Annotated in this window: 103 protein-coding genes (1 of these 103 running past the window's edge); 62 read left to right on the forward strand and 41 right to left on the reverse strand. The window is 59.8% G+C overall.

Features of this window, described 5'->3' with window-relative positions; all coding sequences use genetic code 11:
- The 3 genes from H567_RS23890 to H567_RS23895 form a co-directional block, all read left to right on the forward strand.
- Positions 1-298 (forward strand): hypothetical protein (locus H567_RS23890; RefSeq protein ID WP_035253821.1); only part of this gene is annotated, 298 nt, incomplete at its 5' end.
- 407 nt (positions 299-705) lie between these two features.
- Positions 706-2,169: a 30S ribosomal protein S1 gene (locus tag H567_RS0108640; protein WP_028321095.1), complete on the forward strand. Its 1,464-nt coding sequence runs from the start codon at positions 706-708 to the stop codon at positions 2,167-2,169.
- 79 nt (positions 2,170-2,248) lie between these two features.
- Complete coding sequence (locus H567_RS23895; RefSeq protein ID WP_051184642.1) at positions 2,249-3,088, forward strand: histidinol-phosphatase HisJ family protein; 840 nt, start codon at positions 2,249-2,251, stop codon at positions 3,086-3,088.
- Between the two features lie 226 nt (positions 3,089-3,314).
- Here the strand turns inward: H567_RS23895 and glgC are convergent, their stop codons facing one another.
- The 12 genes from glgC to H567_RS23900 all read right to left on the reverse strand — a co-directional run bounded on the left by glgC (position 3,315) and on the right by H567_RS23900 (position 13,589).
- Complete coding sequence (glgC, locus tag H567_RS0108650) at positions 3,315-4,601, reverse strand: glucose-1-phosphate adenylyltransferase (protein ID WP_028321096.1); 1,287 nt, start codon at positions 4,599-4,601, stop codon at positions 3,315-3,317.
- Between the two features lie 219 nt (positions 4,602-4,820).
- Positions 4,821-6,254, reverse strand: coding sequence for a cardiolipin synthase (gene cls, locus H567_RS0108655; RefSeq protein WP_028321097.1), 1,434 nt, complete (start codon positions 6,252-6,254; stop codon positions 4,821-4,823).
- 103 nt (positions 6,255-6,357) lie between these two features.
- Positions 6,358-7,242 carry a F0F1 ATP synthase subunit gamma gene (locus tag H567_RS0108660; protein WP_028321098.1) on the reverse strand — a complete coding sequence of 295 codons (885 nt, stop codon included), beginning with the start codon at positions 7,240-7,242 and terminating at the stop codon, positions 6,358-6,360.
- Complete coding sequence (locus tag H567_RS0108665) at positions 7,217-8,764, reverse strand: alternate F1F0 ATPase, F1 subunit alpha (RefSeq protein ID WP_028321099.1); 1,548 nt, start codon at positions 8,762-8,764, stop codon at positions 7,217-7,219. Before H567_RS0108665 ends, H567_RS0108660 begins: the two co-directional genes overlap by 26 nt.
- Complete coding sequence (gene atpF, locus H567_RS0108670; RefSeq protein ID WP_028321100.1) at positions 8,761-9,507, reverse strand: F0F1 ATP synthase subunit B; 747 nt, start codon at positions 9,505-9,507, stop codon at positions 8,761-8,763. The genes H567_RS0108665 and atpF overlap by 4 nt, the downstream gene beginning before the upstream one ends.
- A gap of 3 nt (positions 9,508-9,510) precedes the next feature.
- The gene (locus tag H567_RS0108675) at positions 9,511-9,789 is read right to left on the reverse strand and encodes a F0F1 ATP synthase subunit C (RefSeq protein ID WP_028321101.1); all 279 of its coding nucleotides are present in this window, start codon (positions 9,787-9,789) and stop codon (positions 9,511-9,513) included.
- A 2-nt stretch (positions 9,790-9,791) separates the two neighbouring features.
- On the reverse strand, positions 9,792-10,478 hold the full coding sequence (locus H567_RS0108680; RefSeq protein WP_028321102.1) for a F0F1 ATP synthase subunit A: 687 nt from the start codon (positions 10,476-10,478) through the stop codon (positions 9,792-9,794).
- Positions 10,462-10,767 carry an ATP synthase subunit I gene (locus tag H567_RS0108685; RefSeq protein ID WP_028321103.1) on the reverse strand — a complete coding sequence of 102 codons (306 nt, stop codon included), beginning with the start codon at positions 10,765-10,767 and terminating at the stop codon, positions 10,462-10,464. Before H567_RS0108685 ends, H567_RS0108680 begins: the two co-directional genes overlap by 17 nt.
- Positions 10,754-11,080, reverse strand: coding sequence for an AtpZ/AtpI family protein (locus tag H567_RS0108690; protein ID WP_028321104.1), 327 nt, complete (start codon positions 11,078-11,080; stop codon positions 10,754-10,756). The genes H567_RS0108685 and H567_RS0108690 overlap by 14 nt, the downstream gene beginning before the upstream one ends.
- Entirely contained in the window at positions 11,073-11,477 is a 405-nt protein-coding gene (locus H567_RS0108695) for a F0F1 ATP synthase subunit epsilon (protein ID WP_244155445.1), read from the reverse strand. Before H567_RS0108695 ends, H567_RS0108690 begins: the two co-directional genes overlap by 8 nt.
- A 32-nt stretch (positions 11,478-11,509) precedes the next feature.
- A complete protein-coding gene (atpD, locus tag H567_RS0108700; RefSeq protein WP_035253861.1) occupies positions 11,510-12,937 on the reverse strand; it encodes a F0F1 ATP synthase subunit beta in 1,428 nt (475 codons plus the stop codon).
- Between the two features lie 376 nt (positions 12,938-13,313).
- A complete protein-coding gene (locus tag H567_RS23900; RefSeq protein WP_153306107.1) occupies positions 13,314-13,589 on the reverse strand; it encodes a LapA family protein in 276 nt (91 codons plus the stop codon).
- 160 nt (positions 13,590-13,749) lie between these two features.
- Here H567_RS23900 and H567_RS0108710 point away from each other — a divergent pair, with 160 nt between their 5' ends.
- The 4 genes from H567_RS0108710 to cdaA all read left to right on the forward strand — a co-directional run bounded on the left by H567_RS0108710 (position 13,750) and on the right by cdaA (position 19,441).
- Positions 13,750-14,991, forward strand: coding sequence for a glycosyltransferase (locus H567_RS0108710; protein ID WP_028321107.1), 1,242 nt, complete (start codon positions 13,750-13,752; stop codon positions 14,989-14,991).
- 19 nt (positions 14,992-15,010) lie between these two features.
- Complete coding sequence (locus tag H567_RS0108715; RefSeq protein WP_028321108.1) at positions 15,011-16,273, forward strand: glycosyltransferase family protein; 1,263 nt, start codon at positions 15,011-15,013, stop codon at positions 16,271-16,273.
- Positions 16,274-16,520: 247 nt separating this feature from the next.
- Positions 16,521-18,002 carry a glycogen synthase GlgA gene (gene glgA / locus H567_RS0108720; protein WP_035253825.1) on the forward strand — a complete coding sequence of 494 codons (1,482 nt, stop codon included), beginning with the start codon at positions 16,521-16,523 and terminating at the stop codon, positions 18,000-18,002.
- Positions 18,003-18,238: 236 nt separating this feature from the next.
- Positions 18,239-19,441 (forward strand): diadenylate cyclase CdaA, encoded by a 1,203-nt coding sequence (gene cdaA / locus H567_RS0108725; RefSeq protein ID WP_028321110.1) that lies wholly within the window; start codon positions 18,239-18,241, stop codon positions 19,439-19,441.
- A 159-nt stretch (positions 19,442-19,600) separates the two neighbouring features.
- Here cdaA and H567_RS0108735 read toward each other — a convergent pair whose 3' ends face one another.
- The gene (locus H567_RS0108735) at positions 19,601-20,500 is read right to left on the reverse strand and encodes a universal stress protein (protein ID WP_028321111.1); all 900 of its coding nucleotides are present in this window, start codon (positions 20,498-20,500) and stop codon (positions 19,601-19,603) included.
- 226 nt (positions 20,501-20,726) lie between these two features.
- Complete coding sequence (locus H567_RS0108740) at positions 20,727-21,386, reverse strand: YiaD family glycine zipper/OmpA-like lipoprotein (RefSeq protein WP_028321112.1); 660 nt, start codon at positions 21,384-21,386, stop codon at positions 20,727-20,729.
- A 953-nt stretch (positions 21,387-22,339) separates the two neighbouring features.
- Here H567_RS0108740 and H567_RS0108750 point away from each other — a divergent pair.
- The 3 genes from H567_RS0108750 (at position 22,340) to H567_RS0108760 (ending at position 23,580) form a co-directional block, all read left to right on the forward strand.
- On the forward strand, positions 22,340-22,798 hold the full coding sequence (locus H567_RS0108750; RefSeq protein ID WP_028321114.1) for a universal stress protein: 459 nt from the start codon (positions 22,340-22,342) through the stop codon (positions 22,796-22,798).
- 111 nt (positions 22,799-22,909) lie between these two features.
- A complete protein-coding gene (locus H567_RS0108755) occupies positions 22,910-23,239 on the forward strand; it encodes a hypothetical protein (protein WP_028321115.1) in 330 nt (109 codons plus the stop codon).
- An 89-nt stretch (positions 23,240-23,328) separates the two neighbouring features.
- Positions 23,329-23,580, forward strand: coding sequence for an FmdB family zinc ribbon protein (locus H567_RS0108760; protein WP_028321116.1), 252 nt, complete (start codon positions 23,329-23,331; stop codon positions 23,578-23,580).
- A 49-nt stretch (positions 23,581-23,629) separates the two neighbouring features.
- On the opposite strand, the gene H567_RS0108765 is transcribed toward H567_RS0108760, so the two are convergent.
- The 8 genes from H567_RS0108765 to H567_RS0108800 form a co-directional block, all read right to left on the reverse strand.
- Positions 23,630-24,211, reverse strand: coding sequence for an HD domain-containing protein (locus tag H567_RS0108765; RefSeq protein ID WP_028321117.1), 582 nt, complete (start codon positions 24,209-24,211; stop codon positions 23,630-23,632).
- Between the two features lie 184 nt (positions 24,212-24,395).
- Positions 24,396-25,271 carry a YitT family protein gene (locus H567_RS0108770; RefSeq protein ID WP_028321118.1) on the reverse strand — a complete coding sequence of 292 codons (876 nt, stop codon included), beginning with the start codon at positions 25,269-25,271 and terminating at the stop codon, positions 24,396-24,398.
- A gap of 80 nt (positions 25,272-25,351) precedes the next feature.
- The gene (locus H567_RS23910) at positions 25,352-25,909 is read right to left on the reverse strand and encodes a GNAT family N-acetyltransferase (RefSeq protein ID WP_051184644.1); all 558 of its coding nucleotides are present in this window, start codon (positions 25,907-25,909) and stop codon (positions 25,352-25,354) included.
- Positions 25,896-27,707 (reverse strand): histone deacetylase family protein, encoded by a 1,812-nt coding sequence (locus H567_RS23915; RefSeq protein ID WP_084517063.1) that lies wholly within the window; start codon positions 27,705-27,707, stop codon positions 25,896-25,898. The genes H567_RS23910 and H567_RS23915 overlap by 14 nt, the downstream gene beginning before the upstream one ends.
- Before the next feature lie 211 nt (positions 27,708-27,918).
- The gene (locus H567_RS0108785; RefSeq protein WP_035253829.1) at positions 27,919-28,947 is read right to left on the reverse strand and encodes a D-alanine--D-alanine ligase family protein; all 1,029 of its coding nucleotides are present in this window, start codon (positions 28,945-28,947) and stop codon (positions 27,919-27,921) included.
- Between the two features lies 1 nt (position 28,948).
- A complete protein-coding gene (locus H567_RS23920; RefSeq protein WP_051184645.1) occupies positions 28,949-29,989 on the reverse strand; it encodes a D-alanine--D-alanine ligase family protein in 1,041 nt (346 codons plus the stop codon).
- 9 nt (positions 29,990-29,998) lie between these two features.
- The gene (locus H567_RS0108795) at positions 29,999-31,312 is read right to left on the reverse strand and encodes a KamA family radical SAM protein (RefSeq protein WP_028321120.1); all 1,314 of its coding nucleotides are present in this window, start codon (positions 31,310-31,312) and stop codon (positions 29,999-30,001) included.
- Positions 31,309-31,599: a hypothetical protein gene (locus H567_RS0108800; protein WP_208598352.1), complete on the reverse strand. Its 291-nt coding sequence runs from the start codon at positions 31,597-31,599 to the stop codon at positions 31,309-31,311. The genes H567_RS0108795 and H567_RS0108800 overlap by 4 nt, the downstream gene beginning before the upstream one ends.
- A gap of 576 nt (positions 31,600-32,175) precedes the next feature.
- Between H567_RS0108800 and H567_RS29830 the strand changes: the two genes are divergently transcribed.
- From H567_RS29830 to H567_RS23930, 4 genes are all read left to right on the forward strand, one after another.
- A complete protein-coding gene (locus H567_RS29830) occupies positions 32,176-32,301 on the forward strand; it encodes a hypothetical protein (RefSeq protein ID WP_279614981.1) in 126 nt (41 codons plus the stop codon).
- A 22-nt stretch (positions 32,302-32,323) separates the two neighbouring features.
- Positions 32,324-33,742, forward strand: a complete 1,419-nt coding sequence (locus tag H567_RS0108810) for a sigma-54 dependent transcriptional regulator (RefSeq protein ID WP_051184646.1) — start codon at positions 32,324-32,326, stop codon at positions 33,740-33,742.
- A 127-nt stretch (positions 33,743-33,869) separates the two neighbouring features.
- Positions 33,870-34,088 carry a zinc-ribbon domain containing protein gene (locus H567_RS30080; protein ID WP_035253831.1) on the forward strand — a complete coding sequence of 73 codons (219 nt, stop codon included), beginning with the start codon at positions 33,870-33,872 and terminating at the stop codon, positions 34,086-34,088.
- 702 nt (positions 34,089-34,790) lie between these two features.
- The gene (locus H567_RS23930) at positions 34,791-35,816 is read left to right on the forward strand and encodes a DUF481 domain-containing protein (protein ID WP_051184647.1); all 1,026 of its coding nucleotides are present in this window, start codon (positions 34,791-34,793) and stop codon (positions 35,814-35,816) included.
- Positions 35,817-36,093: 277 nt separating this feature from the next.
- Here H567_RS23930 and H567_RS0108825 read toward each other — a convergent pair whose 3' ends face one another.
- The 10 genes from H567_RS0108825 to coaBC all read right to left on the reverse strand — a co-directional run bounded on the left by H567_RS0108825 (position 36,094) and on the right by coaBC (position 46,070).
- Positions 36,094-37,395 carry a DUF401 family protein gene (locus tag H567_RS0108825; RefSeq protein WP_028321123.1) on the reverse strand — a complete coding sequence of 434 codons (1,302 nt, stop codon included), beginning with the start codon at positions 37,393-37,395 and terminating at the stop codon, positions 36,094-36,096.
- A gap of 219 nt (positions 37,396-37,614) precedes the next feature.
- Positions 37,615-37,869 carry a glutaredoxin family protein gene (locus H567_RS0108830; protein WP_028321124.1) on the reverse strand — a complete coding sequence of 85 codons (255 nt, stop codon included), beginning with the start codon at positions 37,867-37,869 and terminating at the stop codon, positions 37,615-37,617.
- 111 nt (positions 37,870-37,980) lie between these two features.
- On the reverse strand, positions 37,981-39,534 hold the full coding sequence (gene cobA, locus H567_RS0108835) for a uroporphyrinogen-III C-methyltransferase (RefSeq protein ID WP_315861780.1): 1,554 nt from the start codon (positions 39,532-39,534) through the stop codon (positions 37,981-37,983).
- Between the two features lie 31 nt (positions 39,535-39,565).
- Positions 39,566-40,507 (reverse strand): hydroxymethylbilane synthase, encoded by a 942-nt coding sequence (gene hemC, locus H567_RS0108840; protein ID WP_028321126.1) that lies wholly within the window; start codon positions 40,505-40,507, stop codon positions 39,566-39,568.
- 196 nt (positions 40,508-40,703) lie between these two features.
- Positions 40,704-41,444 carry a 2-C-methyl-D-erythritol 4-phosphate cytidylyltransferase gene (ispD, locus tag H567_RS0108845; protein ID WP_051184648.1) on the reverse strand — a complete coding sequence of 247 codons (741 nt, stop codon included), beginning with the start codon at positions 41,442-41,444 and terminating at the stop codon, positions 40,704-40,706.
- A gap of 97 nt (positions 41,445-41,541) precedes the next feature.
- Positions 41,542-41,919, reverse strand: a complete 378-nt coding sequence (locus H567_RS0108850; protein ID WP_035253833.1) for a hypothetical protein — start codon at positions 41,917-41,919, stop codon at positions 41,542-41,544.
- A 65-nt stretch (positions 41,920-41,984) separates the two neighbouring features.
- Positions 41,985-42,725, reverse strand: coding sequence for a slipin family protein (locus tag H567_RS0108855; RefSeq protein WP_028321129.1), 741 nt, complete (start codon positions 42,723-42,725; stop codon positions 41,985-41,987).
- A 21-nt stretch (positions 42,726-42,746) separates the two neighbouring features.
- On the reverse strand, positions 42,747-44,051 hold the full coding sequence (locus tag H567_RS23935; RefSeq protein WP_051184649.1) for an NfeD family protein: 1,305 nt from the start codon (positions 44,049-44,051) through the stop codon (positions 42,747-42,749).
- Positions 44,044-44,775 carry a uracil-DNA glycosylase gene (locus H567_RS0108865; RefSeq protein WP_084517065.1) on the reverse strand — a complete coding sequence of 244 codons (732 nt, stop codon included), beginning with the start codon at positions 44,773-44,775 and terminating at the stop codon, positions 44,044-44,046. Before H567_RS0108865 ends, H567_RS23935 begins: the two co-directional genes overlap by 8 nt.
- Positions 44,776-44,828: 53 nt before the next feature.
- Positions 44,829-46,070: a bifunctional phosphopantothenoylcysteine decarboxylase/phosphopantothenate--cysteine ligase CoaBC gene (coaBC, locus tag H567_RS0108870; RefSeq protein ID WP_084517067.1), complete on the reverse strand. Its 1,242-nt coding sequence runs from the start codon at positions 46,068-46,070 to the stop codon at positions 44,829-44,831.
- A 441-nt stretch (positions 46,071-46,511) separates the two neighbouring features.
- Between coaBC and H567_RS0108875 the strand changes: the two genes are divergently transcribed.
- From H567_RS0108875 to H567_RS0108970, 19 genes are all read left to right on the forward strand, one after another.
- The gene (locus H567_RS0108875) at positions 46,512-46,967 is read left to right on the forward strand and encodes a hypothetical protein (protein ID WP_028321132.1); all 456 of its coding nucleotides are present in this window, start codon (positions 46,512-46,514) and stop codon (positions 46,965-46,967) included.
- Between the two features lie 112 nt (positions 46,968-47,079).
- On the forward strand, positions 47,080-47,388 hold the full coding sequence (locus H567_RS0108880; protein ID WP_028321133.1) for a hypothetical protein: 309 nt from the start codon (positions 47,080-47,082) through the stop codon (positions 47,386-47,388).
- Between the two features lie 116 nt (positions 47,389-47,504).
- Positions 47,505-47,942, forward strand: a complete 438-nt coding sequence (gene mraZ, locus H567_RS0108885; protein ID WP_028321134.1) for a division/cell wall cluster transcriptional repressor MraZ — start codon at positions 47,505-47,507, stop codon at positions 47,940-47,942.
- A 10-nt stretch (positions 47,943-47,952) separates the two neighbouring features.
- A complete protein-coding gene (gene rsmH, locus H567_RS0108890) occupies positions 47,953-48,894 on the forward strand; it encodes a 16S rRNA (cytosine(1402)-N(4))-methyltransferase RsmH (RefSeq protein ID WP_028321135.1) in 942 nt (313 codons plus the stop codon).
- A complete protein-coding gene (gene ftsL / locus H567_RS0108895) occupies positions 48,891-49,259 on the forward strand; it encodes a cell division protein FtsL (RefSeq protein WP_028321136.1) in 369 nt (122 codons plus the stop codon). Before rsmH ends, ftsL begins: the two co-directional genes overlap by 4 nt.
- Positions 49,256-51,217, forward strand: a complete 1,962-nt coding sequence (locus tag H567_RS0108900; RefSeq protein ID WP_028321137.1) for a penicillin-binding protein — start codon at positions 49,256-49,258, stop codon at positions 51,215-51,217. The genes ftsL and H567_RS0108900 overlap by 4 nt, the downstream gene beginning before the upstream one ends.
- A 79-nt stretch (positions 51,218-51,296) precedes the next feature.
- A complete protein-coding gene (locus H567_RS23940) occupies positions 51,297-52,877 on the forward strand; it encodes a UDP-N-acetylmuramoyl-L-alanyl-D-glutamate--2,6-diaminopimelate ligase (protein WP_084517069.1) in 1,581 nt (526 codons plus the stop codon).
- The gene (locus H567_RS23945; protein ID WP_051184650.1) at positions 52,878-54,305 is read left to right on the forward strand and encodes a UDP-N-acetylmuramoyl-tripeptide--D-alanyl-D-alanine ligase; all 1,428 of its coding nucleotides are present in this window, start codon (positions 52,878-52,880) and stop codon (positions 54,303-54,305) included.
- Positions 54,302-54,697, forward strand: coding sequence for a response regulator (locus H567_RS23950; protein WP_051184651.1), 396 nt, complete (start codon positions 54,302-54,304; stop codon positions 54,695-54,697). The genes H567_RS23945 and H567_RS23950 overlap by 4 nt, the downstream gene beginning before the upstream one ends.
- Before the next feature lie 37 nt (positions 54,698-54,734).
- Positions 54,735-55,814 (forward strand): phospho-N-acetylmuramoyl-pentapeptide-transferase, encoded by a 1,080-nt coding sequence (gene mraY, locus H567_RS0108920; RefSeq protein WP_028321138.1) that lies wholly within the window; start codon positions 54,735-54,737, stop codon positions 55,812-55,814.
- Positions 55,815-55,855: 41 nt separating this feature from the next.
- The gene (gene murD / locus H567_RS0108925) at positions 55,856-57,346 is read left to right on the forward strand and encodes a UDP-N-acetylmuramoyl-L-alanine--D-glutamate ligase (RefSeq protein ID WP_051184652.1); all 1,491 of its coding nucleotides are present in this window, start codon (positions 55,856-55,858) and stop codon (positions 57,344-57,346) included.
- Positions 57,339-58,442, forward strand: coding sequence for a putative lipid II flippase FtsW (gene ftsW, locus H567_RS0108930; protein ID WP_028321140.1), 1,104 nt, complete (start codon positions 57,339-57,341; stop codon positions 58,440-58,442). The genes murD and ftsW overlap by 8 nt, the downstream gene beginning before the upstream one ends.
- Before the next feature lie 21 nt (positions 58,443-58,463).
- Entirely contained in the window at positions 58,464-59,582 is a 1,119-nt protein-coding gene (gene murG, locus H567_RS23955) for an undecaprenyldiphospho-muramoylpentapeptide beta-N-acetylglucosaminyltransferase (RefSeq protein ID WP_051184653.1), read from the forward strand.
- A gap of 76 nt (positions 59,583-59,658) precedes the next feature.
- The gene (gene murC, locus H567_RS0108940) at positions 59,659-61,047 is read left to right on the forward strand and encodes a UDP-N-acetylmuramate--L-alanine ligase (protein ID WP_028321141.1); all 1,389 of its coding nucleotides are present in this window, start codon (positions 59,659-59,661) and stop codon (positions 61,045-61,047) included.
- A 2-nt stretch (positions 61,048-61,049) separates the two neighbouring features.
- Complete coding sequence (murB, locus tag H567_RS0108945) at positions 61,050-61,964, forward strand: UDP-N-acetylmuramate dehydrogenase (protein WP_028321142.1); 915 nt, start codon at positions 61,050-61,052, stop codon at positions 61,962-61,964.
- A 56-nt stretch (positions 61,965-62,020) separates the two neighbouring features.
- Positions 62,021-62,764, forward strand: a complete 744-nt coding sequence (locus tag H567_RS27085; protein ID WP_161626584.1) for a cell division protein FtsQ/DivIB — start codon at positions 62,021-62,023, stop codon at positions 62,762-62,764.
- Between the two features lie 29 nt (positions 62,765-62,793).
- The gene (gene ftsA, locus H567_RS0108955) at positions 62,794-64,017 is read left to right on the forward strand and encodes a cell division protein FtsA (RefSeq protein ID WP_028321144.1); all 1,224 of its coding nucleotides are present in this window, start codon (positions 62,794-62,796) and stop codon (positions 64,015-64,017) included.
- 258 nt (positions 64,018-64,275) lie between these two features.
- Positions 64,276-65,541: a cell division protein FtsZ gene (ftsZ, locus tag H567_RS0108965; protein WP_028321145.1), complete on the forward strand. Its 1,266-nt coding sequence runs from the start codon at positions 64,276-64,278 to the stop codon at positions 65,539-65,541.
- A 45-nt stretch (positions 65,542-65,586) separates the two neighbouring features.
- Positions 65,587-67,341 (forward strand): radical SAM protein, encoded by a 1,755-nt coding sequence (locus tag H567_RS0108970; protein ID WP_028321146.1) that lies wholly within the window; start codon positions 65,587-65,589, stop codon positions 67,339-67,341.
- 44 nt (positions 67,342-67,385) lie between these two features.
- On the opposite strand, the gene H567_RS23965 is transcribed toward H567_RS0108970, so the two are convergent.
- Together H567_RS23965 and H567_RS0108980 are read right to left on the reverse strand one after the other, a co-directional pair.
- A complete protein-coding gene (locus H567_RS23965) occupies positions 67,386-67,928 on the reverse strand; it encodes a type VI secretion lipoprotein TssJ (RefSeq protein WP_051184654.1) in 543 nt (180 codons plus the stop codon).
- A 305-nt stretch (positions 67,929-68,233) separates the two neighbouring features.
- Complete coding sequence (locus H567_RS0108980; RefSeq protein WP_161626585.1) at positions 68,234-69,034, reverse strand: 2-oxo acid dehydrogenase subunit E2; 801 nt, start codon at positions 69,032-69,034, stop codon at positions 68,234-68,236.
- Positions 69,035-69,191: 157 nt separating this feature from the next.
- On the opposite strand from H567_RS0108980, the gene H567_RS28460 reads away from it, so the two are divergent.
- Positions 69,192-69,347: a hypothetical protein gene (locus H567_RS28460; RefSeq protein ID WP_153306109.1), complete on the forward strand. Its 156-nt coding sequence runs from the start codon at positions 69,192-69,194 to the stop codon at positions 69,345-69,347.
- Between the two features lie 652 nt (positions 69,348-69,999).
- Entirely contained in the window at positions 70,000-70,575 is a 576-nt protein-coding gene (locus H567_RS0108995) for an MBL fold metallo-hydrolase (RefSeq protein ID WP_028321149.1), read from the forward strand.
- A gap of 80 nt (positions 70,576-70,655) precedes the next feature.
- On the opposite strand, the gene H567_RS27090 is transcribed toward H567_RS0108995, so the two are convergent.
- From H567_RS27090 to typA, 3 genes are all read right to left on the reverse strand, one after another.
- Positions 70,656-71,585, reverse strand: a complete 930-nt coding sequence (locus tag H567_RS27090) for an MBL fold metallo-hydrolase (protein ID WP_028321150.1) — start codon at positions 71,583-71,585, stop codon at positions 70,656-70,658.
- 93 nt (positions 71,586-71,678) lie between these two features.
- Positions 71,679-72,647, reverse strand: a complete 969-nt coding sequence (locus H567_RS0109005; RefSeq protein WP_028321151.1) for a rhomboid family intramembrane serine protease — start codon at positions 72,645-72,647, stop codon at positions 71,679-71,681.
- A 149-nt stretch (positions 72,648-72,796) separates the two neighbouring features.
- Positions 72,797-74,629, reverse strand: coding sequence for a translational GTPase TypA (gene typA / locus H567_RS0109010; protein ID WP_028321152.1), 1,833 nt, complete (start codon positions 74,627-74,629; stop codon positions 72,797-72,799).
- A 614-nt stretch (positions 74,630-75,243) separates the two neighbouring features.
- On the opposite strand from typA, the gene H567_RS27095 reads away from it, so the two are divergent.
- The gene (locus H567_RS27095; protein ID WP_153306110.1) at positions 75,244-76,158 is read left to right on the forward strand and encodes a phosphoribosylanthranilate isomerase; all 915 of its coding nucleotides are present in this window, start codon (positions 75,244-75,246) and stop codon (positions 76,156-76,158) included.
- Between the two features lie 599 nt (positions 76,159-76,757).
- On the opposite strand, the gene H567_RS0109025 is transcribed toward H567_RS27095, so the two are convergent.
- Entirely contained in the window at positions 76,758-77,102 is a 345-nt protein-coding gene (locus H567_RS0109025; RefSeq protein WP_028321153.1) for a CGGC domain-containing protein, read from the reverse strand.
- Positions 77,103-78,010: 908 nt separating this feature from the next.
- Here H567_RS0109025 and H567_RS0109040 point away from each other — a divergent pair.
- From H567_RS0109040 to H567_RS0109055, 4 genes are all read left to right on the forward strand, one after another.
- Positions 78,011-79,825 (forward strand): ATP-binding protein, encoded by a 1,815-nt coding sequence (locus H567_RS0109040; RefSeq protein WP_028321156.1) that lies wholly within the window; start codon positions 78,011-78,013, stop codon positions 79,823-79,825.
- Between the two features lie 171 nt (positions 79,826-79,996).
- A complete protein-coding gene (locus H567_RS0109045; protein ID WP_051184666.1) occupies positions 79,997-81,319 on the forward strand; it encodes a sigma-54-dependent transcriptional regulator in 1,323 nt (440 codons plus the stop codon).
- An 80-nt stretch (positions 81,320-81,399) separates the two neighbouring features.
- Entirely contained in the window at positions 81,400-83,142 is a 1,743-nt protein-coding gene (locus H567_RS27100) for an adenylate/guanylate cyclase domain-containing protein (protein WP_028321158.1), read from the forward strand.
- A gap of 77 nt (positions 83,143-83,219) precedes the next feature.
- Positions 83,220-86,456: an Npt1/Npt2 family nucleotide transporter gene (locus tag H567_RS0109055; protein ID WP_028321159.1), complete on the forward strand. Its 3,237-nt coding sequence runs from the start codon at positions 83,220-83,222 to the stop codon at positions 86,454-86,456.
- Between the two features lie 130 nt (positions 86,457-86,586).
- On the opposite strand, the gene H567_RS0109060 is transcribed toward H567_RS0109055, so the two are convergent.
- Together H567_RS0109060 and H567_RS0109065 are read right to left on the reverse strand one after the other, a co-directional pair.
- Complete coding sequence (locus H567_RS0109060) at positions 86,587-87,645, reverse strand: radical SAM protein (RefSeq protein WP_035253836.1); 1,059 nt, start codon at positions 87,643-87,645, stop codon at positions 86,587-86,589.
- Complete coding sequence (locus H567_RS0109065; RefSeq protein ID WP_161626587.1) at positions 87,608-89,827, reverse strand: GNAT family N-acetyltransferase; 2,220 nt, start codon at positions 89,825-89,827, stop codon at positions 87,608-87,610. Before H567_RS0109065 ends, H567_RS0109060 begins: the two co-directional genes overlap by 38 nt.
- 187 nt (positions 89,828-90,014) lie before the next feature.
- Here H567_RS0109065 and H567_RS0109075 point away from each other — a divergent pair, with 187 nt between their 5' ends.
- From H567_RS0109075 to H567_RS24000, 17 genes are all read left to right on the forward strand, one after another.
- Positions 90,015-90,905: an ATP-grasp domain-containing protein gene (locus tag H567_RS0109075; RefSeq protein WP_084517075.1), complete on the forward strand. Its 891-nt coding sequence runs from the start codon at positions 90,015-90,017 to the stop codon at positions 90,903-90,905.
- Positions 90,905-91,903 carry an ATP-grasp domain-containing protein gene (locus H567_RS0109080; protein WP_028321163.1) on the forward strand — a complete coding sequence of 333 codons (999 nt, stop codon included), beginning with the start codon at positions 90,905-90,907 and terminating at the stop codon, positions 91,901-91,903. Before H567_RS0109075 ends, H567_RS0109080 begins: the two co-directional genes overlap by 1 nt.
- Before the next feature lie 79 nt (positions 91,904-91,982).
- Positions 91,983-93,710 carry an ABC transporter substrate-binding protein gene (locus tag H567_RS23985; protein ID WP_051184656.1) on the forward strand — a complete coding sequence of 576 codons (1,728 nt, stop codon included), beginning with the start codon at positions 91,983-91,985 and terminating at the stop codon, positions 93,708-93,710.
- A 172-nt stretch (positions 93,711-93,882) separates the two neighbouring features.
- Complete coding sequence (locus H567_RS0109090; RefSeq protein WP_028321164.1) at positions 93,883-94,860, forward strand: ABC transporter permease; 978 nt, start codon at positions 93,883-93,885, stop codon at positions 94,858-94,860.
- Between the two features lie 32 nt (positions 94,861-94,892).
- Positions 94,893-95,825, forward strand: a complete 933-nt coding sequence (locus H567_RS0109095) for an ABC transporter permease (RefSeq protein WP_035253839.1) — start codon at positions 94,893-94,895, stop codon at positions 95,823-95,825.
- 1 nt (position 95,826) lies between these two features.
- A complete protein-coding gene (locus H567_RS0109100) occupies positions 95,827-96,783 on the forward strand; it encodes an ABC transporter ATP-binding protein (protein WP_028321165.1) in 957 nt (318 codons plus the stop codon).
- Between the two features lie 31 nt (positions 96,784-96,814).
- Positions 96,815-97,828 carry an oligopeptide/dipeptide ABC transporter ATP-binding protein gene (locus H567_RS0109105; RefSeq protein WP_244155446.1) on the forward strand — a complete coding sequence of 338 codons (1,014 nt, stop codon included), beginning with the start codon at positions 96,815-96,817 and terminating at the stop codon, positions 97,826-97,828.
- A gap of 56 nt (positions 97,829-97,884) precedes the next feature.
- Positions 97,885-99,267 (forward strand): ATP-grasp domain-containing protein, encoded by a 1,383-nt coding sequence (locus H567_RS0109110; RefSeq protein WP_028321167.1) that lies wholly within the window; start codon positions 97,885-97,887, stop codon positions 99,265-99,267.
- Positions 99,264-100,046, forward strand: coding sequence for an N-formylglutamate amidohydrolase (locus H567_RS27105; protein WP_028321168.1), 783 nt, complete (start codon positions 99,264-99,266; stop codon positions 100,044-100,046). The genes H567_RS0109110 and H567_RS27105 overlap by 4 nt, the downstream gene beginning before the upstream one ends.
- Positions 100,047-100,599: 553 nt before the next feature.
- Positions 100,600-101,760, forward strand: coding sequence for a branched-chain amino acid ABC transporter substrate-binding protein (locus tag H567_RS0109120; protein ID WP_028321169.1), 1,161 nt, complete (start codon positions 100,600-100,602; stop codon positions 101,758-101,760).
- Positions 101,761-101,775: 15 nt separating this feature from the next.
- Positions 101,776-102,702: a branched-chain amino acid ABC transporter permease gene (locus H567_RS0109125; protein ID WP_028321170.1), complete on the forward strand. Its 927-nt coding sequence runs from the start codon at positions 101,776-101,778 to the stop codon at positions 102,700-102,702.
- Between the two features lie 4 nt (positions 102,703-102,706).
- Positions 102,707-103,687 carry a branched-chain amino acid ABC transporter permease gene (locus H567_RS0109130; protein ID WP_208598353.1) on the forward strand — a complete coding sequence of 327 codons (981 nt, stop codon included), beginning with the start codon at positions 102,707-102,709 and terminating at the stop codon, positions 103,685-103,687.
- Positions 103,684-104,502: an ABC transporter ATP-binding protein gene (locus H567_RS23995; protein WP_051184658.1), complete on the forward strand. Its 819-nt coding sequence runs from the start codon at positions 103,684-103,686 to the stop codon at positions 104,500-104,502. Before H567_RS0109130 ends, H567_RS23995 begins: the two co-directional genes overlap by 4 nt.
- Positions 104,499-105,233: an ABC transporter ATP-binding protein gene (locus H567_RS0109140; RefSeq protein ID WP_028321172.1), complete on the forward strand. Its 735-nt coding sequence runs from the start codon at positions 104,499-104,501 to the stop codon at positions 105,231-105,233. Before H567_RS23995 ends, H567_RS0109140 begins: the two co-directional genes overlap by 4 nt.
- 100 nt (positions 105,234-105,333) lie before the next feature.
- Complete coding sequence (locus tag H567_RS0109145; RefSeq protein WP_028321173.1) at positions 105,334-105,666, forward strand: STAS domain-containing protein; 333 nt, start codon at positions 105,334-105,336, stop codon at positions 105,664-105,666.
- A 142-nt stretch (positions 105,667-105,808) separates the two neighbouring features.
- Positions 105,809-106,228, forward strand: a complete 420-nt coding sequence (locus tag H567_RS0109150; RefSeq protein ID WP_028321174.1) for an ATP-binding protein — start codon at positions 105,809-105,811, stop codon at positions 106,226-106,228.
- 231 nt (positions 106,229-106,459) lie between these two features.
- A complete protein-coding gene (locus H567_RS24000) occupies positions 106,460-108,160 on the forward strand; it encodes a L,D-transpeptidase family protein (protein WP_051184660.1) in 1,701 nt (566 codons plus the stop codon).
- A 10-nt stretch (positions 108,161-108,170) separates the two neighbouring features.
- On the opposite strand, the gene H567_RS0109160 is transcribed toward H567_RS24000, so the two are convergent.
- On the reverse strand, positions 108,171-108,977 hold the full coding sequence (locus H567_RS0109160) for a crotonase/enoyl-CoA hydratase family protein (protein ID WP_244155447.1): 807 nt from the start codon (positions 108,975-108,977) through the stop codon (positions 108,171-108,173).
- 642 nt (positions 108,978-109,619) lie between these two features.
- On the opposite strand from H567_RS0109160, the gene H567_RS24005 reads away from it, so the two are divergent.
- The 5 genes from H567_RS24005 to H567_RS24010 all read left to right on the forward strand — a co-directional run.
- Positions 109,620-110,522, forward strand: a complete 903-nt coding sequence (locus H567_RS24005) for a decaprenyl-phosphate phosphoribosyltransferase (protein ID WP_208598354.1) — start codon at positions 109,620-109,622, stop codon at positions 110,520-110,522.
- A 358-nt stretch (positions 110,523-110,880) separates the two neighbouring features.
- Complete coding sequence (locus H567_RS0109170) at positions 110,881-112,188, forward strand: FAD-binding oxidoreductase (RefSeq protein WP_028321176.1); 1,308 nt, start codon at positions 110,881-110,883, stop codon at positions 112,186-112,188.
- Positions 112,189-112,190: 2 nt separating this feature from the next.
- A complete protein-coding gene (locus H567_RS0109175; RefSeq protein WP_028321177.1) occupies positions 112,191-112,925 on the forward strand; it encodes an SDR family oxidoreductase in 735 nt (244 codons plus the stop codon).
- Positions 112,926-113,334: 409 nt separating this feature from the next.
- Positions 113,335-114,897, forward strand: coding sequence for a glycosyltransferase family protein (locus H567_RS0109185; protein WP_153306112.1), 1,563 nt, complete (start codon positions 113,335-113,337; stop codon positions 114,895-114,897).
- A gap of 330 nt (positions 114,898-115,227) precedes the next feature.
- Positions 115,228-115,343: the start of a C1 family peptidase gene (locus H567_RS24010; protein ID WP_028321180.1), read on the forward strand. Its footprint extends 787 nt past the window's final position; 116 of the gene's 903 nt are visible here — the first part of the coding sequence; it begins with the start codon at positions 115,228-115,230; its stop codon lies beyond the right edge, outside the window.

Below are 115,343 nucleotides of genomic sequence, written 5' to 3' on the forward strand. Positions count from 1 at the left end.
CCCGGTTTCTTCACACCCTTCGGGTGCTCAGTCCCACCGCTTCGCGGCGGGTCCCGGTTTGGCCAATATCAAGAAAATCAAGCGTTTGCGCGGAGGAGACCTGCAGGTCGCCCCACAAGCAACCGTGCAGATCGACGCCGAGATTGGCCAAAAAGACCATTTCCGGATGGAAAGTATTCTAACCCAAGGCTGCACCCAGCACAAAGCTTTCCTGAACAGGCCTCGCAGAGCGTTCATCAGAAACTTCGATTTCAGGCCGAGGCTTCCCTCGCCTGCTCTTTTTTTCTGGATTTATTGACGGACTTCGGCATAATGAGATGTTTACGATGAAAGGATTCTCCCTGTGAACTGGGACCCCTGCAGCGAGGTCGGACTGGTTGCCCTGTTTCCACAAAGCCGCCGCGCCCGGGTCGAATGACATGGCGGTCCTTTTTCATCTCCATTCAGAAGAGACGCAACACAGAGGAGCGTTTTCGAACTCCCATTGAAGACGTCGACTCACGCCGCAAGCGGCAAACATCCGCGCTGCGGCTGCGGGGGAGATCCGCATCAAGCCTGTTGTATCAGGCCCCAGCGGCCGCCCCCGGAGAAAGGGACCAAGCCTGGACTCACGCACGCGCCTGATCGGGTGGTGCGAGACCCTCCTCTCTGGATGGAACGGCTTCAGTTGATCGACTGGATAAGAACCTTCAGGAGCAGAAAAAGATGACGACTGAGTTTGATGAAAGCATCGAGGGCATTGAAGAGGCAGAGGAGAGCTTTGCCGATCTTCTGGCCGCCTATGATACGGGAATGAATGAAGATCTGCAGGTCGGCGACCGGATTGAGGGGAAGATCATCGCCATCGGCGACGATGCGGTGTTCGTGGACACGGGGACGAAGATCGACGGCGTGGTGGAGCGCGCCGAACTGCTGGATGAGGAAGGCAACCTGCCTTGCAAAGTGGGCGACACCCTGACGCTCTATGCCGTATCGGTCAGCGCCAACGAAATCCGCCTTTCACGCGCCCTGTCCGGAGCGGGAGGGTTCGAGATCCTGCGGGAAGCCTTCGAGAACCGGCTGCCCGTCCTCGGGAAGATTCGCGGGACCTGCAAAGGCGGCTTCAACGTGGAGGTCATGAACCGCCGGGGCTTTTGTCCTATCAGCCAGATCGACATCCGGTACGTCGAACAACCCGAGCAGTATGTAGGCGAAAGTTACGAGTTTCTGATTACCCGTCTCGAAGAACGGAACATCGTCGTCTCCCGGCGCGACCTCCTGAACCGCGAACTGGAAAAGACTCGCGCTGAATTCATGGAGACCTTGTCGGTCGGCTCCGTCATCGAAGGTGAAGTGGTCAAACTGATGCCCTACGGCGCCTTTGTGCGGATCGCTCCGGGCGTCGAAGGGATGGCGCACATCTCGGAGCTGGGCTGGTCGCGCGTCGAGAGACCCGAAGATGTTCTGAGGGCGGGGGAGCGGGTCAAGGTCAAGGTGATCGGTGTTCAGCAGGCGGACAACCCTCGCCAGGCCAAGATCTCCCTCTCCATCAAACAGCTGAGCAGCGACCCCTGGGACACGGTCCAGGAGACCGTGCAGGACGGACAGCACCTCACCGGGCGGGTGGTCCGATGCGCGCCTTTCGGCGTCTTCGTGGAGATCGCGCCCGGGATCGAAGGCCTGGTTCATATCAGCGAGATGAGCTATACCCGGCGCGTGGCAAAGCCCGAAGACCTCGTCGCCCCAGGAGACCCGGTCAGCGTCGTGGTCAAACGGGTCGATCCGGAAAACCGGCGCATCTCCCTTAGCATGAAGGATGCCGAAGGCGATCCGTGGGCCCTGGTCGGCCAGAAATACCCCGTTGGAAAGACCGTAACCGGGACCATCGAAAAGAAAGGCCCTTTCGGTTTTTTCATCAACCTGGAACCCGGGATCACCGGCTTGATGCCGAAATCGAAGATGAAGGCCGCAGCGGATGAAGCGGCTTTGGACCGTCTGAAAGAGGGCGACCCGATTGAGGCAACGGTAAGCGAAATCAACCCTGCGGAGCGTAAAATCACGTTGCTGCCGCCGGCCAAGACCGTGCAGGAAGAAGACAGCTGGCAGAGCTTCAGCCAGAGCGGCAAGGGGCCGCTCGGCTCCCTCGGAGCCGAGCTCGAAAAGGTCCTGAGGCCCAAGAATCGCGCCTAGAAGGGAACTCAAGCGGCGCGGACGGGGCCGCTTGCGGCCTCCCGCGCCGGCCGGCCGTTCACCGGGGAGTAAACGGATCATGTCGACTTGCTGGGCACCGCTCGATCTGCCCGATTACCACATCCACACCCCGCTCTGCCACCATGCCGTCGGTGCGGTGGCGGAATATAAGGCCGCGGCCGCAGCGAAGGGGGTCCCGGAGATCTGTTTCACCGATCACGCGCCCACCGACACGGATTACGACCCGGCCCACCGCATGACGCTCCAGGAGTTTCCGCGCTACTGCAGCATGATCGAGGACATTCGGACCCCGGGGCCTCCGGAGGTCCTCTTCGGAGTCGAGGCGGATTACTATACGGGTTGCGGGACCTTTCTCGAGAACTGGCTGCCACGTCATGCCTTCGACCTGGTCATCGGTTCGGTCCACTTCATTGCCTCCTGGGGTTTTGACAACCCCGGCGAGCGCCACGTGTGGGATGCTGTGGACGTGACCGAAATCTGGAAACGGTACTTCGCGCTGATCTGCGAACTGGCGGACACACGCCTTTTCGACGTCGCGGGGCACCTCGACCTGCCGAAGAAGTTCGATTACCGGCCCCCCGGCGCGGCCCTCAAGGAGATGGCCGCACCGGCCCTCGACCGGATCGCGGAGGCCGGGATGGGGATCGAGCTGAACACGGCTGGGCTCCGCAAGCCCGTCGGAGAGATCTACCCCTCCCTGGAGCTGCTCACCTGGGCCGGCGAACGCGGCATTCCCATCTGCTTCGGGTCGGACGCGCACCAGCCGGAGGACGTGGGCGAAGGATTCCCGGAGGCCTTGAAGCTCGCCTATGCCGCGGGCTACACGGAGTATTTCCGGATCAGACAGCGCCGCAAAACGCTCCTCCCTCTGCCGCCGATTCCAGCCCCGCCCCCCTGATTTTTCCGGGGGGGGCAGCGCGGGCGCCTTATCTTCAAAGCACTTCCCCCGAGGACCGGCCTCGGAGAGGGTCCGCCCCACCCCGCCTAAAAACAGGAAGCCGCCCCAGGCCTTTCCCCTGTTCCACGGTCACAATCGGAAACATTTGCTGCGCTGCGCCACCCCCCAACCTCATCGGATAATCGGACATGCGGTTGCAGAGCTGAAGAACCCGCACACAGAAAGGTTACGCGGCGTCGTCTTTCCTGAAGTAGCCCTTGGGCACCACCACGATGCCGCGTGAGGTGACGGGGAAGCGCTGCCGATCCTCATCGGGACGGTAGCCGATCTCGGTATGGTCCGGGATGTTGTTGAGCTTGTCGACAATCGCCTTCTTGATCTTGCAATGGCGGCCGACCACCACATCGTCCAGGATCACGGATTCCTCGACCGACGCCCAACTGCGGACGACCACATTGTAGGAGAGAACGGAATCCCTCACGACCCCGCTCACGATGCAGCCCGGCGCGACGATGGAATTGAGGGCCTTGCCCACGCGCCGGTCGCTCGAACGCTCGTCCGCGAAGATGAACTTGGCCGGCGGCGCCGGGATCTGGAAGGTGTGGATCGGCCAGTTTCGACCATAGAGGTTGAAATAGGGATCCACTCCGGTCAGGTCCATGTTGGCGTTCCAGTAGGCGTCGAGCGTGCCGACATCCCGCCAGTAGGAGGAATCACGGGTGCGGGGCTCCCGCCGGAGCTGGCGCTCGCCGTTTTCAAGGGTCACATAGATGTAGTCTTCGATGGCGTTCTGGCTGCGGTAGGGATAGGCATAGATCCGGTGGCTCTCGACCAGGCTCGGGATGATCTCGCCGCCGAAGTCGTAGGCGTCGGTAGACTCGAGGATGTCGAGCAGGGTCTCGGCGCGAAAGAGGTAGATCCCCATGGAGGCCAATACGTGCTGGGGATCTCCGGGGATGGTCTGCGCATCCTGCTTGGGCTTTTCCTGAAATCCCGTGATCCGGTAATTCTCATCGACCACCGCCACACCGAACTGATGCGCGAGGGACTTGTCCACCTCGAGGAGCGAGATCGAGATGTCCGCGTCGTGCTCCTGGTGGTACCGCTGGAAGCGGGAGTAATCCATCTTGTAGATGTGATCCCCCGAGAGGATCAGGATGTGGCGTGGCTTGTAGCGCCGGATCAGATAGAGGTTTTGGCGGATGGAATCCGCCGTCCCCTGATACCATTCGGGCCCCGTGCGCTGCTGTGGAGGCACCACCTTGAGGAACTGGCCGATCTTCTGATTGAAGATGTTCCAACCCGCCTCCAGGTGCTCGTTCAGGGACTGGGACTTGTACTGGGGGAGCACCACGATCTTGTAGATCTGCGAATTGACGCAGTTGCTCAGGGTAAAATCGATCAGGCGGTAGATGCCTCCGAAGGGCACCGCCGGTTTGCAGCGGTCCAGGGTCAGCGGCATGAGCCGCTCGCCGCGCCCCCCCGCCATGATGAAGGCGATCGTATCTTTCATGGATCTATCTCCCGAGCCTGACAGTGATTCATGGAAGGGAAGTTCCGGGAGGCACGCCGTGTCGTCGCCCCGGAGCCTGTCATTCACCTTACGGTCGGAAGGCCCGCCGTGTCAAGCAGTGGCATCACGGCCTCCTGACCCTGAAGTACCGATCGGGAGGATTCCGCCCTCCAGGAACCTGTCGGGGACGGGCCCTTCGCGGAGGCGGCCGGCGGCGGGCTAGAGGTATGGGGAAAGCACCCATGCCAGGGCATCGCGCAGCCTGGCGGCCAAAGAGCGCCTTTCGAGATCGTCCAGGCCGAATTCCTTGGCCTTTGCGAGGCTTTCGGCCATGTGGGCAGCGATCGAGGCCGCGATCGACGGGCTGTAGATCTCCAGGGTCAACTCGAAATTGAGGCGCAGGCTTCTCGGGTCGATATTCGCCGAACCCACCTGGGCGTAGAAATCGTCCACGATGAGGAGCTTGCTGTGCACAAAGGGGGGCGGCTGGTAATAGACCCGCACCTGCCGGCGCAGAAGTTCCCAGAGCATGTTGCGCGTCGCCCAGTGCACGAAGGGGAGGTTGTTCCGGCCCGGCAGGATGATCCGCACATCCACTCCTTTGAGAGCGGCCGTCTGCAGTGCACCGATCAGATCCCTCGGAGGCAGAAAATAAGGCGTCATGATCCAGACCCGTTCCTGGGCCTCGGAAACCGCAGTCACCAAGATCATCCCGAGCTTGTCGAGATCCTCGTCGGGGCCGTCCAGGACCACCTGGCAAACCACATCCCCCGCCGCCCCCGGCAATTCCCCGCTACCCTTCAGCGTCTCTCCCGTACAGAAATGCCAGTCATGCAGGAAGGCCTGTTCGATCCGCGCGACCACCGGCCCTTCGACCCGGAAGTGGGCATCGACGATCCGCGTCCGTTTGCTCGTGTCCTGCGCGAGGTGCCGGTCGCCGATGTTCATGCCGCCCAAGAAAACGCTGCGCCCATCCACGACGAGGACCTTGCGGTGATTTCTGAGGTTGATGCTGAAACTGGGCGGGATGATCCGGGGGGGTAGAAAGCGGGCCATCCGCACCCCCGCCTTTCTTAGCAGGTTGCCGGCCCTCGGGAGGCTGTACCACTCCCCGAGCCCGTCCAGCAGCACCCGGACATCCACGCCCCGGCGGGATGCCTCTCCCAGCCTCTCGATAAAGGTCCGGCCCGTGCGGTTGGACTCGAAGATGTACGTCGAAAGAAAGACGGAATGCCGCGCCCCGTCGATGGCCGCCAGCATAGCCGGATAGGTCTCTTCCCCATTGTGAAAGATCCCGATGCGATTGCCTGCACTCGGGCGATGGCCCGTGAGCGCCTCCGACACCCGAATGACATCCCGCCAGCCCTGCGGGAGGGAGGCATCCTCGAAGGGCAGCGTCCCGTGGTGGGGCGTGTCGGAGGCCTCATCCGCCGCATCGGGACCATCGGGAAGAGAAAGCTTCTGTGCGCGCGTCCGCACGCGGTTGAAACCGAAGAGAAAATAGAGGATCGGTCCGAGCGGGGGAAAGGCCAGGCAGACCGTCGCCCAGCCGAGGGCCGCCCGGGGATCGCGTTTGTGGAGGAGCGCATGGCCGGCAGCCGCCAAGGCCAAAGCACCATCGAGGATCAGCAGCAACCAGTGAATCCATTCCAAAGGTCACCTTACCTCCCGGTAAAGCGGGGCACCGCAGCAGCGGCCGCCGTTCAAAACGCAAACCCGATCACCTTCCAACGTCCACTGGAATCGATGCCCCTGCTCAAACCGGCTGCTCATCCTCTCTCAAGGCCTCGAATCCGGAAATGATGTCGATGAGTTCATTGGTGATCTGTGCCTGCCGCTGCTCCCGGTAAAGCGCCTGAAGCTCATCCTCCATCTCGAGGATGTTCTTTTCGGCAGCCTGCATGGCCGTCAGGCGCCCGGCATTCTCCGCCGCCAGGGATTGGGCGAAGGCCCGGTAGATGGAAACGAAAAGATACTGGTGGAAGAGGCCCGTAAACATGTTTTCACGGGAAGCCCCCAGCATGGGGATCGACCGATTCGGCCATCTGCGCGCACGATAGGCCCGGGCCCATTCGGCATCGAGCGGCAGCAGCCGGTGAAAGGAAGGAACATAGGCGCCCGGCGCGAGCACGTTGTGGCTGACATGGAAAAAGGCGCCGCCCCGTTCGCGGCGCCGCTCGTCCAGGCGCTGGATGATCTCCTGCACCGTGTGGATGATCGCCGGGAGGCTGCCGGGCAGGCGAAAGGACGCCTCGTCTTTGCGGCCTGCATCCTCGAGGCCGCCGACGACCTTCTCCCCCGCCGACCAGCAGCTGACCTCGAACCCCGTGGATTCGAGGTGTTCGATCCGCTCGAGGGCATGGCGCACGATCACCTCGTTGAACTGACCGCACATCCCCTGGTCGGATCCCACCACCAGGCAGACGGCACGGCGGGCGCGGGAACCGGAAGGCAGGGCCGTGCCTCCGCGCAGAAAGATCTGCCATCCCATGTCCACGACATCCCGGAAGGCGTCCATGGTCTCCGCTGCGCGCTCGTATTGCCGGATGTTGACGGCAGCCAGGCTCTTCATGGTCTGGACAACCGCCAGGAGGTCCTGCGCCGTGATGATCTTCCTATTCAGGTTCTCGAGCGTCTGCATGCTCCCCCGTAAACGGCAGAAGGGTCTCCTCCATCATCTTCGGCAGGTCGGTCCAAAAGGCATCGTCCTTGGCCGAAGCGAGCACCCGCTCTTCGACATCCGGCATCCGTTCCGCGAGCCCGGCGAGAATGGCCTTTTCCGCAGCGGCAATCCGCTCCAGAGGCACAGCGTCCAGCAAGCCGCGAGCCACCGCGAAAAGGACCAGGATCTGCTCGCCGGCTGAGAGCGGCGAAAACTGCCCCTGTTTGAGGACCTCCCGCACCCGGCGGCCGTGTTCGAGCGCCTTGCGCGTCCCCGCCTCCAGGCGCGTCCCGAAGCGCGCAAAGGACTCGAGTTCCTGGAACTGGCTGTAGGAGAGGCGCAGGTCCCCCGCCACCCTTCGGTAGGCGTCGAACTGCGCCTTGCCGCCCACGCGCGAAACGGACTTGCCCACGTCCACCGCCGGCATCAGGCCCTTCTGGAAGAGGTCCGGCGACAGGTAGATCTGCCCGTCCGTGATGGAGATGAGATTGGTCGGAATGTAGGCGGAGATGTTCTGGGCCTCGGTCTCGATGATAGGAAGCGCCGTCAGGGAGCCGCCTCCTTTCTCCGGCCTGAGGTGCGTCGACCGCTCGAGGAGGCGGGAATGGATGTAGAAGATATCGCCCGGGAAGGCTTCCCGCCCCGGGGGGCGCCGCAGCAGCAGGGAGATCTGCCGGTAGGCCAGGGCGTGCCGGGTCAGGTCGTCGTAAACGATCAGGACGTCCCGCCCTGCCTCCATGAACGCCTCGGCAAGGGTCGTGGCCGCATAGGGGGCGATATACTGCAGCCCGGGCGGATCGTCCCCTTCGACCACCACGACAACGCTGTGTTCCATCGCATCCTGCCGCCCGAGGGCCTCGACCGCCTTCGCGATGCTGCTGCTCCGCTGCCCGATCGCACAGTAGACGCAGACCACATCCTTGTCGTGCTGGTTGATGATCGTGTCGAGGGCGATGGCGGTCTTGCCCGTCTGGCGGTCCCCGAGGATCAGCTCACGCTGGCCGCGGCCGATGGGGATCAGGGCATCTATGACCTTGAGCCCGGTCTCGAGTGGTCTTTCGACGGGAGCCCGATCCAGGATGCGCGGGGCTTCGCGCATCACCGGCCATCTCTCGGTCGAATGGACGGCCCCGCGGCCGTCCATCGGCTGTCCGAGGGGATTTACCACCCGCCCCAGGAACTCCGGCCCAACCGGAAAATCCAGGATGCGGCCGCTCCGCCTGACCTCCATGCCGGCCCCCAGGTCCTCGCTCGGACCGAACAGGACGACCCCGACCCGGTCAGGCAGGATGTCGAACACCATCCCTTCTATGCCGTCTTCGAACAGCAACAGTTCCTCGGCCTTGACCCCTCCGAGGCCCTCGACCCACACGATGCCCTCGCCCACAGACCTGATCAGACCCACCTCTTCGCTCTCCGGCTTCGGCCGGTAGCCGGCAAGCCCCTTTTCCACGGCGCGCGTCACATCGTCGAGCGCTGCGTCAAGATGCGTGTCTTTCATGATCTTTCCCGCGGGAGTTCGGCCAGAATCCGATGCTCCAACCCCTCGAGGTAGCGCTCGAGCGTCCAACTGATCTTGCGGTCCCCGCTGACCCATTCAATGCCGATCCCCATATCCTTATCCGTTGCCGTTTCGACCGCCGTCCCCGGCGGCAGCAGCGGCGCCACCCTTCGGCGGAGTCTTTCGGCCATTTCCCCGGTGATATCGAAACCCGATCGGATGTTCACCGGCTTCCCGTCTTCAACCAAAGGCAGGGACTCCTTCTCCGCCTCGAGCCTGCGGAGGAACACCTCCAGGACCTCCTCCTGCAGCCCCGCGTGCGCCAGATCCCGAAGGACCTTGTCCCCGACCGCCAGCACCTGCTCCGCGATGCGGGTCTTGAGCCGATCCAGAAAGGCCTCCCGCTGCTCGTCCAGATGGTCCAGCCAGGCCTGCTTCAGGTGCTCGACCTCCCGCCGCGCCTCGGCCAGGGTCCGTTCCCGCCAGTCCTGCACCTCCCTCTGGGCATCGGCCATGAGTTCGGCCCGCCGTTCAACGGCGCGGCGCTCCTCTTCGCGCGCCCGGGCCTCCCTCTCCCGCGCTTCTTCCCGCGCCTTTTCGGCGCCGGCCAGGTCCTCCGCAATCCGCGCCTCCCGTGCGTCCATGGACCGGATGATGGGTCCATACAGGAAGCGCCTGAGCAGGAGAACCAGGATCAGGAAGTTCACGATCTGGGCGATGATCGTAAACCAATCGAACAGCACGGCTTACCCCCCGGCCTTCTCGAGAAAAAAGCCCCAGAACGGGTTCGCGAAGATCAGGATCATGGCCACGACGAAGCAGTAGATGGCGGTCGATTCGACCATGGCCATGCCGACGAACAAGGTGCGGGTGATCGTGTTCGTTTCGTCAGGCTGCTGGGCGATGGAACTCAGCGCCTGGGCCAGCGCCCGGCCCTCTCCGAGAGCGGGGCCGACCGCTCCTATGCCCATGCAGATACCCGCTGAAACGATCGAGGCCACTGCCACCCAGCCCAAAATCTCCATGCTTACGTCTCCTCTCGTTGTGGATCCTCGTTTTCCATGGCCGCCGCGATATAGACCGCGGCCAGCACGCTGAAGATATAGGCCTGCACAAGGCCCGTCAAAAGACCCAGGAGCTGCATCAGAACCGGGAAGACCAGCGGGGCGATCGCGAGGAGGATCGCCCCGATCATGGTTCCGCTCATGACGTTGCCGAAAAGCCGCACCGCCAGCGCCAGCGTTCGGCTCAATTCACCGATGATGTTGAAAGGCAGCATGAAAAAGGTCGGGCGGAGGTAATTAGCGAGATAGCGGCCAAGGCCCACACGGGCGATGCCGTAGGCCGGCACTGCGACGAACACCAGCACGGCCAGGGCGGCCGTCGTGGAAAGGGACCCCGTCGGGGGTCTGAATCCCGGCACGACGCTCAGCACATTGCAGAGGGCGATGAAAAGAAACAGCGTCCCCACGAAGGGCAGGAACCCCCGCGGCTGGCGCGGGCTGATGTCATCGAGCTGCTGCCTGACGCCCGAGACCACGGTCTCCAGGAGGTTCTGCCAGCGGGGGATCCGGTCGCCGGTGCTCAGGCGCCGCGTCACCAGCCAGGAACCGAGGGTGAGCACCAGCATCACCAGCCAGGTGTAAAGCAGGGTGGCGTTCACCTCGAACCCCCCGATCCGCAGCATTACAACCAGATCAGGACTGATTTCCATGGCTCTTTTTTCCGATGGCGGTATAGACCCAGCGGCTGACCAGGAACCGCGCGATGAAAAACCCGACAAAGGTAACCAGAAAACCGATGAAACTGCGCCGCAGCACCAGCCAGAACGCCATCAGGGCGACGCTGACACGGATCACATAGCTCAGCCCGAGAAAGATCTTGGGGCTCGACCTCCGCGGCAGGCGGCGGAGGGTCCAATACAGGCCGCCGAAATAGAAGAAGCCGACCACCCAGCCCCACAGGAGCCAGACCGCTAAAGCAAAAAGATCAACGGAGCCCATCTTCCCGCTCTTCGTTGATGGCCTTGCGTTCGCGATTGACCCAGAACCAGGCGTTCAGACATCCGACGATCAGCCCGATCACCAGGAGCATCAAGGTCCACGAATAAGGTCCAGGCCACTTGAGATCGATCCAGATCCCCAGAAAAACGAAAACGACCGTCGGAACGGAGACCGACCAGCCCACGATGCCGAACATCCCCAGGCCGAACCACACCCCCTGCGGGCGGTGCTTCTCCGCCCTCAGCTTGCGCTTCTCCCGGAGTCCGACTTCATCCGGAAAGCGATTCGGCCCCTTTTCGATCGGATCAGACATTTTTCCCAAACGTTACAAACCTTCGCACGAAATCGGCCTCGAGCCGCGCCACGGCGGAGCGGGTCCTGCGCTCCCGATCGTCCACCACCGCGATCATCTCCTCGACCGACTGCTTCAACGCCCCCAATTCACCTTTGACCGCCATCCGGGCGGCGATCTGCACCTCGCGGCCCTGCTTCACCAGAATCCCTTCGTCGAGTGCCAGAAACGTCCTTCCGCCTTCGAACTCCTCGTAGGAAAAAATCCCGGGCACCAGAACCGCCGCCAGATCGAGATGGCGCGGCAGGATGCCGAAGGCCCCGTCGGGACCTTCGGCCGTGATCTTCCTCACGACCTTGTCGAGGAAAAGACCGCTCGGTTCGTGGATCCTCAGGCGCATGCCCTTGTCATCAGCCATGATTCAATTTTCACACTCCCGCACCCGCAGCTTCAGTCCTTGTTTCCATCCCTCTCCTGCACGCGCGCATCGGCCTCTTCGATCGCTCCGATCATGTAGAGGATGCTTTCGGGCTGATCAGCGAAGGCATCATCCAGGATCCGTTCGCACCCTTTGATCGTCTCTTCGATCTCGACCATCTTTCCGTCGAGGCCGGTAAACTGTTTGGTCGTGAAAAAAGGCTGCGTCAGGAACCGTTCGAGCCTCCTCGCCCGGGAGACGATACGCCGATCCTCGCGCGAGAGCTCCTCCAGGCCCAGCATGGCGATGATGTCCTTCAGCTCCTCATAGGTGGCGAGGGTCTTGCGGACCTCGCGGGCGACATGATAATGGCGCTCCCCTACAACCCGGGCCTGCAGCATGGTGGACCGGGACTGAAGCGGGTCGACAGCCGGGTAGAAGCCTTCGCTCGCCCGTTTACGGCTCAGGACGATGGAGGCCGAAAGATGCGCGAAGGTATGGACGGCCGACGGGTCGGTCAGGTCGTCCGCCGGCACATACACGGCCTGGATGGAAGTGATCGCCGCCTTGCGCGTACTCGCGATCCGCTCTTCGAGTTCGGCCAGTTCGGTCGCGAGCGTCGGTTGATAGCCCATGCGGGAGGGAAGCCGTCCCAGGAGACCCGAGAGCTCCGAGCCCGCCTGAATGAAACGGAAGATGTTGTCCACGAGCAGAAGAACGTCCTGATCGAGGTCGTCCCGGAAATATTCGGCCATTGTCAGCGCGGTGTGCCCCACGCGGAAACGGGCGCCCGGGGATTCGTTCATCTGCCCGAAGACCATCACCGTGTTCGGCAGCACACCGGCGGCCTTCATTTCCCGGTAGAGTTCTTCGCCTTCACGGCACCGCTCACCGATCCCGCAGAAGATGCTCATTCCGCGATGCTTGCCGACCATATTGTGGATGAGCTCCGTGATGACCACGGTCTTGCCCACGCCGGCGCCGCCGAAGAGGCCCGCCTTCCCGCCCCGCTCAAGGGGCGCCAGGAGGTCCAGGGCCTTGACACCGGTGAAAAAGACCTCGTCGCCGCTCACCCGCTCCGAGAGCGGGATGGGCCGCCGGTGGATCGATCTGCGCTCGAGGCCCCCGGGCATCTCGAAACTGTCCAGTGGATCCCCGAAGACATTGAGCATGTGCCCGAGGAGTTCTTTACCCACCGGTGTCTTCAAGGGCTCGCCGGAGGTCCGCGCCGGATCGCCGCGGCTCAAGCCGGCGGTCGGGTGAAAAGCGATCCCGCGCAGGGTATGGGCATCGAGGTGCGCCGATGCCTCGATCGAGATCTTCCCATCAAGCCCGGCCAGGATGAGGCTCCTGATCGGCGGCAGGGCGTCGGGGAAAAACACGTCCACCACGCTTCCCCGCACCGCGGCGATGGTGCCCTGTATCTCCTGCCCCTGCTGATCACGATCGGCTGCGGTCATGGCTCCATCCTTGACAGGATTTTCAAAAAACCCTTTTTCACAGGCTTCCGAAAAATGTCTGAGTGCGCGGAAAAACCACCAGATGAAAGGCCTGCAAAAACCGGCACAACGCCAATGGGCATCCATCCGGAAATGATTTCCCGGTAGAACCCAGTTTCCAATCCAGAAATGAGGATTTTTCTTCACACCCTTCGGGTGCTCAGTCCCACCGCTTCGCGGCGGGTCCCGGTTCGGCCAATATCAAGGGAATCAAGCGTTTGCGCGGAGGCGACCTTCAGGTCGCCTCACAAGCGAACGTGCAGATTGACGCCGAGATTGGCCAAAAAGACCATTTCTGGATGGAACCTAAGGGGCATACGACTGCACCGCCGGCCGCCTAGAGTCCGCTTTCGCTTCGGCCGGATCTTCTTTTTTGACGCCATGCCGCAGAGGCATATCCCAGGCCGAACCCAATCAGCAGCACCAGCGGCAGCAGCAGGATCTGAGACATGGAGATCTCCCAGAAATAAAGGCGCAAAGTGATCACCTGCGTGTTCTGGAACAGAAAGACAACAATGAGAACCACCAGAACGATGGCCGCAATCCACTTCGGTTTCATATGGTCTTTCCCCCGGCGTTCAGATCGATGCGCTTCTTGAAAACCCTTTTTCACCTTAAAACTTTCAGTCGGTTCTTGTAAAGAAGTTCCGGGCTACGAATCCCCACGGCTCGCCCGGAAAATGCGCCTCCGAGGCATCGCATTGAGATATGGGGACGATGTGCTATAATGATGTGATCTGTTTCCATGGATTACAATGAAAGGAGACCACCGCATGAGCTACAACACGGCCCTCAGGGCTTACACCGCCAAGCGCATCGAAGAGATCGGCTCGGCTGACATCCTTGTGGGGATCCCCTGCTTCAACAACGACAAAACAATCGGGCACGTCATCCAGATGGTCACCCATGGACTGGCGGCCCATTACCAGGACAAGCGCAGCGTCATTTTCATCGCCGACGGCGGTTCCACGGACGACAGCCGCGAGGCCGCGCGCGAGTTCGAGATCAAACCCTGGCAGGAAAAAATCGTCTCCATCTACCGCGGCCCGGGAGGCAAAGGCTCCGCTCTCAGATCGTTGTTCGAAGCCGCCTATCGGCTCAAGGTCAAGGCCTGTGCGATGGTGGATTCGGACCTGAGAAGCATCACCCCGGACTGGGTCAAATATCTCATCGATCCCGTCCTCGAAAAAGGCTATCAGTTCGTGGCCCCCGTCTATGTCCGGCACAAATGGGACGGAACCATCACCAACAACATCGTCTACAACCTGACACGGGCCCTGTACGGGAAACGCATCCGGCAGCCCATCGGCGGCGACTTCGCCCTGTCACGCGACGTGGCCAAATACTACATCGACCAGGACGTCTGGGACACGGATGTCGCCCGTTTCGGCATCGACATCTGGATGACCGTCAGCGCCGTGACACGCGGGTTTCGGATCTGCCAGTCGAACCTGGGGGTCAAGATCCATGACGCAAAGGACCCTGGACAACACCTTGGTCCGATGTTCCGCCAGGTCCTCTCCGCCCTCTTCTCGAGCATGGAGGCGAACGAGGCCTTCTGGAAGCAGATCAAGGGCAGCAAGCCCCTCGAGATCTTCGGCTTCCAGGAAAAATTCGAGCCGGAGCCGGTCACGGTGAATCTGGATGGATTGATCGAGCTTTTCAGGACGGGATACGCCCAGTTTTCCCCGCTCTGGAAGGATATCCTGAGCGAACCGTCCTTCGAAGAGATCTCCAAGGCCGCGAAGATGGACCCGAAGCATTTCCACCTGCCGACCGAGGCATGGGTCCGCATCCTCTACGAACTGGCCGCGACTTTCCACGCATGGACCATCAACCGAAGGAAACTGCTGGACCTCATGACCCCGCTCTATTTTGCGCGGGTGGCCTCCTTCGTCCTGGAAAGCTGGGACATGTCGTCGGACGAGGCCGAAGAACTGGTCGAGGAGCAGGCCGTCAAATTCGAGGAGCAGAAGGACTACCTGATCCATCTCTGGGACGAAAAGTCTGCTTGAGCAAAGGAGGGATAGAACCATGGCCGATTTTCATCAGGAAGGTATGATAACGACGCTGCATGGTCTTTACGAGGCCTTTGACCGTGAGGCCTATCTGTCCCGCATGGAAGAGAAACTCGAGGAGTTCGCTCGGCACGTGCGGATCAGCCTGCTGCTGCCTTCGCTCTATTCGGAGATCCAAAACCCGCCCGTCCTGGACAACATCATCAACGAAATCAGTCAGGTCCGCTACCTGCACCACATCGTGGTCGCCCTCGGCGGTGCGCCGGAAGAGCAGAGGTTCCAGGAGGCGCGTGAATACTTCGGGCGGTTGGCTGCACCCGGCCGCGAGGTCAAGGTGGTCTGGGTCGACGGACCGCGCATCCAGCAGATACTCCAGGAGATCGAGGCTCGGGCCATCCGGACTGGGGTGCAGGGAAAGGGGCAATCCGTGTGGATCGCCCTGGGATATCTCCTGGCAAAGGAGTCGTCGGACGTCATCGCCCTGCATGACTGCGATATCGTGACCTACAACCGCCTGCTCCTGGCGCGCCTGATCGAACCGATCGCCAACCTCAACACCGATTTCGAATTCTGCAAAGGGTATTACGCCCGCATCTCCCCCGCGGACCGTGTCATGAAAGGAAGAGTGACGCGCCTTTTCGTGACCCCGTTCGTGGACGCCATGGCACGCATCATGCGGGATCGCGGCTACATTCAGATGGAGCGGTTCTTCCGATATCACGGGACGTTCAACTACCCCCTGGCCGGTGAATTCTGCTTCACCAGCAACATCGCCCGGGGGATCAACATCGCCTACGATTGGGGCCTGGAGGTCGCCACCCTGTCCGAAGTTTACCACCGCCTCATCCTGCGCAAGGTGGCCCAGATCGATCTGGTGCCGAACTACGAGCATAAGCACCAGGACCTCTCGCCCGAAGACAAGTCCAAGGGGCTCCACCGCATGGTCGTCGACATCGCGAAATTCTATCTTACCTATATGCGCTCGCACGGCATCCCCCTCGACGACGCCTTCGTGGACATGATGCTTCACACCTATTACCAGCGGGCGCTCGATTTTATCAAGAGCTACGGGGACGACGCCCAGGTGAACGACCTGCATTTCGACCGCTATGAAGAAGAGCTGACGGCCCAATACTTCCGGGGCTTCCTCTGGACCGCGTGGGAGCAGAGCAAGGGGCCCTACGAGAGCAGCCTGATCCCGTCGTGGAACCGGGTGAGTTTCAGCGTCCCGGACATTTACCGCCGACTGGTGGAAGCCGTCGAGGCCGACAACCGCTGAAAAGGCGAGGCGGCAGGGCCCCTTCGAAAAACCAAGGCAGATTTGTTTCAGCCACGGTCGTAAACACACGATCATCAAGGCTGATATTTTCGGGTTTTGGACCTCGGGTCTGAGGAAGCGATGCCCATCTCGCCGGTTTCCGCTTCTTCCCGGACCGCGCCGACGCGGCGGCCCCGACTGACCGGCCTTCCAAAACAAAGCGATTTCCGGAAAAACACGCATGGGAAAAGAGAAGGAGCTATCCGCCATGCCGGAAAACAGGTTGAAAGTCCTTTATCTGACTCCGGAGGCTGTGCCCTTTGCGAAAACGGGCGGGCTGGCCGATGTCGCCGGGGCGCTTCCCGAGGCCCTCCACGACAGGGGAATCGACGTCAGGCTGATGCTTCCCTGCTACCGGGCGGTGCTGGAACAGCAGCGCGGCCTTGAACGGGTCGCGCCTCCGTTCCGGATCGAGGTCGGAGACGTCTCCCTGGAGGCCCGGGTCTTCGGCGGGAACACCCCACAGGGCGTGCCGGTCTATTTCGTCGAGCGGGAGGACCTCTTCGACCGGCCGAACCTTTACGGCAACGACCAGGGAGACTATTACGACAATTGCGAACGCTTCACCTTCTTCGCCTACGCCTCCCTGCAGGCCCTCCACGACCTGTCTTTCCAGCCGGATATCATCCATTGCCACGACTGGCAGACAGGACTCGTGCCGGCGTTGCTGCACCGTCCTTACAGAACAGCGGATTTTTTCAGCCGGACCAAGACCGTCTTCACGATCCACAACATCGGCTACCAGGGGCTTTTTCCCCCGGCGAAACTTCATGTCACCGGGCTGCCTGGGGGCTGGTTCTACCACCCCGAAGGTCTCGAGTATTGGGGAAATCTGAGCTTTCTCAAATCCGGCATCGTCTATGCCGATGCCCTGACGACGGTAAGTCCTACCTACGCCGGCGAAATCCAGACGGCGGAATACGGCCGCGGCATGGAGGGAATCCTCTCCCGCCGGCGGGATGCCCTTTACGGCATCCTCAACGGCGTCGATTACCGGGTCTGGGATCCCGCAACAGACACCCATCTCCCGGCTCGCTACGACATCACAGAGCGCTCCGGCAAGGCCGTCTGCAAGGCCGCCCTGATCGAGGAGGCCGGGCTCGACCGGGGCTTGCTCCGCCAGCCGCTCCTCGCCATGATCTCCAGACTGGACAACCAGAAAGGGCTCGATCTGCTCCTCGTCGTCCTGGACCGTCTGCTCGAGAGGGATACGGGTCTCATCATCCTCGGATCGGGCGATCCTCGCATTCAGTCTGGCCTGGAGGAAGCGGTCACACGCTTCCCCGGACGAATGGCCCTTCGGACGGGGTTCGACGACCCCCTCGCGCACCGCATCATGGCCGGGGCCGATCTCTTTTTGATCCCTTCGAGATACGAGCCCTGCGGCCTCACCCAAATGTATGCCCTCAAGTACGGAACGGTTCCCGTCGTCCGCGCCACGGGGGGTCTCCAGGACACGATTGCACCGTTCGAACGGGATACGGGGCGGGGAAACGGTTTTACCTTTTCCGCATACGCGCCGGAGGCCTTCTTCGATGCGATTCTCCAGGCCCTTTCCCTCTTCAGCGAACCCGGCCATTGGGCACGCCTCCAATCGAACGGCATGGCCGCCGATTTCTCCTGGGCGCGTTCGGCCGGGCTCTACCTTGAGCTGTACGAAGGACTCCTCGGAAAATCGAGTGGCGGATGAGAGGCGCTTCTTGATGTCTGTGGGACCTGAAGGATCTTAGTTGTGCGCCATTCTTACTTGGGGTAAAATAAATCATTGTGTCCGGGCATGTCTTTTGCCTCGAGCCTCCGGCTGGCTTGCAGACTGGAGGCTCTCAGCGAGCCGTCCGCTCTTTTTCCCGATCCCGGCCCCACTGCTCCAATGCGGCCTTGAGACACTAAAAGAACCGGTCAAATGCCATCAGCCGAGGAATCCCGATGCAGTTCTTCTCCATCATCACGAATCTGCGTATTCAGGATGTGCTGGACATCCTGTTCCTTACCGCCGTAACCTATTACCTTTACAGATGGTTCCGCTCCACCAAGGCCTTCAAGGCTCTCGTGGGCCTCATGGTCCTCGGAGTCGTCTATCTCGTCGCCCGCTCGTGGGGCCTTTTCCTGACGACCTGGTCATTCCAGATCCTGTGGCAGGTGTTTATCGTCCTCCTGATCATCCTCTTTCAATCGGAGATCCGGCAGGTGCTCGAACGGGTCAACCCGCTCGAGGCCATCGGTCTCAGACGCCTTTCGGCCCCCGAGAACTGGATAGCCGCCTTCGTGAAGGCGGTCTTCGCCATGTCGGCCAGGAAGATCGGGGCCCTGATCATCATCGAACGGGTGGACGCCGTCGCCGAGTGGATCACCGCGGGCCAGCCGCTGGACGCCGAACCGACACCCGAATTGATCCTCAGCATCTTCCAGAAGGAGTCCCCGCTCCATGACGGCGCCGTCTTGATCAAGGACGGCCGGTTGAACCGGGTCGCCTGTTACCTTCCCCTGAGTCCGGATGAAGGGCTCCCCAAGGAATGGGGCACCCGCCACAGGGCTGCGCTCGGTTTGTCGGAGCGCTGCGACGCCTGGGTGATCGTGGTATCGGAGGAAAGGGGCCATGTCTCGCTGGCCCAGGGCGGGAAGATGATCCGCGTGGAGGATGAAAAGCAGTTGGCCCAGTGGGTCATCAAGGCCCTCCGGCCGCCTTCCACGGCAGACAGGAGCTGGCCGGAGCGGTTGCAGAATCTGGTGATCAACCGCTGGCAAACCAAACTCGGGACCCTGCTGGTCGTCTCATGCCTGTGGCTTCTGCTTGCAGGGCAACAGGATTTCGAGGTGTCCTTGAGCGTCCCCATCGATCTGAAAAGCCTGCCCGCCACCGTCGAGATCGTCGAGCCGGTCAACCCCGAAATCGGAATCACGGTCCGTGGTCTGCGCAAGGATGCGAGCGTGCTGAACAAAAGCAACGTAAAGGCCGAGTTGGACCTCTCCCTGGCCCGCCCAGGAAAGCGCGCTTTTCTGATCACCCGAGACCGGGTCTATCTGCCCAACGACAGGGTCCAGGTGGTGCGCATCGAACCTTCGCGGATCGATTTCACCTTCAGGGCCGCTCCAGCGCCCCAGCCGGATGAGATCAGACCGGCCTCTTGAGCTGGGAACCGGCTCCCTCAGGAGACCCTGCGCCGTTCGCAGGTCTTCTCGTGCCGCCAAAGCAGCAGGTCTGCAAAAGCAAAGAGGATGCCAGGAAGCGCCTCAAAAAACACTGCTTGCATCGCTTCCCGCATCCTCTTGTTTTCTATGTGCTCAAACTCAGGGGACGATCCAGACCGCCAACCCTTTAGCAAGATAAACGATCTTGTTGCTCACCCGCCCCATGAAAAATTCCTGCACCTTGGAAAGCCCCCTCCGGCCCGCAACGATCGTTCCATAGCCCTCGCTTCTGGCCGTTGCTACAACCGTCTCCGCCCGGCTCTTGGCGCCGCTGATGATCTTGGAGCCGATCTGTTCGGGCTTGAAGCCCCTCAGGATCAGGCTCTCTTTGGCATTCTTGAAAACCTCCGCCATCTCACCCGAGACCTCGGTTACATAGTCAGCCTCGGTGGCACGAATGACATGCATCATATCGATCGTGCACGGGCTCCCGGCAAACAGGTCCGCCACCGAGTCCAGGGCCCGCCGGCTGTTTTCGGAACTGTCCATGGCCACGAGAACCTTGTCCGGCGTGGCCTTTTTGCCCACCAGCGCGAGGGGAAGAAACGACAGGCGCTCGAGCAGCTTCGTCGCGACACTGCCGAGCACGATGTGCTTGAGAAACCCGGCGCCCCGCCTTCCGACCGCCACAGCGCTGTAACCCCCTTCGGCCTCCTTGATCAAGTCACGGGCCAGCCCCTCCTGGCGATCCCTGATCTTGACCACGATGTCCTCGTCCGCGAGGCCCATGGCCAGAAGCATTTTGCGGGCCTTTTCCATGAAATTTTCGGCCTCTTTCCGCCGCTGCAGTTCCCAGGCCTTGATCTCGGAGACGCGTTTGGCCACATGGGACTGTCTCTGTAAATCCCAATACGCATCGGGCACCGCGCTGAACACGTTGTAGAGCACGATCTGCATGTGCTGAAAAGGCGCTATCCTGCCCATATATCTGACCGTCTGGGACGCACGATCAGAGCCGTCCACCCCCACCAGTACCTTCTTGCGAGCCTCTTCTACCATCTTTGCATCGTCCTTTCAGATCCCTCAATTGCGCCCCGTTCCAAAAAACGACCATCCCCCCGGCAGACCCCACTCAACCCTCGGGGGTCATTCCCTCGGAACAATCCAGCGGATACCCCTGCAGATGAAAACCCCGGGGGAAGAAGCTCCACGGCAGCCGCGCGCGCAAGCCCCGTCCCGCAGAACGCAGCCTGGGCCCACGCGGCGCAGATTCAGCAATGCTTCATCACGAAGCGGCTTCCGGCCGCGGCTTGATTTCAACCTCTACACGCCGGTTCTGCTCCCTCCCTGAAGCGGTGTCGTTCGAAGCGACCGGCATCGTTTCACCGAAACCGATGGCGGTGATCCTGCCCGCACCGACCCCTTTGGTGATCAGGTAATTTCGGACAGCCGTTGCGCGGCGCTCCGAAAGGTCCTGATTGTACTTCTCGGACCCCGTACTGTCCGTGTGGCCGGCAACGATGATATCACTGTCCGGATACCGGACCATCACGTCCGCCATTTGAACGAGCGTCGACTGGGACGCCGGCTTGAGCGCCGTCGAGTTTACATCGAAGAGGATGGCATTCGACATGGTGACGACCAAGCGGTCCTCCTTCTGCTCGACCGTTGTGTTCGGGATCTGCTCCAATTCCTTCTTCTGCTGATCCATCTTGTAGCCGATGGCTCCGCCTACCGCAGCCCCCGCAGCGGCGCCGATGGCCGCCCCGGCCCCTTTATGTCCGGACTGGTGGCCGATGATCGCGCCGGCCAGCGCGCCCGTAGCGGCGCCGATAGCAACCCCTTTTCCCGTGTCCGTCTTCATAGCCTCCTGCGTCTGGGCACATCCACCGACAAAAAAGGCACAGCCGCACAGTACCAATAAAACCGCATTCCATCGCTTCATCACAAATCCTCCTTCTCTATTTCTTTATCACGTCGGGAACCAAACAGAAGAAAAAGCCAACTTCCGATCTAAACAGGGCTCATCCAGAAAGGATCCCCCGGCACCACCCGGTTGCCAGTCCGGAAATGAGGAGTTTTTCTTCACACGCTTCGCGTGCTCAGTCCCACCCCTTCAGGGCGGGTCCCGGTTTCTTCACACGCTGCGGGTGCCCCCTCCCACCCTTTCACGGCAAAGCGCCGTCTTGCGAAGGTTTTGCATCGACAGGACCGAAAAAACGCCTCTGCAGTCTGAACGGCGCCCGTCAAAACCGGCACCTCTTCATCCGGTAATCCCAGTGTAATGCCTTTTCGAAGGCAAAATCAAGCGCACCTTCACATCTAGAGGCAAAAAACAGTCCTCGGGCACACCTATCCCTGATCGATGCCGGCACCTGGAAAACCGGCAATCCAAGGATGGCTCTCCTTCCCGTTCGAAATCAAAACTTGGAGAAATGATCTTTTCCTGGGGCCTGTCCACGCCAGAACCCTCGATCATCGAGGCCGGCAGGGGCTTCTCCTTGACAACAGACTGAAAAACATCAATAGTTTTCTAACGGTGTCGCGTCATCAGCGAAAGCGGCGCCTGCCGGCCGATAGGGAGGGTATCCTACGCCCGCGGATGGGATTTGCACCGGTCGCTGATGACAGGATGCCCGGTTTTCCACTGAAGCCCGTCAGACAGGAGGAACGCTTGCGAGAAGTTGGGGAGGCTGCCGGAACCGAAGCGCTTAAGGGATAACCGTTGACCGCTTCCGTTCGACGAAGAGGAAAACCCCACCCCTGAAGGCGATGGCAGGGTCGCGTCGGAGCGGAAAGGGGTGAGACATCGCTCGCGGTGTCTCGCTGGCCGTCATGAAAGCATTGGCTTCACGCTTTTCCGGAATGAAATTCCAACCCGAGAGGAGGTTTCGTCCCATGATCGAGTTCAAGAAAATTCTCGTCCCGTATGACTTCACCGAAAACGCCGCCAAGGTCATCCCTCACGCTATATCTTTGTCACAGAAATACGATGCCACCATCTGTTTCATGCACGTCGTGGAAGATCTCGCCCGCTGGGGCATCGGGGCTTACGTCCCGCATCTGCCCCTGGATTCGTTCAAGAAAGAGGCCCTGGAAGGGGCGCGCCAGGCGATGGACACATTCTGCGCCGAAGAGCTTGGAAGCTGCGCCAGCGTCCGTAAGATCCTGAGTGCAGGTGATCCGGTGGAAGAAATCCTCAAAACCATCGAACAGGAAGCGATCGATCTGGTCATTATGGCGACACATGGAAGGAAGGGGCTCGAACATACCATCTTCGGCAGCGTCGCCGAGAATGTTTTGAGGAGATCGAGCGCTCCCGTGCTGACCATCAACCCGCACACGGTCAAAAAATGAAGTGCCCATGAAGAAATATCCTTCGACACAGGTAGGCGTTTTGCAGTATGTAGATCACGCTGGCGAATTTGGGATGGACTGCTGATCGAACCTTATTTTGGAGGCGCCGCCATGATTCGGAAAATCACCCGCCGGGCCGTCTGCTTTCTGGCTCTGGCCTTTTCCCTGGTTGTGCACACCGCTCCACCTGCTCAGGCGGAAGACATCACCATTTTGATGGCAACCGTCACCTATGACGGACACGTCGTGACGTCCGAAGGTCAAAAGCTGTTTCTGACCCCGAGTGAAGCTGCAGTGCAGCTGGGTCAATATCAAGGGAAGCAAGTCATCGTGACCGGAATGACCGGTGAATGCGATGGCAGGGGGATATTTTCCGTGACGTCTTTTCAGCCGGTCCCCGAAAAGGCGGACGGAGCCGATGCAGAAAAATCGGATGATTAGAAGTCCGGGAGGGCGGTCTTCAGCTTTCGCTCCGTCCGGTGCATTTTAAATAAAGATACAGGGGATGATCCCTACCATGGAGGATGTTTATGCCCCTTTATGATTTCCGCTGCAACGACTGCGGGACGGACTTCGAGGCCCTGATGCCTGCCGCAGCTGAAAACACGCCTGACTGCCTGTCCTGTGGGAGTTCGAACGTGGAGAAGCGGCTGTCCGTGCCGGCTTCCTACTCTGGAAAGACGCGGAACAGGCTGCCCGGAACGGGCGATACGACCTGCTGCGGCGGCAGCCCAGGCCATCGCGGTTGCGCCGGCCCAGGAAGCTGCTGCGGAAAGGCCTGAGCCGGTCGACCGATAAGAGACGACAAGGAAATTTCCCTGCGGCAACGTCTCACGCCGACCCGGACGCCCGGCGCCTCGACAGTTCCTGCAGGGCAATCGATCGGCCGGTTGGCGTCAGAAACCACTCATCGACCATCCTCTCGAGCCGGGAGCATATCGCCTCCCGGGAAAAATCGAAGCGGGCTTGGTTGACGGAGACCCCGTCCTCCGAATAGCGCCAGAGTTTGTCCGCGTCTTTTACGATGGTGTCGTTCAGGGTCCGGCCTTTGGGCCGCGAGTCGTGTCCTTCGATGATAGCTGCAATCTCCTCCGTTTTTTCGGAGGGATAGCCCACAGCCTGGAGGATCGCCGTCGCGATCTCCGCCCCCGCTTCCTCATGGATGCGGTTGACCTCAGGCATCGTCGCCCTGGGGCCGAAGGCCTGCAGGTGCAGCGTCTCAGGCACCCTGCTCCAACCGACGTCATGCAAGATCACCGCCGGGATGACAATATCCTCATTCCCGCCCTCGGCCTGAAGGAGCGCCTTGGCAAAGGCGACCGCGATGCGGGTGTGCGATTCGTTATTCCGGGTCTGCAGATAAGGCCGGGCCATCTTCCAGATCTTTTCAAAAACCGGCTGCAAATTTTCCATACACCTTTTGCCCCCGACAAACGCTGATACGGGCCACGCAACGGCCGCTCCCGTCAAAGGCCCGGTCTGCACCAAACCCCCCTGCTTCAGGTTGATTCCGATTCGGCTGAGCCCGTCCTCAAGGATCATGTCTGTTCCCACGGCCGCCCGCAGGCCGCATCCAGTCGTTGTCACCGAAACCGGATCACCAGTGCGGCTGGTTGCCGATCCGATGCCCCATGACCTCCAGGGTGTCCGATACCACCATGAAGGCATTGGGATCCACTTCCCGCACGAGGCGTTTGAGCCTTGAAAGCTCCCGGAAGGTGATCACGGCAAAAAGGATCTTCTCCGGCTTGCCGGAGTATCCCCCCTGGCCCTCCAGGATCGTGACGCCCCGGTTCAGCTTTTCCAGAATACCGTGCGAGATGTTTTCCCACGAGGGCGAGATGATATAGACGGCCTTGCGCTGACTCAAACCGGTTACGACGAGATTCACCATATTCGAGTTGACGTAAAGATAGACCAGCGTGTAGAGCGCGCTCTCCAAAGAAAACAGGAGGCCTCCGGCCACCAGCACACAGGCGTTGAACGCAAGGACCGTGCTTCCCAGACGTATCGAAAACCGCTTGAGCAGAATCACCGATAAAATATCCGTTCCCCCGGCCGATCCCCATGACCGGAGAATGATGCCGGAGCCCACCCCCATGATGATCCCCGCCAGCAGGGCGCCGAGGATCTTGTTTTCGACCGGAAGCGGGACATGGCTCCAGTTGAGCGCTGCGGAGAAGATCAGCATCCCGACGATGCTGTAGAGGAAGAAGCGCCGCCCCACATAGGCCCAGCCCAGGAGAAAGACCGGGATATTCATGGCAAAGTAGACGACGGGAACCTCAAGCGAGGGAAAGAGATAGTGGAGCACCAGCGCAACCCCCGTAAAACCGGCTCCGATAAACTCCTGGGGGATCAGGATGGCGTTGACGGAAACGGCGCACAGGAGACTGCCGGTGCTGATCAGCAGCAGGTTCCACAGGACCTGCCGCGGGCTGCCCAGGACGGACTGGACCTTTTCGAACGACATGCCGCGTTCCACCTTTCAAACAGGATTTTCCTCCTGCTGAAAACATAATTTTGTCGGCATGTCAAACGTTATATGAATCCTCAGCAGACCGGCGCAGCGGTCGGACCCGGCAAAGAAGCGGGCTGACGGGCGGTTTCGTCCGCCCGGGGCAAAAGGCGCTTGACGTAGATAAGCTTGTCGTCACCTGGATAGTAGAAGGCCTCCAGGCGGGCTTCCAGACGGAATCCCCGCCTTTCATAAAACCGGCGGGTCGGTTCGTACTGCGGTCTGGAAGAGGTCTCGGCATAGACCCGTGCCCCACCCATAGCGTGCATGCGCTCCTCCGCGAAACGGAGGACCGCGCCTCCCAGCCCCCGCCCCCGGAAATCGTCATCGAGGGCGATCCAATACAGGTCGAAGCTCGCACCGGTGCCCGGTATAGGTCCGAAGCACGCATAGCCGGCGACGATGCCGTCGATCTCCGCAAAAACAAAGTGATAGCCGCTCGCATCCCCTTTCTGCAAGGCTTCATCGACCAGTTCGACGGCGATTTCCACCTCGTCCTGGTAAAAAAAGCCGGACGAGCACACGATGCGGCGAACCGCGGCACGATCTTCAGGCCTTACCGTCGTTCGGAACACCCTATCAGGAGGCGCCATGCTCAAACCTGCCTTTTCTTACAGGGCGGCCTGGCGAGAACCCTGCCGACGAGTTTTCCGCCCCAAACGCCCCCTCCCAAAGACCGCGAAAAAAGCTGCGGGCATTCGCCCCCAGGGAGCGGATCCGGTAACCCCCTTCCTGTATGACGATGGCAGGCAGCCTCAAGGCACCGATCATCCTGCCGTTCCGGTAAAAATCCTTGCGCCCGAGCAACCATGTCCCGGTGGGATCCCCTTTGGCGGTGTCGAGCCCGAGGGCTACGATCAGGAAGTGGGGCTCGAACCTGGCGACGGCCGCCAGCGCCTTGTCGAGTACCGACCGGTAACGCTCCCCTTCCACGGTCTCCTCGAGGGGGAAGTTCAGGTTGAAGCCCTCCCCCGCCCCTTCGCCCCTTTCCTCCCTGAAGCCGCTGAAGTACGGATAGGCGAAGGCCGGATGCCCATGAATGGAGATGGTCAGAACGTCCGGACGATCGTAGAAGATCTCCTGAGTGCCGTTGCCGTGATGGTAGTCCACATCGAGAACCGCTGTCCGTCCGTAGGCGCTCAGGAAATGCGCCGCGATGGCGGCGGTGTTGAAGTAGCAGAACCCGCCAAAGACGCTTCTTTCCGCATGGTGGCCGGGCGGACGCACCAGGGCGTAAGCCAGCCGGCGGCCTTTGAGGATTTCCTCCGCCGCGGTCAGACCGCAATCCACGGCCCGCTTGGCGGCGTCATAGGCATCCCGGTTCAGAGGCGTGAAGGTGTCGATGCAATAATACCCGGCCCTGACCGGCAGTTCCCGGGGCGGGCGGGCCCGGTTGCGGATGGGAAACACATAGGGGTAAACCGACTCACCCGGCTGCACCAGGGTGCATACCCTTTTGAAATAATGGATGAAACCTGGATCATGGACCGCCCTGATGCGCTTCTCGGAAAAGTGCCGGACCGGCTTCAGATCGAAGATGCCCATCCTTTCCAGTTCCCTTTGGATGGCTCCGACCCTGACCGGGGATTCCACATAGCCGCGCTCGTGCACATGATGAAGGGCGTGCCGGTCGTTCACCACCAGGGCGATCCGCCTTTCCATCGCCGGGGCCGGCAGAGCGGGCTGCGTTTCGCCTGTGCGGGCATACTTGGGGTCGCGCAGAAGAACGGGGTCGTCCTTGAAGGACTGCACCACGCGATCGATATACCCTTGCGGGCAGGCATCGCCGTATTTCCGCTCGAGAATCGCCCGTACGATGAGGCGCACGCGCCTTCGGCCCAAAGGCCCCTTTCCGCCCAGAAGGTCGCAGACGAGGTAGGGTGGGCAGGGATCATCCGGCCTGATCGGCGTCTCATAAAGCGTATTCACCACCGGACGCGCGCCGTAGCGCTCGTAGAAACGCAGGCGGGCCGCATTCTGTTTGAGGATGGTCTCGTCGCGGCAGACCGCGGGGTCATCCGGCAGGCACTCGAAGAAAAGCGCGGCCGACCCGAGTGAACGGGCCTCGTCACGGACTCTTTCATAGAGGGCGCCGCCTATCCCTCCCCCCGTTCTCAACTTCGCGACGGAAATGAAATCGAGATAGCAGAAGACGAGATCCGGCGCGTGGTGCAGCAGGGCAAACCCTTTGACCTTGCTGCGGGCGCCTGCGGCCACGAACAAGATGGATCGGAAACGGTGTTTGAGCGGATCCCGAAGGGACTCAGGCAGTTCCTCGATTTCACGCTCCGGCAGGAGCGGAAACTGATCCCGGAGGATCTGCTGGACCTCGTCTATGGCCTTGCGATCGATCGGGATGATGTCATCGTAGATGCGGCGGATTTGAAACAACGGTTCGACCTTCCTGGAAATCAATCTCTACGCAGAGATGTTGCCATCTGCGGATCTCAGCGTCAACTTGAACGCTTGTTCGTGCAACGATTCATAAGCATCGGCTCCGCACCCCTGTCCGGTTCCCCCGGGTATTGACGACACCGGAACCCGCTCCGAAGGGGCGGGACTGAACGCGCGAAGCGTGTCAAGCAACCGGGACGCGCCGTCGCTACCCCAAAGGACGCCCGGGCACAGCGGTATCCGCCACGATCCTGCGCACGACGCCCACCCGATCGATGCCGGCCTGGGCGGCTGCCGCCGCGAAACCAGCGTCGGGCGAAAGACACGGGTTCGCGTTGACCTCCAGGACCCAGGGACACCCATCCCGGTCGACCCTGAAGTCCACCCTGGCATACCCTTTGAGACCGAAGGCCTCCCAACACGCACGGGCAACGGCCTCCAGGCGTTCCAACAGCCGGGCGTCCGCCTCGTCAAACGTAAAAGAGCGCTGCGTATGGGCATATTCGAAGGAGGATTCATCCCACTTCGCACGGTAGTCCACCACCCTCGCCTTGCCCGGGGGATAATCCTCGAACCGAATCTCGGCAGGCGGAAGCACCATGGGCCGGTCATCGCCTCCCAAAAGCCCGAGGTTGAACTCCCGCCCCTCGATGTACCGTTCGGCAAAGCACATGCCGCCTAGAGGGATGCGGCGCCGCTCCATGATGTCAAGCAGATGCCGCGGTCCGCGAGGGAACACCACGGCATCGTCCCCGAGCCCGACCGACGCATGCTCCCAGACCGACTTGACGATGAAGGCCTCCACTTCCAGATCTTCGAGCCGCAAGAGGCTCTCACGGGTGCAATAGGCGGGGGTCGGTATCCCCGCTGCCTCCATGATCCGTTTCGCCATGACCTTGTGCGAGGTCAGGTACACGGCATCCGCACCGGCGCCCGTATAGGGAATCTCCAGCCTGTCCAGGAGCGCCGGAACCAGATGGATGAAACACCCTCGGCCCTCGAGCGATTCAACCAGGTTGAAGACGAAAGCCGGAGCGGCCAGGCATAGATCCTCCTTCAGCCTTTCGAGATTCGGCGTCGCTTCGACGAGCTCCGGCTGGTACCCGAGGGATGAGAGGGCATCGGAGACCGTTTCCGCCTGCCGAAGGGCGTCCTGCTGATCCGGGGCGCAGCCGGGCGGCAGCCGATCGATCAGGATGACGACCCGCCGAGCGGCATTAGACGATGCCCCGTTCACCTCAAAAAGCCCCGCCCTGGGCCGTCCGGACTTCCGGTACGACCGTGCAGCATGCTGCCGAAGCAGACTCCGGAATCCTTTCCGCGGCCGAGTCCATGATTCCACTCAGGAGATCTCCATAGTCCATGCCGGCCAACCGGCAGAGGATCGGCAGGTCTGAATGCCCGGGGTGCAATCCCGCCAGAGGGTTTATCTCGATGAAGTGCGGCCTGCCAAGCGCATCGGCCCGCAGATCGATGCGCCCCGCATCCCGGCATCCCAATCCGCGCCAAGCCCTGAGAGCTGTTTCACCCGCCTGCAAGGCCGTGGCATCCGCCGCCAGACGGTAGCTGACCCGCTCCTCCCATTTCTGCTTGTTCTCGTAAGAATAGGCGTCCGCTTCGGCCTCGCCCCCGAGGATCACCTCCATCACCCCGAGCACGCGCGCCGCATCCCCCGTTCCGAGTATGCCGACGGTGAACTCCCTGCCCGGCAGGAAACGCTCGACCAGCACAGGCTGATCGAAAGCCGCAATCAGGTTCAGACAGACGGAGCGCAGCTCAGCCGGGTTCTCGATGCGGGAAAGGGCGCTGATCCCCTTGCCGGTCCCCTCTGCGACGGGTTTGGCGAAAAGGGGGTATTCCAGCGCGATAGACTTCAGATCCGCCTCCGCGCCGACCATAGCGAAATCCGGGGTCGGGACCCCGAGGTCCCGAAGCACCCGTTTGGTCATCCCCTTGTGCAGGGTCAGAGAGAGAACCAGCGGATCGGAGAAGGTGTAGGGGATCCCGTAACCATCGAGCAGGGCCGGCACCTGCGCCTCGCGGCCGAAACCATACAGCCCTTCGGCGATATTGAAAACCATGCCCCAGCGCCGCCCGCCGGCGAGTGCCCTGACCAGATCATCCAGATTGCCAATGCGCTCGGTTTCATGGCCGAGCCTCCGAAGCCCGGACTCGATCGCCGCGACGGTCTCCTCCGAGTCGAACTCCGCCGTCTCCTCCTCGTCCAGACCGAGGGCTAAATAACGATCGCGCAGATCGTAGGTCATCCCGATCAGCATAGGACCTCCTTACATCGTCGAATGTTCGGCAGGAGGGTCACCCGGCCCGCCGGGATAACGGAATAGACGCGACTGGTAATTTCTGAGCACCAGGTCCCCATCCTCCCAGCCGACCACCGTCTCGGGCAGCAGGGGAATCTTTCCCCCTCCGCCGGGGGCATCGATGACATAGGTGGGGACAGCATATCCCGAGGTGTGGCCGCGCAGCCCCGCAATGATCTCGAGGCCCTTTTCGACCGGCGTCCTGAAGTGGGACGAACCAAGGATCGGGTCGCACTGGTACAGGTAGTAAGGGCGCACCCGCAACCGTAAAAGCCCCTGGAAAAGGGCTTTCATCGTCTCGACCCGGTCGTTGATCCCCTTCAGAAGCACCGTCTGACTGCCAAGGGGAATCCCCGCGTTGGCGAGCCGCTCGCAGGCACAGGCCGTTTCCTGGGTCAACTCCGCCGGGTGCGTAAAATGGATGCTCATCCACAGGGGATGAAAACGCTTGAGCATCCGGACCAATTCGGGGGTGATCCGTTGCGGGAGGACGGCCGGGACCTTGGTGCCGATCCGGAGGAATTCCACATGACGGATGCGGCGCAGCCGCTTGAGGAGCCAGGCCAGTTTCTCATCCGGAAGGGTCAGGGGATCACCGCCGGAGATCAGCACGTCGCGGATCGTCTTCGTCTTTTCGATGTAGCGGATGGCTTCTTCCCACTGAGACTGCGGAAGTCCGGAGCCATCGCGATGACCGACCATACGCGATCGTGTGCAATAACGGCAGTAGGTAGAACAAAAATCGGTCACCAGGAAAAGCACCCGGTCCGGGTATCGATGCACCAGCCCCCTTATCGGACTGTCGGATTCCTCCCCCAACGGGTCCTCGGCCTCGCCGGGAGAGCGGACGCATTCCGCTCTCAGCGGCACCACGGAACGTCTGATCCCCTGCCCGGGGTCGTGCCCATCCAGAAGGCTGGCGTAGTAGGGTGTAATGGCGAGCGGCAGCTGGGAACCCCTGAGCTGGGTCGCCCGCTCTTCCTTGATCAGGTCGATGACGGGTTCCAGGTCCTCGACCTTGCGATACCGGTGCTGGATCTGCCATCGCCAGTCGTTCCACTCGTGCGGGGTGGTATCCGGGAAAAACCGCTGACGGAAGTTCCTGGTGCGGAGGTTCTCAGGAAATCTGGGTACATGAAACACTCTTTTCGACGAAGCGTCCGGTACACGCCTCAAACGAACAGCCGGCGCAAGGGTATGCCCAGCGGTTTCCAGGCTGGGCAGGGCCGGCCCGGAACTGGGAGGCTCGAATTCCTCCGGCAACACGATCTCGCTTTTCATTCCGCCTTCATTCCTCCTATATCCAGATAGTTGTCCTTACAATGAACATCCCAGTCTTTCACCAAATGAAATGCCTTCACCTTTACAACCTTCTTCCTGCCGATCATCCGGACTTCCCCCGTCAGATCCACCTCCTTCCGGATCATCGCCTTCAACGCCTCACCCTTTTCATCGGGGTCGATATGGTATTCCCCTTCGCCTTGAGTTGAAATGGCGATCCTCAACACGTTGCCTTTCTCATCCCATTCAACGGGAATAATCAGGCCTTTTCCTCGCATTGTTATCATCGGCGGCTTTCTCCATTGCATGGACGGCGTCCAGGGGTCTCGAAGCGCCTGGATAACCCCAGTCTCCAGGGCCACATAGCAAGCAACATGCCACAAATTAACAGTTGGATATTCGGATATTTTTATCGACGACCCCCAAAAAACGGAATCCTGGATTCTTTGCCGGACGGAACCCGGGCGGCACCCGGTCCCGCAACCCGGAGATCCTCCCCCCGAACGGATGAACCCCTCCTTCCCGGCCCCCTGAACCCGATGGAGGCAAATCAACCTTCTATAGGGTCCCTCCGTTTCGGAACCGTCAGGGTGCGCATCGGGCGGGCCCTGTCATGTCTGCCATCAAATAGCTATAACTATTGGATAAAAATAGCCATCTCGCAATCCTGGTTTCTCGTTGACATTTGCGGAAAAATGGTCACTATGACAGATCATGTCCGGCTCGCCTCCTGCCGAGAAATGGCCGCTGCGGCGGGTTTTTGAAGGATATCTTGAAGACCTCGTTTCGGGTCTCTCCCTGCCCCGGGCCAAATCCAGGGTCGATATCCGCTGCCGAAGGGCGCGAGAGCCCGCGGATCCCGGATGTGGGAATATATCCAGGAAATCGATCGCTTGCGCGGAGGCAACCTGCAGGTCGCCGCACAAGCAAACGTGCAGATGGACGCCGAGATTGGCCAAAAAGACCATTTCCGGATTGAAACCAGCTAGATGATTGAATCAAGGTTAGAGGATGAGTGACATCCAGTCTTATCTCGTCCTGTCCAAAGACCCGGCGCTCAGGCGGCAGATGCGCTCTTGCCTGCCCAAGGAAGGCAGGCTCGATTTCGCGCATGGAAAGGCTGCAGCGTTGGAATTATTCCGAAAACGGCGGCACACGCACCTGTTTATCGATCTCAGGGTCCTGGAGGAGCAGGACCAATCGGTGGACTACACTCAGGCTCTTTCCCCGTTCCGCGGAATCGACCCCCAGCCTGTGGTCATCGTGCTGTCGGCCGCCTTGCGTAACAGTGAAGATCTGAAGGCCATCGGCGCCGGTGCAAACTATTTCATGACACTCCCCATCACCCCTGAAAAGATCAACCAGGTGGCTGCCAGGTTCAGCACCACCAACCATGCCGCAACGGTTGAGGTCAAACGGAACATCATCGAGCATGCCGCCTTTTCCCCGATCATCGACACCCGAAACCCCGTCATGAAAGGGGTCTTCGAGAAGATACACTCCGTCGCCCTTACGAAAAGCACGGTCCTGCTGGTGGGCGAAACCGGAACCGGCAAAGGCGTCCTTGCCAGGCTTATCCATGAGATGAGCAATCGGAGGGAAGCCCCGTTTATCAGCGTTCATTGCGGCGCCATACCGGATTCCCTGCTCGAGAGCGAGTTGTTCGGACACGAAAAAGGGGCCTTTACAGGTGCCCTGCGCAAGAAGCACGGCAAATTCGAACTGGCGCGGGGAGGGACCGTTTTCCTCGACGAAATCGGGACAATCACCCCCGCGGCTCAGGTTAAACTCCTTCAGATTCTGCAGGATGGGACCTTCGAACGTATCGGAGGCGAGGAGGTGCTCGAGGCCAACGTGAGGATCGTCGCCGCAACCAACGCGAACCTCGAAAAAATGTGTGAAGAAGGACAGTTTCGGAAGGATCTGTTCTACCGCCTGAATGTATTCCCCATCCATATACCTCCACTGCGCGAACGCCTCGAGGATGTCCCTCTGTTCGTCGCCAGTTTCCTGCGCAAACTGAATGGACTTTACGCCAAGAACATCCTCAGTGTTCACCCTCTGGTCATCGAAAAATTCAAATGCCACACCTGGCCCGGAAATATCCGGGAACTGGAGAACCTGGTCGAGAGGGCCTATATCCTCGAAACAGAAACCGAACTGCGCCCCAAAAGTTTCCCGATCGAGATGGTCGAGACGCAGGCGCCGGCCCCCGGCCATGCCACGGACACGTCCATGACATTGTCGCAATTCAGGCGAAAGGGTTTGGAGGATATCGAAAAGTTCTACATCAGGCAACTGCTGACCCGCCACAGAGGACGCATCAAAGATTCAGCGGATTCGGCTGGAATTACAACACGGCAACTGCATAAACTGATGACGAAATACGGTATCCACAAGGAAGAATTCAAAGCGCTTCATATAACCTGATGCCTGTGATGCCGTGGCAAAACTCATTCCCGGGGGAATTCACACCTATTCTCACTGAATGTCCACCCGCAAATGATTTTCCGGTACAACCCAGTTTCCAACCCGGAAATTCGGAGTTTTCAGGATCATGCAAGACAAGGTTCTAATCTGTATTCAGTGCAACAATGCTTTTGTTTTTTCCGTGGACGAGCAGAAGCACTTTCTGAGCATGGGATTCGATCCTCCAAGGCGCTGCCCATCCTGCCGAAAAAACAAGTTCAAGGAATCTGAAGCAAAATCCCGAAAGAACAATAAGTACAAGAAAAAGCATTTTCGCATGAAATATGACGAAGATCTGGGTGAATAATACCCGTGTTTCAGACATGATCCACTCCGACGAGCAGCAACCACCCGCCGAGGCCCCCTGCATTCGGGTCCATCCCCTCTCACTTTTGTCCGAAGGCAAGGAGTCGACCTCAGCTCTTGTCCGATAATCATCCGCCCAGTGGACGAAAAAGGAAACCCGGAACAGAAATTTTTCACGGCCGGGATGCGTACAGCCTCTCTCTCCTTTTAGTCAGCTCAACCCAAGAACAAATGGTTCCTTTTGATCTGAAAAGAGAAACCACGGTTCCGTTTTTCACCCGTTCCTTCCGAGGTCCCAACGGGATCTTCCAGACTTTGCCCGCCATTAAGACTTTACAGATGCACCGGGCTTATGCATGATGGCTGAACTCGCGTTCGCCGGCAGATGCACCCTTGACAGCGTAACGCGTATCCCTCCGGAAGTGGTCTTTTAGGCCGATCCCGCGTCGGTCTGCGCGCGCTTGTGCGGCAACCTGCAGATCGGCGTAGCCGATTGATATTGTTGATATTAGACAAGCAAGGACCAGCCGCGAAGCGGCGGGGCTGAACTCCCGAAGGGTGCGAAGAAACCGGGACCCGCCCCGCAGGGGTGGGACTGAGGACGCGCAGCGTGTGGAGAAAAATCCTCATTTCCGGATGGGAAACTCGGTTCTACCGGAAAGCCATTTCCGGACGATCTCATCTAAGGAGGAGAAAAACGTCTATGTTGGAAGCCAGTAAAAAATGGATCGTATTGCTTGCCGCCGGTTTCTGGATACTGTCCTGCGAGGGTGCCTCGGCCGATCAGGTGCGCCTCAAGAACGGAGATCAATTGAGCGGACGCTTGATCAGTATGGAAAAGGGCGTGCTTCAACTCGAAACCTCCTACGCAGGCACAATCCAGATCGATGCAAAGGAGATCGTCTGTCTCACTGCTGAAGAAAAGGTAACGGTGTTGTTACAGGACGACCAAGTCCTGATCGGCAAACTGACGTGCCCTGAGAACGAAACCGTAGAGGTTGAGGGGGAACAGGTGACGACCACCCAACCGATGGCCATCACCAGCCTGAAAGCCATCAATCCATCTCCGAAAATCAAGTCCCGCGGGGATATCACCCTGGGCGCCAGCCGCTCGACCGGAAATACGGACACCCTGGAGTCCAATGCCGCCGCCCGTTTCGAGACCCGCGCGGACAGGCAGCGTTTCACCATTGCAGGCAAGTACAATTACGGCGAAACCGACGGCGTCGAGGACAAGCGCAATGCGTTGGGAACCATGAAATACGACTATTTCATGACCGAAAAGATCTATCTTTACGCCAACACCCTTCTCGAAAACGACCGTTTCCAGGATTTGAAGCTGCGCTCCACCCTCGGCACCGGCGTCGGCTACCAGATCTTCGACACCGAAAAAATGGCGCTGTTCGTCGAGGCAGGCCCGTCTTATATCAATAAGGATTTTTATGAAGCCGAGGACGAAAGCGGAGCGGCCGGCCGATGGGCCGTCGGCTTCGACTGGGATATCTTGCCAAACCGGGTCAAATTCTTCCATCGGCATGAAGGATACATCTACGACGCAGACGGCGGAGCCTATTATATCCGCTCCGAACAAGGATTCCGCCTGCCGCTGCTGGATCGCTTCTTTGCCAACTTCGAAGTGGATTACACCTACGACAGCGCCCCGGCGCCGGACAGAGAACGCAGCGACACGACGTACATCTTCGGTCTGGGATACGAATTCGCGCTGTAAAGGGCCTGAACAGCCAGCGGAAACCGGCAGGTCTGCGGTTCGGGAACGACCGCGCCTGCCGGGCCATTGGGAATGACCCTTCCGCATGACGGCGGGGCGGGTCCTGGTTTCTTCACGCGCTTCGCGTGCTCAGTACCACCGCGTCGCGGCGAGTCCTGGTCTGCCCCTATCAAAGAAAGCAAGGGTTTGTGCGGGGACGACTTTGGCCCGCCGCACAGACAAACGCGCAGATGAGCACCTAAAGTGGCAGGAAAACCTTTTCCGGAAGCAAAACAGGCTAAGAGCCGGCGACCCACTTCGTCAGTATCGTGAAGTAAAGCCACGCAAACACCAGCACGGTGCCGACGGGCAGGACCAGCGGTCGATAACTCCGGAGCAGGCTGGCCCCGAAGTAGTCCTTGGTCACCAGGAAACACAGGTGCACCGGGGAGAGCATCATCCCCATATAACCGAACGAATAAGCCAGGCAGGCATAGGAAAGATATTCAACGAGGGAAGCGGTCGGGAAAAGCGGGATGATCAGCGGAAAAGAAGCCCCCACGAACCCGATCGCGATTCCGGTGATCAGCCCCGAGAGAAAGGGCATCAGAAGGATGACCCAGATCAGGGGAAAGCGGTAGGAAACCAGTTCGTCCCTGATGTGGACAACCGCCTGGCTGTCGGTCATCACCCCTTTGAAGAGCATGATGGCCGCCACGAGCAGGATCATCGGCACCACGTCCTTATCCGTGAGTGCGGACCAGATTCCTTTCAGTGGAATCCGGTTCAGCCAGATCACCCAGATCAGGGCCGCCACCAGGCCGGGCAGGATCGCCACCCCTCCGGGAAGCGTCCAGTCGACGCCCCAGAGCTTCGGCAGCTGGGTAACCAGCGCCATGACGGCGATCACCGCCACCACCACGATAATCGGCATGATCTCCCAGAGGAACGCCCCAAGAGCCTTGCCGCCCCGGCTCGTCTTTCCCTCAGGGGCCTTCATCCCCATGGGGCGAAGGATGAAGAAGACCCCGGCCAGGGCCGTGATGAGCGTCATTGGAAACATGACGGCCATAAACCGCCAGACCTCCACGTGCAAAAGCCCCACGGCCAGTACCACCCCGGGATAAAGGGGCCACCAGTATTCCCACATGTGCCGGAACCAGTAGTTGACGACCGTCTTTTTCTCCCGGGAAAGCGAGGCCTCACAGAAGGCGGTCTCCACCATCGGCGCTGAAAAGAGGGCGCCGCCGGGCATCGGCAGCAGTCCGATCAGGGCCGGCATGACCGCCCCCACCGTCCGCGGGTCACGCGTCAGAACACCGAACCGATCGACGATGCGCTCCATTTGCCCGCTGTCTTTCATGAGGCGGCTGATCACCAGGATCAAACCCACGATCAGGACCAGGTTGACCGTCTCGAACCGGACGAGATTGAGGGCCAGGCTTTTCGCGAGAGGCATCGGCCCCATGCCGTTCCAGAGCCCGAGGACGACGGCGCCCGCAAAGAGGCAGTAGCTCAGCTTCAGCCGCGCTCTGCTCAGGCCCAGCACCATGAAAAAAACGAGAATGGTTTTTACGAGAACCGGTATGCCGTCCACCACGCAAACCCCACCGGCATCCCTTCATAGGGAATCCACCGGCCATGCTTCCGGGATGCCTCCGTGAAGCCCGGCTGAAAATATCAACCGGTCCGGTGCACCCCACAAACTGGAAAACGGATCTTGAAGGCCCACCCGAGCGTCCTGCGAAAAGACCTGATCCGAAACAAAGAGCGAACCGCCAAAACAGCTTGCCCGCCCGGCGGCCCTTCATCCAGGCAGCTACAGACCGAGCGCCGCCTTGATCTCATCCTCCTTGTGCCCTACGATCACCTTGTCTCCGATGATGATCGTCGGAAAGGAGCAGTTCGGGTTGAACCGGCGCACCTCTTCGAGGATCTGGGCCCGCTCTTCCCCTTCGAGCAGATCGACGTCCGTGAAGTCGTACTGCACACCGCACTCCCCCAGAAACCGCTTGGTCGCTTTACAGTGGCTGCAGGTGCTGAGCGTGTAAATCCGGATCGGCAATTGTTCCATAACGGCAAGACTCCTTATCGATCATTGGGTTGTGCAGCGATGCCAGGCAGCCAGCAGCCGGCCCGGCCCATTGGTTTGTCCGGCGAAAGGCCGCAACCGCCGTTTATCAGATCAACGTTTTGGCATCCCGCCAAAGTAGGACACGATAGTCTGGACAAACGATTCGATCGTGTAATGCTCAGGGATCAGGTCGACACCGAATCCCTTCTTTCGAGCGGTTCCGGCCGTAATCGGACCGATGCACCCCGTCCGCACCCGGCCGAGCCATGGCGGAAGCTCTCCGCCGTAGACGCCGTCGAACATCTCGAGGAAATGGGTCACGGTGGACGAACTGGTGAATGTGACCAGATCCACCTCGTCGCGCTCCAGCAGTTCCCGCACCTGATCGACGGCACCCGTCGGTCTGTGGGTGCGATAAGCAGGCACCAGATCGACCTGCGCGCCCATGTTCCGGAGTTCCTCAGGCAGGATCTCCCGCGCCTTCTCCGCCCGTGGCAGCAGAATGCGCAGCCCCGAGACCCCTCTGGACCCGAAAGCGGCGATCACCGCTTCGGCGCGGTATTCATCCGGGACCAGGTCGGGCTCGATGCCGAAGTCCTTCCAGGTCCGGGCCGTCTTAGGTCCTATGGCGGCAATCCGGATACCTTTCAGATCCCTGACGTCCTTTTCCGCAGCGGTCAGACGCTCGAGGAAAAACCGCACCCCGTTGACCGACGTGAAGAGCAGCCAATCGTAGACATCGAGCGAACGGATTGCAGCGTCCAACGGCTCCCATGTCTCGGGCGGCACGACCTCGATCGTCGGGAATTCGATGCACTCCGCCCCAAGTTCACGGAGGATCGCCAGAAATTCACTGGCCTGCTCCCTGGCGCGCGTAACGACGACCTTGCGCCCGAAGAGCGGCCTTTTTTCATACCATTCGAGTGTCCCGCGGAGATTCACCACGCCCCCCACCACGATGATGGCCGGGGGTTTCAGCTTGAGTTCCTCCACCTGTCCAGCGATATTTGCAAGGGTGCCAACGACGGTCTTCTGCTCCGGAAGCGTGCCCCTTCGAATCACGGCGACCGGGGTTTCGGGCGGTCGCCCGTTCGCCGTGAGCTGAGAGGCGATCAGGCCGATATGGCCCACGCCCATCAGAAAAACAATCGTGCCGGCGCCCAGGGCGAGTTTGTCCCAGGCGATATCCGATCCCTCCTTCGTGGGGTCCTCGTGTCCGGTCACGAAGGCGACCGTAGAGGTGTAGTCACGATGGGTCAAAGGAATGCCGGCATAGGCCGGCACGGCGATCGCCGAGGTGACCCCCGGAACGACTTCAAAGGGAACGCCCGCACTGACGAGTTCTTCGGCCTCTTCCCCGCCCCGTCCGAAGATAAAGGGATCGCCGCCCTTCAGACGGACAACCGTCTTCCCCTCAGCCGCCTTGGCAACGATCAGGGCGTTGATCTCCCCCTGGCTCATCGTGTGGCAGCCGCCCTTTTTCCCGACGTAAAGCCGCTCGGCACCGGGGGAGGCATAGGTGAGAAAAAGGGGGTTGGCGAGATAGTCATAGACGACGACATCCGCCCGCGCCAGGCAGTCGCGGCCGCGGATCGTCATCAAACCCGGGTCGCCCGGACCCGCGCCTACGAGATACACTTTTCCTTCGGCCTTTTCAGACATCATTCAATCAGCCTTTCAGCGTGACCGGCAGGCCCTATCGCCCCCCGGCCTCACCGTAGATTCTCCCCAGGATCTGGCCGGCCCCCGCTGCGAGCAGCCGCTCAGCCAATTCCCGGCCGAGGGTCTCTGCCTGTTCAGGGCGGCCGGCGACCCTGTCTCGGATAAGCCGGCTTCCGTCCAGTTCAGCCACAAGCCCATCCATGGTCAAACCGTATTCTTCCACCCGCGCCCAGCCGGCGATCGGCACCTGACAGCCGCCCTCCAGACGCTCCAGAAAGGCCCGCTCAGCCCTCACGGCCGTTTCCGTCTCGGGATGGTTCAAAAAGGCCAGACATTCCATGACCGCCTGATCCGAACGGCGGACCTCCAAACCAAGCGCACCCTGGCCGACAGCCGAAAGCATCTCGTCCGGGGCCAACAGGCAATCCGACGGCGTGTCCAGGCTCAACCGGCGCAGACCCGCCGAGGCCAGCACAACAGCATCGCACAATCCTTCGTCGCGCTTTCGGAGCCGCGTCTCCACGTTGCCGCGCAGCGGCACGATCCGGACATCCGGCCGAAGACTCAGGATCTGAGCCGCTCGGCGGAGGCTGCTCGTCCCCACCCGCGCCCCTCGGGGCAGATCCCCCAGCGCCCTGCAGCCGGCGGCGATCAGTGCATCGCGCGGGTCTTCGCGCACCGGGAAAACGCTCAGGAAAAGCTCCGGCGGGAGCTCGGCCGGGACATCCTTCATGCTGTGCACCGCCAGATCGATCCTCCCTTCTAGCAGGGCGTCTTCGATCTCCTTGACGAACAGACCCTTGCCCCCGATCCGGCTGAGGGGCGAATCGAGGATCCTGTCTCCCGTGGTGGTGATCTTCACCAGCTCGACACGGATATCCGGGTAACGCGACACGATGCGCCCCTTGACCCACTCGGACTGGGCCAACGCCAGGCGGCTGCCGCGTGTCCCGATTTTCAATACGTTTGTGTGCATCCCAACGTCATCCACTGCGGCCGGATACGATACACGCTCCGCTCCTTCCCGGAGACGGCCTTCATCCGCCGAACGATCGGGTTGAAATCTTCAAAAGGGCTGAGGACCGAGCAAGGGCGGTGCACCATGAAGGAAAAGGCCCGGTCCGGTCCGGCGAAACGCCAGGGTCTCGGGAACCGTCCCGCCCTGAAGAAGCCTAAGCAGGCCGACCCCCGGAGCGCCCCGTGCCGTAAAGGAATCTTGCCCGCTCGAGATCGAAGGGAGAGGTGATCTTGATGTTCTCACGCGCGCCTTCGACAACGGTCACGGCGATCCCCATACGTTCGAGCAGCATGGCGTCGTCGGTGATGTCCGTCCACCCGGCGGCGCGCGCGCGCTCATGCGCCAGGCGGATATCCGCCCAGCGGAAAAGCTGCGGAGTCTGGATCAGGCGCAGCTTCGAACGGTCGAGCGTCTCCTGGACAGTCCCGGACGCACCGACTTGCTTTACCGTCTCGTCCGGCGGAAGCCCGGGCACCACCGCCCGATGGTGTGCGAGCGCATCGAAGAGGCGGTCCAGCAGCCCATGGCCTAGGAAAGGCCGCACGCCGTCATGGATCAGAACGATTTCAGGCTCCGCGACCACGGCTTCCAACCCGAGCCGCACCGACTCCTGCCGCGTCGCACCGCCGGGGACGATGCGCACCACCTTCCGAAATCCGAAGCGCTCAACGATCTCCTTGCGGCACGAAACGACGTCATCGGGCGGAACGACCAGCACGACCGCATCCACCAGCGGATACCGCTCGAACACGTCGAGTGTCTCGGCCACGATCGGTCGGCCGCCCAGTTCCAGATACTGCTTCGGACGCGCCGCCCCCATGCGGACGCCAGCGCCCGCGGCCGGAACGACCGCCGCAGCCCTTCGCCTCCCGATCTGTCGATCCTCTGAACCCATGCCGTCACAACACCCGACCGTGGATCAGATCCAGCCTCCCCAAAAAGAAAAGGCAGGCATCCTCTGATCGAGTCGCCTGCCATTCATCTCCTTAGGATCAGCCTTGCACGGCCTTGCGCGTCATCTTCTTGAGCCGGTTGATCCGCCGCCGCACGATATCCACCGTCTTCCGGTCCCTGGCCTCCCGCGCCGTTTCCTTGGCGGTACGGAGCCCGGCGATCTTCGCCTTCAACTCGGTGGGACTCGGCAGGGCCGTCTTGACCCCTTTCTTGCGCTTCGGCGCCTCCTCTTCCTGGATGCCATGATACTCCTTGATGACGGCCAGGAGTTCTTCCTTCTTCATGGCGTGCACCCCGGTGACACCGGGGATCTCCATGGCCAGGTCCCGGAGTTCGGGGGCGGTCATCTTGTCGAGCGGTTTATCGGGGAGCTTCATTTCTGCCTGTGGAGTGTCCTGTTTGATCTCTTCGTCCATAGTCTTTCTTTCTGCTCCTTATCGAAATGCTGATCATGCATCATAACAACGATGCGGTTTTAATTCTAATCTTTTTTTATGAAGGGCTTGAACAAGTCGATCGGCAACGGGAAAAACGTCGTGGAATTGCTCTCCGAGGAGATCTCCCGGATCGTCTGCAGATAGCGGAGCTGAAGCGCCTCGGGATACTGCTGAATGATGCCGGCAGCCTCCGCCAGGCGATTCGCGGCCTGGTACTCACCCTCGGCGTTGATGACCTTCGCCCGCCTCTCCCGCTCGGCCTCGGCCTGACGCGCCATCGCCCTCTGCATCTCCTGCGGCAGGTCGATGTGCTTCAGTTCCACCGTGGCCACCTTGATGCCCCAGGGATCCGTGTGCTTGTCCAGGATGGTCTGCAGCTCCGTATTGATCTTGTCCCGCTCCGAAAGGAGCTCGTCCAGCTCCACCTGGCCGCAGACGCTTCTCAGGGTGGTTTGCGCCAGCTGCGACGTGGCGAAGAGGTAGTTTTCCACCTCCACCGTCGCCTTGGTAGGCTCCATCACCCGGAAATAGACCACGGCATTGACCTTGACCGACACGTTGTCCCGGGTGATCACGTCCTGCGCCGGCACATCCATGGTCACGAGCCGCAGGCTGACCTTGACCATCTTATCGATCACCGGGATCAGGATAATGAGCCCGGGCCCTTTGGTCTTGATTACCCGGCCGAGGCGGAAGATCACGCCGCGCTCGTATTCCCTCAGGATCTTGATGGCCGACACAAGAAAAAGGACGACCAGCACTACAAACAGAATATAAAACATCATCGATACCCTCCTGCCAATGGTTCAGGAAGCGCAGCGCCTGACCCGAAGGGTCAGCCCTTCGACCTTTTCGACCTCCACCTTTTCCCCGGCCTCGATGCGCTCCAAAGCCAGCGCATTCCAATATTCACCGTGGACGAACACCAGCCCTTCCGGGTCGATGGCACGCTTGACCACCCCCACTTCGCCGATGAGCCCTTCCTCGCCGCCCATCGGTTTGCGCCGGTAAGCCCTGAAGGCCAAACCGGCCACCACCACGAAAAAACCGCCCACCAGCAGGACCGTCGGCATCAAAAAACGCAGGGACACCCGAACGTCTTCGAAAAGCATGACCGAACCGAGGGTCAGCGAGATCAGCCCCCCAATCGAAAGCAGCCCGTAGCTCGTCACCTTCACCTCTATGACGAACAGGATGATCGCCAGGGCGATCAGCATGAGCCCCGCATAGTTGACCGGGAGGGTCTGAAAGGCGAAAAACGCCAGGATCAGGCTCATCCCGCCGATGACCCCGGGGAAGATCGCGCCCGGATGGGCCAGTTCGAAATAGAGCCCGGCCAGACCGATCATCATCAGGAGATATGCGATGTTCGGATCGCTGATGGTTTTGAGGATCCGGTCGCGGATCCCCGGCTCGAAAGGCTGCAGCACGGCCCCGGCCGTGCGGAGCACCACCTCGCCCTGCGGCATCCCGACCTTCCGGCCGTCGATCTTTGTGAGCAACTGCGGAACGTTGTCGGCCAGCAGATCCACCACGTTCAACTCGAGCGCCTCCTCAGCCGTGATGGACACACTCTCCCGAACCGCCTTCTCCACCCATTCGCCGTTTCTGCCGTTGCCCTCCGCGATGCCGCGGGCATAAGCCACCATGTCGTTGACCACCTTTTCCGACATGGTCTCGTCGATGTCCTGGCCTCCGGCCCCGACAGGATGGGCCGCCCCGATGTTCGTTCCCGGTGCCATCGCGGCGACGTGCCCTGCGACGGTCACCATGACCCCGGCGGATGCCGCCCCGGCCCCGCCCGGGCCGACAAAAGTGGCCACCGGAACCCGTGAATTGACGATGGCCTTGATGATCGAACGCATGGAGGTCGCCAGCCCGCCGGGCGTATCGATGCGAACGACCGTCAGAACGGCCCCGGCCTCGGCGGCGGCTGCAATCCCGCGTTCGACGTACATCGCCGTCCCGGGATTGATCGGCCCTTCCAGATCTATGACGAACACGACCGGGGCTTCCGCCGATGCCTGGGGGCACAGGCCGAAGACCATCATCAGGAAGAGCGCGAGCCGGGCCAGCCACCTCGACGGCAGCAGCGTCCATGCCTCAACCATTGCGTTTCACCTCCAGGCCCAAGCGCCCCATGATCTTCTGGACATCCTCCCACACCTGCCGTTTGGCGGACTGATTCCGCAGCAAAAAGGCAGGATGGTAGGTCGGCATGAGCGGTATCCCTTCAAAGTCGAACCAGCGGCCCCTGTCCATGCTGATCTTGAAGGCACCGCCAATGAGGCTGCAGCCCGCCACCCGCCCAAGGACGCAAATCGCCTTCGGCCTGAGGATCCTGAGCTGCCGTTTGAGAAAAGGGAGGCAGGCTTCCACCTCGTCCTTCTCGGGATCGCGATTGCGGGGCGGACGGCACTTCACGATGTTGCAGATGTAGACCTCTTCCCGCGTCAACCCCATGGCGGCGATGATACGGGTCAGGAGCTCTCCTGCCGCACCCACGAAGGGCCGGCCTGTCAGGTCTTCGTCACGCCCCGGCCCCTCCCCCACGAAAACGAGTGAGGCATCGGGGGCGCCTTCCCCGAAAACAAGGTGTTTACGGCCCTGGTGGAGCTTGCACCGGCGGCAGTCGCCGATCTCTTGCCGAAGATCCTCGAGGGTAAACAGCCTGGGGACTTCCTTCTTCTCCACCGCCATCGCCGGCGCACGGGGAGACGTTCGAACCGCCCGGCCGCGCCTGATCGGCGGCGGATCGAAGCCCAACTCGCGATAATGGGCGAGGACCGTCTTCAGTTGCTCGATTAGGGCCCCGCTTGAAGCATGTCGCGTCATCTCAGACCATCCATCCCGTCGACAACGGCCTCCGCCCCGCCTCTCCGATCTCCTCAGGCCTCTGCACGCCGCCGGGTCAAGATCTCCATCGCCCGGTCCAGGACCAGATGGGCCACGGCGTCCTTGGAAAGAAGACCGCTCTCTTCCACCCGGCCGTCCCGGAAAAGCATCTTGACCCGATTGGTGTCCGTCTGAAATCCGGCATCGGCGGCGGAGACGTCGTTGGCCACGATCATATCGAGGTTCTTGCTGCGGAGTTTTTCCCGAGCGTGCTCCAGCAGGGCCTCGGTCTCCGCGGCGAAGCCCACCAGCAACGGGCCGCCATCCCCCTTGGACATGCCGAGTTCCTTCAAGATATCCGGGTTTTTGACCATTTCCAGATTCAGCTCTTCAGCCCCCTTCTTGACCTTTTGCGGCGCAGCGGTCTTGGGCCGGTAGTCCGAAACGGCGGCGGCCTTGATCACCATATCGCACCCGACCAGCCGGCTGAATACGGCCTGACGCATGTCCAGGGCCGTTCCGACACCCACCACTTCGACCCCCACCGGAGGTTTCAGGGCGGTCGCCCCGCTGACGAGCACCACGGCCGCGCCTCTTTGCCTGGCCGCACGCGCCAGCGCGTATCCCATCTTCCCGCTCGAGCGGTTGCTCACGTACCTGACGGGGTCGATCGGTTCGCGGGTGGCGCCCGCCGTGACGAGGACCTTTCTGCCCTCCAGGTCCTGCGGCGTCAGCAGCCGGCGGGCCTCCTCCAGGATATCCTCGGGCTCCGGCAGCCTGCCGCGCCCCTCGGTGCGGCAGGCGAGGGCCCCCGCCCCGGGCATCAGAACGGACAATCCCCTTTGCAGCAGCCGCGACAGATTTTCCTGCAAAACAGGATTTTCGAACATGCGCGTATTCATGGAAGGGCAGAGAAGGATCTTCGCCGTAGCGGCCAAAAGCATCGTACTCAAAAAGTCGTCGGCGATCCCGCAGGCGGCCTTGCCGATGATGTTGGCCGTCGCAGGGGCGACAAGGATCAAATCGGCCTCCTGCCCCCACGCGATATGTTCGATCCCGGTCCCGTCCGCCTCCCACATCGACCGGATCACCCGGTGCCCCGACAGGGCCTCGAAGGTCAACGGCGACACGAAGCGCGTCGCGTTTTCAGTCATGGCCACAAGCACCTCGGCCGCCTCCCGAACCAGCAGACGCACCAGTTCGGCCGCCTTATAGGCCGCGATGCCGCCCGTCACGCCCACCACGACGCGCCGCCCCAGAAAAGGGGCACCTTTGTTGACTGCAGTCTCGACCAACCTTGACCTTCTTTCCGCGAAAGGGAGACCGTGCCGGATCGAGCCGGTTCTGTCCGGCGAACGCTTCCAGCCGTTCCCGTTCCCTCACCGAAATTCCATCACGCATCTTGTGCAAATCAGTCTTTGATCTTGATTTTCAATACCTTTTTTCATATTAAATCTCAAAATCCTCTCATTGACAATAGAAATCAAAAAAGAGCTGTGCCGCCGAAACCCAGCGCCGGAAAAATTGCTTGCCACGAGGCCTGACCTCTGCTAGATGCCATTGCAGGATACGTTCTCTTTCTCGCTCCGTCGCGTTTTTTTGCCTCGTAGACGACGAGACCGCCCTGTGCGGCCTGTCGGTCCGACCTCCTTCTCACGCCGCGCGGAGGCGTCGTCGCTTTGGATGAAACGTCCTTTCGATAAGGACTTTTCCTGAAAATTTGAGGCCTTATACAAATGATACTTGCCGAAGGGCAGCATTCCCCCTTTCAGAACCTGCTCCCCCGGGAACCCCACTCCCTCGGGATGCAGATTCAGGTGGCCCGCTGGTTGCGGGACAAGAAAATTCCTTTCGAAGAGCAGTCCGATCATCTCGTCGTACAGCTCGGATTTTCCGCCGTTGCGGTCTTCTGCTACCGTGTCATGCTCCCATCGAGATCGTGCGTCTGCATCACTTTCCAGGCTTATATTCTCGGGCCTGTCGGGGCCGGCTTTCTGGAAGACGAAGAGATCAACGAACTGAACCGGAACCTGATGGCCGGGAAGCTGCTGCGTCTGCAGGAGGAGCAGGTCCTTCTGGCAGACCACTTCCTGGCGGAGGGCCTGAGCGAAGATGTCTTTCTCAGACGGCTCGACCTCTTTCGCCGGGGGATCCATTTCATCGACAATCGCATAGCGCGAAGACTTTCGTAAGGCGTGTCCCATCCGGAGATGATTTTTTGCCCGGAACCCGGTTTCCAATCCGAAGGAGGGGGACGACATCTCCGGCAGGACTTCGATCCCCGATCTCGGGTCAGAACGGCCGATGCCTGATCAAAAACCCTTTCAGACCAATCACCTTGCCATCGCGGGCTTCCTGCTTCCTTTTCTCGCGTGCATGATGGTGTGTGTGTGGGTGCTCTTTTCGGATGGCCGACAAACATCTATATTTTTTTCAATGGGTTATATCATACCGACCCCGATGGTTCTGCTTGGGGGGCTGGCTGCTTCCCTCAAATCGATCCCACTCATCGAAGAACGGGGGGACCGTGATTATGCCTACGCCGGATTGTTCCTGAATGTCTTTTTCCTGATCGTTTATTCCCTCTCGCTCCTCTATGTTTTTTATCCGTAATCTCAGCGGTATTTCCCTTTTCTGATCGAACCTTTTTGCTTGACAAACGACGAGTTTCGTTCCATCGTGGCACAAAGTGGGCGATTGGTGCAACATAGTGTCACAAAGGGGTTCAGATGTTCAGGGGCAGGTCCGAGCACAATCTGGACGAGAAAGGGCGGTTGGCCATCCCCGCCCGCTTCAAAGAGGTGCTCGATCAGAAGAACGAGGACTCCCTTGTCATCACCAATCAGGACGGCTGTTTGTGGGCCTTTACGCGGGATGACTGGAACGTCATTGAAGAAAAGGCCGCCAGCCTGCCCCAATTCGATCAGGCCGCCATATCTTACATCCGGTATTTCATCTCGGGCGCCGAGGTGTGCACTGTCAAGAACGGCCGGGTCACCCTTTCGCAGCACCTGAGAAAAACCGCGACCCTCGACAAAGAGGTCGTACTCGTCGGAGGCCTCAAACGATTCGAGATTTGGGACCGGCGGAAATGGGAGGAAGAATTCCAGCGCGCCAAGGCGGTATTCCCCAAGGTCAGTCAAGCCCTCGCAGATCTGGGGATTTGAGGAATCCGGCGTGGAATATCCTCATGAACCCGTCCTTCTGGACGAGGTCGTCCGATTTCTGGTCCACGACCCGGTGGGAATCTATGTCGACGGCACGGTCGGCAATGCAGGACACAGCGAGGCGATCCTCGAACGTCTGGATCGCGGAGGTCGGCTGATTTGCCTCGATCGGGATCCTGAAGCGCTCCGGATCTCGGAAGAGCGGTTGGCCCCCCTAGATAAACAGGTCCTATTGATCAAGGCCGGTTTTGCGGAACTCGACAGGGTCCTCCGCGAGGTCGGCATTGCGGCCGTCGATGGGATTCTTTTAGATTTGGGAATGTCCTCCTACCAATTGGAGCATTCCGGAAGAGGATTCAGCTTCCAGAGAGACGAAACCCTGGACATGCGCATGGATCCCCTCGGTTCTCTGAAAGCGAGCGATATCGTCAACACCTATTCCTCGAGGGATATTGAAGACATTCTCCGACAATACGGTGAAGAGAAAAGGGCCAGGTCGATCGCAAGGGCCATCGTAAGAACACGGAAAAAAAAGCCAATCCTCAGCTCCCACCAACTGGCGGAGATGGTGCGGTCGGTCGTTCCGCCATCTCATGGTCATACGAACAGGCATCCAGCTACTCGAACCTTTCAGGCCCTCAGAATAGCCGTCAACCAGGAAATGGAACAACTCGAGCGGTTTCTGCAAGAGGTCCCATGGCTTTTGGCAGGCGGAGGCAGACTGGTCGTTCTGGCTTATCACTCCCTCGAAGACCGGAGGGTGAAACAGGCCATGGCCGTATGGGAACAGGGATGCACCTGCCCTCCCGGCCTCCCCGTCTGCGTCTGCGGGCGCACCCCTCTTTTCAGGCGTTTGTTCAAGAAGCCCATGCGGCCCACGGAAGCCGAGATCGACAGGAATCCGCGGGCGCGAAGTGCCGTATTGCGTGTGGCTGAAAGGATCGTGTCATGAACAGGTCTGAGCAGGTCCATCGAATGTTGACCGAGCGCAACGCCAAGACGGGCATGCGCATGAAAAACGCCTCTGCGCGAAAGCGCAGGTGGATTTTGACTCGCAGGCAGGTCCTATGGATCATCCTGCTGCTCGCCGTCTTCATGCTGAGCGGCATAGGCTATGTGTGGTCGAACTTTCAGAATACGCAAATCGGCTATGAATTGAGCCAGCTCAAACGTAAGGAGATCCAGCTCCGGGAGATCAACCGAAAATTGAGAGCGGAACTTGCGTTCCTGAAATCTCCCCGAAACCTCCAGGCTCAGGCGACCGAGAAACTGGGGCTCAAGGAGCCGTCTCCAGAGCAGATCGTCGTGATTCCATGAAGCTGAACGAAAAGAAGAGAACCCGTTTGAAGGTTCATCTCATCAGCATTCTGTTCCTGCTGGGGCTCTGCACCATCCTTGGCCGGGCCTTTTATCTGCAGATCCTTCAAGGGGAACATCTTTCGGAAATTGCGCGGGGGGGTTATACCGTCATTGTCAAACTGCCTCCAAAGCGTGGAACGATCTATGACCGCCAGCGGCATGAACTGGCCCTGAGCCTTGAGCTGGGGTCTGTTTTCGCCCACCCCAGGCAGATTCAGGATAAAGAGAAAGCCGCGGTCGAACTGGCCCGCGCCCTGGGAGTCGATCGCCAAGAGATCCTGACCCGGATCGAGAAGGACCGGAGTTTTGTCTGGCTGCAGAGGCGCATCCCCCCGCACATTGCGGCGAAGGTCAGCCAGTTGCAGATCCAGGGCGTCGGGACGACCGCAGAGGCAAGCCGCTTCTATCCTTGCAACGAGGTTGCCGGGCATGTGGTCGGTTTTGTCGGGACCGACTTTCAAGGGCTGGAGGGTATTGAAAAGACCTATGATCATTTGCTGCGCGGTCCGGAGCGGCAGCTCGTTCAGATGCGGGACGCCCTGAAGCGCCCGTTCGCCATCGACCGCGTTCTGACAACCGAACAGAAACCCCACGACCTCATCCTGACGATCGACAAAGACATTCAGTACAAGGCCCAACAGACCCTCAAGGAGGCCGTGATCGACTCCCGTGCCGTCTCCGGAAATATCGTCTGCGTGGACCCCGAGACGGGGGCAATCCTGGCCATGGCCGTGTACCCTGAATTCAACCCGAATACCTTCAGCTCCCACCGGCCGGAAGACTGGCGCAATCGTACGATCACGGACTGGTTCGAACCGGGGTCGACGGCGAAGACCTTTCTCCTGGCGGCCGCCTTGGAAGAGGGGATCGTAACGCCCTACACGACCATCGATTGCGAAGAGGGCAGCTATACCATTGGAAGGCGGGTGATCCACGACACCCATGAACACGACATCCTGACGGCCGCCGAGGTCGTGGTGCAGTCGAGCAATATCGGGGCGGCGAAGATCGGGCAACGGCTCGGATACGAGACGTATCACCGCTATCTGCAAGCGTTCGGATTCGAGAAGACGACCGGCATCGAGCTTGCCGGTGAACGAAGTGGCTTCCTTCGCCCACCGGATAGAGCCAGACCGATCGACCAGGCCACGGCCTATTTCGGACAGGGGCTCACCCTGACCACCCTCCAACTGGCCATGGCCATGGCCTCCATAGCGAACGGGGGAAAACTGATGCGCCCTTACATCGTCCAAGCTGTCGAAGACCCGATGGGAACCCCGGTCTTCACCGCCTCGCCTCAGCCCGTGCGGCGAGCGATCTCGGAGCGGACGGCCCGGACGATGGTCTCCATTCTGGAGGGCGTCACGCAGGAAGGAGGGACGGCCACCAAGGCGGCCATCCCGGGTTTTCACGTCGGGGGAAAGACAGGCACCGCCCAAAAAGTCGATCCGAATGGGAAAGGGTACGCAAGAGGAAAGTATGTAGCGAGTTTCGTCGGCTTCGTCCCTTCCGACAACCCGCGCCTCGTGATGGCCGTGGTACTCGACGAACCGAGAAAGAGCATCTACGGCGGGGTGGTGGCGGCCCCGGTCTTCCGGGACATAGCCCACGCGGCGCTGAACCTGCTGCGTGTCCCCCCGCAGATCCGTTGGGCGGAAAAGGAAATCGAGATCGTTCATGAAGCAGCGACGGCCGCAACGATGGATATCGAACAGCCTGCGGCCATGCTGCCGGAGACCGGGATTCCCGATTTCGGAGGCCTTACGATGCGGGAGGTGCTGATCGAGAGTCGTTCTCTCGGCCTGGAGGCGTCGCTCGAGGGAACCGGCCTCGCTGTCCGGCAGGACCCGCCGGCTGGAACCGAGGCCGATCAGACCCGCAGGGTAACCGTCTTCTTCGAACCCCCCGCCGGGTAGGAAAGGCGCCCTTCATGGGAAAAGGCACAAATCCATCATCCGCTCAAGGGCGGACACCGCATCCGAGAAGAAGATCGATATGAACAACCCAAAATCCGATGAGCCCCGGCTGGCCCGTCCCTCAGGGACCCTTCTTTCTGCGCTTCTGGCAGGGCTTGCAGAATCGGGACCGGCCGTGAGCCTCTCCGGCATCCGGATCACAGGGCTGGCCTACGACTCCCGGGCCGTCCAGCCAGGATACCTCTTCGTCGCGATGCGGGGTCTCAAGGCCGACGGGCACCTGTTCATTCGAGACGCCATCACCCGGGGAGCCGCCGCGGTCGTCGGCGAAGCACCTCCGGCGCCGCCCGTCGATGTCCCTTTCATCACCGTCGCTGATTCGCGGAGCGCCCTCGCCACCTTGTCCGCGCGTTTCTATGGTGCGCCCTACCGCGAACTCAAACTGATCGGCATCACCGGAACCAACGGCAAGACCACGACCAGCTACCTGATCGAGTCGATCATCCAGGCCGCCGGTAGCACCCCTGGAGTCATGGGCACCATCAACCACCGCTGCCCGGGCAAGGAGTGGAAGGTCCCGATGACGACTCCGGAATCCCTTGAGATCATGAGGGGGTTGCGGACCATGGCCGATGCGGGCGTCACCCATGTGGTCATGGAAGTTTCGTCGCACGCGTTGACGCAGCACCGCGTTGAGGGATGTCCTTTCGCGGTCGCGGTCTTCACCAATTTGTCGAGGGACCACCTCGATTACCATGCGACGATGGAGGATTATTTCGAGGCCAAGAGCCGCCTTTTCAGCGACCTCGGCCAATGCAGCCTCCAGGACGGGGTGACACCGACCGCTGTCATCAATATGGACGATCCCGCGGGGCGAAGACTTAAAGCCCTGACGTCCGCGGCCGTCCTCACCTACGGCCTCGAACCGGGCTGCGATATCAGCGCCAGCCGGGTCCGGTTTCACCGCGGCGGGCTGACCGCCGTCTGCCACACGCCGGCAGGGGACATCGCCGTCCGGTCCGCCCTGGTGGGAACCTTCAATCTGCACAACATCATGGCCGCGGTCGGGGCGGGCCTCGCGCTGGAATTCCCGCCCGAGGTGATCGCGGCAGGGATCGAAACGCTCCACGGCGTCCCCGGGCGCCTCGAGCCGGTTGCGAACATACGCAGCGTAACGATCCTCGTGGACTATGCCCACACCCCGGATGCCCTGGAAAAGGTCCTCGATGCGCTGCGCCCCCTGACATCGGGGCGGCTTATCACCGTCTTCGGCTGCGGCGGGGATCGGGACGCCGGCAAGCGCCCGGAAATGGGCCGGGTGACCGCCGCCCTATCCGATGTGGTGGTCATCACCTCCGACAACCCGCGGAGCGAGAAGCCGGATGAGATCATCACTGAAATCGAAGCAGGCGTTTTATCCACAGGCTGCGAACGGATACCGGAAGCGCCGGGCGGTGAAGCGAAAAACGCGTCTCTCAAGGGGTACCTGGTGGTGGTCGACCGCAGGAAGGCCATCGCCCGGGCCGTCTGTATGGCCCGCCCCGGGGATGTAGTGCTGATCGCCGGGAAGGGGCACGAGGATTATCAGATTATCGGGAACCAGACCCTTCCTTTCGATGACCGTGAGGTGGCGGCAGAAGCCGCCCTGCAGGAGGCTTAAGTGGCGCTGATCTGGCACGAGACGACCGCAGGCCGCATCGCGGAAACCTTGAAGGCCCGATGGATCCAGGGTGATCCGGATGTCCGTTTTCAGGGGATCGCAACGGATTCTCGTCAAACATGCCAAGGAAGACTGTTCTGGGCCTTGAAGGGAGAACGTTTCGACGCCCATGACTTCCTCGAGCAGGCCGTCGCAAAAGGGGCTTCCGGTCTCCTCGTCCAGTCGGGGCGTACTCTGCCGCCGCTCACACGCGAGGAAATCGTCGTCCTGGCCGTCGAGGACCCCATCCGCTCCCTCGGCAATCTTGCTGCCTGGTGGCGGCATCAGGTCCCCATCAAGGTCGTCGCGGTGACGGGCAGCGCCGGAAAAACGACCACGAAGGAGATGATTGCCACCATCTTGAACCTTGGAGAAAAAACCCTCTGGAACGAGGGGAATCTCAACAATTTGATCGGCCTCCCTTTGACCCTTTTCAGGCTCGAGACCGAGCACCATTGCGCCGTCCTGGAGATGGGCATGAACCGCAAGGGCGAAATCGCCGCCCTGACTGAGATCGCCGACCCCGATGTCGGGGTGATCACGAACGTCGGACCGGTGCACACCGAAGGACTCGGGGGTCTGGCGGGTGTTGCCGCCGCAAAAGTGGAGATGATCGAGCGGATCAGGAGCACGGCCTCCGTGGTCGTCAACGGCGACAACCAGCCGTTGATGGAAGCGGTCGCCGGATGCAACCGGCCCGTGGTCACTTTCGGCTTCACCCCGGGCAACACGGTCCACGCCGAACGGATCGAGGCCCGCGGCCACGAGGGATTCGCCTTCGATCTCGCTTACGGGGGACGCACTTACCCGATGACCGTCTCCGTCCCAGGGCTGCAGAATGTCTGGAACGCGCTCGGCGCGGCCGCGGCGGCCCTTTGCCTGACCATCCACCCGGATCAGATCGCCGAAGGATTGCGCCTCTTCAAGGGCATGCACGGACGCTTCGAGATCCTCTTCCTTGGAAGCAACATCCTGCTGGTGGATGACACCTACAACGCAAACCCGCTCGCCCTCGACACGACGCTTGCCTCCCTCGAGGGGCTGGCGGCCGGAGGAAGGCGCATCGTCATCGGCCTGGGCGACATGCTCGAACTGGGGGACGCGGCGCTCCACGCGCATCGCGAGGCAGGACGGCGCGTCACGGAAACCGGGGCGGAGTGGTTCCTGGCGGCTGGGCGCCATGCCTCCGATATGCAGGCGGGCGCGATCGAAGCCGGGATGCCGCCGGACCACATCCGCGTGGTCGCCGACGCCGCGGCCATGCTGGAGACAATCGTCCCGCTGCTGAGGCAGGGCGACCTGGTCTTCCTGAAGGGCTCCCGCAGGATGGGACTCGATCTCGTCAGCAGGGGGCTGCACGAAACCTTCGGCGAAGGAGAACAGGCATGATAAGAAAGGGCATGAAAATACTCGTGGTCGACGACGAACCGAACATGCGCATCCTCCTGTCCGAGGTCCTGCGCTCCCAGGGTTTCGACGTCTGCGTAGCGGAAAACGGCATGGAGTCCCTCGAACAGATGGGGTCCCAGGAATTCGATCTGGTCATCACCGATATCCGGATGCCCATCCTGGATGGCATCGAGATGCTGAAGCGGATGAAACAGGCCAACCGGCGGGAGAGGATCATCGTCATGTCCGCGACGTGGGCAGAGTTCGATGAAGGACGTGAGGATCTGCCCGACGTCATGATGCATTTCGAAAAACCATTTCAGCTCGACCACCTATTGACAGCCGTTCATGCCGCGGCGGACACCTCCGGCCGGCTGGCGGCTGCCCTTTGATGGAGTCATTCGACCTTCTGAGGAAAGCGGCAAGGCCATGATTTACAAACTCATCATGCTCTTTCAGGCGGACGTCACCTGGTTGAACGTGTTTCGCTACATCACGTTCCGGACGATTCTCGCCACCCTCACGGCCCTGTGCATCTCCTTCCTCTTCGGTCCGTGGGTGATCAGTCGCCTGCGAGCCTTGCAGATCGGACAGTACATTCGCGAAGAGGGGCCGGCGAGCCACAAACCCAAGGCCGGGACCCCCACCATGGGCGGGTGCCTGATCATCCCCGCCATTCTGGCCTCCTCTCTCGCCTGGTCGGATCCAGCCAATCTCCTCGTGTGGGTCGTGGTCTTCGTCCTGGTATCGTTCGGGGCCATCGGCTTTGCAGACGATTATCTGAAGACGGTGCGCAAGAACAACCGGGGGCTCAGCCCGTCGGGGAAATTCTCCCTGCAGGTATGCGCAGCCCTCATCACAGCGATCGTGCTCTACGTCTACCCCGGGCTCGACACCCGGCTGAGCATCCCGTTTCTGAAAAACATCACCCCTGACCTGGGGCTGTTCTATATCCCCTTCGCAGTCTTCGTCATCGTCGGGGCGTCGAACGCCGTCAACCTGACAGACGGCCTCGACGGTCTGGCCATCGGGCCGACCGCCATCGCTTTCACGGCTTATGTCGTGTTCGCCTACCTGGCCGGGCATTTCAAAATCGCCGCCTACCTGCAAATCCCATACGTCGGTGCGGCCGGCGAGATTTCGGTGATCTGCGGGGCAGCCGTGGGCGCAGGGCTGGGCTTTCTGTGGTTCAACGCCTATCCCGCCGAAATATTCATGGGCGACGTTGGTTCTCTCTCACTCGGTGCCGGGCTGGGAGCGGCCGCACTGGTAACCAAGCAAGAAATCGTGCTGGTCCTGGTGGGCGGCCTGTTTGTCTTCGAAGCGCTTTCGGTGATCTTTCAGGTGGGATATTTCAAACTGACCGGCGGCCACCGCATCTTTCGAATGGCGCCGATTCATCACCATTTTGAACTGAAAGGATGGCCCGAACCCAAGGTCATCGTCCGGTTCTGGATTATCTCGATCATACTGGCACTGATGTCGATCAGCACGTTGAAGCTCAGATAATTAATCGGCACTAGAAGAAAAACACGCCATGCCGATAGAGGATGAACGAGCACTGCCACAGGCATGCTTCAGAGACGCTGAAAAAAGAAACGGAGACCGAAACCACCATGCAGGACCGCCGCACCCCGAGCGCAGACCGATCAGCCCTCCCCTTCCGGATGGAACTCGCACACCCGCCGGATGTCCGTGGCCGAAAGGCCGTTGTCGCAGGTCTGGGCGTTTCCGGGATTGCATCCGCCCGCTGGCTCATGCAGGCCGGCGCGCAGGTCACCATCAGCGAAATCCGGCGGCTGGAGGCCTTCGACCCGAAGCTCGTCACCGAACTGCAGTCCGCCGGAATAACGATCGAGATCGGCGGTCATCAGAAGGAGACCTTTTTTCAGGCTGATCTGATCGTCCTCAGCCCCGGCGTACCCCTCGGAATGCCCTTGTGCGTGGGCGCCCGGGAAAAAGGGATCCCGGTCATCGGCGAGATGGAGCTTGCCGTCCACATCTTCCGCACCCCTGTCATCGCCATCACGGGGACCAACGGGAAATCCACGGTCACCGAGTGCCTGGGCGAGCTTCTTCACGGCGCCGGGCTGAAGGCCTTCGTGGGTGGAAACCTCGGCACGCCCCTCATGACCTACGCGATCGGTCCCCAAACCGACGACTGGGTCGTAGCGGAAGTGAGCAGTTTCCAGTTGGACACCAGCCCGAGCTTCCATCCGCGGGCCGCGGTCATCCTGAACATCACCCCCGACCATCTCGATCGCTATGCCGATTTCAATGCCTATGTCCGCTCGAAGCATGCCATCGCCCGCAACCAGGAACCGGGGGACCACCTGATCCTGAACGACGCCGACCCTCACCTGGAACACTTCGACCCTAGCGGGTCCACCATCCTCCGTTATGGCCTCGATGAGACGGAAAGGCGCCACGCCTTCATTCGTGACGGGGCCGTGGTCGTGCGCATGCCCTCCGGGTCTTTTCACCGTTTTTCACTCGGGTCCTTCGCCCTCCCGGGCCGTCACAATCTTGAGAACGTAATGGCCGTGATCCTGACCGCCCTCGCCGTGGGCATCCCTGAAACCGCCATACAGCAGGCCATCGACCGGTTCCGTGCCCTGCCCAACCGCCTGGAGAAGGTCGGCGAGCAGGATGGGGTCTCTTTCTACAACGATTCCAAGGCCACCAATGTGGATGCAGCCGTTCGTTCCATCGAAAGCGTGCCCGCCCCGATCGTGCTGATCGCAGGGGGCAGACACAAGGGTGCGGATTACAGGCCCCTCGCCGATGCAGGTGAGAAGCGCATCCGGCACGCCATCCTGATCGGGGAGGCCAAAAACCTCATCGCGGCCGACTTTTCGGGCAGAATCGCATTTTCAATGGCCGGGACCCTCGAGGCGGCGGTCGCCAAGGCCTTCGCGCTCGCGAAACCCGGCGACACGGTCCTCCTTGCACCTGCCTGCTCGAGCTTCGACATGTTCTCCGATTACGCCCATCGGGGCAGGGTATTCCGTCAAGCGGTGGAGGCGCTCAGCCATGGCTGAAAAACAGACCACCAGCTCCGGCTATGATCTCATGCTCTTGATCCCGACGGTGTTTCTGCTCGCGATCGGTCTGGTCGTCGTCTACAGCGCGAGTTCCAATCTGGCGGCCCTGCGAATGAACGACGGCCATTTTTTCCTTAAAAGACAGGCCGTGTACTGCATCCTCGGAATTCTGATGATGATCATCCTCAGGAACGTCCCTGAAAAATATCTGCACCGGGGGGCCTATCCACTGCTGGGTTTGAGCCTTGCGCTTCTGCTCGCCCTTCACATCCCCGGCCTGGGTCTGCATGCAGGCGGCGCCACTCGTTGGCTGCGGCTGGGCGGGCTCGCCTTTCAGCCATCCGAAATGGCCAAATTCTCCTTGGCCGTCTTCCTGGCCTATTCCATGGCCAAGAAGGGCCCGGAGATGTCCAGCTTCACGAAAGGCGTGCTTTTCCATCTCGCCGTGATAGGCGTCATGATGCTCTTGATCCTTTCTCAGCCGGACCTGGGGACGACCGTCATCATCGGGGCCTGGACCTTCGTCATGCTTTTCGTGGGCGGGGCCCGCTTCTGGCAGCTCGGCATCCTCGCGGCCACAGCCATCCCCCCGCTGATATACATGATCATGCACGCGGAATACCGTGTAAAACGCTTGATGGCCTTTCTCGACCCCTGGGAGGACCCTCAGGGGATCGGATTCCAGATCATTCATTCCTTCCTGGCCTTCGGTTCGGGCGGATTGCTGGGGGTAGGACTCGGAAACAGCAAGCAAAAGCTTTTTTATCTCCCGGAGCCGCACACGGATTTCGCGCTTTCGATCGCCGCGGAGGAGATGGGCTTCGTAGGCGTGGCCTTGATCACCGTCCTCTTCGGGATTTTGATCATGCGAGGCATCTACATCGCCCTCAACGCGCGCGACCTTTATTCAAGTTACCTGGCCTTCGGCCTCAGCTTCTTTCTGGGGCTCCAGGTCCTGATCAACATGAGCGTCGTTATGGGGCTGCTGCCCACCAAGGGCCTGACGCTGCCCTTCATCAGCTACGGAGGGTCGGCCCTGGTGATGAATCTGATGGCTGTCGGTATTCTGATGCGCATTTCGGCGAAACAGTAACGAGCGGACGGGAGGCCGCGTATGCGGAGCATCGCAAATACACCCTGCTTCATCATCGCCGGCGGCGGAACCGGAGGGCACCTGTTCCCCGGTATCGCCGTAGCGGATGAAATCCGGTTTCGCATCCCCGGCTCCGTCACCGTGTTCATCATCAGTCATCGTCCGATGGAAGCCGAGATCCTGGCCCGCCACGGACAGACCACCCGGAGCATCGACATCGAAGGCCTCCAGGGCCGGGGATGGCGCCGGAAATTCTCCTCTGCAGTGATGGTGCCGCGCAGCATTCTTCAATCCCGGGCCATCCTGACAGAATGTCAGCCGGCAGCCGTGATCGGCATGGGAGGTTACTCCGCGGGGCCCGCATGCCTCGCCGCCAGATGGATGGGCATCCCGACGGCGATCCACGAGCAGAACTCCTTCCCCGGCTTGACGAATCGCTGGCTGTCGCGGGTGGTCGACCGCGTCTTCATCTCGTTCGAAGAGAGCCGCCCTTACCTGAAGGGTGATCGGATCGTGCTCACGGGGAACCCGGTCAGGAAGGAAATTCTCGCCGTCCGGGGAAAAGGGCCTGCCGCCGGCTCCCCTTTCACCCTCCTCGTGGTCGGTGGAAGCCAGGGGGCAAAGGCCATCAACGAGGTGATGATACCGGCCGTTGCGGACCTGGTGCAGAACGGAAGGGCGTTCAGGATCATCCACCAGACCGGGAAGGACGACTTCGAGGCGGTCCAGCAAGGATACAGGGCTCACGGTGTCCCGGCGGAGGTTTTCCCGTTCATCGATAACATGGCCGGGGCATACGCCGAAGCGCACCTCGTCATCGGGCGCGCCGGCGCGACGACGGTCTTCGAACTCGCTGCAGCCGGAAAACCGTCCGTCCTGGTGCCGTATCCCTATGCGGCGAACAACCATCAGGAATCGAATGCCCTAAGCCTCGTCCATGCGGGGGGCGCCCTCATGATCCGGCAGTCTGAGCTGACCGGCGGCAAGCTTGCCGATGTCATTTCAGACCTGGCAGCCCATCCTGAGCGGCTGGACGAAATGAGGCGGAACGTCGCCCTGCTGAGCCGGCCGGACGCCGCCGCGGCGATCGTGGAGGGCATCCTGCAATGCGCGGAGGGGCGAAGTTCGCTCCGCGGCTGAACCCGGGGGCTCGGGGCGCCTGCCCCTGAGAGCCCGGGATGGCAACAAAAACAACCAGGAAAGGCAGTCCAAAGGCATGCGACCATTCGGCAAGACAAAGAGGATTCACTTCGTCGGCATCGGGGGCATCGGCATGAGCGGCATCGCCGAACTGCTGCTCAACCTCGGGTATGAGGTGAGCGGCTCCGACCTGAGAGTCTCCCAGGTCACCCGGCGGCTTGCCGGATTGGGCGCCGCGGTCTTCGAGGGCCACAGGGCCGAACATACCCTGGGGGCCGACGTGGTCGTATTTTCTTCGGCGGTGGCTCCGGACAACCCGGAGCTGGTTGCCGCCAGAGAACTCGCTATCCCCGTGATCCCGCGGGCTGAGATGCTTGCGGAGCTGATGCGCCTCAAATACGGGATCGCCGTGGCGGGCGCACACGGCAAGACGACCGCTACGTCGATGGTCGCATCGATCCTCACCAATGGAGGGCTCGACCCCACCGTGGTCATCGGGGGGCGGCTGGATATCTGGGGCGGCTCGAATGCCAAACCGGGGCAGGGTCCTTTCCTCGTGGCCGAGGCCGACGAGAGCGACGGCTCTTTTCTGGTGCTTTCTCCCACCATCGCCGTGGTGACCAACATCGACCGCGAGCACATGGACCACTACCGCAGCCTGGAAGCCCTTTACGAAACCTTTGTGCAGTTCATCAACAAGGTGCCCTTTTACGGCGTGTCGGTCCTGTGCCTCGACAACGAGGAGATACAGAACATCCTGCCGCGCTTGAAGAAACGCTGCCTGACCTACGGTATGACCTCGCAGGCCGACCTCCGTGCCAAAGACCTCCAAAAGCATCCCATGGCGGTCAGCTTCGAGGTGCTCCACCTGAACCGCTCACTCGGGCGGGTCATGGTCGGCATGCCGGGCGAGCATAACGTCCTGAACGCGCTGGCCGCCATCGGGGTCGCCCTCGAGCTCGACCTCGGCATCGAAGTGATCCGCAAGGGACTGGAGAACCTAGGGGGGCTCGCCCGGCGATTTCAACGCAAGGGTACGGCCGGCGAAGTGCAGGTGGTCGACGACTACGGCCACCATCCGACCGAGATCATGGCCGTTCTGAGAACTGCACGCGACTGCTGGCCGGACAATCGCATCGTCGTGCTCTTTCAACCACACCGTTACAGCCGGACGAAAGACCTTTACGACCGCTTCGTCGTAGCCTTCAACGAGGCCGACGTCCTGATCATCGCGCCGATTTACCCGGCGGGGGAGCGTCCCATCCCGGGGGTGAACTCGGTCTGGCTGGCGCAGGGCATCAAGGAACGCGGGCACAAGGATGTCCATCTGTGCCCCGAAGACGAGGACCCGCTCGACAAGCTCATGGGCATCCTCCAAAGCGGCGATGTGCTGATCACCCTCGGGGCGGGTGACATCCACCGCGTAGGGGAACGGGCCCTCGAAAAACTCGACCGGAAGCCATGAGGATGACGGAAGCGCAGCGTCTTGGAATGGATGAATTGACCGGCGCGCAGGTGACCTGGAACGCCCCGATGGACCGATACACCACCTTTCGTATCGGAGGCCCGGCCGAAGCGGTCTATGCGGCACGGGATAGAGAGGAACTGGCGCGGGTTCTGGCGTTTCTCCGCCGCGAGGCCATTCCCTGGCGGCTCCTGGGAGCCGGGAGCAACCTCCTCGTGCGGGATGGAGGAGTGCCCGGGGTGCTCATCGTCCTGAAAGGCGCCCTGGCTTCCTTTGAGCGGGCCGCCATGAACCCGTTTCTGGTGACGGCGGGGGCGGGTTTGCCTGTTCGATCGCTCATGCGCCGGTCTCTGGCGGACGGTTTTACCGGGCTCGAATATCTTGCGGGGATCCCCGGGACTGTCGGAGGCGCGGTCGCCATGAATGCCGGGGCATTCGGGAAGGAGATCGCATCGAGCCTCGCATCCGTAACCATCCTGACCGCGTCGGGCGAGGTGAGGGTCATGGAGTGCGCGGAGCTGCGTTTCCGCTACCGGCAGGCTGAGTTCCCCCCGGAGACGGTGATCCTGGAGGCCGGCCTGAACGTCGAGCCCTCTTCCTCCGAGGCGGTGCGCCGACGCCTCCAGACGTTTTTGCAAAGACGCAAGGCCGGCCAACCATGGGGGGCGGCCAGCGCAGGGTCCGTCTTCAAGAATCCTCCCGGAGATTTTGCCGGCCGGCTGATCGAGGAGGCCGGCCTGAAGGGGAAACGGATCGGTGGGGCCGAGATATCCAGGAAGCACGCGAATTTCATTGTCAACACCGGTACGGCCACGGCTGCCGATGTCCTGGCACTCATGACGCTTGCACGCGAGCGGGTGCATGATCGGCACGGAATTTTGCTCGAGGCGGAAATTCAAATCATAGGTGAGGAGTGATGTCCAGAGGCAACCGTATCAAGCGTCGGTCAGACTACAGCTGGATCCCCAGACTCTTGAACAGTTTTGGAAAAGGGGTCCTGAGCCTTGCCGGAGTTCTCTGCGCCATCGGGCTCCTGAGCGCCTTCTTCCTCTCCCTCTATCAGTTCGCCCTGCTCTCCCCGCTGCTCAGGCTGGAGATCGTGCAGGTCGAGGGCGCCGATCCCGTACTCGAAAGGGAACTGATGGCCATGGGAAAGCTGCACAGCGGCTTGAGCCTCGCCGGAATCCAGTTGGGGAAGCTCAAACGTGACATGGAAGTTCATCCCTGGGTACGCCGTGTCCAGATCGAAAGGCGCCTTCCCCACACCCTCGTCATCAGCGTCGAGAAGGAAGAACCCGTAGCGATCGTAGTCCTGGACCACGCCCGGTTCCTGAACAAACACGGGGAGCTTTTCAAGCGGGTCACCGCCGTAGATCCGGTCAATTTCCCGGTGATCACAGGGGTTCCGGCGGATTCCCCGGACCTCCCGAGCCTGCTTGCTCGTGCGGTCGACATCTTGAACACCCTGGGGGCTGAACAACCGCCCTGGGCAGTAGACAACCTCGCGGAGATCCACCTCAAAGACAGATCGGATCTCTCGCTCTACTACACGCACATGGACGCCCGGATCGAATGCGCGCCGGATGCCCTGGCCGAGGCCATGCCCAACCTGAGGCAACTCACGTCGTATCTCCAGGAGAAAGGCGAGTTGGAGCGGCTGAGAAGCATCAACCTGAATTATACCGAAGGCGCAGTGGCAGCCTTTGCGAAGAGCTGAGCAGCGCCCCTGAATGGGAGACAGGATCTATGGCAGGAGACATCATTGTAGGCCTGGACATCGGAACAACCAAGATCTGTGCCGTAGTGGGGGACGTGAGGCCGGACGGCATAGAGATCATCGGCATGGGCAGCCACCCGTCCGAAGGCCTTAGAAAAGGCGTCGTCATCAACATCGAGAACACCGTCGATTCCATCAAAGAGGCCATCGAAGAAGCGGAGACGATGGCCGGATGCGAAATCAGCTCCGTCTACATCGGCATCGCCGGTGGCCATGTCAAAGGCTTCAACAGCCAGGGGGTCATCGCGCTGAAGGAAAAGGAGGTCACGCAGAAAGAGATCGACCGGGTCATCGAAGCCGCCAGCGCAGTGGCCATCCCCATGGACCGCGAGGTGATCCACACCCTGGTGCAGGAGTACATCGTCGACGATCAAGGGGGGATCATCGATCCTCTCGGGATGTCCGGCGTCCGCCTCGAGGCGAGGGTGCACATCGTCACCGGCTCCGTCACCTCCGCTCAGAACCTGATCAAATGCGCCAACCGGGCGGGCCTGGACGTGTGCGATATCGTCCTGCAGCCCCTCGCCTCGAGCGAGGCCGTCCTGAGCCGGGAAGAGAGAACCCTCGGCACGGCCCTGATCGACTTCGGTGGCGGAACGACCGACCTGGCGATCTTTTCCGGGGGCACCATCAAACACACGAGCGTCCTTCCCCTGGGCGGCGACAACCTGACCTACGACATCGCCGTCGGGTTGCGCGCATCTAAAACGGACGCAGAAAAAATCAAGATCCGGTACGGCTGCAGCCTCTCCTCTCTCATCGGCCCCGATGAAACCATCGAGGTCCCCGGGGTGGCGGGCAGGAAATCAAGAACGCTTTCACGCCAGATCCTGGGTGAAATCCTGGAACCGAGAGTCGAAGAGATCTTCTCGCTGATCTACGGGGAAATGGTCCACTCGGGTTACGAAGGCGACATCCGCTCCGGCGTGGTGGTGACGGGCGGCTCTTCCGAACTGCCCGGGATCGTCGAGGTGGCCGAACAGGTCTTCGACACACCGGTCAGAATCGGCTACCCCCAGGGCATCAAGGGTCTGGTGGAGGTCGTGAACCGCCCGATGTACGCAACAGCGGTGGGTCTGGTCATCTATGGGGCTAAAACGAGAAAGAAGCAGAAAAAGTTTCGTATTAGGGACAACAACATCTTCAACCGTGTCATGGCCAGAATGAAGAAGTGGTTCAAGGACATCATTTGATTCGAGGACACCATGATCAGAACGATCGCTTTCCGTGAGACGTCCTTTCACGTTCGAGCGGAAGCGCTTTCCGAGATTATCCACCCTTGCGATCCGGGAAAAGGCTCTCCGGCCGCTGCCCAGGAGATCGGGCACCGGGGGCCGGCGAACCTGGCGGAGATCCCTTGAAATGGGATCTTCGGCCCGACGTCGAAACGCGGCGACGAGACCTTTTACGGATGGACACCATTCAACCCTGGAGGAAGGAGGAGGGACACCATGAAATTTGAGTTTGTAGAGGAAAAAGAGCGGTATCAGGCCAAAATCAAGGTCATCGGCATCGGGGGTGCGGGCGGAAACGCCATCAACAACATGATCGCCGCAAAATTGAAAGGCGTCGATCTCATTGCAGCCAATACGGACTGCCAGGACCTCGACCGTTCATCCTGCCCATACCGCATTCAACTGGGCCCTGAGACGACCAAAGGACTGGGCGCCGGCGCCGATCCGGAAATCGGAGCCGCGTCTGCGGAGGAAAGCATCAACGAGGTCAGGGAGGCCGTCGAAGGCGCTGACATGGTGTTCATCACCGCAGGGATGGGAGGCGGAACCGGGACAGGCGCTGCGCCGATCGTCGCCCGCGAGTGCAAGGACACCAAAGCCCTCACGGTCGCTGTGGTCTCGAAGCCTTTTGAATTCGAGGGGCGCAAACGGCTGGCACGGGCCCTGGAGGGGATCGAAAGACTCAAAAGCGAGGTCGACAGCCTGATCGTCATTCCGAATGAACGGCTGAAGGCCCTCGGCGGCAAGAACGCCAGTTTCAAGGACCTGATCGTCAGGGCCGACGATGTCCTGCTGCAGGCCGTCCGCGGCATCTCCGACCTCATTATGAGCACCGGTTTCATCAACCTGGACTTCGCCGATGTCAAGAAGGTCATGGAGCAGAACGGCACGGCCATCATGGGCATGGGGCGGGCGACCGGTGAAAACCGCGCCATCGAGGCCGCACAGATGGCTATCAACAGCCCCCTCCTCGAAGACTTGTCCATCCGCGGCGCAAGAGGGCTGCTCATGAACATCACCGGCTCCTACGACATGACCCTGGACGAAATCGAAGAAGCCTCCAAGTACATCAAGGGCGAAGCCAACGACGACGCCGATATCTTTTTCGGTGTGGTTTACGACGAGAACTGCAGCGAGGAGGTGCACGTGACCGTCATCGCGACCGGCATCGACCGCGCGCCGGCGGAAGAAGAGGCCCTGCCCAAGAGCGGTCCGACCACCACCGGCAAGAGGGAATATGCCAATGTCGTCAAGATTCGGGATATCAGCCCCGAAGAGGCCGGCGAAACCTGGACAGTGCGCCTGAATGGAGAGAGACTGGACCTGGATACACCGACCTTTCAGCGGATCGGCAAATCCCTGCCGGACGAATCAGAGGACACCGCCCCGGACAGGCAGAAAAAGAAGAAAGGGCTTTTCGGCAAACTGGGTTTCAGGGAAAATCTGGAAATCCCGACCTTTATGCGCGTCAAGGCCGATTGATCCGGACCAGGGCCGATCAGAGATGCTCCGGAGAGAGAGACCGCCATGGCGGACCAGTTGATTTCCCTATACCGCCGAAAACTTGCAGGGGAAAAGGGCTGGATCGGAAAGGATTGGGGAGGACGCTGTGCCATCGCTCTGGCCTTCCCCAATGCCTACCGCCTCGGTATGTCCAACCTCGGATTTCAATCGGTCTACGGGCTGATGAATCTGAGACCGGACGTGCTGGCGGAACGGGTCTTCCTGCCGGAGGGCCCGGAGATCAAGCTTTACCGTCAAACAGGCAGACCGCTCCTCTCGCTCGAATCGCAATCACCGGTCAGGAACTTTCATCTCCTGGCCTTCTCCCTCCCGTTCGAGAACGACTACCCGAACATTCTGCAGATCCTCGATCTGGCCAAGGTGCCACTGGCCGCCGAGGACCGGCGCGACACCGATCCTTTCGTCATGGCAGGAGGCGTCACCACCTTTCTCAATCCGGAACCGCTGGCGCACTTCATCGATTTCTTCCTCCTCGGGGAGGCCGAGGAGACCCTCCAACCCTTCCTGGACCTGTTCGTGGATTCGCTGCGCCAAGGAACGCCGCGCGGCGAAACCCTCAGGGAACTCGCCACTCGAGTCCCGTCCCTGTACGTCCCTTCTCTTTATGACGTGGCCTATAGCGGAGACGGGCGCATCGCGTCGTTCAGCCCGAACCACGACGCCGTCCCGTCTAAGATAACCGTAGGCAGGCGCAGGAACCTGACGCCGCCCCCGGCCCGCTCACAAATCATCACGGCGGAGACCGAGTTCGGCGGGCGCCCCCTGGTGGAACTGGGCCGCGGCTGCGGACGCTCCTGCCGCTTCTGCGCCGCGGGGTATGTGTACCGCCCGCCCCGCTGGCACAAAATCGAGGACCTCCGCACCTGCATCGAGGGAGTGCTCACGGATCATGCGGAGATCGGCCTTCTGGCCCCGTGCGTCAACGACCTGCCCGAGATCGAGGCGCTCACGGCGTTCATCCTTGAAAGAGGCGGCTCCTTTTCCGCTTCTTCGCTGCGTGCCGATGCATTGACCCCCGTTCTACTGGCGCACCTCAAGGCTGCCGGCCGGAAAACCGTGACCATCGCCCCCGAAGCGGGTTCAGAGCGGCTTCGCCGGGTGATCAACAAGCACCTCTCTCGGCAGGCAATCCTCGACGCAGCGCGCTCGATCGCCGAAACGTCCGATTTCGCCTTGCGGCTCTACTTCCTGATCGGCCTGCCGACCGAAACCCAGGAAGACCTCTCCGAAATGGTACGCCTGGTCAAAGCCATCAAGCACCAGATGATCAAGGCCTCCGCGCCACGGGGCACCCTGCGTCCGATGCGGCTGAGCATCAACTGCTTCGTCCCCAAACCATTCACACCCTTTCAATGGTTCAACCTCGAAGAGGTCCGTGAACTCAAGAAAAAACAGGCATGGCTGAAACAGGCATTTGCACGCGAGGGGGGCGTGAAGGCGACGTTCGACGTGCCCCGCTGGGCCTACATCCAGGCGCTGCTGGCCCTGGGGGACCGACGGGTATCGCGTATCCTCATGGATGTGCACCTTTCGGACGGCAACTGGAAAAAGGCCTTGAAAGAATCGGAAATCAACCCGGACTTCTTCGTATCGCGGGAGAAGGCCCTCGATGAGATTTTACCGTGGGACTTCGTCGAACACGGCATCAGCAAGGAGCACTTGCTCCGTGAGTACCGCCTGGCAATGGCGGAGGAGGAGTCTGACATTTGCGAGGTCGGGAAATGCCGCCGCTGCGGCGTTTGCAGGCCGCCCGAATGATCCCTGCGCGGACTCAACCGCTGACCGGACGGCAGGCCCGCAGATCAGTCACCGTGTGAAGCGGTCTCGGCGCTCTCGATGCCTGCCCGCCCCAACGTCAAACGAATCACCAGATCCGTCTCCTGCAAGGACCTGCGAAGCATCCAGCCTTTCTTGATCTCGACGAGGGGGATCTCGAACAGACGAACCGTAGCCGATTTACCCAAACCTGCATAACCGGCCACCAAGCCAACGAATCGCGAGCCCTGAGCTCGATCCAGGACAAAGGTATAGTCCTGCCCCGGGCGAATGCCGAGCTTTTTCGCGTAAACACCCCCTGGCGGCATCAGGACGCATTCCTTTAGGGTTTCGAGGCCGTGAGGTTCATCGGCATACCGCTCGAATGCACCGGTTTCATTCAGTTGAAGAACGCAAAGGCTGAGAAGGGCCTCTCTGTCCTGCACAGGCAGGATTTCTTTGTCGGTCTTTACGTGGATGACAAGAGCATTCTTTCCGAAATCATAGCCTGGCGGCAACGGTGGCTGCCCGGCGCATCCCGCGGCTAAGATGATCCAGGCTGTCACAAGTCCAAACAGCGTTTTTTTCATGACCTTCTCCCGCCTTCAGACTGAAACCCAGATGAACACCGGAAGCAAATCGCTCACCAGAAAACAAGCGGCCCTTTAGTCGATGAGATCATCAGGACACGACCTCGGGAACCCTTCCCGAGACAAAACAATCCCCCGGGCGTTGCAGCGTGACGCAAGTTCTGGAATGATCACTGGTTCGGATTTGCAGCGGCAAAAAAATCATAATTTTGTTAAACCAAACTAACACCCGTGTCAGCACAAGTCAACCGCCCGTCGTTGGATCACACCTGAAGCATGGGTTTCGCCATAGGCCCAAGAGACATCTACAGAAGAAATTTTTCCGGATCAGCCGCAATCTTTTGAAGAGATTCGCCTATTTCCTGCATGTGCAAACCGTGCCCTATCCGGTGGTCCACCGTCACGCTAAACAAAGCGACATGTTTTTCTCTCACATGATTGTTTTCCAGAAAAAGATGCGGGACCGGTGAGTGTGCATGTATCCTAACGGGCACATTACCGATCACCGGCTTAATGAAAATGAAAGTCGAAGGATTTTTAAACGTGTGATTTAAAAAGAAAATATTTGAAACCACCCCCTTTTCAAACCCCATTTCGAACAATTTCTTCTCACCGATCAATTTAGTGAATCCTAACCTGATCATCATCCCCATGATCTGCACATTCAACTTTTTGGGTGGCGTTGAGAATTCTTTTGCCTTTGAAATCATCGTACGTTTCAGCTCTCGTTGAATCGTCTCCAAAGACTTCAACTGGCAGTTCTCCATAATTAAAGGCACTAAAACCTCATTACTCCCAGGCAGCAAGAATCCATTCGCAATATGAACGCCTTCCTTTTGGTAAACCTTATTACCGAAAATCATTTGGTTGGCAATTGGATTTTCAGAAATAACAATCGAAAACATTTTATTGTATATTGCGTGAAGACTGATAGATTTTCCAGATTTTTTGAATTCGTCTATTAGCTTATTAAAAGGATCAATATCAATCGGATACATAATCGTCGCATAAGGATCCGGTGAATTATACAACATATTCATCATTATCATCCGGAAAATGCCGATTTCTTCCGATCTCAATCTTCGCATCTGCAGCGTTTTTTTCATGATAATCATACTCCTCAGAAAATCATCAATAGGTATACCCCATTAGTATCCATCTGAAAATGATATCCCGGCAGAACCCGGTTTCCACTCCGGAAATGAAGATTTTTCTTCACACGCTGAGCGTGCTCAGTCCCGCCCCTGTGGGGCGGGTCCCATTTTGGCCAATATCCAGAAAATCAAGCATTTGCGCGGAGGCGACCTGCAGGTCGCCGCACAAACCAACGGGCAGATGGACGCCGAGATTGGCCAAAAAGACCACTTCCGGATGGAAACTTCATTTTCGCCACTAAACGAAGCTCATCCAGATGATTGAGCAATCAACTCGTCGATCTTGCAGAAACGACGTGCTCTCCGCTTGATTTAAAAAGACAGGAAATTCATGAGACACAGATAACCCTTCCTTTCCGAAATCCCGTTCCTGAACGATACCGCCAGGACACGCATCCGCAGAAAAACACATGCGCAGCTTCGGCGCCGTTAAGGGCCGCAAAGGGGACTCCCATTCCCGCTTTTCCTGGGGAAATAGTCCAGTGACCGGAAAAAGTGCCTCTGAAGCAGACGCCACGCACCTTGATTTAAGCCCTTCAAGACATATTTTATAAATTGGATGTCGGAAATCTTCGCAGATCGTCAGGAGACAAGAACCGGCTCTGCAGCGAAGAAGACCTGGGCCAAAGCCGGTTTTTGGCAAAGAGGCGGCTCCTGCTCCAATCGATCATTGGTTTTCATCCGCGAAAGATGGCCCATTATGACCAAGTTTGCAATCCGGAAATGAGGATTTTTCTTCACACCCTTCGGGTGCTCAGTCCCACCCCTGCGGGGCGGGTCCCGGTTTCTTCACACGCGGCGCGTGTTCAGCCCCACCGCTTTGCGGCGGGACCGCGTGGCGAAGCCGTTGGAAGAGAGGACCGTTTCTGGATGGACAACAGCCAACGGATGCCACAAAAGAATCAGAAAGGGATCTCATGTTGAAAAAGATGACGGTCGGCGCCTATCAGGCAAACTGCTACATCCTCGGATGTAAGAAAACGTTTCAAGGCGCAGTGATCGATCCAGGGGACGAGGTTTTCAGGATTACAAAAGAAATTTCGCAGAGCGGCCTGCAAATTACTGCGATTCTTCTGACCCACGGACATTTCGACCACACTGGGGGGGCGAAGGAACTCAAAAAGATCACCGGCGCCCCCGTCCTGATCCACCCCGCGGACGCGCCTGCGCTCGAATTCCCGCCTGACGGCCCGCTCCATGAAGGACAACAGATAGGTGTGGGCACGTTGACGCTTTCCGTAATCCATACCCCCGGTCATTCACCGGGCGGGGTGTGTTTCTTGGCCCCCGGCGCCGTTTTCACCGGGGACACCCTTTTTGCGGGCTCCATCGGCCGCACCGACTTCCCTGGCGGGGATCACGCCGGCTTGATCCGCGGCGTCACCGAAAAAATCTTCCCCTTAGGGGATGTTCTGCGGGTTTATCCGGGCCACGGCCCCCACACCACCATCGGCCAGGAAAAACGGTTCAACCCCTTTTTCAGGGGCGCATGACAAAGGCCACCCACGCTAGGAGGAGCCGACGGGCCCAGCACAGGGGGACGCACAGACAGGCCATCTTCCTGCCCAACGGTTCAGAGCGGACGGAGCAGGCCGTCGAAAGCCACGGTCACACGGGACGGGAGTCCGTAGTCTGCCGTAATCCGGTCCACCACTTGCTGCCACTCGGCCTGGCAGCGCGGAACGGGATAGGGATCCCCTCCGTTCGGGGCCCGAAGGGGCTCTTTTGGGGCAACTTTCTTGGCCATGCCGTTGGCCGGGTCACCCGGGACAAAATCCCCGTCACCGATGTGCACCAGAAAGGTCTCCCGCCGGGGATTCAGAAGCCGAATGTAATCCAACGCCCTTTGGAGGCTCATATGATGGGGGCGATTGCGGGTGGGTTCATGCAGCCAGAAAGACTGCATCACCAGATAGTCCGGCTGCAGCAGTTCGGACGGCACATCCGGGAGCGTCATGAAATCGGAGGGATAGACTACACGCAGGGGCGGCCCGCCGGATTCCGGCACCTCGATCAGATACCCGACTGAACCCGCCGCGAAAGCCCCATGCTCCGTCTTGAACGGAAAAATGGCGAAGTCCGCCGCCCTTTCCCAGCATCCCGGCACCACGATCACCGGCCGTATGACCTCCAAGTCTACCAGATAGCCGAACCGCCGCGACACGATCTGCCAGGCGGGGGCCGTCATATAGACGGGAATGGACCGGTACTTCCCCTTCGGCACCGTTCGCTTGTAAGAAAACAGCTCATCGAGACCTAGATAATGATCGCCGTGCTCATGGGTGATCAGGACTGCATCCAGACCCCCGATCTCATGGCGGGAAAGCTGTTCGGAGATATCCGGACCGCAATCGATCAGAAGGCGTCTTTCCCCCTTCAGGAGCAGCGCGGTCCTTCCCCGCGATTCCCCCCTTCGCCGCATCTCCCGGCAAATGAAACAATCGCAGTTCAGCTCCGGCACCCTCCAGGCGCCCCCTGTCCCAAGAAAGATCAGATCCGTCACCGCCCCCTCCGCCCCGAAAAGATTCTCTACGGCAAATCAACAGGCACCCTCATGTCTCCAATCGCAAAAGAGGATTGGTCTCCGGCAGCTAAATCACTCGATCTGGACCTTCAGAAAAAGATCGCCGCGGCGTTCGGTGTCGATTCTTTTCCCGAGGCCGGCAAGACGCAGATAGGTGCCGGCCTGCACACCTGCAGGGATCGTCACCCTGAACGGACGCTTTTGATACCCCCACGGGATGTTGACGATCTTGTGAGCCCCTTCTTCGGCCTCTCTCGCGGTAATGGTGACGGTCCCATAGAGATGCGGCTCCTCTCCCGAACCCACAGGATGAATCACCTGCAAACGGTGGCTGGTCTGCTTCGCGGTCTTCCGGCGCACCTCCCTGCTGAACCCCGTCGCTGGCAGGCGCTGAAAAATTTTCAGCAGAATCATCCCGAAGACAAAACCGCCGATGTGCGCCCACCAGGCGATCCCCCCGCCGTGGGCTGGCGTACCGGCGGCGCTGATGAACTGGATCAAAAACCAGATTCCCAGAAAGAAAAATGCGGGTATTTCAATAAAATAAGGAATAAAAAAGATCGGGATCACCGTCAGAATGCGGGAGCCCGGAAACAGCAGAAAGTAGGCCCCCATCACCCCTGCTATCGCCCCGCTCGCACCAACGGTGGGAATCTGGGAATGGAAGTTGATGAACAAATGACTCAGGCCCGAAGAAAGCCCGCAGAGCAGATAGAACACCAGGTAACGGAACGGTCCCAGGTTGTCCTCTACGTTGTCCCCAAAAATATAGAGGAACCACATGTTGCCAAGCAAGTGCCAGAAGCCGCCGTGAAGGAACATGAAGGAGAGAAAGGGCAGGGCCTGTTCGACGAAGGTGAAGTGGGCGCTCACCTCCGGAATCGAATAACGCGCCGGCACGAGCCCATACAGGAAGATAAAACGGTCGAGCCAGGGCCCCTGCGCCATTTGGATCAGGTAGACCAATACGTTGGCCGCGATCAGCAGGCTGTTGACAACCGGATAGGTCCTGGAACGGATGTTGTCCCTGATCGGTATCATGCACTGCCCCCGGTTCCCACTGGAGCCTTCTTCCGGACGCGGTCCGACTCGACCCTTTCAAACACGGAGAGGTGCCTTCTTCCATGGATGGAAAACGCGACCCCGGGTCCGCTCGCAGGCCGGCCCCCAGAAAACGCGCGCCTCCGGCCTCAGGCGGCCCGGTTCTTTTTCTCCGCCGCCCGGACCAGATGCCGATCCTGGGCCGAAAGCACCCATTTCCGGAGGCGGATGGACTTGGGAGTCACCTCGACCAACTCGTCTTCCCGGATAAAATCGATCGCCCTTTCGAGAGGCATAGGAGTCGGCGGCGTCAGGATGATGTTTTCGTCCTTGCCGGCCGCACGCACGTTGGAAAGCTTCTTCTCCTTGCACGGATTCACATTGATGTCGTTCTCGCGGTTGTGTTCTCCGATAATCATCCCTTCGTAAACCGCGACTCCAGGCGGAATGAAGAGGCGGCCGCGCGGGTCCAGGTTGAAAAGGGCGTAGGCCACCGAAATACCCTGCCGGTCCGAGACGATGGAGCCGGTGAAACGGGTGGGGAAAACGCCGCGATAAGGGCCGTATCCATCGAAGTAGGCGTTCATGATGCCGGTCCCCCTCGTATCGGTCAGGAATTCATCCCGGTAACCGATGAGAGACCTCGAGGGGACACTGAATTCCAGACGCGCGCGGCCATGCCCGGCATTGGCGAGATCCACCAGGTGCCCCTTGCGGATGTTCAGCTTTTCCGTCACGACCCCGATATACGCCTCGTCGCAGTCAATGAAGAGCCGCTCCAGGGGCTCGAGCCGCTGCCCCCCCTCCGTCTTGAAAATCACTTCCGGCCGCCCGACACAGAACTCGAAGCCCTCCCTTCGCATGGTCTCGATCAGGATGGCCATCTGGAATTCCCCACGCCCCTTGACATTAAAGCTTTCCCTGTCTTCCGTCTCTTCCACCCGGATGGCGACGTTGCGCAAGGTTTCCTTGAGGAGGCGTTCGCGGATCTTGCTGGACTGCACGTATCGTCCTTCCCGGCCGGAGAAAGGGGAGGTGTTGATGGTGAATTTCATGCTCACCGTCGGTTCGTCGACCCGGATGCGAGGCAGGACTCTCGGAGCCTCACGGGTGCAAATGGTGTCGCCGATCTTCACCTCTTCGATCCCCGAAAGGACAATGATGTCTCCCGCCTCGGCCGACTCCGCCTCTTTGAAACCCATTCCCTGATAGGTCTGCAGGGTCACGACTTTGAGCGCCTTCTCCTTTCCGTCTTCGCCGATGCAGACCAGGCTCTCCTTCTGACGCACCACGCCGTGCACCACGCGGCCGACCGCCAGGCGCCCAAGATAATCCGAATAGCCGAGATCCGCAACGAGCATCTGAAAAGGCTGTCCGGCATCAGTGGCTGGTGCGGGGATCTCTTTCAGTATCGTGTCAAAGAGAATGTGCAGGTTCTCTGCCTGATCCTCCAGCCGCTCCTTGACCACGCCCTCCCGGCCGACCGCATACAGGAGGGGGAACTCCAACTGCTCCTCACTGGCCCCGAGGTCGATGAAGAGGTCATAGATCTGATCCAGAACGGTCTTCGGCCGGGCATCCTTCCGGTCGATTTTGTTGATGACCACGATCACCTTGAGACCCGCCTCCAGAGTTTTCTTGAGCACAAACCGCGTCTGGGGGAGCGGTCCTTCGGAGGCGTCCACCAGCAGCAACGCCCCGTCGGCCATCGAAAGGGCGCGCTCGACCTCTCCGCCGAAATCGGCATGGCCGGGAGTGTCGATGATGTTGACCTTGACACCCTTCCACTCGACGGAGCAGTTCTTGGCGGCGATGGTGATGCCGCGTTCCCGCTCGAGATCCATCGTGTCCATCATCCGCTCGTCCAGAAGCTGCCCTTCGCGGAAGAGGCCACTTTGCTTGAACATGGCATCCACCAGGGTCGTCTTGCCATGATCCACGTGGGCGATGATGGCGACATTGCGTATCCGTTCGTTTTTCAAAACCTTCCTCGTCTCCTCGATGCTCAGCAACAGGGTCCTGCTGAAATGAAATCAAATTTTTTATTCTATTCTTTTCCCCATGATTATCAATAAAAAAATCGGATCCCGGAGGCGCGTCCAGACGGAACACCAACCCCTGCACGAAACGAAATTCCAGGACGGATCCAGTGCATCCTGTCAACAGAGCCCAAAAAGGAAGGCCGTCGCACATCCGCCTGTCAACTCCGCCCTGGTGTTGTGCGCTTTTACCGCTTGATTCCCGGTCCGATAGGCGCTACCTTCGTTCCCATCTGTAAGCATCTATGGAGCCCAGGGGCCTCCTCGACCCGGATACGGATTCCGCCCCTCAATACGTTTCCATCCGGAAATGATTTCCCGGCAGAACCCCGTTTCCAATCCGGAAATGAGGATTTTCCTCACACGCTACGCGTGCTCAGTCCCACCGCTTCGCGGCGGGTCCTGGTTTGGTCAATATAAAGGAAATCAAGCGTTTGCGCGGAGGCGACCTGCAGGTCGCCGCACAAGTAAACGTGCAGATTGACGCCGAGATTGGCCAAAAAGACCATTTCCGGATTGGAACCAATAAACCTATCGTCAGGAGGTGCGTCGCGGTCATGATTACTCAGATCTACGAGATTCAAACCCCCGCAGAGGCGGAAGGATGCCTCGCAGCAGGCGTCGATCACATCGGTACGGTCATCCTCTCGCAGGAGGACTTCCAGGATCCCGTCCTGAGGGAAGTCTCCCGCATCGCCCGGGCGGCGGGCGCCAAAAGCAGCATCATTCCGCTTTTCGATCACGAAGAAACCCTCCTGCGAACCATCGACTACTACCAGCCGGATTATCTCCATTTCTGCGAGGCGCTGGTAAAGCCCAGTTTGGAGATCGTTCCACTCGAACCCGTCATGGAGTTGCAGGCACGGATCAAGGAATCTGCGCCCCAGGTCGCGATCATCCGCTCCATCCCCGTTCCCCTGCCCGGACGATCCGCGGACTTTCCCACACTCGAAATCGCGAGGGAACTGGAATCCTCCTCGGATCTCTTCCTGATCGACACCTGGCTCGGCCGTCAGCCGGTCGAAGGGTTCATCGGCATCACGGGGCAGGTGCCGGACTTGGAACTGTCGCGCTACCTCGTCTGGCAAAGCGCCATACCGGTCATCCTGGCTGGAGGACTCTCGCCCGACAACGTTTATGACGCCGTCATGAGCGTAAGTCCGGCAGGTGCCGACAGCTGCACTTGGACCAACGCGGCCGGCAAGGACGACAGACCCGTCCGCTTTCAAAAAGACATCGAAAAAGTCCAGCGGTTCGTCCAGGAAGTGCGGAGGGCCGCCGACGCATTGGCGCAGAGGAGATCTGCGATCGAGAATGAACTGGAACGCCTGAAGGGAGAGTTGGAGGAAAGGGAAAGGGCCCTGCCCGCCCATTCCGTAAGGCCCCATCAGCTGCTTGCGATCGAGGCGGTCGAGGAAGAGATCGCGGCCAGAGAGCGCGAATTGCATGGGCTGAGATTCATCGACCTCTGAAAGGCCGCGGGTGATCCATGGATCTGAACAGGTTTTGAAGGGTTGTTGGATAAAAAAACCGCCCCGCTGCTTCGGGAAATCAGCCGGAAAATCCCGCGCAAAAACCCCGTGTGCAGGGTGGCCGCCCGGCTTCGAGCGGGCGGCCGATCGTTTTCAGAGGCCGGAAAACACTCGGGGCCACTTCCAGACCATCCAAAAATAGGCGTCCGGCAGCACGACGGTACCTTTCATGCCTCACATTTTTCTGCGGGTTACGCCGGACCCGGTGCCCGAATCAAATGAACATCGGGCGGGCAAACCGGCGAGTCCGCGGATCGAAGCAAACAAAGGGAACTCCCCCGATAAGCGTTGAATCTGCGGTTGTCCCTGCGGATCGTCCCGTGAGAAACCGTCTCTGGACCCAATGCACATCTGCTCAATGAGCGTCCATCCGGGAATAAGGCTTTGAAATCCAAGTAGTTTCCAACTCGGAAATGAGGATTTTTGGCCAAGATCAAGGAAATCAAGCCGATGCGCGGAGGCGACCTGGTGGTCGCCGCACAAGCAAACGGGGAGATTGACGCAGAGATTGGGCAAAAAGACCATTTCCGGATTGGAGACTAATGATATTCGTGCGTCCCGAGCTTGACGGGGATACCGGTCTTGCCCTTGATCGCCTCCGCCATTTCTTCTGCACTGGCATAGGGACAACCTGGCTTGGCATTGACCAGACATGAACTCAAATAGATTTCATCCGGCTTGATCTCCGAGAGCTTCATGGCCATTCCGATATTCGGGACGATTGTGCGGCCGGGGCATTCGCATTTGACGAATCCGACCACCTGCGATGGCTCATCGAATTTGCCTTCGCCCATCACGGCCGCTTTCAGACAACGCCACTCCCCTGGACAGCCATAGCCACTGTCCATATAGGCTCCACACCCGACCACCATCACTTTCTTCATCTCGAACCTCCTATCTGCTTGTATTGTTTATGGAATCATTCGGACGGCAGACTCTTCCCCGTATTCCCATCTGGAAAGCGGGTCGGCCCCGGAAAACCGTTCCGATTTTCCGCCGCCCGAGGAAATGAATTACGCCCCCTTATACGCCTTTGCGGCCGCCATTGGAAGACCTGGAAAGCCGTTCATGGCGGTTCCTGCTAAAAAAAACAGCCTTCCGGAGCGGCGGAACCGTACCGTCATGCGCAGCATTCAGCCTACGCCCTTGCACAAAGTGGATATCTTTTATACTATTCGACTCGAGTCACTGGCTAAAAAATACCCATACCCTGTTCCGGCGTTGCTTGGAGATCTTTTCATCGGCCTCCGTCCGGGATTCTGAGAAGCGTCCATCCGGAAATGAGGAAGGGGGTAAGCATCCGCTTCAGGCACAGCCGCTTCCAGGCGAAACAGGTGTATCGCTGCCGGGAAGGACTTCGCCTTTTCCCGATGTGTCAACCCTTTGGCCTAGAATTTGCTTGTGTTTGCAGACAGCCGGGGGCAACGGCCCCCCTACCGAAGGCGCTGCGCGTGTTGGAGCGATCGGCGAATCCATAGATCGTGCCGTCCGGGAATGATATCCCGGCAGAACCCCCTTTCCAATCCGGAAATGAGGATTTTACTTTACAAGCTGCCCGTGCTCGGTCCCACCGCTTCGCGGCGGGTCCCGGTTTCTTCACGCCTTTCGGATGCTCAGCCCCACCCCTGCAGGGTGGATTTTAATTTGGCCAAGCATTAGGAATTCAAGCGTTTGTAAGGAGGCGACCTGGTGGCCGCCGGACAGACACACGTGCAGATTGACGCTGAGATTGACTAAAAATGACCCTTTCCGGATGGGAACCCATCCCATGAATACGGATTGAGGCTTCTGCATGGCACTTCAACGGCCCAAAGGCGGGTTCTGGGCAGGCACACCCCCCTGGATCATTCTCGGGGTCCTGGTGATTCTGGCCCCCCTCTTCGTCTTCTTGACCCTTCAGACCATCCAGCGGCGGAACGAGCTGACGACGGAGCTGCTCCTGGAAAAGGGGGAGGCCCTGATCCGCTCCTTCGAGGCAGGGGCACGCACCGGTATGATGGGGCAGCAATGGGGCGGAATGCAGGTCCAGCGACTGCTCGTGGAAACCGCCCGGCAGTCCGATATCCACTACCTGATGATCACGGACGAAACAGGGCGAATCTTGGCCCACAGCGATTCCGCGCGGATCGGGGAGGCATACGGAGCCGGGTTGGACCTTGCCGGTATCGCCGCCTCTCAGGAACTGAACTGGCGCCGCTTGAGCCCTCCCGGAGAGGATTCCCCCGTCTTCGAGGTGTTCCGCCCTTTTTCCCCCACACGGTCCGCCAGAGGGCACTTCATGCGCCACAGCCCCGGGCGGAACGGTCTGCGGCATCCGGATGCTCCCCAGGCCGACTGGTGCCGGCCGCACCTGGAAGGCGGCGACCCCGCTCCCGGAAGCCGCCAGATCGTCTTTGTCGGACTCGACATGGGCCCCATCGAAGCCGCCAGGGAGGACGACCTGCGGCACACGGTTGTCACGGCCGGCATCCTTCTCCTCATCGGGCTGACGGCGATGTCTCTGCTCTTTCTCGCGCAGGCCTACCGGTCCACCCGAACCGCCTTGTCGAGCGTTCAGGCCTTCACCGGGCACCTCATCGAGCGGATGCCTGTCGGTCTCATTGCGGTCGACCCCGACGGCCGGTTCACCTCCGTCAATCAAACTGCGGGGCGTATGCTCGGAGTCCAGACCCGTGACATGCTCGGCAAGCCAGCCCGGGAGCATCTCCCGGAGGCGCTGCTTACCGTCGTCGACGCCGTCGCCGAAACGCATCAGCCGATGGAACAGGAGGTGGCGCTCCCCTCAAAGCAAAACGGGCCCCTGCCCTGCGACGTGATGGGAACCCTGCTTCGAAGAGATGATGGCACCCCCCTCGGTGTCCTGATCGTTCTCAGGGACCTCTCGGAAATCCAGCACCTCAAACGGGAGGTCGCCAGAAGCCAGCGCCTCGCATCCGTCGGCAAACTGGCGGCCGGGGTCGCCCACGAGATCCGGAATCCGCTCAGTTCCATCAAAGGATTCGCGACCTGGTTCAAGCAAAGGCACCACGAGGATCCGGCCGACCGCAAGACCGCGGACATCATGATCCAGGAAGTCGACCGTCTGAACCGCGTGATTTCCCAACTGCTGGAATTCGCCCGCCCGCCGGCCCTGCATCGGGAGCCGACCGACATCGGGGCCCTGGTGCTCCGCTCGCTCGAAACGGTGCGCGATCAGGCGGAAAGGCGGCGAATCCGCATCGAAACGGACTTAGAACCGATGGACCGGCCCATAAGCCTCGACCGTGACCGCATCAACCAGGTGCTCCTGAATCTGTATCTGAACGCCATGGAGGCGATGGGGGAAAATGGGGTGATACGCGTCGCCGTCAAACGGGAGGTGGCATCCGGGGCCCTTGCCATCAGGATTACCGACACCGGCAAAGGGATTGCGGAGCAGGATCTGCAGAACATTTTCGATCCCTATTTTACGACCAAACCGTCCGGCACCGGCCTGGGACTGGCCATTGTACACACCATTGTCGAGGCCCATGGGGGTGAAACGCTGGTGCAAAGCAGCCCGGGGGCCGGGACCACCGTGACGGTGCGGCTGCCTGCAGATGCGCACGAGAAAGGATCACCGGTCTGAGAACACGCAGCGGCCACTCGATCATCAACGGCAAAGTCGGCCGTCTGGATTCCGGCGGGGAGGCACCGCCCGAGACAGCGGCGGCAGGACGAGGCCATCATCGAAAGGAGTCATGGGGTGCAGCAGAAAGGGACCATCCTGATCGTCGACGATGATACGGCCCATCGGACGATGCTCTCGACGTTGAGCGAAGGATGGGGATATACCGTCGTCGAAGCCGCCGACGGAGAGGAGGCCATCGCCAAGGCCCGTGAGCAGGCCTTCGACCTGATCCTGATGGACATCCGCATGCTCAAGGTCTCGGGCCTCGAGGCTTTGAGCGCCATCAAGGCCTTCAATCCCGCCATCCCCATCATCGTCATGACGGCCTACGCATCGGTCGAAACGGCCGTGAGCGCCCTGAAGCAGGGCGCCTACGACTATCTCACGAAGCCGCTCGATTTCGACGAACTGCAGCTGACCATGGAAAGGGCAATGGAGCATCTGCGCCTGAAGGAAGAAAACCGGCGGCTCAAAGAGATACTGGGTGAAACCTTCGATGCGCGGCGGATCATCGGCTCGAGCCCCGCGATGCTCAAACTGCTCCAAACCGTTGCGAGGGTTGCGCCTTCGGAGGCGACGGTCCTGATCAGCGGGGAATCCGGCACGGGAAAAGAACTCGTCGCTGCCGCCATCCATTTCAACAGCCCCCGGAAGGACGGGCCGTTCGTCAAGATGAACTGCGCAGCGCTGACCGAGACCCTCCTCGAATCGGAGCTGTTCGGTCATGAAAAGGGCGCCTTCACAGGCGCCCACCGCCTCAAGGAGGGGAAGTTCCGGCAGGCGCACGGCGGCAGCCTCTTCCTCGACGAGGTCGGCGAAATGCCCCTCTCCATGCAGGCGAAGCTCCTCCGGGTGCTGCAGGAAAGGGAGCTCGTCCGTGTAGGCGGCGAACAGGTGCTGAAGGTCGACGTCCGCGTCATCGCCGCCACCAATCGGGACCTGCCCGAGTCCGTCCGGGACGGCCGCTTCAGGGAAGACCTGTACTACCGGCTGAACGTGGTCGGGCTGGAGGTCCCTCCTCTGAGGGAAAGAAGGGAGGACATTCCCTTGCTGGCGGAGCATTTCTTGAAGCAGTTTGCGGAAAAGAACCGCAAGACCCTCAAGGGATTGACCCCTCAGGCGATGGACCGGCTGCTCCGCTACCCCTGGCCGGGAAATGTGCGCGAACTGATGAACGTCATCGAACGCGCGGTGGTCCTGGCACGCAGCGAGGTTCTGGATACCGAGGACCTCCTCCTGGAACGCGCGCCCGAGGGTGTGGAAGGCTCAGCCGGCCCACCGGAGACCAAGGAGATGGGGCCGGCGGACATTCCGCTCGAAGAAGTGGAACGGATGACCATCCTGAAGACCCTTGAATCGGCGGCTGGAAACAAGAGCGAAGCGGCCCGGCGCCTTGGAATCACCCGGCGGACGCTGCATCAAAAACTGAAGAAATACGGAGTGATGCCGTAAAGCCTGGCTCGCCATGGAACCATCCTCGATCCGGCGAGCGGCGGATCTTTTTCAAACGATCATCCAACTGAGAGGAACCGTTGCTGAAACGCCCGAAATTGGACTCTCTCCAGAAGAAAATCGCCGTTTTTCTGCTTTTGCCGCTGACGATCGCATTGCTCGGCCTGGGGTTTTTCGGTTTCTTTTTCGCGAAGGAAGTCATGCTGAACGAGTGGCGGGAGGCGGCCATCCTCAAGCTGCAGCGGTCCGCCCACCACATCGACATGCGCCTCCAGGCCCCCATCGAGTGGATGGAGATGTTTCATCGCACGGGAAGGCTCGAGGACAACGACGCTCAGCAGTGGATCCTCGATGAGCTGCGGCAGATGCCGGGTGTCCTGAATGTTGCGCTGACCTGGCTGGACCCCCGGCACATGTCCGTACCCGGCTTCACCGGCCACGGCGGCATGATGGACCGGCAGCCCGGAAGCGGCATGAGCATGAGCATGAGGATGATGCGTTTCGAGCAGGCGAGGATAGCGGACGTCAGCCCTCCCGCCTACAATACGCTGACCGGTGAGCAATCCGTCACCCTCACCTCGCAGCTGAACGACGAGAGGGGAGAAACGCTGGGGATCCTGACGGTCACCATCAGCTTCGATTACATCATGCAGGACATCCTCAATCTGAGCTGGTGGCAAAGCGACACCGTCTATCTCGTCGACCGGCACGGGCGCATCATCTCACAGACCGCCCGGGCGCCCCTGACGCGCAAGCGGCTGGGAGAAACGGGCGACCCGCTCGAACTGGAGCTGCTTCTCCAGATCCAGAACAACTCTCACGGCACCATCCTCGGCCCGGGGCACCCGCCGGAGATGGTCTGGGGATATTACCACATCGAGGAGGCTCCCTGGACCATCGTCCTGTTCGCATCGGGGAAAAGGGTGCTTGCCCCGATCCTCACCTTCAGGCTCTACTATGGCATAGCAGCCTCCCTTTCGATCCTCGTCCTCATTGGGTTCATCCGCTTCATGGTCGGCCGTTCGGTCAAGAGCATCGCCGAACTCTCCCGGGCAGCCGAAAGGGTGGCCGTCGGCGATTACCGGACTTTAGAGGAAGCCGGATCCGACGAGATCAGCCAACTCGTTCGGAGCTTCAACACCATGGTGGAGGGCCTCAAGGAGCGGGACCTCATCGTGGACACCTTCGGGCGTTACATGGATCCCGACATCGCCAGACAGCTCATGCAGCGTCCGGAATCCCTCAGGATGGGAGGAGAAAAGCGGGAAGTGGCCATCCTCATGTCCGACCTGAGGCATTTCACGCCCATCTGTGAAACGCGCCGCCCCGAGGAGATCATCCGCATCCTCAACCGGTATCTTTCGGCCGTCATTCCGATTATCCAGGAACATCACGGCATCATCGTCGATTTTTTCGGGGACGGCATCCTCGCCTTCTTCGATCCGCTGGACGGGCCCGTCGCACCCTCCGCGCGGCATGCCGCCGCCTGTGCGGTCGAGATGCAGGAGGCTATGACCGCTTTGAACCGCGCCGCCCCCCGCCTCGGACTGCCGGAACTCCACATGGGCATCGGCCTGCACGCCGGAGAGGTCGTCGTCGGGAACATCGGGTCCGAGGCCCGCGCCAAATACGGGATCGTCGGGGCGCCGGTGAATCTCACCCAAAGGATCCAGTCCGAGGCCCTCCCCGGTCAGGTCGTATGCTCCGATGCGATCGGCCGGTACATTTTCGCGGATCACCGGCCCGTCAGCATGGTCGCCGTAAAACTGAAGGGGGTCACCAATCCAGTCAACGTGAGCGTCATCCACCAAGCAACATCTTGACACGGGTCGCGCAAAACGCTACGCTCCCCTGGCATCTATTTCCAACCAAGGCAGGCACTGGGAACGAGGCGGACCGAATGCGAAACCTCTTGAGCAAGTGGCTCAAAATCTACCCCGACGAGTTCGGTCTGTTCATCTGGTCAACCCTGCTCCTTTTTCTGATTAGAAGCGGCAACGTCCTCTTCGACAACTTCGCTGAAACCGCCTTCCTGAAGCGCTTCGGCGTCGAATATCTCCCTGTCGTCTACATGGTCAACTCCATAACCACCTTTGTCCTCATGGGCATCGTGACGGGGATTATGGTCAAGCTGCCGGGGAGCCGCCTGCTCGCCTACATGCAGCTCTTCTGCGGCCTCAGCGTCGCAGCGCTGAGGCTGGTCATTCCATTGGGCTTCGACTACATCTACCCGCTCTTCTTCATCCTCAAGGCGCAATACGAGGTCCTGCTGGGCCTGGTCTTCTGGAACCTCGCGAACGACCTCTTCAACACCCGCCAATCGAAGCGTCTCTTTCCGCTCATTACAGCGGGAGGAGTCCTCGGCGGTGTGATCGGCAGCTTCGCGACCCCGTCTCTGGCCAAGGCCATCACCATCGACAACATCCTCTGGATCTACCTGGCCGTGTCAATGCTCGGGGCCTTCATGGTGCAGCGGATGGGGGTGCGCTTCCCCTCCATCCTGTTCATCGACAGCCCCGACCAGGAAAAAGGGAAGAAAAAGAAAAACCGCAGTTCGCTGATCGAGGAGTTCAAAAAAGTCGGTCCGATGATCAAGGAATCGAAGCTGGTCAAGATCCTCGTGGTCCTGACGCTGATGCCCAATATCGTCATCCCGATCATCAACTACCAGTTCAACTTCGCAGCGGATCAGCAGTTCGCCACCGAAAGCGGCATGCTCCTGTTCTTCGGCTATTTTCGGGGGGCGATGAACGTGATCAGTCTCGTCATCCTGCTCTTCGTAGGCCGCATCTACGGCCGGTGGGGGCTGCCGGTGGCCCTCATGTTCCACCCCTTCAACTATATTCTTGCGTTCCTGGCCTTCCTCTTCCGCTTCGACATCCTCTCCGCCATGTACGCGCGGATTTCCACTACCGTACTCCGGAATACCATCAACAACCCCGGGCGCGCCGTCCTGGTCGGCCTCGTACACCCGGCCTACCGCGCCGTCATCCGGCCTTTCCTCAGGGGCACGATCGTCCGGATCGGCACCCTGGCAGGCTCCGGCATCATCATGCTCTGCGAGGGGCTGATCCATCCCCGCTTCCTGTCGGTCATAGCCTGTACTTTCGTAGGCATCTGGCTGCTTGCGACCTTCATCCTCAAGCGGGATTACCCCAAAATCCTTCTGGACCTCATTTCGCGCAACATGCTCGACCTGAAATCCATCGAAGGCAAAGAGCTGAACCAGATCTTCACCGACCGGAAGGTCCGCACAGAACTGACCGAGGCCTGCGCCTCCAGCCGGAACGACGATTGCCTCTGGTATGCCAGGCTCTTGAAATCCCTGGACGTGAGCGGCCTCGACGACGTCATCCTCTCGGCCTTGCCCCAACAGGATGAAAAAACCCGCATCGCCCTCCTCGCCATGCTGTCGCCCCAAGCCGGCGAGAAGGCCATTCCCGTCCTAGAGTCTCTTTCCGCCGAGGCGGGCCCCGAGCTCATGGCGGCGATTCTCCAGGCATCGAACCGGCTGCCGGCCGGTCTCTCGAGGGATTTCAACCTCAAGGTCATCGACGCGCGGCAGGATCCCCTCATCAAGGCCTGGGCCGTCGCGGGGCTCTATCCGCAGGCGCCCTCCGACTACGCATCGATCGTGGCGGATTGGTTCGCATCCGGCCATCTCGAAGGGAAGAAGGCCGCCGCCATCGCCGCCGGCGGCTCGGGAGACGGAGCCTATCTTCCCCGGCTCCAAAAGATGCTCGCCAAGGAAGACGACCCGGCCTTGCTGGTCCTGGTGCTCGAGGCCATCAGGAGGCTCGCCCCGGCCGACATCAACGCGCTGGTGGAGCCCTTCCTCGGCCATCAGGAGGAAAACGTGAGGATGGCCGCCCTCCGGGCCTACGTTATCGCAGACGATGCCGCCTCCCGGAGGGCCATCCGCCTGCTCGACGATCCATCCGATCTCATCCATGAATACGCCGCTGAAAAACTTCAGGAGGCCCCCTATCAAAGCGTCGAACTTTTCCTGGAATCCCTGACAGCACCCAGCCGCCGCGTGCGGGAGGGGCTCTTCCGGGTGCTCGAGACGCTGGACATCAAGGACCTCGACGTCATTCGCTTCGCCCGCAGCCAACTTCAGGAAGCTTATACCTGTCTGGTCGTGAAGGACGCGCTGTTGCAGCAGCCCGAATCCGAGCAAGGGCGGATGCTCGCCGACCACCTGGAGCAGAAGAAGGACCTCCTCGTCGAAAATATCATCCGGCTCCTCGCCGCTCAGGACACCTCGGGGCAGATGCGTTTGATCTGGCGGGGAATCTCCTCAACGAACAAGACCCAGCGATCCAACAGCATCGAGGCCCTCGACAGCCGCATCGACGCCTCGCTGTCGAAAATCCTGATGCCCCTGCTGGAAGGCCTTTCCGTCTCCGAGGCCCTCGAGACCGGACGGAAAAACTACTCCCTGCCGCGCTTCAATCCGTCGAACCCGTCGGATCTATACCGCTATCTGCTGACTTCGGGCGACTGGGTCAACGTGCTTTTCACCCTGAGCCTCGTTGCCGCTCAAGAGACCCCCATCGTGGAGAAAGAACATATCCAGGAACTGACCGAAGCGGACAACCCGTTCGTGCAGCGGATGGCGCACCATGCGCTGCGCCGCCTGGAAGGCACCGGATCTGAAAGGAAGGATGACATGGAAGAGGAAATCACCATCCCTGACAAGGTGCTGCGTCTCAAGGGCATCCAGATCTTCGAAGGCCTCTCCGTCAACGAACTGGCTGCCATCGCCTCCGTCACCGAAGAGATCGTCGTCGAACCTGGCGAGATCGTCATCCGGGAAGGCGAATCGGGCGACACCCTGTACCTCATCATCCAAGGACGCGTCGCAGTCCTCAAGGGATATGCCGAAAAAGCCGAAGGCAAAGAAGGGGTCGAACTCGCGCAGATCAGCGATGGGGACTACTTTGGGGAAATGGCCCTTTTCGAGGACGCCCCGCGCTCAGCCACCATTCGTACCCTGGACAAGAGCCGGCTGCTGGTCCTCCACAAGCGTGAATTCACCGAGATCGTCCGGGAATACCCCCAGATCGCGCTGCACATCTGCAGGGCCCTAAGCCAGCGGATCAGGGAGCTGCACAGCAAGGTCAGGACAGGATAACCCCGGATCGGCACGAGATCTGTTCTGGAAAGGATCGGCACCCCTGACATCCTCAAAGAACCATAGCAGGCGCCGGGAAAAATACGGCCATCACCGTCCCTGACAGGGTGCCGCAGGCATCGTCGCGTCATCAGGGCTTGTTTTCCCAGACCGTCGTCGAATAGTCATAGCCAAGGGTGCACGTGCGGCAGATATCCAGGCGGCCCTCGAAAAAGCGCTCCAGCATGCTGCGCCTGGCATCGGAACTCCAGATCTCCCCCCAACGTCTTTCCCTGAGATTCCCGAAGGCGTATTCTCCGTCATAATCGATGCAGCAGGGCACCACCGCTCCGTCCGAGAGCACGAATCCCTGAAACAGCAGGCGGCAGACAGCCGTCTCCCGGTAGGGCCTGTACCCCTCCTGCCGCCGCGAGTACTTCCCCTGCCCGCCGGCCGCGAACCGGCCGAATGCTCCCGACGCCTCATTCCGGCTCCCGAAGCTCTCGAAACTGGGCTTCTTGAACTTGATCCGATCGACCCCGAGCCCCTGAATGAAGCGCTTCAGGGCCGCCTCCTTCGCTTCGTTGTAAGGGAACATGACCGTCTGCACCTGAATGAGGGGGGTGGACCGCTTCTGCCGGTTCCTTTCCCGGCGCAGGGCCTCGATGCCTCTCAGGATCTTTTCGAGATCCGCCCCGCGGCGGTAAATCCCCAGATCGTTCTGCGTCATCCCGTCAAGGGAGATCGAAATCTTGTCGAGGCCGCTTCGGACGACCGCCTCGGCCTTCTCCTCCAGGAGCATCCCGTTGGTGGCGAAAAAGGTGTAAATCCCCCTGGTTTTCAAGCTTGCCACGATATCGAAGACGGACCCGGACAAGAGCGGTTCCCCCATCAGATGAAGGCAGGCATAATGCATGGCAGGGTTGTCCGCGGCGATCCCTTCCACCCATTCGAGCGGCATCTCGGTATATCCCCGCCGCAGGTGGTGGGTCGAGCAGAGCGGGCAATTGAGGTTGCACCGGCTGGTGCTCTCGATCTGGAAGATGGTGGGCCGAAAGGCCTCAACCAGTCTCACTTTTTCGGGCAGCGGCAGTTCTTTGAAGACGGCTTCCGCCCGGCTGTAAGCCTCGTCCTGCCGGGGCCCGGCCATCGCAGCCGCAAGCCGCCCCTCGTCAGGCTGCAGCGCCTGCAGCAAAGACCCCGATCTCATGTCCTGTCCTCTCGTTGATATAGGTGGCGGCAAGCCGCATGCCGTTTCGCGCCGTCAAACGGAGCGCAGGCTCGTTGTCCATCCGGATCGTGACATAGATCTTCCACCCGGGGGAACGGGCCACCAAACCCTTGAGCAGCCGGTCCCCGAGCCCCATGCCGCGGTAATCGGGCCGCACCGCCGTATATCCCCTTTCGAGATAACCGTCGAGATTCAGCCCTGTCTTTTCTTCGATCCGGCGCCGATACCTCTCCAAAGGCCGCTTGTGCGTCATGGTGGCCACCACCCGCTCCCCTTCGACGGCGTAGCCGATCAGCCAGGCCTTTTTCAGATTCTCCCGGATCCAGCTGAGCCCCACCTCGCCCCCCAGTTCGACCAGGCGGCAAATACCATCCAGGATCTTTTCGGGGACATCCGCCGGACGTTCGAAAAAAAGCTGAATCCGCGACCCCTTGTCATATCGAACCAGATCACCCGGCGACACTTTCCAGTTCAGGACCGCATCGAGCCCATACCGGGAGACATAGAGCATCAGGTATTCCCGAATGCGCAGATAGTACCAGAAAGGGTGCCCGTACAGATCCTTCAGGCGGTAAGTCTGCGCCTCTTCGAGAAAGGCCGTGAGGGCCGCCCCGTCCATGCCTTCCCGGCAGACGAAGGGGTGATCGGAGCCGAAGGGGCTCGGGCTTTCGCTGATTTCGGATATGGCATAGTCCTCCGGCCGCTGCATGATGCGGGAGTACTTGAGCAGCACGAAACGAAAAAAGATCGAAGAATGGATCCTGTCGATGTTTTCCTCTAGGAAACGCAGCGTCTCACCGGCCTCCTCCCGGGTCTCGCCAGGGAAGCCGAAGATGACCGTGGCGTGGTTCCATATCCCCGCCCTGGAGGCGTCGCCAAGCACCCTCAGGGTTTCGGGCAGCCGGGTTCCCTTGTTCATGAGCTTCAGGATGCGCGGATGCCCCGTCTCGAGCCCCCACCGCACCAGCCGGACCCCGGCCTGGGCCAGGAGATCCAGCCGATCAGCCGTAAAAGCGCCGACCGGCTTGCACCAGAGGGAGATGTCGAGGCGAAGCCCTCGATCGAGGATCCCGCGGGCGACCTCCGCCAGGTAGGGGGCCGTCAGGCAGTCGTCATTGACAGTAAAGCAGGGGGTTTCATGCCGGGAGTGCAGTTCGGCCAGGTGGGCGACCGCCCGCTCCGGCGGGACGGTCATAAAACGACGGTTGTCGTAGCGCGAGCAGAAGGCGCACTTCCCCCAATAACACCCTTCCGAGAAACGGATCGGCAGGATGGGGACGGGCGACAGATAGCTCCGGAGGTCGAGATCCGTAAAATCGGGCGTGGGCAGTTCCGGCAAAGGCTCATGCCCGCAAATCGGGGTCTCGATCCATTTCCCCCGGCGCGAAAAGCCTACATTGGGGGCATCATCCCAAGGCCGGCCCGATAACAGCCGATCCAGGAGAAAGGCCAGAGGCCGTTCTCCATCCTGGAGCACCACGCTGTGCGCAAATTCAGGGAGATAGTCCGGCTCTTTCTCGAAGGCATCCCGAAGGCGCAGGATATGGCGGCCTCCGAGTGTAACGTGGACGTCCGGGAAGCGCCGTTTGAGAAGTCTCGCCAGGGTCAGACCCCCGGGGGCCTGATGGGTCGTGGAGATGGATATTCCCACCAGGCGAGGAGCTGCCCGCGCCACCAGGTCAGGGATGGTCCGCTCGTAGAAATCCAGGAAGGGGTTGGCCTGCCGGTCGTCGCAGAAGCGGATCATCCCCGCGTAATCCTCGATCCCGGGATGCTGGAAGGTGTTGAAGGTAAAGGAGGTCGGAAACCATGAGAGCGATGCCATCCGCAGGAGTCGGTAGAGATTGGTCTGAGCCCGGATGCAGCGTTCGGGGTCGAAAAACCCCGCCTCCTGCCGGAGATCCTCTATAAACCGGCGCACCTGAGCGGTGCGGTCCGTCCATACATCACGACGGTCCCGGATATCCCGGACCAGGGCCTGCTGCGTGCTGGACATGCCGTCCGCCGGTCTTTCCAAGATCTGCGCCAGCATCGCTTCCAGCCGCTCCGGCGTCAGCAGGTACTCCAGGAAAAAATGGAGGCTGACATCAGCCTGCCGCACGGCAAAACCGGCCCGACGCAAATAGGCCGTCAGGGCGGGGAGGGCCAGGAAAGGTGTCACAGGCGTCCAGACAGGAGGAAACATTAGGAGGATGTCGCAAACGCTTTTGATTTGCCTCAGATCACGCATTCTTTTAGAATAGCGAGCCATCACATTTAATCAAGGCTTTTTTGGGCGCATCCGAAGACGGCGATCCCTGTCCACGGCTCTTTGGGCCGCCTCAATCGACGATGGCCAAAAGGGGCGTATGAACATAGGTATCCTGAGTGCCAGAGATCGCAACTACCATCCGAACCAGAGGCTCCTCGAGGCCTCCCGTAAACGCGGACACGAAGCTCGTCTGATCCATCCGAAGCATTGCCGCTCCCTCCTTGCGCACGGAGACATGACGATCGAAGGCCCCGGCATCAGGCCGGAGGTGCTTCTGCCCCGCATCGGGGCCACCATCAATGATTACGCCCTCGCCCTGATCAGGCATTTCGAACTCTCGGGGACGCAACTCATCAACGGCTTTCCGGCCATCGCCCTCACTCGCGACAAATTCCTCGGGCTGCAGACCCTCGCGGCCGGCGGCATACCCGTGCCCCGGTCGATACTGGTCAGCAATCCCGGGAACCTCGAACGGGCGGTCGAAGACCTCGGCGGCTGTCCGGTCGTGGTCAAAGCCCTCAGAAGCCGCCAGGGTGAAGGGGTCTTTCTGCTCGAACATCCCTCGGACGGCGCAGAACTCGTAGAAAGGTTCGATGCGCGAAACCTCGGATTGCTGGTCCAGGAATACATTCCGCCGGCCGGCAGACTGGACGTGCGTCTCTTTGTCCTGGGAGACTGGATCCCCGCGGCCGCAGCCCTCACCCCCCAGGAGGGGAATTTCCGCGCCAACATCCATCAGAACGGCCGTGCACGCATCTTTGCCCCGGAGCCCGCCCTGGTTGATCTCGCTATCAAGGCGAAAAGGGCGCTCGGGCTGGACATCGCCGGCGTGGACATCATCATCGACCGGAACGGCGGCCCCCGGGTGATCGAGGTGAACTACTCGCCGGGGTTCAAAGGGCTCGAGGCGGTTTCAGGGCTGGACATTGCAGCCGAGATCATCCATTATGTCGAACGGGTGCACGCACGGAAGAACGGAGACCGCTGATGAAAATCGCCTTTCTGATGGATCGCCTGGACTCCATCGACCCCGTCAACGAGACCACCAGCCACCTCATGTACGAATGCAACGAGCGCGGCCATACGGTCTATTTCCTCGAGCCCCACGATGTCTACGTCCGGCAGAACGCGGTCCTGGCCCGTATGCGCAATGTCACGGTCGAACCGGGTCTCTCGATCCGCCGCTACTGGAGGGCGCTCATCCGTTGCATGAAAAAGGACGAACTCATCTTCGAAAGCGTGACGGAACTCGACGCCCTCTTTCTCCGCAAGAACCCGCCTCTGGTCTACCAGACCATGGAGTTCCTGGCGCCGGTCAACAACCGGGTCTTCATGATCAACAGCACCCGCGGCCAGATCCTTGCCAACAGCAAGCTTTACACGCTGAATTTCCCGGATATCATCCCACAGACGCACATCTCCCGCGACCCCGTCCGTCTCAAAAAGATCATCGACGACTTCGGCGGCGCCATGGTCGTCAAACCCCTGCAGCGGTTCGGCGGGGAGGGCGTCATCAAGGTCAGCGTCCGCGACCGCGAAAACCTGATCTCCCTCATCAACTACTATGTCCGGACCTACCAGGCATACCCCAACCGGGAACCGATCATGGTCCAGGAATATCTGGATATCGTCAAGAGTGAAGGGGATGTGCGCATCCTGCTCTTGAACGGTGAAATTCTCGGGGCGATGCGCCGAAAACCCCGCCCGGGGGATTTCAGAACGAACATTCATGCGGGGGCAAGCGCCCATAAACACGATATCACCCCGCGCGAAAGAGAAATCTGTGCTACAATCAGCGAAAGGCTCAGGAGGGACGGGCTCTACTTCGTGGGGATCGACATCATCGGCGACAAGCTCATCGAGGTCAACTGTGTCAGCCCGGGTGGAATCCCGCGCATCAACCGCCTCAACAACGTCCGCCTGGAGAGGAATGTGATCGATTTTATCGAAACCGAAGTCAGCAAGATGAAACAGGACCACTCGTAGGAAACGGACAACCCATGCGGTGCAGCAGGGAAATCCGTTCACCCGGCAAACCACTTTCGGAAGAGAAAGGACCACCAAAATGAAAAACGTCCATTGCTCCAAGAACCTGACAGGTCTGGTGCTCATTCTTCTGCTGGTCGGCTTTTGCACACTCCCATCCATCTTCACCTCGCCGGCTTCCGCACGCGACAGCCTGAAGGTCGGACTCCTCGAGGAACCCAAGACGCTCAACATCTGGATGGCGAGCGACACGTGGTCCAGCAAGGTGCTTTCTCAAATATATCAACCTCTCTACATCCGCGAGCCGGAGAAGCTGGATCTGATCCCCTGGCTTGCCGAAAGCGATCCCCTCTACAACGCGGCAGATCTCTCCTACACCGTGACCCTCAGGCCGGCCAAATGGTCCGACGGCACCGAAGTCACCGCTGAGGACGTGATTTTTACGGGTGAGTTCATCCAGGAATTCAAGATCCCCCGCTATGCCTCCTATTTCAAGTTCGTCAAGAAGATAGAGGCACTGGATCAGAAGACCGTCCGGTATCACCTCGAGAAGCCCCAGGCCATTTTTCTCAGCCGGACCCTGACCACGCCGATCGTCCAGAAAAGGCAATGGATGCCCATCGTGAATGACATCCGGGGGAAAGACAAACCGCTGGCCGAGATCATCAATGTCAAGATCGATCAGCCGATCGGATGCGGACCTTTCGTCCTGAAGGAGTGGCAGCAGGGGGCCTATATCTTCATGGCAGCCAATCCCGACTTCTTCGGCCGGAGCCTCACCATTGCCGGCCACAAACTCGGTCCTTACATCGACGGAATCATCTTCAAGGTTTTCGGCACCTCGGATGCCGCGATCCTCGCGCTCAAGAAGGGCACGATAGACATGTTCTGGTGGGGGATCCAGGCGGGTTACATCGAGGACCTCAAGAAGCAGAAGACGGTGGAGATCCACACGAACGACAAAAGTGCGCTCTATTACCTGGGGTTCAATGTCAGGAAGGCCCCTTTCAGCGATCCCGCTCTTCGCCGGGCCATCGCTACACTGATCGACAAAGACTTCATCATCACACGGATCCTGCAAGGATACGCGATAGAACTGGACTCCGTCGTTCCTCCCGGCAACCGTTTCTGGCACTGCCCGAATGTCCCGTCCTACGGCAAGGGGCTGCCAAGAAACGAGCGGATCAAGGCGGCTTACGACATCCTCAAAAACGCAGGATACTCCTGGGATACCCCGCCGGTCGATCCGAAGGGGAAGATCAGCGCCGCCAAAGGCCTGCGTCTGCCCGACGGCAAAACCATGGAGGGCTTCACGATCCTGACGCCTCCGGCCGACTACGATCCGAACCGGGCGATGACCGGCATGATCGTCCAGGAGTGGCTGCGACAGATGGGGATGCCCGCTACTTCGAGGCCCATGGCTTTCGGGGCGCTCATCGACCAGGTCAAGAGCCGGCACGATTTCGATGCCTTCGTCCTCGGCTACGGGAAGCTTTCCCTCGACCCGGACTATATCCGGAACTTTTTCTCCTCCAGCAACGATAAGTCGAAAGGGAGCAACATGAGCGGGTACCGCAACCCCGAATTCGATCGGATCGCCGAGGAATCCGCCGCCACCATGGACGCGAAGAAGCGTCAGGACCTCATTTGGACGATGCAAGGCATCATCCTGGAGGATGTCCCCTATATCCCGATTTACAACCCGAAGGTTGTCGAGGCGGTGCGCAACGACCACTTCAAGGGATGGGTCGATATGATCGAAGGCATCGGGAACCACTGGTCATTCTGCCTCGTCGAACCCCGGTGAGTGCGCTTCGACCCTTTGAGGGGAGCCGATCCGTTTCAAAGTGGATGCGGCGGGTTCCTCAGCCGCAGTCGATTAAAAACCCGTGCCCTGCTGCGCAGCGCTCAGGCGAACAGCAAAACATCTTGGAAAATTGATGTTTTAGGGCAAAAACCCAAGCAAGTCCGGATCGAACATGGAATTGCGACGCTACGTCTTCAAGAGGCTGTTTCAGATCATCATCATCTTTTTCGTCATCCTGACGGTCCTCTTCCTGCTGTTCCGGCTGGCCCCCGGCGATCCGGTCTCTCGTATGATCGATCCAGACATGACCGCCGAGGATGCCCGGCATCTGATGGAGCAGCTCGGGCTGGACCAGCCCCTCGGAGTTCAATACCTCTATTACATCAAGAATTTCTTTACGGGAAATTTCGGGTTTTCTTTCCACTACGGACAGCCCGTCATCCGCATCATCGCCGACAGGCTGCCCAACACCGTCCTGCTGTTCACGACTTCGATCGTCCTGGCGGCCTTCGCCGGTGTTTTTCTGGGCAAGATCGCTTCCTGGCACAAAGGACGCAGTCTCGATACCACCATGACGCTCGGCGCCCTGGTGACCCATACCCTGTTTCTGCCCTGGCTCGCCCTGATCCTCATCTGGGTGTTCGCCTACAAACTGGGCTGGTTCCCCATCAACGGAATGATCTCTGAGGAGATCTGGCTCGATCCGAATGCGGGCCTGTGGCTCAAGACCCTCGATGTGGCTCACCACATGGTCCTTCCTTTAGGGACGCTGTTTTTGATTCACTTCGGCAGCTATCTTCTCATCATGCGCAGCAGCATGCTCGAAACGCTCAAGGAAGACTACATCCTGACTGCGCGTGCCAAAGGGCTTACGGAAAAGACGATCCGCAACCGCCATGCCGCCCCCAACGCCGCCCTGCCGGTGGTCACCAGTGTAGGCCTCAGTCTGGCGTTTTCAATCAACGGAGGGGCTTTGACGGAGACCGTCTTTACCTGGCCCGGCATCGGCCGGGAACTGGTCTTCTCCGTCAGCCACAACGATTACCCTCTGGCTCAGGCGTCCTTCCTGCTCATCGCCATGGTCGTCCTCCTGTCCAATCTCGTGGTCGATGTGCTATACGCCTATCTGGACCCCCGGATCCGGTACTGAACCGGGACCCGTTCCGCAAGGATGGAATACGAATGAAACCTCATCCAGATCGATCAACAGAAACAGGGGGCATGCGCTCGGGCTGGAGCGACCGTCTCCGTGAGAACTGGGTGATTTTCAGGCAGAACCTTCTGGGGAAGATCGGAATGATCCTGTTGGTCTGCTTCGGGCTGATGGCGATCACGAGCTTCATCCCGCCGCTGATCGACCCTATGTACGACCCCATGACCGGCGTCGACCCCGAAATCATCAGCTCCACCGCGCCGAGTGCACGGCATTGGCTGGGGACCGATTTCATGGGGAGGGACATCTTGAGCCAGCTTTTGGCCGGTGCGAGGGTGGCCTTCATGGTCGGGGTGTCCGCCGCCTTCATGAGCATCTTTCTCGGCACTGCAATCGGAATGGTCGCAGGGTATGCAGGCCGGTTCATCGACACCCTTCTGATGCGGGCAGCCGACATCATCATGGTCATGCCGACCCTCCTGGTGGTATTGATCCTCTCCTCTCTTTTCGGGCAGCTGAATATCTGGACCATCGTTCTGATCATCGCCCTGTTTCGCTGGCCGGGTGTGTCGCGTGTCATCAGGGCACAGACCCTTTCCTTGAAGAATCGACCCTTCATCGAGGCCGCCCGTGTGGCAGGCGCATCGCACCTGAGGATCGTCTTCCGCCACATCATGCCCAATGTCCTGCCGCTCGCCTTCCTCTACATGACCTTCCGGGTGACCTCGGCCATCATCATCGAAGCCGCGCTCGCCTTCCTCGGCTTTGGAGACCCAGGGACCGTCAGCTGGGGGATGATGCTCCAGTGGGTATGGAAGACCGGGCATATGTTCAAGGCCCCCTATTGGCTCCTGCCGCCGGGTCTGTGCATCTCCCTGATCACCTTGTCATTCTACATGCTGGGTCGGGCCATGGACGAGGTCCTCGACCCGAGGCTCAGAAAGGAGGGACAGGCTGAGTAAGATGCCACTCCTCGAGGTCGAAAATCTCAGCATCGGCTATCACACCCGCAAAGGCTTCCGGAGGGCGGTCGAGAAGGTTTCCTTTTCCCTGGACGCGGGCCGGTCGCTCGGATTCGTGGGGGAATCGGGGTGCGGCAAGACGACCCTCGGAATGGGACTTCTGCGGCTCCTCCCGCCCAATGCCCTGATCACCGAGGGCCGTGTAACCTTCGATGGCACGGATCTGCTGGATCTGCTCGAAGACGAAATGCGCAAAATCCGCTGGAAGAAGATCTCCATGATCTTTCAGGCCGCGATGAACGCCCTCAACCCGGTTCACCGGGTAGCCGACCAGATCGCCGAGGCCATGATGGCCCACAGCCCGGGCATGCAGAAGCCCGAAGCCGCCCAGAAAGTGGAGGCCCTGTTTCAACTGGTCGGCATTCCGAAAAACCGCATGCGCGACTACCCCCACCAGTACAGCGGGGGCATGAAACAACGGGCGATCATCGCCATGGCCCTGTCCTGCAGGCCGAAGCTGATCATTGCCGACGAGCCTACCACCGCCTTGGATGTGATCGTTCAGGACCAGATCCTCGAGGAGACCCGCAACCTGCAGAGAGAATTCGGCGTTGCGATCATCTTCATCTCCCACGACATCGCCATTGTGGCGGATGTGTGCCACGACATCGGGATCATGTATGCCGGACAACTCGTGGAATACGGGCCGAGGACCGAGGTCTTCGACCATCCGGTGCACCCGTACACCCAGGCGCTGCTGGCTTCCTACCCCGCTCTGACAGGACCCAGGGCCCGCCTCCAACCGATTCCCGGGGAAATGCCCAACCTCATAAACCCGCCCGAAGGCTGCCGTTTCTGCGACCGCTGCCCCGGTGCTACGGCGGCCTGCCGCCGCGAAGCGCCCGCGTGGACAGCCGTAGGGCCGGGACACCACGCGCTTTGCGCCCAATGCCGGTGAATCCATGAGCGCACCCGACAAGAGGCCTATCTTGAAGCTGGAAAAAGTCCGCAAGGTTTACGAGACCAAGGGGAACCTTTTCGGACGGGGGCGCGGGCAGGTCGTGGCCCTGGATCACCTGGATCTCGACATCCATCATGGAGAGATCTTCGGCCTGGTCGGTGAAAGCGGCAGCGGCAAGACCACCGCCGGACGTCTGATCCTGCGGCTCGAAGAACCCGATGGCGGGCGGATCCTTTTAGACGGCCAGGACACTTGCACCCTCAAGGGAAAGGCGCTCAAGGCCTTTCGGAAGCGGGTGCAGATGATCTTCCAGGACCCTTATCAGTCTCTGAATCCTCAGATCTCGATTCTGGACGCCGTTTCCGAACCCCTGCTGATCCACACCGCCTCGAAACGCACGGACCGTCTGGAGGCGGCCAGGGATATCCTCGGCCGGGTGGGTCTCTCTCCCCCGGAGGATTTTCTTTTCCGCTTTCCCCATCAGTTGAGCGGCGGGCAGCGCCAGCGCGTGGCCATCGCCCGCGCCATGATCCTCGGACCTGACGTGGTCGTGGCCGATGAGCCCACTTCCATGCTCGACGCCTCCATATCGGCGCAGATCTTCAACATCCTGCTGGAACTGCGCGAGGCCATGAACGTCACCCTCCTCTTCATCACCCACAGCCTCGCCGCTGCCCGATATCTCTGCAACCGGATCGCAGTCCTCTACAGGGGGCACCTGGTGGAATTGGGTCCCGCCGATGAGATCATCTATCGCCCTGCCCATCCCTACACTCAGGCGCTGATCGACGCCATCCCCAAATTCGGGGATTGTTCGGATCTAAAACGGTACGGCACGCTCCTCCGGGTGGACAGCGAAGGGGCCGGGAGCGTCTCAGGCTGCCCCTTTCTTCCCCGCTGCGCCGTCGCTCAGAGGCTCTACTGCAGCCAGAAGAACCCGGAAATTCGGCTTTTCGCACCGGATCACTGGGTGGCCTGCTATTTCCCGGACCTTCGCAAGGGGGAATCGGCCGCTGGTGAATCATGCTACCTTTCTCCTTGAAAGAGCTGTTCCCAAACGGCCCATTCCCCTCGACCGGTACGCTGATCGGAGTGGGCATGACGGCCTTTTCGCGCATCGTCCCCGCCTACTTCCTCGAAAACTACCGCATCGTAGCCCTGCGGAGGACCAGCGATTCGCACATCCTCAAAAGGCGCACCCCCGTTTTCTGCCTCGAGGAAGAATCCCCGGAGCCGCTTCCTGAAAACGGCATGAACTCCGCCCGGCTCCTCTCTCATCCGTTGGTCGTCCGGCACCTGCGGGGCCTGCCTCGCCCCATATCGCTGTTCCTGTACCAAAGCTATCCGGAGGTCGAAGATCTCGCGCGCCGCGAGGGCTGGCAGGTCCTTGCCAACCCATCCGGCCTGCGGCGGCGATTGGCCCACCGGGCGTTTTTCATGGATCTGGCCGGCCGGCTCGAACTGGAGACCCCTCCCGGAAGGATCGTATTAGAGGCGGAACTGCATGGCAGGGATTATCGGCATTGGCGGCAAGAATTGGGGGCATCCTTCGTGGTGCAACTGGCCGACATCGTGCAGGGAGGGGGACGGGGGACCTTTTTCATCCGGTCGGCCGATGACTACCGGGAACTCCGTGAGAGGCTCCGGACGCACACCTGGCGCGGAAGCCGGATCAGCCAGGCGCTCGTGCGGCGCTATGTGCAAGGAACACCCGCCAGCATCGCCGCCTGTATCATGGATGAAGTGATTTTACAGTCGAGGCTCCAGGAACAGTTGATCGATCTCCCGTTCGCAGCTGGAACCGAAAAGGGGGTCTTCTGCGGCCATACCTGGGGGCACGAACCCTGGCCGAGGTCCGTTGAGGCCGAGGCACACCGGCAGGGCCGCCTGGTGGCTGGAGCCCTCCAAAAGATGGGATACCGAGGCATCCTGGGTATAGACTTCATGGTCTCGTTCTCCGGAAAGGTGTTCCCCCTGGAGATCAACCCCAGGCTCACCGGGGCCTTCCCGCCGCTTTCCCTCTTTCACATGGCGGCCGGGCGGGTGCCCATGGAGGCCGTTCACCTCGCAGCCTTGGGCCGCGCACCTTGCCGATTGACGCAGGCAGAAGCGGACCGGCTTATCGAGTGCCACTTCGAGGGGTCCCACGTGCTCCTTTTCGATCGAGGCGGGCCGGAAATCAACGGAATGCCGCCCCCAATCTCGGGGCTCTATCGCATCGACCGCGGCGGGTCGGAGGCCGCACTGGTCGAGCAAAGCAGCGAGGTCGCCCATTTGAAGGACCCCTCCCAGTTCCTGCTCGTCGAAGGCCGTGAAGTGAGCAGTTCTTTCCATTCCGGCAGCGCGGATCCGCTCGCGCGAACCGGACGCCTTCTTTTTTCGTTTCCCGCCATGGCGCGCGAGGGTGAGCTGCGGCCGGAAGCGATCCTGGCGATCAATTGGTTTTACGGAAGGCAAAGCGGAGGCGGACCGGGATCATGAAGCTCCCTTTCGTCCTTTCCATACCCCACGGCGCCCTCAGGGTCCCCGATGCGATTTTGAGGACGATGAAGCTCCAGCCGCGGGACATCGAGGCGTCGGTAGACACCGGCACCCTCGAGATATTCAGCGGTCTGCCGGCGCTGGCGGTCGTGTCCGCGGAGTGGAACCGGCTGGTGGCGGATGTCAACAGAAACCCCTCCGATGCCGGCGATCGGGGCGTCATCACCCGCATCGACTATGACGGGCGCGAGGTCTACCAGCCGGATGCCGCCGTCGGCCCGATCGAGCGCGCCGATCGCATCGAGCGCTACCACCGCCCCTTTCACCGCCGCCTTGCGGCAGCGCTGAAGATCCCTGGTGGCGCAGGCCTCTACGACTGCCACTCCCTGAACAACATCGGGCCGCAGGAGGCCCCTGACCGCGGAAAGGCCCGCAAGGACATCGTCCTTGGAAACAACGGCGACAGCAGCGGAAGCCCCCGCAGCGGGCGCGGGTCCCCCACCTGTCCGCCCCGGGTCTTCCGGCGCATGGCCGACTGCTTCCGCGATGCCGGCTTTTCCGTAGCCCTGAATCACCCTTATGCCGGGGGATACATCACCACCCATTATGGAAAAAGGCTTGTCAAGGAAGGGCGCTTCGCTGTTCAAATCGAGATAAACCAAAGCCTCCTGCTGGATCCGGGGACCCGCCGGATCGACACCGCCCGAGCGACTGACGTCCAAGGCCGCATCGAGGAGGCCTTTCAAAGAATTGCAGCCTCCTGCGGCCTTTCCGCATAGACGCACAATTGTTCCGGCCTATGCCGGCCACCGGAAATGAATCCGGCCCGGGGACGACCCGTCACTCGCTGCATGAAGGACATAGGACGGTTTCGGCTTGACATCCGCAGGGAGATTTGCCTATTTAGATCCGTCCGGAAAAGGCCTTTTTTGCCGATCTCGGCGTCAATCTGCACGTTTGCTTGTGCGGCGATCACCAGGTCGCCTCCGCACAAACGCCCGATTCCCTTGACATCGGCAAAAATTCCTCCTTTCCGGATTGGAAAGTGGCTTGTACCGGGAAATCATTCCGGATGGACAGGAAATCGTTTCCGGTCTAGAAACGATTTCGTTTTCAAAGCTTAGTTTCCAGATTGGGCACGATTTGGATTTCGGTCCGTCACCATCCCTTTCGGACCCCCTCCGGCCTGGACCGGCAGGGTCGTCCACACTGCAGCACTTCAGAGGCGGCAGTGATAATCCATCCCCCGAAAAGGGATCGAACTCCGCTTCAGACGTTCAGGAAATCCTGTTTCCCGCGGTAACACATCTGCACTCAAGAAAGAGGTCCCGCATGCCTCGCAGATCACTCCCCACCCTGCTCTCAGCCGCCATCCTGTTCGTTTTTTTATCCCTCCCGGCCGCCGCCGCTGAATGGGGGACCATCCGGATCCCGTCCGGCTCGCCGGTCAAGATCGGCATGGGAACCATGCTGACGGGCGACTATGCCGGAATGGGGATCGACATCATGCACGGAGCTGAAATGGCGGTGAAGGAAAAAGGCCTCATCCTCGGCCACCCGGTGATCCTGCAGGTCGAAGACGACGGGTGTGCCGGGCCGCCCTCCGTGGTTATCGCCGAAAAGTTTTGCAACGACCCGCTCATCGCAGGCGTCGTGGGCTACATGTGCAGCGGCGGGAGCAAACCCGCCTCCGATATCCACAACAAATACAAGATGGTGATGATCTCCCCCTCTTCGACAGCCCTTGAATTGACCTCCCGCAAGATTCCCATTTTTTTCAGAACCTGCTGGAACGACCGCATCCAGGCTCAACGGGCGGCCGATTTCGCCGCATCCAGAGGATGGCTGCGCGCGGCGGTGCTCCACGACAAGAGCGACTACGGTCAAAGCCTCGCGGAGGATTTCGCGCAGCATCTCGAGACCCGCGGCGGCGAGGTCCTGGCAATGGAGGGCGTCACCCGCGGGGACAAGGACTTTTCGCCGGTCTTGACCAAGATCAAGCCCCTGCGCCCGCAGCTGGTGTATTTCGGCGGGATGTCGGCCGAAGGGGTGCTCGTGGTCAGGCAGATGCAGCGGGTCGGCATCAGAGCGAAATTTTTGAGCGACGACGGATGCTTCACCGAAAAAGACTTCATTCAGGCCGGTGGCCGGGCCGCCACGGGCAGCTTCGTAACGTATGCCCAGGAACCGGATCCCGCCTGGGTGGCACACTTCGAATCCATGTACGGCCCCCGTCAGACCTTCTCCCCCCAGGCCTATGACGCCGCGACGATCCTCTTGATGGCCGTCGAATCCGCGGCCGAAAGACAGCCGGACGACAGCCTGCTGATCGACAAGAGGCGGCTGCGCGATGCGCTGGCGGCGACCGACCACGAAGGCGTCACCGGACGGATCGTTTTCGACACCAACGGGGATCGGACGGGGTCGGTCGTCGCCGTTTACGAGGTCGTCGAAGAAGGCGGGAAGCGTTTTTTCAGGAAGGTTCCTTTCTAAATCCGGCAAGAGCGAATGGAAGCTTTTTTCAGTGCTGCAATCCTCTGCGATCAACTGATCAACGGATTGACCATCGGGGGGATCTACGCCCTGATCGCCCTCGGCTACACCCTCGTCTACGGCATCCTCTTCATGATCAATTTCGCCCACGGTGAGATCTTCATGTTCGGCTCGTTTGCCGGCTACGCAGCCCTCACGTTTCTTCTCCAATACGGCTTCACCGAGCAACGCCCCCTTGCCTCCATCCTCGCGGCCTTTCTGGCGGCCATGGTTGTCTCCGCGCTGCTGGGGACCATCCTCGAACGGATCGCCTACCGGCCTCTGCGCCGGGCCTCGCGGCTCGCCCCCCTCATCAGCGCCATCGGGGCATCCATCTTCCTCCAGAACGTCATGCTGATCATCATCAAGGGCCGTATGCAGGTCTACCCCGACCTGCTGCACGAGACCTTTTTCGAAATCGGCTGGTTCAACATCTCCAACTTCCAGATCATGATTATCCTCGGGTCTTTCTTCCTGATGGCCGGTCTTTATATATTCATTCAACGCACGCGGACCGGGCGTGCCATGCGCGCCGTCGCCGAAGACAGATCGGCGGCCGCCCTCATGGGTATCGACGTCAACCGGATCATCATGATCACGTTCGTGATCGGCTCGGCCCTGGCAGCCGCAGCCGGTGTCATGGTGGGCATGTACTACACGCAGATCAACCACATGATGGGATTCATCCCGGGCATCAAGGCCTTTACGGCTGCTGTCCTCGGCGGGATCGGCAACGTGCCGGGCGCCATGCTGGGAGGTCTCTTTCTGGGCCTGGCCGAGGCCTTCGGCGTGCTTTTCATGCCGGCCCAATACAAGGATGTCATTGCATTCGCCCTTCTGGTCCTGGTCCTGATCTTCCGGCCGCGGGGGATCCTGGGCGAAGTGGTCTCGGAAAAGGTGTGAACCGTTGAAGTCGCCTGCAGCCCTCTTGCGGAAAATTCCACCCGCCGTTTTGCTCTCGGCCGTCATCTTTTCCGCGGCGGTTCTGCCGCCGCTCGTCGGCAACTATTGGTCTCAGGTCCTCGGCGACATCGGCATCTACATGATGCTGGGGATCGGACTGAATGTGGTCGTGGGCTTCGCGGGGCTGCTGGATCTTGGATATGTCGCTTTTTTCGGGATCGGGGCGTACGGGTATGCCCTGATGGCCTCCCCCCAGTTCGGGATGCATGTGCCCTTCTGGTTGATGCTCCCGGTCTGCGTAGCCCTCGCGGCGGCCGGAGGAGCGCTCCTTGGCGTCCCGGTCCTGCGTCTGCGCGGTGACTATCTCGCTATCGTCACCCTCGGCTTCGGAGAGATCATCCGGGTGATCTTGAACAACCTCGATCCCCTTACCAACGGCCCTCGCGGCCTCCTGCGGATCGACCCGCCTTTCCTGGGTGCAACCCCGATCAACAACCCGCAGCGATGGTATTATCTGATCCTTGCCGGCGTCCTTCTGGCAGCCTTCACAGCCGATCGGTTGAACAACTCGCGCATCGGCCGTGCATGGATCGCCATGCGCGAAGACCAGGACGCCGCCGCGGTCATGGGCATCGACATCCTCAAGTACAAGCTGCTCGCGTTCACCATCGGCGCCTCTTTCGCGGGCGCCGGAGGCGCCATATTCGCCGCCCGGCAGGGGGCCATATTCCCCGAGAACTTCTCGCTCATGGTCTCCATCAATGTCCTTTGCCTGATCATCATCGGAGGCATGGGAAGCATCCCGGGGGTCATCCTGGGTGCGATCGTCCTGATCGGACTGCCGGAGGTGCTGAGAGGAACCGAGCAGTATCGCATGCTGTCCTTCGGGGCCCTCCTGGTGATCATGATGATCTTCCGGCCGTCCGGTCTCCTGCCCGCCTCCAGGCGCAGACCCGCTGCCGCCGCGCCACGGGAGCCTGAATGAAACCGATCCTTCAAACCATCCACCTGACCAAGGCCTTCGGCGGACTCACGGCCCTCAGCGCCCTCGATCTGGAGATCGAAGAGCGTTTGATCGTGGGGCTGATCGGCCCCAACGGGGCGGGCAAGACCACCCTCTTCAACTGCCTGACCGGCGTCGCCCCCGTGACTTCCGGAGACATCCTGTTCCGCGGCAGATCCCTCCGGGGGCTCAAGAGCCACCAGATCACCCGCCTCGGCATCGCCCGCACCTTTCAGAACATCCGCCTTTTTCAAGATATGACCGCCTTCGAAAACATCCTGGCCGGGCGGCACTGCCGGATGCAGGCGGGCCTCTGGGGGGCCCTCAGCCGCGACCAGCGCACCCGGCGCGAAGAAAGGGACCATGCCTCCGCCTCGATCCGGATCCTGAAACTCCTCGTTCTGGAAACCATTCAGGACACGCCGGCCAGGAACCTCGCCTACGGCGCCCAACGCCGCCTGGAGATCGGGCGCGCACTGGCAACGGACCCGAAGCTGCTGCTGCTGGACGAACCAACCGCCGGCATGAATCCCAGCGAAACCGCCGAGTTGACAGCTCTCATCCGGACCCTGCAGGACGAGCTCGACCTCACGATCCTGCTGATCGAACACGACATGCGCGTGGTCATGGGGCTCTCGGATCGCGTTGTCGTCCTGGACCACGGGGTCCGCATTGCCGAAGGCCCTCCATACGCCGTTCAGAATCACCCCCGTGTGATCGAGGCCTACCTAGGAAGGCGCGGGATAGCCCCTAGAGCACCCGCCGCCCCATCCAAAGAGGCCCCGCCGCACCCATGAACCAGCGTCCTCCACTCCTGGACGTCCTCGGCGTCCACTCCTATTACGGCCGGATCCGTGCATTGAGAGGCGTGAGCCTGAAGGTGAACGAGGGCGACCTGATCACCCTCATGGGGAGCAACGGCGCCGGAAAAACCACCCTCCTGAACACCATCTCAGGGCTCCTCAGACCCGGCAAGGGCCGCATCTTTTTTGAAGAAAGGCGGCTCGACGGCCTGCCTCCCCACAAGATCGTGAAGGCCGGCATTGCCCAGGTGCCCGAAGGCCGGAAGATTTTCGGCCGCTTGAGCGTTCTCGAAAACCTGGACCTCGGCGCCTTCATCCGGCGCGACCGGTCCGCCGTGAAGGAAGACATGGTCCGCCTGTTCGAGCTCTTTCCGCGCCTTTACGAAAGGCGCCATCAGACAGCCGGGACCCTGTCCGGCGGGGAACAGCAGATGCTCGCCATGGGGAGGGCTTTGATGACGCGACCAAGGCTTCTGCTCCTCGACGAGCCCTCTATGGGCCTGGCCCCGTTGCTGGTCGAGACCATTTTCGACACCATCACCACGATCAACCACCGGGGATGCAGCATCCTGCTGGTCGAGCAGAATGCGAACATGGCGCTCGAGATCACCTCCCGGGGCTACGTCATCCAAAACGGCGAGATCGTCCTGGAGGACCAATCCACCAACCTTCGCGGCAACGAGTGGGTCCAGCGGCTCTATCTGGGAGGGGAACTCGGCCTGTGACAAGATGTTTGCACAAAAACCTCTTTTGGGTTAATTTGCAGAGCGAAGAGACCCAGCAGAGGAAAATCCGATTACCTTGTACGCCTTACGGGAGGGACCTATGGAGATCCGCATCGACAAAGACGACCAGGATGTCGTCGTTTCTATCATCGGCCGCATGGATGCCGTCACAGCGCCTGACTTTGACCAGGAAATCGAAAAAAAGATCTCCGAGGGGGAGAAACGCTTTGTCGTCGATCTTTCCCAACTCGAGTACATCAGCAGCGCCGGGCTGCGCAGCATGCTGTCCATGGCGAAGAAGCTGAAGCAAAACCAGGGGACCCTTGCACTGTGCGGGCTCAAGGGCGTCGTCAAGGAGGTCTTCGACGTCTCCGGATTCAGTTCCATTTTCAGTATCTGCGAAGACGTCCAGAAGGCCAGGAAGGCGCTCTGATATCTCCGGGGATCGATTTCATCCTTTATTCCGATCTATCGACCCCCAACGGCAAGCGCTTTCTTTTCCGGAAGGATGACCTCGAAGCCCGTAAGGCCGCCTCAAGGATACCGTTTCGATGATCACAGAAGGGAAGCGACATATGGTCTCATCTGAAAAGGGGCGGGTCACCCTTCCTGCTGCTTTGGAAAACCTGGAGGATTTCAAGGAGTTCATCGTCCAGAATGCCGAAAAGGCCGGCCTGGATCCTCAGAAAACGATGGAAATGGAACTCGCCGCAGACGAAATCCTGACCAACATCATCTCCTACGCATACAGAGGCACATCCGGGGATATCACGGTAACCTGCGGGACCGATGAAGAAGGACGGTTCGTCGTGGAAACAGCCGATGCAGGGGAACCGTTCAATCCTCTTCTGGCGGATATGCCGGATGTCTCGGCCTCCCTCGAGCAGCGCGAGATCGGGGGGCTGGGCCTCTTTCTAGTCAAAAAGATGGTCGACGAAACCCGCTATGAACGGCGGAACGCCCGCAATATTTTGCGTCTTTACAAAAAGGTTTGAAACCCTCCCGTCTATCCTGTCGCATCTTCGCCAGTGTGAGACTCCTCTTTTGCAGCGCTCACGGCCTCGCCTGGGTCATTTTTTGATGGACCGCCGTTTCGATCATGTTATATTCGGAGCAGCATGCCAGACTGGGCGAAAGTCGAGTGAATCGCTTCTCTCCCAGCCCGTCGGGCGACAAGAACGGTGCCATTCAGCGTTCCATCAACCCTGCGACGGAAAAGGAGCCTTTTGAAACCGAACCTGTCTTCGAAAACGCGGCTGCATCTCATCGCTCTGCTGATCATCCTGATTACCGTCGTGCCGCGGATTTCGTCAGCCCGGTTCCCCTTGCTCTTCCAGGAAACTCAATTCAAGCTCAAGGCCTTGATCCAAGCAGAGACACGCGGGAAAGAACTCGTCTGCTCCGGTGAAATCATCTGTGGAATCCTTTTCATTCCGGACTTCTATGCCTCCCGTGACTATCGCCCGGCGTGGGGGCTCGAAAAACAGGATTACCGGAATGCCGAGGAGGTGATCTCCTCCATCCAGCAGGCCGATGAGGACGGATTGGCGCCCTCCGACTACCACCTCGGCAACCTGAGCCGGATGATACAGGCCATCCAGAGGGCCTATCGGGAAGACACCGGACCCTCAGCTCAAGACCTTGCAGAGGCCGATCTGCTCCTGACCGACGCTTTCCTGCTGTTCGGTTCCCATCTGCTCGGCGGACGGGTCAACCCCGAAACAATCCACACAGAATGGAAGGCTTTCAGGCACAATGCCGATATGTCGGCGATCCTTTCGAAGGCGCTTGAAGAGCATTCCGTCGGTGCGACACTGGATCGCCTTCGTCCGCCCCATCCGGGGTACAAGGCCCTCAAGGAAGCGCTGGCGAAACGCCGCGATGAGGCGCCCACGGGCGGATGGCCCGAAGTGCCCCCCGGACCGACACTGCGGATGGGCGACCAGGATCCGCGAGTCGCCGCGTTGCGGCAGCGGCTGGCCGCCGAGGGTTATCCCCTTTTCGATATGGGCGATCCGACGTATTTCGACGGGGTGCTCAAGCAGGCCATCGCGGATTTTCAAAAGGTCAACGGCCTCGCCGTTGACGGCGTAGTTGGAAGAAACACCCTTTACGCCTTGAACCTACCCCCTGAAGCCCGAATCCGCCAGATTGAAATCAACCTCGAGCGGTGGCGGTGGATTCCCAGAGAGCTCGGATATCGGCATATCCTCGTCAATATAGCGGGTTTCAGTCTGCAGATGGTGGAACACGAAAAGCCCGTGGGGCGAATGAGGGTCGTCGTAGGCAGGCCCTACAGAAAAACGCCCGTTTTCAGCAGCGAAATGACCTACCTGGTCTTCAACCCATACTGGAACGTACCCCACAAACTGGCCGTCGAAGACATCGCCCCCCTGGTGCGGAAGGATCCGGGCTATCTCATACGCCAGGGGATCAAGGTCCTGAGCGGTTGGGAGGAAAGCTCTGCAGAGATCGACCCCGCCTCGATCGACTGGTCACAGGTCACGAAACAAAACTTCCCATACCGCATGAGGCAAAACCCCGGCCCGCTCAACGCGCTCGGGTCCATCAAATTCATGTTCCCCAACAAGTATTCGGTTTATCTGCACGACACACCCAAACGATATCTTTTCGACCGAAGCATCAGGGGATTCAGCTCCGGGTGCATCCGTGTCGAAAAACCTTTGGAACTCGCTCTCTTTCTCTTGAAAGAGTCAAACGGCTGGACGATCGAACGGATACAGGAGGCCATAGACGCCCGCGTAACCCGCACCGTCTCTCTTTCCAAACCTGTGCCCATTCATCTGCTTTACTGGACCGCCTGGATCGATGCGGATGGGGAGCTGCGTTTCTGCAATGACATTTACGATCGCGACGCTGCCCTCGACATAGCCCTGAGGAAACGCCCCACCGCCGCCGATCGGTGAGAACCGCCGCCTATTTGCCTTTGAATTGCGGCGGCCGCTTTTCCCTGAACGCCTGGATGGCCTCCATCAGATCTTCGGAAGGCAGCTGGGCGGCGTTTTTCTGCGCCACATACTGAAGCCCGGCCTGAACTCCGAAATCCCGGCTGTGAAGCGCCACATCCTTGACTCCCTGTACCGCCAGCGGCGGCAGCGCGGCAATGTCCTCGGCGAGACGGGAAGCCTCCTCTATCAGGCCCTTTTGCCCTTCACTCAACCGGGTAATGAAACCCATCCTGAGGGCTTCATCCGCGCTGAAGTCCCTTCCGGTCAAAGCCAGCTCCATGAACCACCCCTGCCCGACGAGCGACGGGAACCGCTGCAGCGTGCCAAGATCGGCGATAATGCCCATGCGGGTCTCCCGAATCGAAAAAACGGCATCCCGGCTGGCTATACGGATATCGCAAGCGCAGGCGAGATCGACCCCGCCGCCGATGCAGTGTCCGTGTATCGCCGCAATAACCGGTTTGCGGCATCGTTCGAGCCACGAGATGCTTTCCTGGAAACGAACGATGGTCCGGCGCACCGTCTCGCGATCCCTCGCCCCGCCGCCCTGCAGCATCCCCGAAAGATCCGCGAGATCGATCCCCGCTGTAAAGCTCTTGCCTTCGGCGCGTATGACCACCACCCTGACCTCCGGATCCCGATCCAGTTCACAAGCGCATTCCTCGAGTTCGTCAAAAAACCCGGTCCCCAAGGCATTGCGTTTTTCGGGCCTATCCATGATCAACCACGCCACATGATGATGCCTTTCGATCCTGATCGATTTATTTTCCGACACCTCACACCTCCTCATTTCTATGCGGGGGCACTTCCACCTGCCCCTTCACACACCGATCCATCCACACCGCGAGGGGGAAATCGATAGCTTCCCCCGAAACGTATCGTCAACCCCGCCAGGACGCCGAAAATCCTTTCGTGCCGGTGCCTCCTCGCCTCGAAACACTTCACGGACGGACCAACCGGCGGTCTAAAAGGCGGGCTCTCCTGTTTGACGCCGAAAATACCTTAAAAACGATGGACCACGCAAGCGCTGATCGTTCTGCCTTTGACATTCATCTCCTCGATCGGATATGTAATGGTGGTTCCGAAGAAAAGCGACCAACCGGGAATACGTCCCTACCGAGTGTCCTTCCGGAAACGGATTCCCGGTGCTACCCGGTTTCCAATCCGGAAATGAGGATTTTTCTTCACACGCTTCGCGTGCTCAGTCCCACCGCTTCGCGGCGGGTCCCGGTTTAGCTAATGCTAATGAAATAAAGCGTTTATGCGGAGGAGACCTGCAGGTCGCCCCACAAGCAAACGTGCAGATTGACGCCGAGATTGGCCAAAAGGATCATTTCCGGATTATAAACCTCGGCTGCGGCCAAACAGGCACCAGTTTGTCACCCCATCAGCGTAGCTTTCGGAAAGGATTTGTTTTTTGCAGAAATCAAAGGCTATCGTCCACCTGCTGAGGCCGCACCAATATGTCAAAAACGGCTTCATCTGGCTCCCTGTTTTCTTCGCTCACAAACTCAACGACCTCGCTGCCGTCCAACACACCTTTTATGCCTTCGTTATTTTTTGCCTGGCAGCAAGTAGTGTTTATGTATTAAACGACATCATTGATCGTGAATCCGATAGAAACCACCCGGTGAAAAGGGAAAGACCGCTAGCGAAAGGTATCCTGAGCAGCGCTGAAGCCTATTTAATCTTTTTCATCCTTATATCTTTTTCATTTACATTTTCAATATTTACTCTATCATATCATTTTGCGGCAATTATTGCATGCTATATTGTTATAAATGTTTTTTATTCAATTTATTTGAAAAACATTGCGATCATCGATATATTCTGCATAGCAACCGGTTTCGTTCTAAGGGTATTTGCAGGTGCTACAGCATCCAATGTTCCTGTAAGCCATTGGATAATTATCATGACATTTTTACTTGCTGTCTTGATAGCACTGGGTAAGCGAAGAGATGATATAATGATATCTGATTCATCCATTGAGATAAGAAAATCTTTGAAAGGATATAACCTTGATTTCATCTCTCTTAGCATGGTCATTATGTCATCTGTTGTAATTGTCTCATATATTCTATACTGTGTATCGAGTGAAGTCGTTCAGAAATACAATACAGAAAATCTCTACCTGACTTCCTTCTGGGTCCTTCTAGGCATTCTGCGTTATATGCAGCTTGTCTTTGTGCACAAGAAGGGCGGTGCGCCAACGTCGATCCTTTTACATGACTATTTTCTATGGATTGTTATTACCGGGTGGATATTCACCTTTTACTGGCTGATCTATGGCAATGGATCAAAAATATTGACCGGCCATTGATTGCACTTTGCAAACCCGTATCATGATGACGCAACACACTGGATCATGATTTCTCAGCTCGCGGAAGATCTTCGAGATGCAGGCCCCGAGGCCTTTCCACAATCCCATCAGCAGCGTTTATGGCTCCAGGCAAGCACAGAGATCTCCTGCCGCATAACGCCCGGATTTTTTCAGCAAGACCCGGTGTCGGCAGGGTTGTCCCAATCCAGACTGGCTTTTCTTGCCTGCACCTGACAAAATGAACTTAGGCACACGCAGCGGTTTAACGGTCTGGAGAAAGCAGTCGGAGGTGCTGGATCAAGTGTTTCCGCTGGAAATACAGGCGCAAATCCGGTAGAAAAGCTCTTTGGGGGTATGCGTGAGAAACGTTTCGGGATGGGGAAGATTCCCCCGCATAGAATGCCAGGCGCTCCGATTCGACACCCGGAAGCAGTTGATGGACCAGTTGGACCGCCTCGAAGGCGGTATTGTCTTCGCCCGCGGAAGGAGTTACGGCGACAGCGCCCTGGCCTCCCAAGTCCTTCTGACAAACCGTTTTGACAGGGTTTTGGATTTCAATACCGACGAAGGGATCATCACCTGCCAGAGCGGCATGACCCTGGCAGAAATCATCCAGGCTTTCCTTCCTCGGCAATGGTTCTTGAAGGTCACACCCGGGACCAAGGCCGTCAGCGTAGGCGGAGCCATTGCCGGAGACGTTCACGGCAAAAACCATCATATTCAGGGTTGTTTCAGTGAAAGCGTGATCTCCTTCAACCTGCTCGTTCCGAGCGGTGAAATTTTGACGTGCAGCCGCACCGAAAATCCAGAATTGTTTCACGCGACCTGCGGGGGCATGGGCCTGACGGGCGTCATTCTGGAAGCCACCCTCGAACTCCGGCGTGTGCCGGGCCCCAATATAGCTGAGAAACGGTTTCGTTGCAGCAGCCTTGAAGAGGTTCTCGAGCGATTCGACGAAAATCGTCATGTGACCTATTCGGTGGCATGGATCGATTGTCTCGCACGCGGCCGTAGCCAGGGGCGCTCGATTCTCATGTGTGGCGAACATGCCCCCGGAGAGGCCGCTGAAAAACCTGTGCGTCGGCCCCGCAGACATTCGATGCCTTTCCCTCTTCCGGGTTTCCTCATGAACAGATGGTCCGTTTCCCTGTTCAACCACTACTATTTCGATCAGTGCCCAGCCAAAACGACCGAGAAGATTGTCGACCTCGACGTCTTCTTTTACCCTTTGGACTCGATCGATAACTGGAACCGTCTATATGGATCGACCGGTTTTACCCAGTATCAATGTGTCCTCCCAAAGGAAACCGGCAAGAAAGGACTGCGGGCCATCCTGGACAAAACGGCAGAGGCAGGACTCGGCTCGTTCCTCGCCGTACTCAAACTGCTTGGACCCGCCAACGACAATATGCTCTCCTTTCCCCTGGAAGGATATACGCTGGCGCTCGATTTCAGGATCGAACCGAAGCTTTTCCCCTTTTTGGAGAGGCTGGACCGAATCGTCCTCGACCATGGCGGCAGGCTGTATCTCAGCAAAGATGTGCGTATGCCGCGGCACGTATTCCAAGCAGGGTATCAAAACTGCGAACGTTTCCGGGCGTTGAGAGAACGCTACGGCATGAAACGCAAATTCCATTCACTGCAGTCCAAACGTCTGGGGATCTGATCATGCGTATTCTTATCCTGGGAGCCAATTCGGACATCGCCCGCGCTGTAGCAAGGACATTTGCCAGAGAGGAAAAGGCGGATTTCCTTCTCGCCTCAAGAGACAGGGAACAACTCGAAGAACAGGCCGTGGACCTTGCCAACCGCTATGAAATCAGCGCCGAGGTCGTCCCTCTGGATGCCACCGATTTCGACACGCACTCCGTCTTCTATGAAAAGCTGGAGCCAAAACCCGATGGCGTCATCGCCGCGTTCGGCTATATGGGGGAGCAGGATCGGGCACAGCGCGATTTTCAGGAGGCGCGCAAAATCGTCGAAACAAATTATCTCGGCACTGTCAGTCTGCTCGAGATCGCCGCCGCAGACCTGGAAACCCGCCATCGCGGTTTTATCATCGGGATAAGCTCGGTTGCCGGTGAAAGAGGGCGTGCCAGCAATTATATCTATGGATCTGCGAAAGGAGCTGTAACCATTTATCTGAGCGGTCTGAGAAATAGGCTGAACAAAAAACACATTCAGGTTATGACCGTCCTTGCCGGTTTTGTCGACACCAAAATGACGGAACACATGCGCCTGCCCGGCTTATTGACTGCAAGTACCGATGAAGTCGCTGAGGACATATACCGAGCCTACAAAAAGGGACGTTCGATTGTTTATACAAGGTGGTATTGGCGCTGGATCATGCTGATCATTAAATCCATTCCGGAATTTCTGTTCAAAAAGCTGTCCATAGGTTGATTTTCCCGCCCTCTTATGCCATGCCTAAAAATCATTTCCGGGTGGGCTATCCCATGAAATGGCTTTTTGTTCGGGGTCATAGAAAAGCAACCGAACGGTTTCTCGCTGGATAAAGCAGGTATATTCTTAAATTATTTCGAATGGATGAACAATGACTGTCATACTAAAACAAGCAGGTCGCTTTACTCTTTGAAAGTAAAACAGCACAGCAGAACTTTGAAAGAAGGGATCCTTGCTCTCTCCATTATCGAATCCTTCTAAAATCCGCTTGCAATTGGCGGGCATTCTTCTCCTTGTGGGGATAGGACATGCCGCATGCCTGTTCGGATTTTTTCTTGCGGATGATTTTTATAATCTCAACAATGCGTTAAAAGGCGGGTGGTCTCTCGATAATATCACCAAAGGTTTCTTGATCGACAACTATTGCTTTCAGGACGGCTGGACGCCTCCCTTTCTTTCCCATTTCACTCTCCATTATTTCAGACCGGTCTTTGTCTTCTCTCTGCTCCTGGATCATGCTCTTTGGGGATTCAATGCCTGGGGGTACCATCTGACCAATATCCTGCTCCATCTCATGGTTGCAGGATCCCTGTTCGGTGTTCTGCGCGAGTGGCTCCCGTCCCAAGACACCATGGCCCTTTCTGGAGCGGCTTTTTATGGACTCATGCCCTATCACGGCATGAGCGTGGCATGGATTTCCGGACGAACCGAAATACTGGCGGCGCTGGGAATGATGGTTTCCCTGTGGACATTTCTTCGATTCAGCCGCAGTCACAGGGTCACCCCGTATGTTCTTTCGTTGACGGCTGGCCTTTTCGGACTGCTGTCCAAGGAGACAGCCGTGGTTTTGCCGCTCCTGCTGACCGCGGCATGGAAATTCCGCTTCAACCAGCGCCGCTTTTCATTTCTTTGGCTTGTGCCCCACTATCTTCTCCTGATCCCCTATTTGACGGCCCGCGCCATGATCCTGGATGGATTTCCGGTTCCTCCGTCATCCATCTATTATCATAGCCTCGATGACCCGGGCTTTGCCCTGTGGGCCTTCGCAAAGGCGACAGCGGTATTTTATGATTTGTTTTTGCACATGCCTCTTGTTTTCCCAACCGAAATGATCCTTGAGCAAAGGCCTTTCATCCTGGCGATTCTCGCTGGGGGGGCGATCGCGCTGGTTCTGAAGATGTCGTTCATCATTCGCCGCCACCCGGATAACCGGGTTCGACGCACAGCCTTGTTTGCCCTGTGTTGGGCGGTTCTTCCCATGCTGCCGACTGCACCGATTCTGATTGCGCCTATCTATTTCTACTTTTCTCTGGCCGGCGTAACGCTGTTTTACCTCACGCTATGGGAATGTCTTTCAAGGCCAGGACATGTCCTCGATCCATTCCACGGCAAGCGGCGCAAGCGCCTCACCTACGGCTTGCTGATCAGTTTCGCAATTGCACTCCAAATCGGGAACGGGCTCTACTTATCGGGGTCCCTGCATGCAAAACGGCTGCTCAATCAGATAGCCGACGCGGTACGCTCCTATCCCCCGGCGCAAAAGGTCTATCTGATCGATTCTCCGTTCATCTCCGGTCCATCCAAGGCTGGATTCGAGCTGCTCTGGCCCCAGCATCCTTTCAAATTGTATTTTCTTTCCGTACACCCCCAAGAATGGCGCAGGACCGGGGCGCCTTCCCGCATACGCCAATTAGACCCTTACACCCTTGAAATCACCGCTGTTGACCGCCCCTATGCCGCTGTGGGCGGGGCCTTCGCCATGGGAATCACTGAACGAAGCACCATCCAGCCCGGCGCCGTTTTCAAAACGGATGATTACTCGATTACCTTGACTGAAGTCACAGCATCTGGACCACGCGGGCTTCGGGGCGTAAAACAGTTCGTTTTTCGTTTCGAAACGGCGATCAAAAGCCCTGGCAGACTGTTTTTCTTCTATCGGGACGGGTCCTTTCACCCTTTCAACCCGTTTTGATCCGGCACCCTCGAACGGGAAGCATCGGATTTCCTTTTTGTAGAAGAAATGCTCAAACCGAAGCGGATGATTTGGCTTTGCGGGTCTTCACTTTTCCTCGAGCTTTTTTTCACACAGGATATAAAGCGATGACGACGGTCCACTAAAAAGAAGAGTGCAGGTATGCGACCATGCGAAACGACCTTTCGAAGCGATCTGGCGGGAGCCTCCTGCAGGGCTTCGATACCCGTTCAGATCTCTCCCGGCTTTCTATTGCGCTTTCTCGTAAAAGATGCAACACTTTGTTCATCATAGCAAATTCCTGATCAGATATGTTTTACGGGGGACGGAATGAGTTATAGGGAATGGAGGCTGGCCCGCTGGGCTGTCTGCGCCTTACTGATTCTCGCTGCGAGCCGGCCTGCGCTGGCCCTTGATTTATGGAGCATCCAGAATGCTATCGATTT

The sequence above is a fragment of the Desulfatiglans anilini DSM 4660 genome (genome assembly GCF_000422285.1).
GTDB lineage: Bacteria > Desulfobacterota > DSM-4660 > Desulfatiglandales > Desulfatiglandaceae > Desulfatiglans > Desulfatiglans anilini.

Bases quoted from the DNA above. Each gene is read 5' to 3' on its own strand.
- H567_RS0108640 (WP_028321095.1), top strand. From the start codon at position 706: ATGACGACTGAGTTTGATGAAAGCATCGAGGGCATTGAAGAGGCAGAG.
- H567_RS23895 (WP_051184642.1), top strand. From the start codon at position 2,249: ATGTCGACTTGCTGGGCACCGCTCGATCTGCCCGATTACCACATCCAC.
- glgC (WP_028321096.1), bottom strand. From the start codon at position 4,601: ATGAAAGATACGATCGCCTTCATCATGGCGGGGGGGCGCGGCGAGCGG.
- H567_RS0108660 (WP_028321098.1), bottom strand. From the start codon at position 7,242: ATGCAGACGCTCGAGAACCTGAATAGGAAGATCATCACGGCGCAGGAC.
- H567_RS0108665 (WP_028321099.1), bottom strand. From the start codon at position 8,764: ATGAAAGACACGCATCTTGACGCAGCGCTCGACGATGTGACGCGCGCC.
- H567_RS0108675 (WP_028321101.1), bottom strand. From the start codon at position 9,789: ATGGAGATTTTGGGCTGGGTGGCAGTGGCCTCGATCGTTTCAGCGGGT.
- H567_RS0108680 (WP_028321102.1), bottom strand. From the start codon at position 10,478: ATGGAAATCAGTCCTGATCTGGTTGTAATGCTGCGGATCGGGGGGTTC.
- H567_RS0108685 (WP_028321103.1), bottom strand. From the start codon at position 10,767: ATGGGCTCCGTTGATCTTTTTGCTTTAGCGGTCTGGCTCCTGTGGGGC.
- H567_RS0108690 (WP_028321104.1), bottom strand. From the start codon at position 11,080: ATGTCTGATCCGATCGAAAAGGGGCCGAATCGCTTTCCGGATGAAGTC.
- H567_RS0108695 (WP_244155445.1), bottom strand. From the start codon at position 11,477: ATGGCTGATGACAAGGGCATGCGCCTGAGGATCCACGAACCGAGCGGT.
- atpD (WP_035253861.1), bottom strand. From the start codon at position 12,937: ATGACCGCAGCCGATCGTGATCAGCAGGGGCAGGAGATACAGGGCACC.
- H567_RS0108710 (WP_028321107.1), top strand. From the start codon at position 13,750: ATGAGCTACAACACGGCCCTCAGGGCTTACACCGCCAAGCGCATCGAA.
- H567_RS0108715 (WP_028321108.1), top strand. From the start codon at position 15,011: ATGGCCGATTTTCATCAGGAAGGTATGATAACGACGCTGCATGGTCTT.
- glgA (WP_035253825.1), top strand. From the start codon at position 16,521: ATGCCGGAAAACAGGTTGAAAGTCCTTTATCTGACTCCGGAGGCTGTG.
- cdaA (WP_028321110.1), top strand. From the start codon at position 18,239: ATGCAGTTCTTCTCCATCATCACGAATCTGCGTATTCAGGATGTGCTG.
- H567_RS0108735 (WP_028321111.1), bottom strand. From the start codon at position 20,500: ATGGTAGAAGAGGCTCGCAAGAAGGTACTGGTGGGGGTGGACGGCTCT.
- H567_RS0108740 (WP_028321112.1), bottom strand. From the start codon at position 21,386: ATGAAGCGATGGAATGCGGTTTTATTGGTACTGTGCGGCTGTGCCTTT.
- H567_RS0108750 (WP_028321114.1), top strand. From the start codon at position 22,340: ATGATCGAGTTCAAGAAAATTCTCGTCCCGTATGACTTCACCGAAAAC.
- H567_RS0108755 (WP_028321115.1), top strand. From the start codon at position 22,910: ATGATTCGGAAAATCACCCGCCGGGCCGTCTGCTTTCTGGCTCTGGCC.
- H567_RS0108760 (WP_028321116.1), top strand. From the start codon at position 23,329: ATGCCCCTTTATGATTTCCGCTGCAACGACTGCGGGACGGACTTCGAG.
- H567_RS0108765 (WP_028321117.1), bottom strand. From the start codon at position 24,211: ATGGAAAATTTGCAGCCGGTTTTTGAAAAGATCTGGAAGATGGCCCGG.
- H567_RS0108770 (WP_028321118.1), bottom strand. From the start codon at position 25,271: ATGTCGTTCGAAAAGGTCCAGTCCGTCCTGGGCAGCCCGCGGCAGGTC.
- H567_RS23910 (WP_051184644.1), bottom strand. From the start codon at position 25,909: ATGGCGCCTCCTGATAGGGTGTTCCGAACGACGGTAAGGCCTGAAGAT.
- H567_RS23920 (WP_051184645.1), bottom strand. From the start codon at position 29,989: ATGCTGATCGGGATGACCTACGATCTGCGCGATCGTTATTTAGCCCTC.
- H567_RS0108795 (WP_028321120.1), bottom strand. From the start codon at position 31,312: ATGAAAAGCGAGATCGTGTTGCCGGAGGAATTCGAGCCTCCCAGTTCC.
- H567_RS0108800 (WP_208598352.1), bottom strand. From the start codon at position 31,599: ATGATAACAATGCGAGGAAAAGGCCTGATTATTCCCGTTGAATGGGAT.
- H567_RS29830 (WP_279614981.1), top strand. From the start codon at position 32,176: ATGTGGGAATATATCCAGGAAATCGATCGCTTGCGCGGAGGCAACCTG.
- H567_RS0108810 (WP_051184646.1), top strand. From the start codon at position 32,324: ATGAGTGACATCCAGTCTTATCTCGTCCTGTCCAAAGACCCGGCGCTC.
- H567_RS30080 (WP_035253831.1), top strand. From the start codon at position 33,870: ATGCAAGACAAGGTTCTAATCTGTATTCAGTGCAACAATGCTTTTGTT.
- H567_RS23930 (WP_051184647.1), top strand. From the start codon at position 34,791: ATGTTGGAAGCCAGTAAAAAATGGATCGTATTGCTTGCCGCCGGTTTC.
- H567_RS0108830 (WP_028321124.1), bottom strand. From the start codon at position 37,869: ATGGAACAATTGCCGATCCGGATTTACACGCTCAGCACCTGCAGCCAC.
- cobA (WP_315861780.1), bottom strand. From the start codon at position 39,534: ATGATGTCTGAAAAGGCCGAAGGAAAAGTGTATCTCGTAGGCGCGGGT.
- hemC (WP_028321126.1), bottom strand. From the start codon at position 40,507: ATGCACACAAACGTATTGAAAATCGGGACACGCGGCAGCCGCCTGGCG.
- ispD (WP_051184648.1), bottom strand. From the start codon at position 41,444: ATGGGTTCAGAGGATCGACAGATCGGGAGGCGAAGGGCTGCGGCGGTC.
- H567_RS0108850 (WP_035253833.1), bottom strand. From the start codon at position 41,919: ATGGACGAAGAGATCAAACAGGACACTCCACAGGCAGAAATGAAGCTC.
- H567_RS0108855 (WP_028321129.1), bottom strand. From the start codon at position 42,725: ATGATGTTTTATATTCTGTTTGTAGTGCTGGTCGTCCTTTTTCTTGTG.
- H567_RS23935 (WP_051184649.1), bottom strand. From the start codon at position 44,051: ATGGTTGAGGCATGGACGCTGCTGCCGTCGAGGTGGCTGGCCCGGCTC.
- H567_RS0108865 (WP_084517065.1), bottom strand. From the start codon at position 44,775: ATGACGCGACATGCTTCAAGCGGGGCCCTAATCGAGCAACTGAAGACG.
- H567_RS0108875 (WP_028321132.1), top strand. From the start codon at position 46,512: ATGATACTTGCCGAAGGGCAGCATTCCCCCTTTCAGAACCTGCTCCCC.
- H567_RS0108880 (WP_028321133.1), top strand. From the start codon at position 47,080: ATGCCTGATCAAAAACCCTTTCAGACCAATCACCTTGCCATCGCGGGC.
- mraZ (WP_028321134.1), top strand. From the start codon at position 47,505: ATGTTCAGGGGCAGGTCCGAGCACAATCTGGACGAGAAAGGGCGGTTG.
- ftsL (WP_028321136.1), top strand. From the start codon at position 48,891: ATGAACAGGTCTGAGCAGGTCCATCGAATGTTGACCGAGCGCAACGCC.
- H567_RS0108900 (WP_028321137.1), top strand. From the start codon at position 49,256: ATGAAGCTGAACGAAAAGAAGAGAACCCGTTTGAAGGTTCATCTCATC.
- H567_RS23940 (WP_084517069.1), top strand. From the start codon at position 51,297: ATGAACAACCCAAAATCCGATGAGCCCCGGCTGGCCCGTCCCTCAGGG.
- H567_RS23950 (WP_051184651.1), top strand. From the start codon at position 54,302: ATGATAAGAAAGGGCATGAAAATACTCGTGGTCGACGACGAACCGAAC.
- mraY (WP_028321138.1), top strand. From the start codon at position 54,735: ATGATTTACAAACTCATCATGCTCTTTCAGGCGGACGTCACCTGGTTG.
- murD (WP_051184652.1), top strand. From the start codon at position 55,856: ATGAACGAGCACTGCCACAGGCATGCTTCAGAGACGCTGAAAAAAGAA.
- ftsW (WP_028321140.1), top strand. From the start codon at position 57,339: ATGGCTGAAAAACAGACCACCAGCTCCGGCTATGATCTCATGCTCTTG.
- murG (WP_051184653.1), top strand. From the start codon at position 58,464: ATGCGGAGCATCGCAAATACACCCTGCTTCATCATCGCCGGCGGCGGA.
- murC (WP_028321141.1), top strand. From the start codon at position 59,659: ATGCGACCATTCGGCAAGACAAAGAGGATTCACTTCGTCGGCATCGGG.
- murB (WP_028321142.1), top strand. From the start codon at position 61,050: ATGACGGAAGCGCAGCGTCTTGGAATGGATGAATTGACCGGCGCGCAG.
- ftsA (WP_028321144.1), top strand. From the start codon at position 62,794: ATGGCAGGAGACATCATTGTAGGCCTGGACATCGGAACAACCAAGATC.
- ftsZ (WP_028321145.1), top strand. From the start codon at position 64,276: ATGAAATTTGAGTTTGTAGAGGAAAAAGAGCGGTATCAGGCCAAAATC.
- H567_RS0108970 (WP_028321146.1), top strand. From the start codon at position 65,587: ATGGCGGACCAGTTGATTTCCCTATACCGCCGAAAACTTGCAGGGGAA.
- H567_RS23965 (WP_051184654.1), bottom strand. From the start codon at position 67,928: ATGAAAAAAACGCTGTTTGGACTTGTGACAGCCTGGATCATCTTAGCC.
- H567_RS0108980 (WP_161626585.1), bottom strand. From the start codon at position 69,034: ATGAAAAAAACGCTGCAGATGCGAAGATTGAGATCGGAAGAAATCGGC.
- H567_RS0108995 (WP_028321149.1), top strand. From the start codon at position 70,000: ATGTTGAAAAAGATGACGGTCGGCGCCTATCAGGCAAACTGCTACATC.
- H567_RS0109005 (WP_028321151.1), bottom strand. From the start codon at position 72,647: ATGATACCGATCAGGGACAACATCCGTTCCAGGACCTATCCGGTTGTC.
- H567_RS27095 (WP_153306110.1), top strand. From the start codon at position 75,244: ATGATTACTCAGATCTACGAGATTCAAACCCCCGCAGAGGCGGAAGGA.
- H567_RS0109025 (WP_028321153.1), bottom strand. From the start codon at position 77,102: ATGAAGAAAGTGATGGTGGTCGGGTGTGGAGCCTATATGGACAGTGGC.
- H567_RS0109040 (WP_028321156.1), top strand. From the start codon at position 78,011: ATGGCACTTCAACGGCCCAAAGGCGGGTTCTGGGCAGGCACACCCCCC.
- H567_RS0109045 (WP_051184666.1), top strand. From the start codon at position 79,997: ATGCTCTCGACGTTGAGCGAAGGATGGGGATATACCGTCGTCGAAGCC.
- H567_RS0109055 (WP_028321159.1), top strand. From the start codon at position 83,220: ATGCGAAACCTCTTGAGCAAGTGGCTCAAAATCTACCCCGACGAGTTC.
- H567_RS0109060 (WP_035253836.1), bottom strand. From the start codon at position 87,645: ATGAGATCGGGGTCTTTGCTGCAGGCGCTGCAGCCTGACGAGGGGCGG.
- H567_RS0109075 (WP_084517075.1), top strand. From the start codon at position 90,015: ATGAACATAGGTATCCTGAGTGCCAGAGATCGCAACTACCATCCGAAC.
- H567_RS0109080 (WP_028321163.1), top strand. From the start codon at position 90,905: ATGAAAATCGCCTTTCTGATGGATCGCCTGGACTCCATCGACCCCGTC.
- H567_RS23985 (WP_051184656.1), top strand. From the start codon at position 91,983: ATGAAAAACGTCCATTGCTCCAAGAACCTGACAGGTCTGGTGCTCATT.
- H567_RS0109090 (WP_028321164.1), top strand. From the start codon at position 93,883: ATGGAATTGCGACGCTACGTCTTCAAGAGGCTGTTTCAGATCATCATC.
- H567_RS0109095 (WP_035253839.1), top strand. From the start codon at position 94,893: ATGAAACCTCATCCAGATCGATCAACAGAAACAGGGGGCATGCGCTCG.
- H567_RS0109100 (WP_028321165.1), top strand. From the start codon at position 95,827: ATGCCACTCCTCGAGGTCGAAAATCTCAGCATCGGCTATCACACCCGC.
- H567_RS0109110 (WP_028321167.1), top strand. From the start codon at position 97,885: ATGACGGCCTTTTCGCGCATCGTCCCCGCCTACTTCCTCGAAAACTAC.
- H567_RS27105 (WP_028321168.1), top strand. From the start codon at position 99,264: ATGAAGCTCCCTTTCGTCCTTTCCATACCCCACGGCGCCCTCAGGGTC.
- H567_RS0109120 (WP_028321169.1), top strand. From the start codon at position 100,600: ATGCCTCGCAGATCACTCCCCACCCTGCTCTCAGCCGCCATCCTGTTC.
- H567_RS0109125 (WP_028321170.1), top strand. From the start codon at position 101,776: ATGGAAGCTTTTTTCAGTGCTGCAATCCTCTGCGATCAACTGATCAAC.
- H567_RS23995 (WP_051184658.1), top strand. From the start codon at position 103,684: ATGAAACCGATCCTTCAAACCATCCACCTGACCAAGGCCTTCGGCGGA.
- H567_RS0109140 (WP_028321172.1), top strand. From the start codon at position 104,499: ATGAACCAGCGTCCTCCACTCCTGGACGTCCTCGGCGTCCACTCCTAT.
- H567_RS0109145 (WP_028321173.1), top strand. From the start codon at position 105,334: ATGGAGATCCGCATCGACAAAGACGACCAGGATGTCGTCGTTTCTATC.
- H567_RS0109150 (WP_028321174.1), top strand. From the start codon at position 105,809: ATGGTCTCATCTGAAAAGGGGCGGGTCACCCTTCCTGCTGCTTTGGAA.
- H567_RS0109175 (WP_028321177.1), top strand. From the start codon at position 112,191: ATGCGTATTCTTATCCTGGGAGCCAATTCGGACATCGCCCGCGCTGTA.